Here is a 114,530-nt window from a genome sequence, read left to right on the forward strand (position 1 = left end):
TCAATGGCGCCACCGGCACATACGCCGCCCACGTGGCCTCGGTCCCGGGCGCAGACTGGCAGCAGGTTGCAAAGTCGTTCGTGGAGAAGCTGGGACTGACCTGGAACCCGCTGACCACCCAGATTGAAAGCCACGACTGGCAGGCCGAGCTGTACGCCGACGTCGCCCGCTTCAACCGGATCCTGCACAACGTCTGCACGGACATCTGGAGCTACATCTCGATCGGCTACTTCGCGCAGATCCCCGTGGCAGGTGCCACCGGTTCCTCCACGATGCCGCACAAGGTCAACCCGATCCGCTTCGAGAACGCAGAGGCCAATCTGGAGATCTCCTCCGGCCTCCTGGACGTGCTGGGCTCCACCCTCGTCACCTCCCGCTGGCAGCGCGACCTCACCGACTCCTCCAGCCAGCGCAACATCGGCGTGGCCTTCGGCCACTCCCTGCTGGCCATCTCCAACGTGGCCAAGGGCCTGGAGCGCCTGGACGTGGCCGAGGACGTCCTCGCCGGCGACCTCGACACCAACTGGGAAGTCCTGGGTGAAGCGATCCAGATGGTGATGCGCGCGGAGTCGATTGCCGGCGTCGAAGGCATGGAGAACCCCTATGAGCGGCTCAAGGACCTCACCCGCGGGCAGCGCGTGGACGCCGCCCGGATGCAGGAGTTCGTCCAGGGCCTGGGCCTCTCCGCAGAGGCCGAGGCGCGGCTGCTCGCCCTGACGCCGGGCAAGTACACCGGCATCGCGGACCAGCTGGTGGACCACCTCAAATAAGTACGACGGCGGTGCCGGGCTTTGCTGCCCGGCACCGCTTCCGTTTCCGGCGGCCTCCGCAAAGAAGCGGCCGATCCCGCCCAAGGCGGCTCGTGCCGCCTACTTCCCGACGATGACAAGGAACGCGAAACCATGAGGCTGCTGCTCATCCGCCACGGCGAAACTCCCGGGAACGTGCTGGGGCAGCTGGACACCGCCCACCCGGGTCCCGGCCTCACCGAGCTGGGCGAGCGGCAGGCGGAAGCCCTGCCGCGGGCCCTGGTAAACGAGCCGATCAGCGCCCTGTACGCGTCCACATTGCTCCGCACCCAGATCACGGCCAAACCGCTGAGCCGGGAGCTCGGCCTCGATGTGGAGATCCTGGACGGCATCCACGAGATCGAAGCCGGCGCCCTGGAAAAACTGACGGACCACGAATCCCACCGGCGGTACATGAGCACCGTCTTCGCCTGGAGCGACGGCGATTTCGACCGCCGGATGCCCGCCGGACCGGACGGGCACGAGTTCTTCGAGCGCTATGACGCGGCCATTGCCAAAGTGGCCGCGGAAGCCGCCGACGCCGGCGCAGTCGCGCTGGTGAGCCACGGCGCCGCGATCCGCGTCTGGGCAGGGCACCGCGCGGACAACATCGACATGGAATTCGCCGCCCGGCACGTCCTCGCCAACACCGGCATCGTGGCGCTGGAAGGGAACCCCGAAGCCGGCTGGCAGCTGATCCACTGGGACGCCAGCCCGGTGGGTGGCCTGGCCCTGGCCGACCCCACCGCCGAAGACCCGATGGGAAAGACCACAGGCTAGGACCGCGGCCGCCCTGTGTGCCAGCCGTAACAGCGCAACGCCAAGTGTTCCCACGGCGCTTACCGGCAGGAAACACCGCGGTAACGGCGCGCTTCTAGCCTTAATTCGCACAACCCTTCGGCGAATCGAGGCACAGATGCAGACCAATCCCAGGCTCAACATCCGGAAAGTCACCTGGTCGAACCCTGTGGGCGCCGACCTGCGCGCCGCACAGCAGGCTGAACTGGACGCCCGCTTCGGATGTGCCGACCATGAGCCTGGACCCAAGCCATCCGAAGTGGACACGGCCGTGTTCCTCGTGGCCTACGACAAGGGATCCGGCCAGCCGGTGGGCTGCGGCGGCCTGCGGCTGCTCGACTCCGATACAGCGGAAATCAAGCGCCTCTACGTTCTCCCCTACACCCGGGGGTCAGGTGTGGCCAGCTCCATCCTGGCCGCCCTTGAGGCGGAAGCCTACGCACAGGGGATTACCCGGATCACGGCGGAAGCGGGCTCCGCGCAGACGGATGGCCGCAACTTCTACGCGAACTCCGGCTTCGACCAGGTTCCCAACTTCGGCCCCTACATCGGCGTCGAGCACTCGTACTGCTACGCCAAGAGCATCAATTCCCACAGCGCAGCGCACACCGCCATGGCCTGAGCCAGCTTCGTTCTTACAGCCCGACGGCGGCCGTCACACTCACGTGGGGCGGGCCGCCGTCGGCTAATCTCGCGCTATGGAAACCAAAGACATTACGTTCCGCACCCGCAAGTGGGTACGGCCGGAGGACCTCAACGCCAACGGCACGCTGTTCGGTGGCAGCCTGCTGAAGTGGATCGACGAGGAAGCCGCGATCTACGCCATCCTCCAGCTGGGCAACGGCCGCGCGGTCACGAAGTACATCTCCGAAATCAACTTCGTCAGCTCCGCGGTCCAGGGCGACCTGATCGAGATGGGCCTGACCGCCACGCGCTTCGGCCGCACGTCGCTGACCATGCGCGCCGAGGTGCGCAACATGATCACCCGGCAGAGCATCCTCACCATTGAGGAGATAGTGTTCGTCAACCTCAGCCCCACCGGCAAGCCGGAGCCGCATGGCTACACGGAAATCACCTACGACCGCGACCGCATCCCCACGCACCACCTCACCGAAACGCTGCAGCAGGACTAGCGAGCCGCCGTCGGCCGGGTTTTAACGGGAAGCCAGCCTCAGGAGCCCGTCGCGCAGCGGCTGTGCCCGTTCGGCCAGGGCCACGCCCGCCATGGCGGACGAAGCCAGCCGCAGCAGCTGGGTCTTGAGGGCGCGCTGCCGGTTGTATGCCTTGAGCGCGTCCTCCAGCGGACGGGCGTTGAGGAGTTCAGCCAGCGTGACAGCGTCCACGAGTGCCTCACAGGCGCCGCGGCCAAGGTTGGGCGTCATGCCATGCGCAGCGTCGCCCGCCAGCACGGCGCCCGGCCGCACAAAGCTGCCGAGGTTGGGCGTGGTCCAAATCCGCTGCGCCAGCGTGGCGTCTGGCGTGGCCAGCTCCAGCACTGTCCGGACGTCCGGCGCGCTTCCGGCGAAGCGCTCCCGTGCCTGCTTCAGTGCTTCGGCCGCATCGACGCCCGCCGGTCCCAGGTTTGAGCGGAACGAGGCGTACCAGTAAGTCCTGCCGCCGGACGCAGGCGTGATGCCGAACAGCTGCCCGCGTCCCCAGTATTCCCCGCCGGCGTCGGCCTGGACGGGCTCGGGAAGGACTCCGCGCAAGGCAAGGTACGGCGTCAGCCTTGCCTGCGACCTGGCACCCCAGAAGGAGCGGCGGACTACGCTGTGGACGCCGTCGGCCCCCACCAGCAGGCCTGACGCCAGCGGTCCGGTAGCGGGGACGCCGTCAACCCTGCCCTCGACGCGGCGCACGGATGCGGGCACGGCGGCTTCGAGGATCCGGATAAGGTCCGCCCGGGAGACGCCCAGGACCCCGCGCACCTCGGGTACCACCAGGGCTGTGCCCGTGGCGTCACGCAGGGCCATCCCGCCGAAGGCCGTGCCCGCCTCCCTGATCTGCGGCAGGACTCCCAGGACCGCGAGGGCTGCCTGCGCCTCCGGCCACATGGCCAGCGACGTCTCCACCGCCGGCACACCGGGCCGCTGCTCGTGGATGGTCACGTCGAAGCGCTCCGGGTCCAGGCCGGCCGCGAGCGCGAGGCCGGCGATGCCGCCGCCGATGATGGTTATGGCTTCCATGGACCCGATCTTAAGCCCGACGGCGGGATGCCGGGTGTGCGGGCCGCCCCCCCGCCGTGGGCGGTCCGCCGTGGGCCGGCAGCGGACTTAGGCCGACGGCCAGCCGGTGTAGGCCTCGGCAAGGTACGCCTGGCCGTGCCGCGAGGACACCACGGAGTTCAGCTCGCCCAGCTGACGGGCCCGGGCGAAGTCGCCGGCATCGGCAGGAGTGTGCAGCATGGTGGTCATCCAGTAGGAGAACTGCTGAGCCTTCCACACGCGGTCCAGGGCGCGGTCGCTGTACGAGTCCAGCAGGGCCGTGGAGCCGCTGTTGTAGTAACTGTCCAGCCCCTCGAACAGCACCTTCACGTCGTGGATCGCCAGATTCAGGCCCTTGGCACCCGTCGGCGGCACGGTGTGCGCGGCGTCGCCGGCGAGGAACAGCTTCCCGTGCCGCATGGGTGTGTGCACGAAGCTGCGGAACGGCAGGACCATCTTGTCGATGACCGGGCCTTCCTTCAGCTCGAAGCCGTTGCCGTTGACGCGGCTGCGGAACTCCGCCCAGATCCGCTCATCGTTCCAGTCGGCCACGTTTTCCTTGGGGTCGCACTGGAAGTACATCCGCTGCACGGTCTCGGTGCGCTGGCTGATAAGGGCAAAGCCGTTCTCGGAGTTGGCGTAGATCAGCTCGTCGGAACTGCGCGGCGCCTCGGCAAGGATGCCGAACCACGCGAACGGGTACTCGTGGAAGTACCACTTGCGGTGCGCCTCCGGGATCTGGAAACGGCAGTGGCTGCGCGAGCCGTCGGCACCGGTGATGAAGTCGGCCTGCAGCTCGTACTCAACACCGTCGGCATCCGTGAACCAGACCTTGGGCTTGTCCTCGATGCCGTGGATGGTCGTGTCGGTGACGCTGTAGCGCACGTCGCCGCCGTCGGCTTCCCGGCGCGCGGCGAGGTCCATGAAGACGTCGGTCTGCGGGTAGAGCCAGACGGACTCGCCCACGAGTTCCTTGAAGTCGATGCGGTGGCTTTCGCCGTTGAACCGCAGCTCAATGCCGTCGTGCCGGTCTCCTTCCCGCAGCACGCGGTCGGACACGCCGCCCTCCACGAGCATGTTGACTGTGCCGTGCTCCAGGATGCCCGCGCGGACTGTCTCGGAAATTTCCTGGCGGCTGCGAATTTCGATCACGGTGGATTCAATTCCGGCCTTGGCCAGCAGGTGGGACAGCATGAGTCCCGCAGGACCCGCGCCCAGAATAGCCACCTGGGTGGTGATGATCTGTCGTGCCATGGTGTTCCTCGCTCCGTTGCGTGGCCCGGGAGTCCGGGCGGAAGGTGATTGCTGGCTAACAGTGTGCGCCGGAGAATGTGGTCGGCGTTACCATAATTCCGCTGAATGGAAGCGTAGGCCCTCGGGCAAGAATCAGCCGGCGCCCTCAGCGAGCCGCCGCGCGATGCCGCGCGCCGCCGTTTGGAGCGCCGGTACCAGCGCCTGCATGCGCATCTCCCGCAGCGGAACCACGACGCCGATTGCTGCCACCGCGCGCTTCTGGCCGTCCAAAACGGGGACAGCTATACCCCAGGTGTCGGGATCGATGACGCCCGCCAGTTCCGCGTAGCCCTGGTTCGCGGCCTCGGCCAGCAGGGCGCGCACTTCGTCGCGGCCAACTTTTCCGGCAGGCTCCGCGAACTGGTCCAGGTACTCGGCCTGGACGTGCTTTGGCTGGTGCGACATCAGGGCCAGCCCGGCCGATGAGACGTGGACTGCCATCCGGCCCGCGATCTGGGCCCGATTGGCCACGGACCCTCGGCGGGACAGCCGCTCAACAAAGAGCGCTTCCCATCCGTCGAGCACCGCGAGGTTCACGTTCTGGTTCAGTACATGCTGGATGTCCTCCATGAAGGGCATGGCTGCCTGGCGCAAGGCCAGCGTCGGCGAATTGCGGTTCACCAGCTCCCACAGTCTCAGGCCCAGCCGCACCGAGCCGCCGGGGCTGGTTTCGAGCAGGCCATGCGTGGCCAGCTGCCGCACCAGGCGGTGGGCGGTGGTGAGCGGAAGGTCCGCGCGCTCCGCTAGCTCGGACAGCTGCAGGACCGTAACGCCGGCCGGGAACGCCGCAATAACTCGAACGACGCGGTCCACCACCGAGTCCCCCGAAACTGAATTGGCCACCGCGTTCCACTTCCATTGAATGGTTTGAGTTGTCCCAGATTACACCCGGCGGTGATACAACTCTCATGTCGAATGTGACGCTTCTACCCGGACGATGAGGTTCCCATGTCAACGCTCACTGTTGCCCGCCGCTCCCAGTGGCCCGTCTGGCTTTGCTGGCTGGCCATGGTGCTGGACGGATTCGACCTGGTGGTGCTGGGCACCGTCATACCCACCCTGATCAAGACCCAGGACCTGGGCTTCGACGCTATCGGGGCCACCTACGCGGCCACCATCTCGCTGGTGGGCGTTGGCATCGGGGCGCTCTTCATCGCGCCGCTCTCGGACCGCTTCGGCCGCCGACGGCTCCTTGTTGCCTGCGTAACCTGGTTCTCGCTCTTCACCATAGCCGTCGTCTTTGCCCCCAACGTTGCCATGTTCGGCATCTTCAGGCTCCTCGCGGGCGTGGGACTCGGAGCCTGCCTGCCCGCAGCCCTGGCCTATATGAACGATTACGCCCCCGCCGGCACCGCCGGAAAGTCTACTACCCGGACCATGACCGGTTATCACGTTGGCGCCGTGGCCACAGCGTTCCTGGCCATCCTGGTGGTGCCTGACTGGCGCATCATGTTCGTCGTGGGAGGCCTTGCCGGGTTCGTGCTGGTGCCGTTCCTGTGGTTCCGGCTGCCGGAAACCCTGCCGCCCGTCCAGGCGGAGCCCGCGGTAATTAATGATGCCGAGGCTAACCGCGCCGAAGGCGGGGCCGCAGAAGCCCGCCGCGCCGGGCCCGCCCGGACACACCGGCCCATCGCCGTGCCGGCGGCCGAGCCCGAGGCTGCGCCGGCGTCGTTGCTGGCCGACCAGGCCGGCGAGCGGGCCAGCTTCCGGGACCTCACGCGCAAGCCGTATCCGCTGGTTGCCCTGGGAATTGCGGTCGCGTCATTCATGGGGCTCCTGCTGGTCTACGGCCTGAATACCTGGCTGCCGCAACTCATGTCCTCCGCCGGCTACACAGTCAGCACGGGCCTGGTGCTGCTCCTGGTGCTTAACGTGGGCGCCGTGGTGGGCCTGATCGTGGCCGGCATCCTGGCCGACAAGCACGGCACCAAGAAAATCGTGCTCCTCTGGTTCGGCCTATCCGCCCTCTTCCTGGCCGTCCTCAGCATCAAGGTCCAAAGCGAACTGCTGCTCAACGCTGCCGTGTTCGTGACCGGCGTCTTCGTGTTCAGCTCCCAGGTTCTCGTCTACGCCTGGGTCAGCCAGCTCTTCCCGGCCCGGCTCCGCGGCACGGCCCTGGGCTTTGCCGCGGGCGTCGGGCGGCTCGGCGCCATCATGGGACCGGCCGTCACCGGAACGCTCGTGGCCGCCGGCATCGCCTATCCGTGGGGCTTCTACGTCTTCGCCGGCGCCGCGGTACTGGGTCTGCTGGCCCTGGTGACCGTCCCCCATGCCATCGCGCCGGCACCCGGCCAGCCGTCCGACGTCGGGCGTTCCTAGACGGAAACCGGCCCTCCCCCGCACGAGCGGCCAGCGCCGGGCCGGGCGGGCGGCACCCTGCCGGGAGGCCGCCGTCGGGCGCCCTGGGCCAGCCACTTCCGCTGGCGACGGCGGCGGGTAACCTAAGGACAGTAAGTTCACTTACCATCCCGGGAGGCTGACCCCATGACGGACCGGATCGCAGACATCTGGGGTGAGCGGACACCCCACGGAAGCGGCCAGCCGTGGCCCGAACGCGTGGACCAGGTCCTGGCCGAGGGGCTGGCCGACGCCGACGTCGACCGCTGGGTGCAGTCAGCCTGCGTCCTGTGCAGCAACGGCTGTGGCTGCGACATCGCCGTCAAGGACGGGAAAATGGTGGGCATCCGCGGCCGCAGGGAGGACCGGGTGAACCGCGGCCGGCTGGGGCCCAAGGGCCTCTACGGCAGCTGGCAGGGCGAGGACCACCGGGCCCGCCTGACCCGCCCGCTGGTCAGGGTGGACGGCGAGCTGGTGGAGACGGACTGGGACACGGCCATGGGCCGCATCGTGGAGCGGAGCAAGGAACTTTTGGCCAGTAAGGGCCCGCTCAGCCACGGTTTCTACACCAGCGGGCAGCTGTTCCTGGAGGAGTACTATGCGCTGGGCATCCTCGGCAAGGCCGGAATCGGCACGCCGCACATGGACGGCAACACGCGGCTGTGCACGGCCACGGCCGCGGCGGCACTGAAGGAATCCTTCGGCGCCGACGGCCAGCCCGGCAGCTATGCCGACGTCGATGAGTGCAGCGCCGTGTTCCTGTACGGCCACAACATGGCGGAGACGCAGACGGTGCTGTGGTCGCGCGTGCTGGACCGGCTGGACGGGCCCAACCCGCCGAAGCTCGTGTGCGTCGACCCGCGCGACACCGAGGTGGCCCGCCGTGCCGACGTGCACCTGGCGGTTCATCCGGGCACCAACCTGGCGCTGATGAACGGGCTGGTCCGCGAGCTCTTCGCCAACGGCTGGATCGACGAAGCCTACATCGCGGAGCACACCGCCAACGTGGACCAGTTGCGCAGCGTGGTGGAGCCATGGACCCCGGAGAAAGTGGCCGAAACCTGCGGCGTGGAGGCCGCAGACGTGCGGCGCGCGGCGGAGATCTTCGGCACCGAGGGCAGGGTGCTTTCCACGGTCCTGCAGGGCTTCTACCAGTCGGCCCATGCGACGGCGTCCGCGTGCCAGGTCAACAACCTCCATCTGCTCCGCGGCATGCTGGGCAAGCCAGGCTGCGGTCTGCTGCAGATGAACGGGCAGCCCACCGCCCAGAACAACAGGGAATGCGGGGCCGACGGCGACCTTCCGGGCTTCCGCAACTGGGAGAACCCGCAGCACGTGCAGGACCTGGCCCGGCTGTGGAACGTTGATCCCGCGATCATCCCGGACTGGGCCCCGCCGACGCACGCCCTGCAGATCTTCCGTTACGTCGAACAGGGCTCCATTGGGCTGCTGTGGATTTCCGCCACGAACCCGGCCGTGTCCATGCCCCAGCTGGAACGCATCCGGCACATCCTGGACAAGGACAGCCTGTTCCTGGTGGTGCAGGACATCTACCTCACCGAAACGGCGCAGTATGCGGACGTCGTCCTCCCCTGCGCTGCGTGGGGCGAGAAGACCGGCACCTTCACGAACGCTGACCGGACCGTCCACCTGTCCGAGAAGGCCGTCGATCCGCCGGGCGAGGCACGCAGCGACCTCGACGTTTTCCTCGACTATGCCCGCCGGATGGGGTTCAAGGACAAGGACGGGCAGCCGCTGCTGGACTGGTCCGGCCCGGAGGACGGGTTCGAGGCGTGGAAGGAATGCTCGCGCGGCCGGCCGTGCGACTATACGGGCCTCAGCTACGACATGCTCCGCGGCGGCAGCGGCATCCAGTGGCCCTGCACCGCGGAGCAACCCGCCGGCACCGAGCGGCTTTACACCGACGCCCGGTTCCCCACCGCGCCGGAGTACTGCGAGTCCTTCGGGCACGACCTCCTCACCGGCGCCACCACGGGCGAAACCCAGTACAAGGCAACCGTCGAACCCGGGAAGGCGTGGCTCAAGGCCCTCGAGTACACCCCGCCGCACGAGGAACCCGACGCCGAGTACCCGCTGCGTTACACCACCGGCCGGACGGCGTACCACTTCCACACCCGCACCAAGACCGGCCGCAGCCGCCGCCTTAACGGCGCCGCGCCTGAGCCGTGGATCGAGATGTCCGTGGAGGACGCCGCACGCGCCGGCTGCCAGGAGGGGGACATTGTCCGGGTGACGTCCCGCCGCGGCAGCTTGGAAGTTCCGGTGCGGGTCGGGGACATCCGGCCGGGCACGGTCTTCGCCCCGTTCCACTATGGCTACTGGGACACGCCCGACGGCGACAGGCACAGGGCCGCGAACGAACTCACCGTCACCGAATGGGACCCGGTGTCCAAGCAGCCGCTGTTCAAGAACGCCGCCGTCCGGGTGGAAAAACTGCGCAGCGGCGACGGCCCGTCGAAGGCCCCGGACACCACCGCATCCCGCCGCGCAACAGGAGCCCCGCGATGAAACTCCCTGTCTACATCGGCCTGCTGGACGAGGCGGAAGCCACGCTGGCGTCGTCGTTCCGGGTTGTGGCGGACGGCCACGGCGACGAACCCGACGTGCACTTCATCCTGCAGACGTTCGCCAAGAAGTGCGACACGCACCGGGAAGCACTGAAGCCTGTCATCGGCCGCTACGGCGAAGACGTCGAGGGCGAGGAGGAGCACCGGCTGACGGCCAACGGCGTGAAGGAGGTCCGCTCCGGGCCGCTGGCTTTGATGCTGGACCTGCAGGACCTGTACGTGCTGGTCAACCACATCGACGTCACCTGGATGATGGTGGGGCAGGCCGCCAAGGGTGACCGGGACAAGGAACTCCAAGGCGTCGTGGAGCAGTGTGAGGGCGACTCGGAGCTGCAGATCCGTTGGCTGCAGACCAGGATGAAGCAGGCCGCGCCCCAGGCGCTCCTGGTAGCTGAGTGAGCAGTGGCCGAGTGAGCTGTGGCCGCGCGCTTCAGCGCGGGGCCACTTCCGCCGACGTCCGCTGCGAAAGCCGGGACCACACGGCGGGGGCCAGCACCACGGCGATTCCGACGGCGGCGCCGATCACCGTTTCCACGATCCGGTCCCGGAGCAGGATGCCGGGCGCGGCAGGCGAGACCAGCAGCGTGGACGTGAGCGCCAGCGGCGTGACGAAGACCTGGGCCAGCACGTAGTTCCGGGCAATGAAGAGCTCGGCGCCGAACTGGCAGATGGCGATCACCAGGACCGTCTGCCACGGCACGGGCTGCAGCAGCAGGATGCCCGCCAGGAGAATGAGGCCCAGCACGGTTCCGATAATCCTTTGGATGCCGCGTGCAATGCGGTGTCGCGTGGTGCGTCCCACCAGCGGAACGACTGCCGCGACCATGGCCCAGTAGTTGTGCCCGAAGCCGAGCAGCTGGCCAATGAGGGTGGCGAGGGTGCCTGCGAGCCCCGCGGCCACCAGGTAGCCCACGGCCTCAAGCCCGGCGGCACGCTTCTCCTCGGCGGTGAGCCGGACGGGCGGAGGCATCTCCCACGGCGTCCGGTGGCTCCGCAGCACCCGGGAGGACAGCCCCACGGCCAGGCAGAAGAGCGTGGTTGCGAGGGACACCAGCAGGCACTGCCACAGCGGCGGCTGGTTGGGGATGGACGCGATCGCGGCGAAGGCGAAGATGTGGAACAGCGAGCCGGCCGGCCGGTGCCGCCACCGGGCGATCACCAGCGAGCAGCCGCCGGCCACAAGCGTGGTGGCCAGAACCTGCAGCCAGATGCCCGCCTCCTGGGACAGTCCGCCGGTGTGCACGACGCGGGCGGTCAGCGTGGCCAGGAGGATCACCAGGAGCATGAGCGCACCCGCCCGGACCTGGATGAAGAAGCGCTTGCGGTGCAGCTCGCCGCGGCCATAGATGCCGGTGAACGCACCGAAGGAGGCAAAGATCGCCAGGTCCAGCCGGCCCAGCAGCACCAGGGTGATTAGCGGCACGAACACGCCCACGGCGCACCGCATGGCGACGTGATGGTCCTTGTTTGCCGGGGCAAGGGTGAACAACTCGGCCAGCAGCTTCACGGTGAAATCGCGCCTTTCGTTGCAGTCTGGAACTGACGACGGCGGCGCTGGCGTTCGCTTACCAGTTTAACGGGGGCGGCCTCCGCCTTCCCCGCGGAGGCCGCCTGCTGCCCTGTTGCGTTCGTCTCCTAGTTCGAGTTTGCGGGCCTACTTCGTGGCGTTGGTGCGTGCATCCACCGTGACCACTTCAAAGGTCTTGGCGTTCGGCACCCCGAACTTGGCATTGACCGCGGCGAGGGTGTCATCGAACAGTGCGGCCGTCGTCGGGATATTGAAGTCCGGGCTGGTGATGACCTCGCGCAACCTTGCCGTCGATTCGTGGAAGTTCACCCGCAGCCGGCTGATCTGGTTGGAGAAGTTCTGCACGGCCCAGACGGTATCGCCCTTGACCAGGACGCCGTCGACGTTGGGGACCTTCACCCCGGTGATCGCGGTGCTGGCGCCGGTCCGCGGGCTGACCGTGTACAGCGCCTGGTTGCCCGTGTGGGCCACCACCAGCCGGCGGGCGTCACGTGAATAGGCGATGCCGTTGAGGTTGAACTGCTTGCTGGTGTCCGCCGCCGGGCCCTTCAGGGTCAGCGTGCGGACGCTGCCCAGGTCGCCGTCGTCGTCCACCGGGATGAAGTACAGCTCACCCTGCCGCGAGTTGGTGAACCAGGCGCCATGGTCCGTGAGGGCCACGTCGTTGATGAAGGCTTCCTTCGTGGTCAGCTGGAAGGTCTTGACCGTCTTGCCCGTGTCGGTGTCGTACACGTAGGCCCGGCCCGTGGGGCCGCCTGCGACGAACAGCAGGTCGTTGTGCCGGTCCGCCTTCATGCCCACAGCCATCCTGCCGTCGGGCGCATCGATGAACTTGGTCGCCTTGTCCTTGCGGATGTCGCCGCGGTAGATGTCCCCGGTGACCAGGTCACCCGCGAAGAATTTCGTGCTGCCGGCGGCCGCGATGCCTTCGGCACCCTTGGCCCCGTCCAGCAGGATGACCGGGGCAGCTTCCCCCGAACGGGACTGCACGGACCGGGTCTCTCCGGCCGAGGCTGCGGGTGCGGGGACCAGGAGCGCGGCGAGGGCGAGGAACCCTACCGCGGCACGGCGGCGCGTATGACCTGAACTGGTGCTGATGGGCATGACGGTGCTCTCCACGAGTCGACTCTTCCGTGCGAGCAGGCCGTTGTACGGGAGTCCGCACGCTGGTCCCTTCAGTGTAGGGACCGGGCCGGAGGCTGGCCATAGCCGCGCAGCCACCGCGAGTTTATGTAGAGATATTGGGAGCAAAAGCCCCATCAGACGGCATTATCTGTACAAACCTCCATGCATCCGGGGAATGTTTCGCGGGATCGGAACGCGGGGGCAATCACCCTGTAACAGCGGCCGGGCAGTCTGGCACCATGAAGCCCCACGCGCCGAAGCCCCACACGCCGACCCCGTCCGCGGCCGAACTGAGCTGCGAGGTCTGCGGGCAGATGCCCGAGCCGACCAAGACCCGCCTCACGGTGGCCAATGTCGCCGTCATGCTCCCGATCGAACTGCTGGTGCACGCGCTGGTGGTGCAGACGCATTTGCCCTATCTGGCCAAGGTGCTGGTCCTGACCCTGACGGCCACCGTCCTGGTGATCTGGGTGGCCGAGCCCTCCGCGGCGCGGGTTTTGCGGCGGTGGCTCCACGCACCCGCCCTGCGGCACCGCCGGCGCCTTGGCACGGCACCCGCGCTGTGGCGTGCCCGGACCGTGCTCCGCGACGAGCCCGGCTCCCTTAAGCGGATCACCAGGTCGCTGGCACTGCTGGACACCAACATCCTGGGCATCCACGTCCACCCGGTCCGGGGCGGGGTGATGGATGAATTCGTCCTGTCGGCCCCGGGCGAGGTCAGCGAGCGCCAGCTGCTGGAGGCCTTGGCGGACGGCGGCGGACGCAGCACGCAGGTCTGGCCCACCACCGCCCTGGCCATGGCCGACGGGCAGACCAAGGCCCTGAGCCTGGCCGCCCGGATCGCCGCCACGCCGGGGGAGCTTCCGCTGGCCGTGGCGGAACTGCTGTCCGCCCGGATCCTCGATCCCGCCGGTGAGTCAGCCCGCCACGTTAGTGAAACGAACGACGCCGGGACCGTCCTGAAGATCCCGACCGCCTGGCACGGACCCATCACCTTTTTCCGTCCCGGCGAGCCGTTCACGCCGGCCGAATCGGCCCGTGCCCACCGGCTCGCGGAGCTCGCCGAAATCCTGGCGCACCGGGAGCCCCTTCGGGTCGGTCAGAACCCGGAGGGGTAGCGGGGCGTGTAGCTTTCCTCGAGGCGCCGCACCTCCGATTCGGTCAGGGCAAGCTCGACGGCGGCAGCGGCGTCGTCGATATGGCGTTCCTTCGTCGCCCCGATGATGGGGGCGGTGACGGCGGACTTGCCCGCGCTCCAGGCCAGGGCAATCTGCGCCATCGGCACCCCACGTTCGTCCGCCACGGCGGCAACTGCGTCGACGATGGCCCTGTTCGCGTTCTCGTCCTGTTTGTACAGGCCCTTGCCGAACTCGTCCGTGTCCTGCCGGGTCCCGGATCCGGCAGCGCCCCACGGCCGGGTCAGGTTTCCGCGCGCCAGGGGGCTCCAGGGGATGACACCCACGCCGGTTGCCCGGCAGAACGGGTGCATTTCGCGCTCTTCCTCCCGCTCGAGGAGGTTGTACTGGTCCTGCATGGACACGAACCTGGTCCAGCCGTGCAGCTCCGCCACATGCTGCATCCGGGCGAACTGCCAGGCCCACATGCTCGATGCCCCGATGTAGCGAGCCTTGCCCGCCTTCACGACGTCATGCAGGGCCTCCATCGTCTCCTCGACGGGAGTCACCGGGTCATAGCGGTGGATCTGGTACAGGTCCACGTAGTCGGTGCCAAGCCGGGTGAGGGATGCGTCGATCTCGTGCATGATCGCGGCCCGGCTGAGTCCGGCCCCGTTGCGGGCCTGGCGCATCCGCCCGTGGACCTTAGTGGCGATCTGGACTTCCTCACGCGGGGCCAGTTCCTTGAGCAGCGTGCCGGTAATCTCCTCGCTCGAGCCGGCCGAGTACACATTTGCTGTATCGAACGTGGTGATTCCCGCCTCGTAGGCGCGCCGCACGAACGGCCTGGCCTCATCGAGCCCCACGCTCCACTCGTGCGACCCCTTCCCCGGATCGCCGTAGCTCATCATGCCCAGGACAACGGCGCTGATTTCCAGCCCGGAGTTTCCAAGTCGAACCGTCTTCATTCGGTACTTCCCTTTCGATGCTTGCCCTTCGGCCGCTGTCACAATTCGTTTTTTCGCGGGCCACGGGTTACTTCTCCGAAAACCCTTGACAGTGTCCCACGCCACTCCTTACCTTGAATTTGGGATCCCAAATCGGGATCCCAAATAGCGAGGCTCTTCCGCTGGCCCACACCCAACACCGCCAGCCCGAAAATTCCCGCCAGACCGCGGCCGCACCGCCCCCACTTCGTCCCCCCACCCCCTGTCCGCACCCTTCCCGCAAAGGAGAAGCTGTGTCTCTTCCAGATACTGAAGCAGTGACAACCCCGACCCAATCCACGAAATCCCGCGGCCCTGAGCCCGGCACGGACGGCGTGCAACGGCGCACCAGCGTCCGATGGAAGCTCTTCCTGCTGCTGCTCGTCCTGGTCGCCGTCAACTACATCGACCGCGGCTCCATCTCGGTGGCGCTGCCCATCATCCAAAAGGAATTCAACCTCGCCCCGGAGCTCGTGGGCCTCCTGCTTTCCGCCTTTTTCTGGACCTACGCCCTGATGCAGATCCCGGTGGGCCTGCTGATCGACAAATTCGGGCCGCGCAAGGTCATGACAGCCTCCTGCGTGGGCTGGGGCGCAGCGACCGCCGCCTCCGGCATGGCCGGCGGCTTCCTGAGCATGTTCATCGCCCGCCTGGGCATCGGCGTCACCGAAGCAGGCGTCATGCCGGCCGGCGGCAAGCTGAACGCCATCTGGATGCACAAGTCCGAGCGCGGCCGGGGTGCCACCATCCTGGACGCCGGTGCTCCCCTCGGCGCGGGCCTGGGCGGCATCCTTATCGCCGGCCTCATCGCCGCCACCGGCAGCTGGCGCAGTTCGTTCGTCATCGCCGGTGCCGCCACCGTCCTGATGGGCCTGGCCGTCTGGTGGTACGTCCGCGACAACCCGCGCCAGCACCGCGGCGTCAACGCTGCCGAGGCCGACTACATCGAAGCCTCGCATGCGGCGGAGGATGCCGAAGCCGAGAAGGAAGGCAGCAAGGGCAAGCGGGCACTGCTCCCCTACCTGAAATTCCGCTCCTTCTGGGCCATGTGCTTTGGCTGGCTGGGCTTCAACGGCGTGTTCTACGGCCTGCTCACCTGGGGTCCGCTCTACCTCGCCCAGGCCAAGGGCTTCGACCTGAAAACCATCGGCTGGTCCACCTTCGTGATCTTCGGAGCCGGCTTCGTCGGCGAGATCCTGGGCGGCACCATCGCCGACAAGTGGCGGGCGTCCGGAGCCTCGGCCAACCGCGTCATGCGGACACTGCTGGGCATCTCGAGCGTCGTGGTGGTGGGCGGCCTCATCGGGGTGACCGTCGTCGCTGACCCGACCACCGCCGTCGTCCTTCTCTCCGTGGTGATGTTCTTCCTCCGCTGGGTGGGCCTGTTCTGGAGCATCCCGTCCATCCTGGGCGGCCGCACCAACGCCGGCGTGCTCGGCGGGGCGATGAACTTCAGTGGCAACATCTCCGGTTTCGTCACGCCGATCGCCGTCGGCCTGATCGTGGGCGCCACCGGCTCCTACACCTGGGCGCTGCTCTACTTCGTGGGATCGGCCATCATCATGGGCGTCTCCGTGCTCACCCTGAACTACAACAAGCGCCTTCCCGTCTAAACCTGCCGAGCCACCCCTGCAACACTTATCCCTGATTTGGGATCCCAAAACCATTGACATCAGCCCACGCGCAACCTACCGTCATATTTGGGATCCCAAACCGGCACAACGGGGACAACGTCCTCAAACTCAATCCAACCGGTTCCTGTACCCCCAATCGCATCGCCCAGGAGGGCCACATGTCGATCAACTCCCGAATCCGCAGTTCCGTGTCCGACGCCAAGCCGAAGGGCGGCGGGAACTCAATGAAGAGGGTCGTCGCCGCGAGCTTCGTCGGCACCACGCTTGAGTATTACGACTTCTTTGCCTACAGCACAGCAGCCTCCATCGTCTTCCCCATCCTGTTCTTCCCAGGGTCAGAACCCGCCACGGGCCTCCTGCTGGCCCTGGCCACCTACGCTGTGGGCTACGTGGTGCGTCCCCTGGGCGCCGCCATCTTCGGCCACTTCGGCGACAAGATCGGCCGCAAAAACGTCCTGGTCACCACACTGCTCCTGATGGGCCTGGCCAGTGCCGCCGTCGGGCTTCTGCCCACCTACGAAAACATCGGCGTCTGGGCTCCGGTCCTGCTGGTGTCCCTTCGCTTCCTGCAGGGCATCGGCATCGGCGGCGAATGGGGCGGGGCCGCCCTCATGGTGACCGAGTCCGACAAGAGCGGCCGGCGCGGGCTCTTCGGCAGCCTCGTCCAGACCGCCGCGCCCACGGGCCTGCTCCTGGCCACCGGCATCTTCACGCTCATGACCTCGGCCCTCTCCAAGGAAGCCTTCCTCGCCTGGGGCTGGCGGATCCCGTTCCTGATCAGCTTCGCGCTGGTTGCCATCGGCCTCTACATCCGGCTGAAGCTCGCGGAGTCGCCGATCTTCGAGGAGACGGAACAGAAGGCTGCGGAGAAGAAGCAGGAGGAAGTCAAGGCTCCGCTCCTGTACGTCTTCAAGCACTACAAGAAGCAGCTGGCTCTGGCAGTCGGCGCCCGGATCGGCAGCGACATCGCGTTCTACATCTTCGCGCTGTTCGTCCTCGTCTACGGAACCGAACACCTGGGCCTGCCCAAGAGCCTGGCCCTGGCCGCGTCGACCATTTCGGCCGTTGCCCAGATGATCAGCATCCCGCTGTTCGGCGCACTCTCGGACCGTGTGGGCCGCAGGCCCGTCATGATCGGCGGCGCCGTCGCGGGCATCATCTACAGCTTCGTGTTCATTGCGATGCTCAACTCCAAGGACCCGTTCCTGGTGCTCATCGCCCCCGCTATCGGCCTGGTGATCGTTGCGGCCATGTACGCCCCTGTGGCCTCGTTCATCCCCGAACTGTTCGCAACCAGGGTCCGTTACACCGGATCCGCCGTGGGCTTCCAGCTCGCCGGCGTCTTCGGGGGCGGCTTTGCCCCGCTGATCGCCATCCAGCTGATCGTCCTGACCAGCTCCGGATTCGCGGTGGCCGGTTACCTGTCCGCCGCGCTGCTGCTCATGGTGTTCTGCGTCTACGTCGCCAAGGAAACGTCCAGGATCACCATGAACGAGGCCGGCAAGACGGCCAGCACCACACGATAAGGATCATGGACATGAACAACACCGCCCTGCCTTCAGCGCAGGCCACCGTGGACAGGACCTCCATGGACAGGACATCCACGGACAGGGAGCAGCTGACCCGGCTTTCCATGACCGAATGGGCGAGCGCCATGCGGGAGGGCCGCGTGACGGCGACCGAATGCCTGGAACTGCACCTGGAACGGATCGCCGAGGAAAACCCGCGCCTGAACGCCATCGTCACGCTCAACCCGCTGGCCGCTGAGGAAGCTGCCGCCGCGGACCGGGCTGCCGCCGATGGCAGGCCGCTGGGCCCCTTGCACGGCGTGCCGTTCACGGTGAAGGACACCCTGGCCACGAAGGGTCTGCGCACGACGGCGGGAAGCCCCCTTCTGGGGGATTACGTACCGGAGCAGTCCGCGACGGCGGTCCGCCGCCTGCAGGAGGCAGGTGCGGTGTTGCTGGGCAAGACGAACTGTTCGGAGTTCGCGGTTGAGACACACACCCGCAACCCGCTCTTCGGTGACACCTGGAATCCGTGGGACACGGGCCTGACGTCCGGCGGTTCCACCGGCGGTGACAGCGCCGCCGTGGCCTCCGGCATGAGTGCCTTCGGGCTCGGCACCGACTTTGGCGGGTCCATCCGCTGGCCGGCCCACTGCACTGGCGTGGCGAGCCTGCGGCCCACTGTCGGTCTGGTGCCCGAGACGGGGCTTCTGCCGTATGTGCCGCCGGCGGCCGGAGAAAGCCTCCCCGCCCCCAACTCAATGTCTGCCCTGCACCGGCTTGGCACCGTGGCCTGGCTGGCCCGGAGCGTGGAGGATCTGGGCGTGCTGCTCGGCATCCTCGCCGGGCCGGATGGGGTGGATCCCTCCACCGTGCCGGTTCCGCTGGGCGCTCCGCTCGATTCCCTGGCCGGGATCAGCTGCGCCTGGTTCGAGGACGAGGGCACCCACCCCGTCCGGGACGATCTGGTGGCCGCCGTCCAGAGGGCCGCGGAAGCCCTTGAGGGCCTCGGTGTTCCGACGAAGCAAGGCAGGCCGCCAGGCCTGGAGCGGGCGGCGGCAGCCTTCGTTGCCCTCCGCACGGCCGAGGGAATGCCCGAAGTGGTGGAGCTTGCCACGGGGCGCGAGGACGAACTGGGCGCCAACCTGCGCAACTCCGTGCTGGGCGCAGAACCCGGCACGGTGCTGGACTACCGCAAGGCCGCCGCGGAGCGGGATGCGATCCGGGCACAGGTGCTGGGGTTCATGGCGGAGCACAACATCCTGCTGCTGCCTGTGGCCAGCCTGCCGGCCTCGGATCCCCGGACCGGAACCTTCAGCGTCCGCGGCAGGGAAATTCCGTGGACGGAGCTGGGATCCTGCTGCCGCGCCATCAGCATCCTTGGTTTCCCGGTGGCGGTTGTGCCCTGCGGGCTTTCCAGCGAAGGCCTCCCCGTGGGCGTCCAGGTGGTGGGCAGGCCGTACCGCGACCGCGAAGTACTCGCCGTCGCCGCGGCCCTTGAACGGGAGTTTGGCCGCTTCAGCCCCCCGCCGCCCAGGTCCAGGCCAGCTTCAGCGGACTGACCAGAGATGGAAGCCGCCGAGGACATAGAGTCTCTAAAAACCCACGAATGGAGCACCATGCTTGCCGCAGAAGAAACCCAGAACAAGGAACGTCCCCTCCGCGAGACTGTCCGGGACACGCTGCGCACCAGGATCTTCGAAGGGCATTACGCTCCGGGCACACGGCTCGTGGAACGTGACCTTGCCGCCGAGTTCAATGTCTCCCGGCTGCCGGTCCGCGAGGCGCTGCGGATGCTGCGCCAGGAGGGCCTCCTCAGCGACCGGGGAGCCCGCGGCGCCGAGGTCAGCTCCCTCAGCCCCAAGGACGTGGAGGATCTCTTCGATGTCCGCCAGTCATTGGAGGTGCTGGCCTGTCGCCTCGCCGCAGTCCGGGCAACACCGGAGGACCTTGAGTATCTTGAGGGGCTGCTGGACGAGGCCGAACGCTGCCTCGCCAAGGGCGCCGTCATGGAGGCCCACCGCGCCAACAGCGAATTCCACGACGCCATCACCCGGATCGCGGACAACGGCTTCCTCAAATCCGCCCTCGAACCGCTGCAGGGCCGCATGCACTGGCTGTTCCGCCACGTCAGCGACCTGCCCGAACTGATCCAGGAGCACCGGGAACTTTACGGCGCCATCGCCAGCGGCGATCCCGACCGCGCCGCCGCGCAGTCGGCGTCGCACATCGGCAAATACCGCGAACAGTTCCCCGACGACTTCCAGAAAACAGAACCCGACCTTCACCGGAAGAAAAAATGAAACTCCTTGTCATCAACCCCAACATCAGCGACGACGTCACTGCCCTGATCGAGTCCGAGGCCCGGCGTTCTGCCTCCCCGGGCACCAGCCTGGTTGTCCGCACCGCCGGTCACGGCGTCGAGTACATCGAAACCCGCTTTGAATCGCTCATCGCGGCCGGCGCCGTCGCCGAGATCATTGCCGAACACACCGCCGGAGGCGGCGGGGATGCCGATCCCATCGACGGCGTCGTAGTGGCCGCCTTCGGGGACCCGGGGATGCCGGCGCTGAAGGAACTCGCCGACGTGCCGGTCATCGGCATCACCGAGGCGGCCCTCTGCGCCGCTGCGCTGCAGGGGCACCGTTTCTCCATCATCGCCATCTCCGACCGGATCCGGCCCTGGTACCTGGACTGTGTGGAGCGCTTCGGCCTCGGCGGACGCCTGGCCTCCATCCGCTCCATCAATGAGACCCTGAACGCCATCGGTTCGGTGCAGCAGGACTTCAAGGAAACCCTCCTGGCACTCAGCCGGCGGGCCGTCGCGGAGGACGGGGCCGACGTCGTCATCCTCGCCGGAGCGCCGCTGGCTGGGCTGGCCCGGGAACTCCAGGGGCAGATCCCCGTTCCCGTGGTGGACGGCATCTCCGCCGGCATCCGCATGGCGGAGGCCGTGGTGGGGCTCCAGTCCGGCCCGCACCGCGCAGGTGCGTTCGCTCCCCCGCCGGTCAAGGCCCGCAAGGGCCTGTCCGAAAACCTCGACGCCGCCCTGACCGCCGCCCAGACGGCGTCGAACGCCGCGGCGCCTTCCCCCAGCTAGACCCATCGCCCTCACCCAATTAGCCCCCAGCAACAAATCAGCTTCCCAGTCAGGAGGACAACGATGTCCCGCATTCCCCAACTTGTCATCACCAACGGCACCGTGGTCAACAGTTTTGGCCGCCGGCACGCCCACATCGTGGTGGTGGACGGCAAGATCAGCCAGCTCGTCGACGCCACGGAACCCGCGCCCGACGCCGAACGCACCATCGACGCCACCGGCCAGCTGGTGATCCCCGGCGGCGTGGACGGGCACTGCCACGTGGCCCAGGTAACCGGCCGGTTCCGCACCCTGGACGATTACCGGACCACCTCTACCGCTGCCCTGTGGGGCGGCACCACCACCATCATCGACTTCGGCATCCCGCGCGACGCCCGCGAAACCCCGCTTGAAGCCGTGCTCAACAAGAAGGCACTGGCGCAGGAGTCACGCTGCGATGTGGCACTGCACGGGTCCGTGGTCAGCTGGGATGAGACCGTGCCGTGGCAGCTCGAGCAGCTCGCCGCCGAGGGCGTCCGCTCCGTGAAGATGTACACCACCAACCGCGGCACCACCATGGCGGACGGGGACACCATCCTGAAGGTGATGCGCGAAATGGTCCGGCTGGACGGGCTCACCTACATCCACGCCGAGCACGACCCCATCATCGCGGACTGTACGGCGCAGCACGCCGACGACGGCAGGATCGGCATCGAGCACCTGCACCGCACGCGCCCCGAGCTTGCCGAGGAAACCTCTGTCAAGGAAACCCTGGCCATGGCCCAGTACACGAAGGCACCGGTGTACTTCGTCCACCAGTCCACGCCCGGCGCCGTCGACCTGGTCAGCGAGGCCCGTGCCCACGGTCAGGAGGCCTACTCGGAAACATGCCCGCACTACCTCGCGCTCGACGACACGGTGTACGGCTCGGCGTTCCCGGAGTGGTACGCCTGCTGCCCGCCGATGCGCAGCCCGGAAACGGTCGCGGCGCTGAAGCAGCGGCTGGCCGGCGGCGCCATCCACACCGTCTCCTCGGACCACTCCTGCTACGACCTGACCCAGAAGCGGGAACGCACCGACGACGTCCGCGCCATGCCGCACGGCCTCCCGGGCGTGGAAACCCGCATGCCCGTCGCGTTCACGGTCATGGCCGAATCCGGCAGCAGCGTGGAGGACTTCGTGGAGGTCTTCTCCGCCGGACCGGCCCGCATCAACGCCCTGCCCGGCAAGGGCTCCATCGCCGAGGGCTTCGACGCCGACCTGGTGCTCTTCGATCCTTCAGTTCGGCGGACCGTGGACGGCGGCGCGCTGCACATGGGCACCGACTTCTCGCCTTTTGACGGCCGAACGCTGGCCGGCTGGCCCGCCGTCGTGGTTTCAACCGGCCGCGTAGTACTGGACCAGGAGGGGTTCCACGATCCAGGCGCCGTGGGCCGCTTCGTGTCCCGGAACGGGTTCCGGGAACACCTTGCCGCCGCTGCCGACCTGTCCGCCGCGACCCTCTAGGAGCACTCGTTGAACCGCCACACCCCGCCTGCCCGCCCCACCCGGATCGGCATGATCGTGCCGTCCTCCAACACCTGCCTGGAACCCCAGAGCTACCGCATCCTGGGTGACCGCTCCGACGTCACCATTCACTTCACCCGGATTCCGGTCACCCGGATCGCACTGGACGATTCGTCGGACAGGCAGTTCGACCCCGCCGTCATGCGCGAGGCGGCCAGGCTGCTGGCGACGGCGGACGTGGACGTGATCGCGTGGAACGGCACCTCAGGATCGTGGCTGGGGTCCACGCACGACCGCGACCTCATCCTTGAAATCACGGACGCCACCGGCATCCCCGCCACGACGTCCACGCTCGCATACCTCGAGGCCTTCCAGTCCTTCGGCATCGAGAGGATCGGGCTATTCACGCCATACACGCAGGACGTCAATGAGGCCATCATCAGGTCCTATGAGCGGGACGGCATCAAAACCGTCAGCCACCGCTGCCTGGGCCTGAGCGACAACGAGTCCTTCGGCCGGGTGACCGATGATGAAATGCGTCCCGGCTCCCTGGAACTCGCGGCCGACGCTCCTGATGCGCTGATCTACCTCTGCACCAACCTGTACGGCGCCAACATCGCGGCTGAAATCGAGGCGGGAACGGGCGTACCGGTCCTGGATTCGGCTGCCGTGACGCTGTGGCACTGCCTGAAACTTGCCGGCTCACCCTTGCTCGCACCAAGGTGGGGCCGGCTCCTCGGGAACTGACGCGCCTGTCCATATCGGCCAGGCCCGGGCACTCCCAACCCCGGGGTGCTCTCCCTTCCGGAGCGGATCTACACCCGGATCGGGTCTACATCCGGACTTTGAGCGCCCCGGGCTCCACCCAAATGGACAGCTGCTTGACGGCGCCCACATGGTCGCCGTCGAGCTGGAACTCCTCCTCGTGCTCCAGGGTGACCTCGATCCTCTTGCCCTGGAAGTACTCCGCGGATTCCTTCTCGTTCTTCCTGCGGCCGAAAATGCCTGCCGCGACGCCGAGCCAGCCAAAGCGGCCGCGAGGGGCCAGGATCAGCACGTCCACGATGCCGTCGTCGATCTTCGCCTCGGGGAAAATCTCGATGCCGCCCATGATCCGGCCGCAGTTGCCGGCCATGACACTCCGGATGCGGCGCTTAACCGGATGCTTGTCGTCCACCTTGATGGTGGCCCTGACCGGCTTACCCGGGAGCTTGCGGATCCCGGCCTCGACGTAGGCGAGCCAGCCCATGCGGTCCTTCAGCGCGTCCACAGTGTCCGCCATGATCGCGGCGTCGTAGCCCACGCCGGCCATCACCAGGAAGACTTTCTCGTCGTCGGACCCGTCAAAGGTGGTCCTGGCGACGTCAACCGTGCGGTCGGTGCCGTTCAGGACGTCGTACGCGGCGGAAACGGGATCCGTGATGTCCACGCCCATGTTGCGGGCCAGCAGGTTGCCCGTGCCCAGCGGCACCATTCCCATGGGCGTTCCGGTGCCGGCCAGCGCCTCAGCCACGCACCGCACGGTACCGTCGCCGCCGGCGGCAATAACGACGTCGACCCCCGCCTCCAGCGCCTCGCGGGCTTGGCCTACACCCGGGTCTTCGACCGTGGTTTCCAGCCACATCGGTTCGGCCCAGCCCTGCGTGTCGCACAGCCGGACCAGCGAGGCGCGGAGATCGGCGCCAACAGCCTTGGCGGGGTTGACCACCACGGCTGCCCGTGGCGGCGAGGAAGCATTCTGGGCTGTCATGGTGTCCTTCGGCTGCTGCGGGCGGCGGGCCCGAAAGCCCCGGAACTCAAATCGTAACCGCGTTCGCGAAATATGGGGCACGACCCGATCAATCCGGCTGATACTTGCGAGCGCGATCGGCGCGGCCGGCGACCCTCAGCGCGCCCTCTTCAGCCCGCCGTCTTCAGCCTGCCGACTTCAGCCTGCCGCCTCCGCGGCGGTCCAGGACCGATGCCCCGGCACTGGCCAGGATGAGTGCGGCGGCAAGGAACAGGGGAAGCTGCGGCTCCCCTGTCATGACGACGCCGGCCGCGGCTGTTCCGGCTGACCCGGCGGCGATCTTGAGGGCACCAACCCAAACGAACACCTGCCCCCGGACCTGCGGCGGGGCAAACTCACTGCGGGCGGCTAGGGTCGCCGCGAAGAAGTACGAGTTCATGATGCCCGCAACTGCGTAGGCGGCGACGGCAGGCGCAAAGGACCCGGACAACGCGGCGACGGCCAGCGCCGCGGCGACGAATCCCGCGAGGACGCGTCACCAGTCGGTCCGCGTCGCCCCGCAGCGGGCGGCACATCACTCCGGCCGAACCGGCCAGGCCGCCCAGCCCGTAAGCCGCCGTCAGGACGCCGGCGGCTGCTGGCTGGACCTGGAACATGGCGGTGGAGGCGACGGCCGCGATGGGAAGGGCAGCCACGGAGAACGCCACCGTGATGGTCAGGTACAGCATCCTCCGAAGGCGGCCCGAGACAGCCATGAGCCGCAGGGTCTGGACCGGCCTCGGAACCTCGGCTGCCACTGCTGCGGGAGGAACATGGGGCAGCAGTCGAACGACGCCGGCAGCCACGAAGGTGGCCGCCGCCAGGATCAGCGCGGCTACAGTGGGTCCGGCCCAGGCGGAGACGGCGGCCACGACGCTCGGGCCGATGGTCCCTCCGATTCCGTAGGTGGCCACATCCCAGCCTTGGGCACGGCGCTGGCTGACCTGGTCCGGGCCGGCGATCGCCGGTAGGCGGCTGCTGATGCCGCCGGTCAGCAGCGGCCCGACCAGCCCCGAAACCACCAGCAGAACGCCGGTGACCGCCGGCCAGGTCACCGGGTACAGCAGCACGGCGGCCGCCAGCGTGGCGCCATGGACGACGCACGCCCACGCGATCAGGACGCGCCCGTCACGGCAGGAGTCCAGGCTTCGCGCCACGAGCGGCCCCAGCAGGTGCGGCGCGGTGATGCAGGCGCCGAGCAGGCCGGCAAGCCAGCCCGGCGCCCCGCTTGTTGTGGCCATGAGGACAATTGCCACCACCGCTCCGCCGTCGGCGGTGCGTGCCAGCGTCGCGGCCGCCACGTAGCGGACCAATCCTCCGCGGGCCGATCCTCCGCGGGCCGGGGCCAGGTCCGGGGTCTGTTTCGTCGGCGCGTCTTGCTCTACCCGTGCTTGTTGTCCCACTCGTGCTTGTTGCTCCGCCCGTGCTTGTTGCTCTGCGGTACCGCGGTTCAGGCTGCCCATGCGGTACCTGCTCAGGCACCCAGTCCGCTGAGCCGCAGGGCTTCCTCGACCCGGGTGCGGCCCTCACCATCGAGGCTTTTCAGTGGGCGGGGCAGGCACGGCGCCTCCACGAAGCCCAGCACTTCGGCCATGGTGGCAGCGACGCGCAGGCTTCCGTACGTACGGAAGAGCTCCCACACCGGTCCCAGCGCCGCAGATGCCTCCAGCGCCAAGTCACCCTGGCCGGTCTGGCCAACCTGGCCGGTCTGGTCACCTCGGCCGGTGTGGGCAAGATCAACGATCGCCCTGGCGGTTTTGGGAAACAGGCCGGCGATAACCGAATACCAAACGTCGCACCCGGCCAGAAGTGCCTCCACTGCAGCCCAGTCGCCGCTGACGCCCAGGGATACGCCTCCGGGAACTGCGGCGCGGAGGCTCGCGATGCGTTCGGCGGCCTGACCCGGACCCGGGGGCGGGAACTTGATCGATGCGATGCCGGGAAGTTCGGCGATCCGGCCATGGAGTTCGTCGGAGAAGGTGAACCCTGTGGTGGCCGGGTTGTCATAGACGGCAATCGGCAGATCCGACGCGGACGATACATCGCAGTAGAGCCGGTAGACCTCGTCCTCGCTGAGCCGCTGATACGAGACAGGAGCCAGCAGCAGGCCGGAGGCGCCCGCCGCCTGGGCATCCTCGACGCAGTCCAGCACGTCACGGGTGCGCATGGCGCCGACACCCGCCACCACCGGAGTTCCCTGGGCAGCATCAACGGCAGCCTCCACCACCTTGCGGCGTTCCCCGCGCAGCAGATAGGTGTAGATACCGGTCGAACCCAGCACACTGATGTTGTCCACGCCGGCATCGACGCACCGCGCAACCAGCCGAACCAGTGCGGTTTCGTCGACGTCGTCCCCGGCGAGCGGAGTCAGGGGAAAAGCACAAAGGCCGGTAAACACGAGGCGTGTCCTCTCTTCAGTTCAGCTTAGGTTTCTCCCTTCATGCTCACAGCCGGATTGGTCCTAACATAGATCCAAGAATCCACGATTCAGGAGGACCAAGATCGAAGCCGAACTGCCGCTGGTGCTGGACCACCAGAGCCGCGTTCCGCTTGCCTCCCAGCTGGTTGTCCGGCTGAGGGACGCCATCCTTAACGGAACCCTGAGGCCGGAGCACACCCTGCCGGCTTCGCGGCGACTTGCCGCCGGGCTTGGTGTCTCCCGCGGAGTGGTGGTGCGCGCCTATGAGCAGCTTGCCGGCGAAGGGTTCCTGGAAAGCCGGGGCTCGGGCGGCACCCGCGTGACGGTACGCTCCGACGGCCTGGGCGTGGCGCCGCTAGGCACTCAGGCCGTGTCCGGCATGGAGCCAACCGCAACGATCGACCTCACACCGGGACGGCCGTCCGGCGCGCCGTTCCGTGACCGCGACTGGCGGGCCGCGTGGCGGACGGCCGTTGCCGAGCCGGTGGAAGTGGAGATTCCGGCCATTTTGGGCACTCCGGGCCTTCGCGCTGCCGTGGCCGAGCACCTCGCCGCGTCCCGCGGACTTACGGTGAGTGCTGACGACGTCGTCATCACAGCCGGTACCAGTGACGCCCTGCAGCTGATCGTCACGGCACTCCGCGGCGCGGCGGACCGGCCCCGCGTGCTGATGGAGGACCCCGGCTATCCCACGGCCAGGCGGGTGCTTTCCGCGGCGGGCGCCGCGGTGGAAACCCTTCCGGTTGCCGACGACGGGCTGGAAGCGGCACAGCTTGCGGCCATCGATCCCCGCCCTGACGCCATCCTGGTAACTCCCAGCCACCAGTACCCCCTGGGCGGCCGGATGCCGGTGAAGGAAAGGCTGGCTCTGCTGGCCTGGGCTGAAGCCAACCGGGTGGTCATCCTCGAGGACGACTATGACAGTGAATTCCGGCACCGGCGGATGCCCCTGCCCGCCTTGGCCTCGCTGCCCTCCGCTGCCGAAGTCGTCCTGGTGGGCACCTTCTCAAAGTCGCTGAGCCCGTGGCTGCGGTGCGGCTACCTTGTGGTTCGCGGCACCTCCGGGCAGCGCCTCAAGGATGCACGGCTTGACCTCGGCACACCTGTTTCCGGGGTACTGCAGTCTGCCCTCGCCCATTACATTGCGGGCGGAGGCCTCGCACGGCACATCGCCCGGGCGCGGCGCCAGTACACGCACCGCCGCGAACTGCTGCTCCACCGGCTCGGAGAACGGGCAGACGTCCACTTGGCGGCCTTGGACGGCGGCCTGCACGCCGTCATCCGACTTCAGCCGAACGTTCCTGCCGAGCGTGTGGCCGAGGAAGCGCTGGGGCTGGGGGTGCGGCTTGCGACATTGGCGAGCTATTTTTCAGAACGACCACCGGAAAACGGCCTCGTCATCGGATACGGCGCCCCGACCGATCTGCAGCTTGCCCGTGCACTGGACATCATCGCCGGGATACTCGACCGGATGGCTGGGGACAGCGGATAACGGAGGCGCCGCGGCTGCCGGCAACGCCGCCGTCGGTCTTTCGTTGCGAGCGTCAGTGCCCGGTTGCCAGGACGACGGCCAGGGTAAGCATGAGCAGGGCGACGCCGCCGTCGAGGATGCGCCACGACGCCGGCCGCGCGAAAAAGCCGCTGAGTCCGCGCGCCCCGTAGCCGATCAGGGGAAACCAGAGGGCGCTGCCGACGGCGGCCCCGGCCCCGAAGAGCCACTTCCCGGAACCACCGTGGGCGTTGGCGAGCGAGCCCAGCAGCACCAGCGTGTCAAGGTACACGTGGGGGTTGAGCCAGGTGATGGCAGCGGCGGTGAGTACAGCCGACCAGACAGTTCCCTTGCCGGGAGAATCCGCCGCCTTTAGGGTCCCGGGGCGCAAGGCGCGCCGTGCGGCGAAAACGGCGTAGGCGAGAAGGAACGCGACACCGAACCAGCGCACCACCGCGAGCAGGACCGGTGCGCCCTGGATGAGCGCGCCGATTCCCGCGACGCCGGCGAGAATCAGGAGCGCGTCGCTGAGGAGGCACACCAGGACGACCGGCAGGACACCCTCACGCTTGAGGCCCTGCCGCAAGACGAATGCGTTCTGCGCTCCGATGGCGACAATCAGGCTGAGGCCGGCTCCTAGGCCGGTGAGGAAGGGAAGCATTCTTCGAAGGTACGGTTCGAAAATCTGAAAAGCAATTCACTTTTTCTGCATTTGCATTAGAATTTCTTCATGGAACTCGCCCAGCTCAGAGCCCTTGCCGCCGTCGTCGACCACGAGACCTTCGACGCCGCCGCGGGGGAACTCCGCCTCACTCCCTCGGCCGTTAGCCAGCGCATCAAGGCGCTCGAACGCTCCGTGGGCAGTGTGCTGGTGCGGCGCCTCAAGCCTGTTCGCCCAACGCCTGCGGGCGAACAGCTCCTCCGCTCCGCGCGCCAACTCCTGCTCCTCGCCGACGAGGCGGTCCTCGCCCTCCGCGGGACCGGGCCCGCAGAGGGGGAAGCCGGCGGTGCGCCGCCCAGCGCCGACCGGCTGCGGGTTCCCATTGTGGCCAACGCGGACTCCATCGCGACGTGGCTGCCGGCGGCCTACCGGGAGATCGCACTCGGCGGCCGCGTGGCCCTCGAGCTCTTGCGCGACGACGAACACTCGACAGCCGACCTGCTGCGGTCCGGCGACGCCGTCGGAGCAATCACCGCGGATCCCCGGCCGGTGCAGGGGTGCACCCTCCGGCCGCTCGGCACCATGGTGTACCGGGCCAAGGCGTCACGCGATTTCGCGGCCCGCTGGTTCCCGGACGGCCCCACGCCGGAGGCCCTCGCCGCCGCCCCCGTCATGCAGTACGACCGGAAGGACACGCACCAGCTCGCTGCTCTCGCGCGCGTCGCGCCGGACGCCACGCCCCCGCAGCACTTTATTCCCGATTCAGTTCAGTTCGTCGAGTCGATTCACGCGGGCCTGGGCTGGGGCATGGTGCCTGACCAACAGGACCCCGAGAACACGCTGGTAGAGCTCGACCCGGGGTGGAGCGAGGACCTGAGGCTCTTCTGGCAGGTGTGGACGCTGGACTCGCCGGGCCTCGCGGAGGTGACGAACGCCGTCGTCCGCGCCGCGCAAACCCTGCCGCCGCACCGGAACTAGTTTCGGTGGATCCAGTTTCGGTGCGGCGGGGCCTTTAGGACAGCACGGACTCGAGATCTTTCTTCTCATCAACGATCGGGATGTTCTTCGGGGCCGCTGCCCTGACGAACCTTGGCCCCGCCGGGCCAAATGCGTCCGCGGGTTCCGGGAAGAGCCACAGCACCGCGGGGTAAAGAACTGCAGCCAGGCCAATCGAAACAGGGATGCTCAGGTCCACTCCCGCGGCGAGGTTGCCGAGAGCACCGACGAACTGGTTTGGAACGTTCACGAACATGATTCCCATGACCGCCGAGAAGATCCAGACGCCCATCGCGCGCCAGTTCCACCCGCGGTTGAACCAGTAGCGGCCACCCACCTGGCGGCGGTTGAAAACCTGGAGGGAGTCGGCGTCGTACCAGCCCCGCCGGGTCATGTAGCCGATCATCATCATGATCATCCACGGCGCGGTACAGGTGATGATGAGCACCGCGAACGTGGAGATGCTCTGCACAATGTTAAAAGCGAAGCGGCCCACAAAGATGAAGACGATGGCGATGGACCCGATGAACAACGTGGCCTGGACGCGGGAGAACCTGGGAAAGACGCTGGAGAAGTCGAGGCCTGTTCCGTAAAGCGCGGTGGTGCCGGTGGACATTCCGCCTACCAGGGCAATGAGGCACACCGGCAGAAAATACCAGGCAGGGGAGACGGCCAGGAGCCCGCCGACGTAGTCGGAGTTTTCAAAGAACGCCGGCGCCTCCGTTGCAATGATGGTCGCCGTGACCAGCCCGAAGCCAAAGGGCACGAGGGTAGCCACCTGGGCCAGAAAGGCAGCGGCCATGACCTTTCGCTTGGGCGTCTCAGCCGGGATGTACCGGGACCAGTCGCCCAGGAACGCGCCGAACGAGATCGGGTTGGACATGACGATCAGTGCCGATCCGATGAAGGACGGCCAGAAGAGCGCGTTAGTGGTTGCATCCGCTCCCTGCCCGAAGGTCCCGGCGTACGACGCGTCGAACGTACCCGCGAAAGCAACGATTCCGAGCAGGAAAAGCAGGGACGCAGCGACCACCGCGATCTTGTTGACCCAAAGCATGAAACGGAACCCGTAGATGCACACGGTCAGGATCAGGACAGCAAAGACGCCGTAGGCGAGGCTTAGCGTCACGGCGTTTTGGGGCAGGCCCACCAGGCGGTTCGCGCCCCCTACGAGCGCGTCCCCTGAACTCCACACGGAGATGGAGAAGAAAGCGAAGGCCGTCAGGAGTGACAGGAAGGATCCCACCACACGGCCGTGCACGCCCAGGTGCCCGGACGACGAAACGGCATTGTTCATTCCGTTGGTCGGGCCGAAAACGGCCATTGGGCAAAGTATCAGGCCGCCAACCACCACACCCAGGACCGTGGCCACCAGTGCGTCCTTGAAGGACAGCCCAAAGAGGATGGGAAACGACCCCAGAACTACCGTGGCGAATGTGTTCGCGCCGCCGAACACGAGACGGAACAGATCCAGCGGTTTTGCGGTCCTGTCGGCAGCGGGAATCGGTTCGATGCCATGCTGTTCGACCTCGGTCACGGCGGGGGCTTTGGGTTCGTTTGTCATGAGATTGCCTTCGGGCTAGCAGGCGACGGAGAGAGATGCTCGTGAACGGCGAGCACGCTGCCAGACTCCGTCCTGGTGAAAATGATGGTCTCCCTCTCGTGAAGGGTCTCTTTGGTGCCGGCGGCGTCGATGACTGTCTCGACATCATGGCTGAAAACGGCGCATGGGCCGGCGATCTGGATATGCGGATTAGAGCTGGTGCACGCTGCGACCTGCCAACCATCGTCGAGCCAGTTCTGCCACAGGGCGCGGTATTCCCCGCGCGAGGTGAGGCGGTCCGGTTCGGAATGGAAGACGAAGGTCGCGTCAGGCGCGAAACAGTCGAAGTAGTCGTCTGTGTTGGTGGCCGCGAAGGCGGTCATCAGCCTCTTCGCTGCTGCCTCAACCTCGGCGGTGGTGATTAGGTCCACGGGAACTCACTCTCGGCGTTGCTTGCAAAGTTTCGGCCGTGACGTGTCCCACCTCACATCCGGTCAGGGCATCAGTTAACCGTCCCGGTATCCATAGGTCAACGATTGTTGCGTGGAAGTGACTTTTGTTTCGGTCGCCGACGACCCTTACGGAACCGCGCGGCGGGCGCGGAACAAGCTCAGCGGCATTCCAAACTGCCACCAAACGCAGCAGCGGCGGGTGCCGATGCACCCGCCGCTGCTGTGTAAACCGTTCCGCCTGTTAGGCGTTCACCCGCACGTAAGTCGAGCCGGTGAGCCAGGAGGCCGGGTGCACGATGGTTTCATTGACACCGTTCATGCCGCTGCTGATGGCCTGCCCGCCACCGATGTAGACGCCGACGTGTCCCGCGCTGATAATCAGGTCCCCGGGCTGCGGGGCCGAAACCGGAGTGCCGTACTGGTGGAACTGCGCGGGCGCGAGGTCGCCGACGGACTTGCCGACGGAGCGCAGGGCCTGCTCCACCAGGACGGTGCAGTCCTGGGTGGCACCGAGCTGCGCCCGGGCGGAGGCCACAATGGCTGCGCCGGCGCCGCTGGCTGCCGGAGCGGTTGCTGCCGGCGTTATCGACGCGGAGGCGTTGTAGATCCCCATGCCGGTCGGCTCGGGGACGGCCGGAGCCGCAGGGGCTGCCGGCGCGGCAGGAACCTCGGGTACCGCGGGAGCTGCCGGAGCTGCAGGTACTGCGGGAGCTGCAGCTGCGCCCGGCCCGGGGATGAAGATCTGGTCGCCGGGGTAAATGACCGAGGCCAGCGACAGGCCATTCTCTGCCAGAAGAGCATCGAGGCTGACACCGTGGCGTGCTGCGATGGCACCAAGGGTGTCGCCGGGCTCAACGGTGTGCGACGCACCGGCAACAGCAGATCCGCCGCCTGCCGGGGCCGGGGCTGCCGGTGTGGCCGGGGCGGCCAGCGCCCGGCCAGCGGCGGCGGGGGCAGCGAGCGCCTGGCCAGCCACAGACTGGGCAGCGGCGTCCGGCGTCTCGGGGGCGTAGGCCCCTGCGTGGGCGGGCGCCCCGGCGCCGAAGAGAAGACCGGAAGCGACGGCGGCTGCGGCCGCCGGTTTGGCAACCGAGGCGGCGTTGGACTTGAGGGAATACGACAGGCCCTGCAGGGCGATGGACGTCGTCGGGGTAGCGCGATGGCGCGCGGGCGTGAACTTACGTGACATGGTTGATGTGCCTCTCCCATGCCTGCGGGGTGAGCTGTCGGGTTCGGATGGGAGTCACCCGGTCCTGCCCGCCGCCAGGCGGAGCTTCTGGACTTAACCCCTAGGCCTTGACTCGCAAGACCGGTAAAAAGGTGGTTCCCCCGTCCCTGCCTGTTGGTCGTAGCGAACGGATCCCGGTCAGCGGCAGGGCTCGGCATTCTGCCCGGGAATGCCCTGAGCGGAACCAGGGCACCGGCCGAGGCTATCGCACTCCCGCAGCAAAGTCACATTTCGGTAACGGCCGGGGGCGGAGGCGGAACTGCAGGAACCAGGGTAGACGGTCCCCGAAGGCCCCACTTTACAGGGCCTTCACCGCGCCCAGCACCTTCGTCAGGGACTCCTTCGCGTCGCCGAACAGCAGCGTGGTCTGCGGCTCGAACATGAGGTCGTTCTCAATCCCGGCGAACCCTGGCCGCATCGAGCGCTTGAGGAACACCACCTGCCGCGCGTCGGCCACCTCGAGGATCGGCATCCCGTAGATCGGCGAACCGGCGGTGGTCTTCGCGGCGGGGTTCACGACGTCGTTCGCGCCCACCACCAGCGCCACGTCTGCAGTGCGGAACTCGGAGTTGATCTCGCCCATTTCCTTGAGCGATTCGTAGGGCACATTGGCCTCGGCGAGGAGCACGTTCATGTGCCCGGGCATGCGTCCCGCCACGGGGTGAATGGCGAAGTCCACCCGGATTCCCCGGGATTCCAGGGCCTGAGCCAGCTCTGCCGCGGTGTGCTGTCCCTGCGCCACGGCCAGGCCGTAGCCGGGTACGATGATCACGTGCTGCGCGTAGCCCAGCAGGACGGCCACGTCCTCCGGGCTGGACGAGCGGACCGGACGGTCGCTCATGACGGTGGAGCCCGCCGTCGAACTTCCCCGGAACGCGCCGAACAGGATGCCGGCCACGCTGCGGCCCATGGCCGCGGCCATCGCCCGGGTGAGGATGGTGCCCGATGCCCCCACCAGAGTCCCGGCCACCACCAGGAGCACGTTCCCCAGCACCAGGCCGGACGCGGCAACGGCGAGGCCGGTGAACGCGTTGAGCAGCGAGATGACGATGGGCACATCGGCGCCGCCCACCGGCAGCACCAGCAGCACGCCTGCCACCAGGCCCAGCAGCAGGAGCAGCAGCGCCAGCACGAGCGACCCGCCCATCACGACGGCGGCGGCGGCACCGACAGCGGCGAGCAGCACCGCACCCATGAGCACCGGCAGGCCGGGGAACACCACGGGGCGGGTGGTCATGAGCTCCTGCAGCTTCGCGAACGTCACGGCTGAGCCGGCGAAGGACACCGCCCCCACCAGGAGGGTGAAGACGACGGCGACGCGCACCCAGGCGTCCTCCGCATGCGGCAGTTCCAGCAGCGCCACGAGGGCGGCGGCGCCGCCGCCCACCCCGTTGAAGAGGGCGACGAGCTGGGGCATCTGGGTCATCTTGACACGCCTGGCCACGGGGGCGGCCACACCGGAACCGACGGCAATGGCGCCGAGGATCAGGGGGACGTTGTCCAGCCTGGTCGAGAAAAAGACGGTCACGACGGCGACCAGCGCACCGAAGGCGCCGATGAGATTGCCGCGGCGGGCGGTACGCGGGGAATTCAGGCCCTTCAGCGCCAGGATGAAGAAGACGGCGGCTGCAAGGTAGAGCAGGGCGGTGACGTTGGGGTCGAGAAGGATCACCGCGTGGCCTCCGTGTTCTCCTTGGTTTCACGCTGGGGGACGCCAGGCCCCGGAGCTCCAACCTTGGGGGCCGGCTTGGCCGGTTTTTCCTTACGGCCGCGGAACATCTCGAGCATGCGGTCCGTCACCACAAAGCCGCCCACCAGGTTGGCTGTGGCGAGGACCACCGCCAGCAGCGCCACCGCGAGCACCCAGGGGTGCGTGGCCTGCCCGGCGACGATGATGGCACCCACCAGGATGATCCCGTGAATGGCGTTCGCACCCGACATCAGCGGCGTATGCAGCGTGCTGGACACCTTCGACACCACCTCGAAGCCGACAAACACCGCAAGCACGGTGATGGTCAGCAGGCTGATACCGTCCATCAGACCACCCCTTCGTTTTCCGACGCCTTCACTGGCCCCTTCGCCAGCTCGTCGGCGAGGTCGTTGTCCGTTTCGCCGGCAGTGCCCGTTTCGTCGGCGGTGTCCCCCGGCGTGTCCCCCGGCGCGTCCGCTGATGCGTCCGCCCTTGCGTCACCGGGCGCGTTCTCCCCCGTGAGCGCCGCAAGAGCCTCCGCTGTCGGCGGATGCCGCACCACGCCGTCGTGCGTCAGGCAGGCGCCTGCTATGACGTCGTCGTCGAAATCCGGGACCACTGTCCCGTCGCGGGTCATCAGGGCCAGCAGGTTGGCGACGTTCTTCGCGTAGAGCCTGGAGGCGTCCGTGGGCATGGCGGACGGCGCGTCCTTAAGGCCGACGACGGTGACGGTCCCCTTTCCGTCGGCGGTGGGGACGTGGACGTCCCGGCCGGGAACGGACCCCTCGACGTTGCCGCCGGATTCCGCGGCGAGGTCGACGACGACGGACCCGGGGCGCATGCCCTGCACCATCTCGCGGGTCACCAGGAGTGGGGCATGCCTGCCGGGGACGGCCGCCGTCGTGATCAACACGTCGGAACCGGCGACGTGCGGCGCCAGCAGCTGCCGCTGCAGGGCGCCGCGGTCGGCGCTGAGCTCGCGGGCGTATCCGCCGGCCGCCTCCGCCGTCTCCAGATCCAGTTTGATGAAGGTGCCGCCCATGGACGTGACCTCCTCAGCGGAGGACGGCCGGATGTCGTTCGCGGAGACCCGGGCTCCGAGCCGCTTCGCCGTTCCGATCGCCTGCAGCCCGGCCACACCGACGCCGAGCACCAGCACCCGCGCGGGCGGCACGGTTCCCGCGGCGGTCATGTACAGCGGGAAGAAGCGGGGCAGGCGGATGGCAGCTTCGAGGACACAGCGGTAGCCAGCCACGAGGGCCTGCGAGGAGAGGGCGTCCATGGACTGGGCACGGGAAATGCGCGGCACGAGTTCCAGCGCGAAGGACGTGACCCCACGTTCGGCGAGCACCCTGACGGTGGCGAGTTCGGACGACGGCGAGGCCAATCCCACGGTGACGGCGCCGCGCTTCAGGGCTGTCGCCGTCGGGAGTTCCAGCGGGCGGACATGGGCGAGGATGTCCAGCAGGGCGGGATCGATGTCCGCAACGATCTGGGCGCCTGCCTCGCGGTATTCATCGTCGGCATGCCCGGCGGAGACGCCGGCCCGGGATTCGACCAGCACCTCCAGGCCCAGTCCGGCCAGCTGCTTGACGGTTTCCGGCGTCGCAGCGACCCGCCGCTCGCCTTCCCGGCGCTCCCGCGCTATGCCCAGCTTCACCCGCCACTTCCTTCCAACGGGTGCAGCGGCGCTTCTGCTCCCCTGGAGTTTCCGGACCTTTTCGGCCGAATGACGGAGCGGCGCTGCTACACGTAGTTGGCTAGAGTCTATGGCCCAAGGGCGCGCGGCGGGAGGGTGACCCGTCGGGTTCGCTTTGGACTGCTGCTTCGGGTCGTCCGCGAAAAAACTTTGGGGGCCTCGGCCGGCGGGACTAATAATGTCAGACCCCCTGATCAGACTGGTTCCATGGAAGCCATTGGGGGATTCACCGCAGGCCGGGCCTTAGGGCCCGGTGCCGGTGGGTTCGCTACGGCCGGTGGGTTGGCTGCCGCCGGCGCCAACGCCCTTCAGAGCCTTCCTGCTGCGGCGGACGTGGTGGACCACTGCATTACTGTGCTGTCGTCGAACGCGATCACCGCCGGAGACACGGCGTTGTGGGGTTTCGGGCAGGCCGCGGATTTCGCGGGCCGGGTCGAGCAGCTCTCCCGTCACGTGGAGTTTCTGCAGGTGGTGGCCGCATGCGCGGTGGACCGTGCCCGCACCGAGGCCCTCACCGGCGCGACGTCACCCCTCGACCCGACCGCTGCCGTCTCAGGGGACCCGGGTCCGGGGGATGACGGGTCCCGCAACACTGTCGAGTTCCTGCAGGCCAGGCTGCGGATCCCGGCCACCGAAGCCCGCCGCCGGCTCTCCCTGGCCGGCGCCGTGCTGCCCCGGGCCGGTTTCGGCGGCCAGCAGCTCCCGCCCCGCTACGAAGAACTCGCCGCCGCGGTCAGCACCGCCCAGATCAGCTCCCGCGCCGGGACCACCATCACCCTGGCCCTGGACCGGGCCCGGCATCTCACCACCCCGGCCCTCACCACCGAGATGGAACACGCCCTGACCCAAACCGCCGTCGAAAGCGACGGCGACTTTCTGACCCGGGTCACCAAACACTGGGCCGAGGCGATCGACCAGGACGGGACCGAACCCTCCGAACCGGCCCTCCGCCACATCCAGGGCGCCTTCATCCGCCGCCCCAAACACGGCCTGCAACACCTGGAAATTTTCGCCCCGCCGAACAATTCGAAACCCTCACCACCGTCATGAACACCGCCACCAACCCCCGCACCCCGGCACCCGGCACTGACGCAACCAGCACTGACGCAACCGGGGACGGCACTGCTAGGACCGGCAGTGACGGGGCAGATGCCGCCGGAACCGGTGGCGACCGGACCGGTGGTGACAGGACCGCTGGTGACGGGGCCGGTGAACGGGGTGGCCTGGCCGGCTGGGATACCTCGGGCGTCCCGGAGATCCCTTTGGATCACCGGTCCCAGGGCCAGAAGAGGCTGGACGGGCTCGTCGGCGCCTGCCAAACCGCCCTCACCACCGACACCTTGCCCGCCAACGGCGGCCACCGGCCCCAGATCCTGGTCACCATCAACTACCGCGACCTCCTCGCCGAACTCCAGCACCGACAGGGCGCGCAGTGGGGCGCACCGCCGGCTGACTGGGCCCAAGGCGGCCAGTGGTCCCAGGGCGCGCAGGGTCCCCGGCCGGGCTACACCGGCCGGACCTGCGACGGCACCGCCCTGTTCGCGTACGGCGGCCCGGTGAACCCGGCCACGATCCGCAAAATCGCCTGCGACGCCGACATCATCCCCGTCGTCCTCGGCAGCGAAGGCCGGATCCTGGACATCGGCCGCGCCTCCCGGGTCTTCCCGCCCCACATCCGTAAAGCCATCACGGCCCGGGACCAGGGCTGCGCGTTCCCGGGCTGCACCATCCCCGCCCCCTGGTGCGAAGCCCACCACATCACCTACTGGTCCCGGGGCGGAACCACCAGCACCGGCAACGGCGTCCTGCTCTGCAGCCACCATCACCACCTCATCCACAAAGAACACTGGACCATCGAAGTCACCAACGACGTCCCCTGGTTCAAACCCCCACCAGAACTCGACCCCCACCGAAAACCCCGCCGCAACCACTACTTCCGCTCACGACCCCAACACGAATGAGCTCACGGCTGGTTTCTCTGAGCTCCATTGTGGGAAGGCGCAGATCCTCCGCCGCGCCACCAACCAACCGGGTTAGTACAGCTACCGCCCGCTCGAGAAGTCCGACGAAATCCGTTCTGCCGTGGCCACGATTTCCTTCCGCACGGATTCGAGGTAGGCCTCGGGATCCGGCTTGGCGGCGACAGACTGGGCCTGCAGAGATACGTTGACGGCCGCCACCACCTTCGGGCCGTGGTAAACAGGCGCGGCCACGGACATCAGCCCAAGCTCCAACTCCTGGTCCAGCAGGCACCAGCCTTGGGCCCGGACTTTGTCGAGGACGGCCAAAAGGTCCTTCACCGTGCCGATCGCGCGCGGGGTGAGGGGCTTGATCTCCGCCGCGGACAGGTATTCCTTCAGCTGCTCCGGCGGAAGCCCGGCGAGCAGCACCCTGCCCATCGACGTCGCATACGCGGGGAACCTGGTCCCCACAGTGATGCCGATGGTCATGATCCGGCGGGTGGTGACTCTGGCTATGTAGGCGATGTCGGTCCCGTCCAGCACCGCTGCGGACGTCGATTCCCCCAGCTTCAGGGACAGCTCCTCCAGGTGTGGCTGCGCCAGCTGTGGCAGCGAGAGCCCGGAGAGGTAGGCGTAGCCGAGCTGCAGCACCTGGGCCGTGAGTGCGAAGGTCTTGCCGTCGGTCCGGACGTAACCGAGCTCCACGAGCGTGTGCAGGAAACGCCGCGCTGTGGCGCGTGTGAGATCCGTGCGGGCAGCCACCTCGGTGAGCGTCATGTCGGCATGTTCGGTGTCGAACGCGCGGATCACCGCCAGCCCGCGCGCGAGCGACTGCACGTACTGGTCACTGGCCGCCGGCGACGCCCCGTCCTTTGGCGGGCGGCCCGCCCGAGGCGTGGTCCCTGCTGCTGCGTCGGTCATGGTTACCAATCCTAATCGGCGCGAACGGACACTTCCGGCCCCGCCGCAAAGCGCGAACGGACACTTCCGGCCCTGCGCCTGGGGCCCAAGTGTCCGTTCGCGCTGGGAGGCGGAAGGAAACGCGGGTTACTGCTCGACGGCGGGGGCTGCTGTGAGGGGGACGGGGACCAGGGCCTGGAGTTCCTCGAGGGTGCAGCCGAAGGTTTCGCGGACCTTCACGCCGTCGGGGCCGGTGAGGAATACGGCCTTGTCGGTGTAGACGCGGGTGACGCAGCCGACGCCGGTGAGGGGGTAGGTGCAGGCTTCCACGATCTTGGAGGCGCCTTCGCGGGTGAGGAGTGTCATCATCACGAAGACGTCCTTGGCCCCGGTGGCGAGGTCCATTGCGCCACCCACGGCCGGGATCGCGTCGGGCGCGCCGGTGTGCCAGTTGGCGAGGTCACCGGTCGCGGAAACCTGGAACGCGCCCAGGACGCAGATGTCCAGGTGCCCGCCGCGCATGATCGCGAACGAGTCGGCATGGTGGAAGTACGACGCTCCCGGGAGCTCGGTGACGGGAATCTTGCCGGCGTTGATGAGGTCCTCATCGATCTGGTCCCCGGTCGCGACGGGGCCCATGCCCAGCATGCCGTTCTCGGTGTGGAGCGTGATGTTCTGCTCAGGCACCAGGTAGTTCGACACCAGGGTCGGCTGCCCGATCCCCAGGTTCACGAACGATCCCGGTTTGATGTCGCGGGCCACGAGCCGGGCGAGGTCGTCGCGGCCCAAAGGGGTTTCGGACGTCCGGATGGACGTTTCTACAAGGCTCATCTCAGGCCACCTGTTCTGCGGTGCCGGCGGCGGCAGCACCGCTGGAATCAATACGGACGATGCTGTTGACGTAAATGCCGGGGGTCACGATGTTCTCGGGGTCCAGGGCACCGGTGGGCACGATCTCGGACACCTGGACGATCGTGTGCTTCGCGGCGGCGGCCATGATCGGGCCGAAGTTCCGGGCCGTCTTGCGGTAAATCAGGTTCCCGACGCGGTCGGCCTTCAGCGCTTTGATCAGGGCGACGTCGGCGTGGATCGGGGTTTCGAACACCTGCCCGCGGCCGTCGATGATGCGGGTTTCCTTGCCCTCGGCCAGCATGGTGCCGTACCCGGTGGGGGTGAAGAACCCGCCGATGCCGGCCCCGGCCGCGCGGATGCGTTCGGCCAGGTTGCCCTGCGGCACCAGCTCCAGCTCGATCTGCCCGGCCTTGTACTTCGCGTCGAAGTGCCAGGAGTCGGACTGCCGCGGGAAGGAGCAGATCATCTTGCGGACCCGGCCTTCCTTGATCAGCAAAGCGAGGCCCTGGTCGCCCTGCCCGGCGTTGTTGTTCACCACGGTCAGGTCCGTGGCGCCACTGTCCAGCAGCGCGTCGATCAGTTCGAACGGCTGGCCGGCGTTGCCGAACCCGCCGATCATCACGGTGGAGCCGTCCTTGACGGCCGCGACGGCGTCGCTGACGGTGTCAACGAAATTCAGCATCGCCTATGCCTTTCCAGTAGTAGCAGTCACGTTTTCCAGTACGACGGCCAGGCCCTGGCCGACGCCGATGCAGATCGCGGCGACGCCCCAGCGCTCACCGGAGGCCTGCAGGCTGCGGGCGAGCGTGCCCAGGATCCGGGTGCCGGAAGCCCCCAGCGGGTGGCCCATGGCGATCGCGCCGCCGTGCCGGTTCACGATCGAGGGGTCGATCCCCCAGGCGTTGATGCACGCCAGGGACTGCGCGGCGAACGCCTCGTTAAGTTCGACGGCGCCCACCTGGTCCCAGCCGATGCCCGCCTTCGCGAGGGCCTTGTTCGCCGCTTCCACCGGGGCGAAGCCGAAGAACTGTGGGTCGTTGCCGTGCGCGCCGCGCCCGGCGATCCGCGCCAGCGGCTCCAGGCCCAGGATCGAGGAAGCGTTCTCGGAGCCGATCCAGGCCGCGGAGGCGCCGTCGGACAGGGGCGACGCGTTACCCGCAGTCACCGTGCCACCCTCAACCCCAGCAGCTTCAGGCCGGAACACCGTCTTCAGCCCGGCCAGCTTCTCCGCCGACGAACCCGGGCGGATGCCCTCATCCCGGACCAGGTCCGTGCCCGGAACCGGGGCCACCAGGTTGTCGTAGAACCCCTCGTCCCACGCCGCCGCCGACAGGTTGTGCGAAGCAGCCGCGAACTCATCCTGCTGGGCCCGGGTCACACCGTACTTCTCACGCAAACGCTCGGTGGCCTCACCCAGGGAGATGGTCCACTCCTTGGGCATGGCCTTGTTCACCAGACGCCAGCCCAGCGTCGTGGACGCCAGGGTCATGTCCCCGGCCGGGTACGGCTTCTCCGTTTTGGGCAGCACCCACGGGGCACGCGACATCGATTCCGCCCCGCCCACCAGGACCAGATCGGCGTCGCCAGCGTTGATCTGCCGGGACGCGATGATCGCCGCGTCCAGCGACGAACCGCACAGCCGGTTCACCGTGGTGCCGGGGATCGAGACCGGCAGTCCGGCCAGCAGCGTGCCCATCCGGGCAATGTTGCGGTTCTCCTCGCCGGCGCCGTTGGCGTTGCCGAACACTACCTCATCGATTCGCTCCACATCCAGCCCGGGCGCCCGGCGAACGGACTCGCCGATCACGTGCGCTGCAAGGTCATCCGGACGGACGGCGGCGAGGCCGGAGCCGAACTTGCCGAACGGCGTGCGTACGGCGTCGTAAACAAAAGCCTGGTTCATGAATTCCTCGAATTCTCTGGACCCAACTGGGTAGCACTTCAGGGCGTTATGAGGGTTCAGAACGCCGTCTGCTGCTACCTAGTTGGGTGGGATGGGGGTGTTGTCGAGCCCGGCGCTGTCCATTTCATGGAAGACCTGCTGGGCTGTCTTGAAGGCGGTGTTGGCGGAGGGGACCCCGCAGTAGATGGCGGTCTGCAGCAGGATCTCCTTGATCTCGTCCCTGCTCAGTCCGTTGGTGATGGCCGCGCGGATGTGCATGGCCAGTTCTTCCCAGTGCCCGTGCGCCACCATGGCGGTGATGGTGACCGCGGAGCGCATCTGGCGCGGCAGGCCCGGCCGGGTCCAGATGCCGCCCCATGCGATGCGGGTGATCATGTCCTGGAAGTCCTCGGTGAAGGTATCCTTCTTGGCGTTGGCCCGGTCCACGTGCGCGTCGCCGAGCACTTCGCGCCGGACCACCATGCCGCCGTCGTAAATCTCCTGGCTGGTGGCGCCCGGCTGGACCACGCCGTTCCGCCGGGGGTCGGCAGCCTGGGCGTTTGCAGCCTGGGTGCCCGCTGCCTGGGTACCGGTAGCTTCGGCGCCGCTCATTTCGCTCCTCCGTGGGTTTCGGTCCAGGAAATGAGGCTCCGCATCAGCTCGGCCACGTGGGCGGGTGCCTCGGCGGGCGCCAGGTGCGCCACGCCCTCGAGCGTGGCTGCGGACGCTGTGCCGCCACCGGCGGTGATGCCGGCGGCTACCTCTTCGGCGAACGACGGCGGGGCCACCCCGTCCAGCGCACCCGCCACCGCCTGCGTGGGGACGGTGATGCTGCCGAGCTGGTCGCGCACGTCGAAGCCTGCCAGTGCCTCGCAGCAGAAGGCATAGCTGAAGCGGTCGGCGTCGCGCAGGGAGTGCAGGAGCCGGCTGCTGAACTCCGGTTCGCGGTCCATGAACCCGGGCGCGAACCAGCGTTCGGCCGAGCCCTGGATCATCACCGGGGTGCCCTGGGTGCGGACAGTCTCGGCGCGTTCCAGCCAGCCTTCGGGGGTGCCGAGCTTGGCGCCGGAGCACTGCACGGAGAGGCTCTTGAGCCGGTCGCCGTGCTTGATGCCCAGCTGCAGGCCGGTGGCCCCGCCCAGGGACACTCCGGCGTAGTGGAACTTCTCGCCGGGGGCGATCGAGTCAACAAGTTCGACGACGGCGTCCGCCAGGTCCGCGACGCTGAACGTTTCGGCGGCGGCGGCAGAGACACCGTGTCCGGGCAGGTCCCAGGCGACGACGTCGAAGTCGTTGCCCAGGAGCGTGCCGACCTGGGCCCACAGCACCGAGGAGGTGCCGAGGGACGGCCCGACGATCAGGAGCGGTTTGTCCCCCAGCGCGCGCTGGGGGGAAAGCAGCACTGCCTTCACTGCTGGTTTAGCCACGGGAAGCTCCGTTTCCGTCTGGTTCGGTTGAAGTAAGCGCAAAATCCGGGAAAGCCGCAAGGATCCGCCGCGAGATCTCTGCTGCCTGCCCGAGGTAGCTGGCGGGGTCGAGCAGCTCCTCCAGCCCGGCGTCGGAGAGCCTGTCCGCGGGGACGGCCTCGCGCAACAGCCGGCGGTAGGTGGCGGCCTGTTCGGCCGGCGGTACCTGCAGCGCCTTGTCGACGATGGCCTGCAGCTGCTGCTTCCCGTCCAGGCCGGCTCCGGGGGTGCCAGATCCGCCAGCGGGAAGAAGCGGTGCCATCGCGGCCGAGACGCCTTCGCTGAGCAGCAGCGGGCCGGACAGGTCCAGGTTCCGCCGCATGCCGTCGGGGAAGACCTGCAGCCCCCCCGCGAGTTCCCGCATGTGGCCGGCGGCGCCGAGGGCCAGTGCGAGCAGCTGGCGCAGTGCCGGCCATTCGGTGTGCCACGCACCGTCGGGGCGTTCGTCGTTGAAGGTGGCCGCGGCAAGGTGCAGCTGCGCAGCAAGGCCGGGCGCCTGCAGGGCGGCGCTGCGGACCAGCACAGACAGCACGGGGTTCTGCTTTTGCGGCATCGCCGAGGACACTCCGCGGCCGGGGGCGCGCGGTTCGGCCACTTCGGCCACCTCGGGACGGCTCAGGAACAGGACGTCCGCAGCGATCTTGCCGAGCGCGTCCATCACGGAGGCGACCGCGTCGCCGAGCGACGTCAGGGCCAGCCGGTTGGTGTGCCACGGCGCGGGTGCGGCGGCGAGGCCCAACTGGGTGGCCAGCGCGTCGGAGAGTGCAAACGGGTCCGTGCCAGAACCGGACGTCAGCTTTGCCTTGGAGGTCAGCACAGTGCCGGCGGCGAGCGTACCCGCCGCACCCCCGAACTGCACCGGCAGCTCCAGCGACTCAAGCCGGCGTGCCGCGGCCGCCAGGCCGGAGAACCACTGCGCCGCCCGAAGCCCGAACGTGAACGGCAGCGAGTGCTGGGTCAGGCTCCTGCCGACGCACAGCGTGTCGGCGTGCTGTTCCGCCAGCCGGGCGAGCGCCGCCGTCGTGCCTTTCACGTCGGCGAGCAGCGCCGCGACGGTGTTGCGCGCCACCAGCATCAGGGCCGTGTCCAGCACGTCCTGGCTGGTGAGCGAGGTGTGCACTGCCTTCGCGGCACCCACACCGGCGCCGGCAGTGTCCAGCGCCTTGACCTGGGCCCGGAGATCGGCCAGCAGCGGGATCACCGGGTTTGCGCCGCCCTGGGCGCGCCTGGCGATATCGGCAAGATCGTACCGGGAGGCGTCGGCGGCGTGGGCCACCACGGCAGCGGACCCGGCGGGAGCGAGGTCATGCTGCTCCAGCACCGCGGCCCAGCCGGCCTCGACGGCGAGAATCGCCCCGAGGACGGCCCGGTCACCGGTCAGTGCCGCCACGAGGGGCAACGCCGACACAGGGCTGAGCAGTCCGACGTCGCCGAGCCCGGCGGCACTGTGAAGCCCCTCGACAATGTGAAGCCCGCCGGCGCCCGCTGCCTGGAAGCCGGTCATTTTGCGGCGCCCCCGGTTCCGGTTCCCTCGAAGTCGAGGAAGACGGTTTCGCCCTCGCCCTGCAGGCGGATGTCCCAGGTGAGCCCGCCGTCGGCGTCGCGGCGTGCGATCAGCGTCTTGCGGCGTTCGGGGTCCAGCGAGGAGAGCAGCGGGTCATTCGCCAGCGCCTCCTCGTTCTCCGGCAGGTAAATGCGGGTGAAGAGGCGGTTCATCAGGCCGCGGGCGAAAATCGCGACGGAAATGAAGGCCGCTGCGCCGGGTTCGGTGGGGCCGGGGTTCACCGTGGTGAAGGTGTAGACGCCGGAGTTGCCCACGGCGCTGCGGCCGAAGCCGGTGAAGGTGTAGCCGTCGCGGACCAGCGAACCGGTCCGGTGCACGATGTTGCCCTCGGAGTCCGGCTGCCAGATCTCGAGGATGGCGTCGGGGATGGCGTGCCCGGCGCCGTCGTAGACGGTGCCCTGGAGGCGGATGGATCCCGGCGAGCCGGGGGCCAGCAGCTCGCGGTCCTTGTCGTAGGGCAGGGCGTAGCCGTAGAACGGGCCTACAGTCTGGCCCGGGGTGGGAACAAGCTTGGTGGAGTTACTCATGGTCGTCGCCTTCCGCGCCCAGCGCCTCGTTCTCGGTCCAGGTCCGCTTGGAGCCCGTCAGGATGATGTCCCAGTTGTAGCCCAGCGCCCATTCCGGCTGGGTCAGGTCGTGGTCGTAGGTAGCCACGAGGCGGTCACGGGCATCCTGGTCCAGGATCGACTGGTAGATCGGGTCCAGCGGGAAGAGCTGGTCACCCGGGAAATACATCTGCGTGACGATCCGCTGCGTGAACTCCGTGCCGAACAGGGAGAAGTGGATGTGCGCGGGACGCCAGGCGTTGAGGTGGTTCTTCCACGGGTAGGCGCCCGGCTTGATGGTGGTGAAGCGGTAGGAGCCGTCCGGGCCGGTGATGCAGCGGCCCACGCCCGTGAAGTTGGGGTCCAGCGGCGCCGGGTGCTGGTCGCGCTTGTGGATGTAGCGGCCGGAGGAGTTGGCCTGCCAGATCTCCACCAGCTGGCCGGCAACCGGCCGGCCGTCGCCGTCCAGCACGCGGCCGGCGACGATGATGCGTTCGCCCTGGGGCTCACCGTTGTGCTGGATGGTCAGGTCCGACTCCAGGGCGTGGACGTCCTGGTGGCCGAACGCCGGGGAGTACAGCTCGATGGTTTCCGGGTCCGCGTGGTGCAGGCTCTTGGTGGGGTGGCGCAGGAGGCTGCTGCGGTAGGGCGGGAAGTCCAGGCGCGGCTGGGTTTCCGGCTCCGCACCGTCCTTCAGAGCCCGGGCGTAGGCGTCTCCGAGGGCCTTGATCTCCGCGCTGAGATCCTGCTGGGTTTCCACGCGGGGCTTCTCTGCAGGGACGGCCTGCGGGGCGGCCGGGGTTGCGGGTACTGCGTCCGACAGGTCCTCGGTCAGCGCGTCGGCGTTGTACGTTGCGAGATTCACGTCTTCAGGCACAGCAGCCTCCTTTCAATCTGTGGTTGGAATCAGTGGTTGGTTTTGGTCAGGTTGTGCAGGTGGTCGTACTGGACGGCATGGCGCACCGGCGCGTTGGGCGCCCCGTAGCCGTCGTAGTTGCCGCGGCGTTCCACCATTTCGAAGAACACGCTGCCCACCGTGGCGGTGTAGAAGTGCAGGAACTCACCGTCGGCGTCGCGGTCGTACAGCAGGTTGAGGTCCCGGAGCGTGTCCAGGAAACCGGGGTCGAGGTCGAAGCGGGCGTCCAGGTCCTCGTAGTAGTTTTCCGGGATCTGCAGGAACGCCAGTCCCCGGTCGCGGGCGGCGCGGGCGGTGGCCACCAGGTCATCCACGGCGAACGCGATGTGCTCCTGGTAGGTCTTCCGCGGTGCCGTTCCGAGGTCCGCACCGTCCTGCTGGATGACCGGTGCCAGGTTCAGGACCAGGCGCACGTCCCGGTCCGAGGTCTGCATGACCTGGGACCGGACCAGTCCGCTGGGGCTGGCGACCTCGGCGTACGGCTGCGGCTCCAGCGCCAGGGCGCTCGTATAGAAGAGGACAGCCTCGTCGAAGTGCTGCCACGGCTGGGCCAGGTTCACGTGGTCGATCACCGCGGTCCGGGCGCCGGACGGTACCTCGAGCCCCTCCCCGAACTCCCGCGTCCACGCAGCGGTTCCGTCCGGGTTGCCCTGGCACAGGAAGATCTCGGTGGAGTCCGGGGCGGCGAAGCCCTGGAACACTTCCTCGTTGGCCTGGCTCTTCCGCGGAACCACGGGGGCCTTGAGCTGCTGGGCGCGGGCCGAGGCAATCACCGGGGAATCGACGTCGAACCCCAGGGCGGCGATGGCCGGCTCGGCGGCCTCGGGGGCCTGTTCGTTGACGATCACCCGGGCGTGGCCCATGGTCCAGAGCTGGACGTCCTTGGTGCGGTGGCGGCCGTTGAACTCGAAGCCAAGCTGTCCGAGGACCTTTTCCAGCACCCCGGTGTCCGCGGCCTTGACCTCGGCGAAGTTGAAGCCGGCGGGCTCCGCCACCTGCGGGAGCGTTGCAAGCTCCATGGGATAACGACGGCGGGCAGGGGCCGGAGGACCACCAGCAACAGCACCACCGGCGGCGGCCGGCGCGTTCGCGTCCAGCCACTTGGCGCTCTGTTCCTCCAGCCAGATCAGCGAGCGCATCGCGTCAACGGCGGTGCGTTCGACGTCGGACTGGCGGAAGACGTCGTTGAAAACCTCGAGCGAGACCGGCCCGGTGTAGCCGGCGCGGACCACGTGGCCCATGAACTTGGCGAGCTCGAACTGGCCCTCGCCCGGGAAGACGCGGTAGTGCCGGCTCCAGGAGAGCACGTCCATGGAGAGCTTGGGGGCGTCGGCCACCTGGACGAAGAAGATCTTGTCCGCGTTGATGTCCTCGATGGGCGCGGTGTCCCAGTCTCGGGACAGGATGTGGAAGGAGTCCAGGCAGGTGCCGAGGTTGGGGTGGTCCACCTTCGCCACGAGGCGGTGGGCGTGCTCGTAGTCGTTGACGTACTTGCCCCAGGCGAGGGCCTCGTAGGCAACCTTGACGCCGTGCTCACCCGCGAGGTCCGCCAGGGCGGCGAGCTGCGCGGCGCGGAGGTCGTCGTCGTCGATCGTGGCCGTGGCGACGTTGGTGCAGACCAGGATGGTGTCCATGCCCAGCCGGGACATGAGCCGGAACTTGGCCTCGGCCCGGCGGAGGTTGGCCGCGAGCAGATCCTCGGTCACGCTGTCGAAATCGCGGAACGGCTGGTAGAGGTCCAGCGTGAGGCCAAGGTCCGCGGCCATCCTGCGGACCTCTTCGGGGCTGAGCGACGAGGTGACCAGGTCCTGCTCGAAGATCTCGATGCCGTCGAAGCCCGCGATCGCGCAGGCCTGCATCTTTTCCTTCAGCGTGCCGGAGAGGCATACGGTGGCGATCCCGGTGCGCATCAGACGGCCACCTCTTCCGCGGCGATGAGCTCCAGGAAGTGGGCGCGCATCCGTTCGGCGTCGGGCTCGAGTCCGGTGAAGATCCGGAAAGCGTCGGCGGCCTGCCCCACGGCCATGCGTCCGCCGTCCAGCACCTGGCAGCCCTTGGCCCGCGATTCGCGGACGAGCTCGGTTTCGATGGGGCGGTAGACGATATCCGCCACCCAGTGCCGGGGCTCCACGAGGGCCATGTCCAGCGGTGTGCCGGGGTGGGCGGCCATGCCCACGGGGGTGCAGTGCACCAGCCCGTCGGCGGCGGGCATCAGCTGCGGCAGCTCCGCCGTCGTGCGTGCGGTGACGGTGCGGTCCGGGAAGAAGCCGGCCAGTTCGGCGGCGCGTTCGGCGCAGCGCGCCGGGTCCGTGTCCACGAGTTCCAGCGTCTGTACGCCGGCCGTGAGCAGGGCGTAGGCGACGGCGGATCCGGCGCCGCCCGCTCCCAGCTGCACCACGCGGTCCAGCCCGGCGTCCGGAAGTCCGGAGCCGAGGGCGGCGGCGAAGCCGGAGAAGTCTGTGTTGTGGCCGATGAACCGGCCGTCCTGGATAACCACGGTGTTGACGGCGCCCAGGCGTTCGGCGTCGGGGGCGATCTCATCGAGGTGCTGGAGGACCAGCTGCTTGCACGGGTGCGTGATGTTCAGCCCGTTGAAGCCCATCCGGTAGGCGCTTTGCAGCAGGTCGCCGACGGCGGTGGCCGGCAGGTCGAGCTCGTGCAGGTCGATGGGCCGGTACAGGTAGCGGACGCCCTGGACGTCGCCTTCGCGCTCGTGCATGTGGGGCGAGAGCGACGGCATTACGCCATCCCCGACAAGTCCTATGAGGTAGGACTCGGTTCGATTGCTCATGCGTGCGGCTCCTTTGACAACGGCACTCGACCGGCTTGGGCGCCTGCTGCGCCCCGTGCTGGCCGGGTGATACGGATAACAGTACAGGAAAAGTTCATATGATGCACTCTTGTTCTACATACGAACAAGTGAGTTTCGGGCAGCATGTCCGGTGCGGTTTAGCGCTGTGTGCGGTTTAGCGCTGGGGCAGCCGGGCGGAAAGCTCGACGGCGGCCGCCTGCAGGAGGGGAACCAGCGCCACCAGCGCCTCCATGCTGAGCCGGAACACCGGAACAGCGGTGGCCAGGGAGGCGAAGGCGATGCCTTGGGAGTTGAAGACCGGCACCGCCACGGCGCGCATGCCCAGCTCGTTTTCCTCATCCATGACGGCGTAGCCCTGCCGGCGGACCTTCTCGATTTCTGCGCGGAAGGCGTCCCGGTCGGTGATGGACAGGCCGGTCAGGGGCTCCAGCGGAAGCTCCTCGAGCAGCCGTTCGCGGTCCTCGTCCTCAGCGAATGCGACGAGCGCCTTGCCGACGGACGTGGTGTGGAGCGCACCGAGATGCCCGGGGTCGCTGGTGACGCGGAATGTCTGCGGGCCGTCCACTTTGTTCACAGTGAGGTGGTGGATACCGTCACGGACGGAGAGGATGGTCGCCTCCCCCGTCTGCTCAGTAACGCGGCGCAGGATGGGCAGTGCCGTACCGGCGAACCCGTGGTGGCTGGAGACCGCCTGGCCCAGCTGGAAGATGCGAAGGCCAAGGTGGTAGCGGCGCCCGTCCGGCTCGTAGTCCACGAACCCGTCACGGGTGAGCGAGCCAAGGAGCCGGTAGGTGGTGCTGAAGGGAAGGTCCGCGCGCCGGGAAATCTCCGCCGCACTGGCTCCGCGGGGCTCATCCCCGAGCAGGACCAGCAGGCCCAGGGCTTTGCCCACCATGTCGGTGCGGGATTCCCCCCTGGCGGGTCTTGCCGCTTCAGCGGGGGCATCTGCTTCAACGGGGGCATTCGGGGAGGCGTCTTCGCCTGTGGCTTCCTTCACACTCATAGCTCGATGTTGCCACAATGTGAGAGCTATTTCTAGATCGTGAGCAGTTTTCTTGACAGGTGACTGCCCTCACAGCCATCATTGCTGTATCGCACAAGTAGCTCTCACCATGTGGCTACTTGGTCCGGGTCGGTCTTTCCAAGGACCTCCGCCGCATCTTCCCCCACAAGGACGGCGGCCGCGACCCCTGATCCATCCCGCGACAACGTCGTCCCCCTGAAGGAACACCATGAGCCAGACCATTCCGTCCGCCGCGCCGGGCACTGTTGCCCCGGCCGGGACACCGAAGAAGGCAGCCCTTGCCAGCTTCCTCGGCAGCGCCGTCGAGTACTACGACTTCTTTATCTTCGGCTCGGCAGCCGCCCTGATCTTCCCGCACGTGTTTTTCCCGAACGCTGACGCCAATGCCGCCATCATGTCCTTTGCGACCTTTGGCTTTGCCTACATCGCCAGGCCCGTTGGCGCCGTTGTCCTGGGCCACTTCGGTGACCGGGTGGGCAGGCGCAAGGTCCTCATGTTCACCCTGGTCCTCATGGGTGCCTCCACATTCCTGATCGGCTGCCTGCCGGACTTCAACACGGTGGGCTGGTGGGCTCCGGCCCTTCTGGTTCTGGCGCGCCTTTGCCAGGGCCTCTCCGCGGCCGGTGAACAGGCCGGCGCCTCCTCCATGACCCTGGAGCACGCTCCGGACAACCAGCGTTCCTTCTTCACCTCGTGGACCCTCACCGGCACCCAGGGCGGCCAGATCCTGGCGGCACTCGTCTTCATTCCCGTGCTCGCACTGCCCGACGAAGTCAAGTACGGCATCGGCTGGCGGATCCCCTTCTGGCTCAGCGCCGTGGTTGTCCTGATTGCCTTCTTCATCCGCCGAACCCTGCACGAGCCGCCGGCCTTCGAAGCCGCCCAGAAGTCGGCCCAGATCGCCAAGCTGCCCGTGGCTGACCTGCTCAATGCCCACTGGCGCGACGTCCTGCGCGTCATCTGCTGCGCCTTCATCGCCGCCGTCTCCACGGTGTTCGGCACCCTCGCCATCAGTTACGCCAAGACAGTTGCAGGCGTGGACGGCACCATCACCCTCTGGCTCGTGGTGGGCGCCAACCTCGTGGCCCTGGGCACCCAGCCGCTCTTCGGCAAGCTGGCCGACCGGATCGGCCGGAAGCCGGTCTACATTTACGGCGCCCTGTCCAGCGCGGCCCTGGCCCCGCTGTTCCTGCTGAGCCTCGAGTCCGGCAACGTGCCGCTGATGTTCCTGGCCGCCATCGCCTTCTTCTCCTGCGGCTATGCAGCCTCGAACGCCGTCTGGCCTTCCTTCTACGCCGAGATGTTCAGCACCAAGGTGCGTTTCTCCGGCCTGGCCATCGGCACGCAGCTCGGCTTCCTGATGGCAGGCTTCGCCCCGGCCATCGTTGCGGCCCATGGGCGGAATCAAGCCCGGCGGTTGGGTGCAGATCAGCATCTTCACCGCGGTCATCTGCGTCGTCGCCGCCGTCTCCGCGCTGACGGCCAAGGAAACGTTCAAGGTTCCCACCAAGGAGCTCGGGCTCAAGTAGACCGGAGCCAAAGCAAACTATTACGACGACGGCGGTCCGCCCCTTTTCGGAGGGGGCGGACCGCCGTCGGGGTTTAAGGCGTCGGGGTTGGAGGCGTCGGGGTTTAACCAGCCATCAGGTGGCGAGCACTTCGGCGAGGTCGAACTTCACCGGTTCCTCGAGCTGCTCATAGGTGCAGGACTCGGGGTCCCGGTCCGGGCGCCAGCGAACGAACTGCGCCGTGTGGCGGAACCGCTCGCCTTCCATGTGGTCGTACTTCACTTCCAGCACGCGCTCCGGCCGCAGCGGCGTGAAGGACAGGTCCTTGCCCGCACTCCACCGGCTGCCCTCCGCGTTGCGGGGTGTCCGGGCGCCCTCCTCCTGCTTGGCCCAGGCCCACGGATGCTCGTCGAAGCTGGTGACCAGGGGCTGGAGCTCCTCGAAAAGCTCCTTGCGCCGCTTCATCGGAAAGGCGCCCACCACGCCCACGCTGGCGAGTTCGCCGTCGGGTTTGTACAGGCCCAGCAGCAGCGACCCGATCGCGTCGGGGCCGCTCTTGTGGACGCGGTATCCGGCCAGGACACAGTCGGCGGTCCGTTCGTGCTTGATCTTGAACATCACGCGCTTGTCGGGCTGGTATGGCCCGTCCAGCGGTTTGGCGATGATTCCGTCCAGGCCGGCGCCCTCGAACTGGTGGAACCATTTGCCGGCCAGCTCCGGGTCCTGCGTGGCGGCGGTCAGGTGGACCGGGGCGCTGGCGGCGGTGAAGGCCTGTTCCAGGGCCGCGCGCCGTTCGGCGAAGGGGCGGCCGCTGAAGTCCTCGTCGCCGAGGGCCAGCAGGTCGAAGGCCACAAATTTCGCCGGCGTCTGCTCGGAAAGCATCTTGACCCTGCTGGCGGCGGGATGGATGCGCTGCTGCAGCGCGTCGAAATCCAGCCGGTCACCGGTGGAGCCCACAAGGACAATCTCGCCGTCAATCACGCATTTAGGCGGCAGGTTGGCCTTCAGCGCCTCCACGAGTTCGGGAAAGTAGCGCGTCATCGGCTTCTCGTTGCGGCTGCCGATCTCCACGTCGTCGCCGTCGCGGAAGATGATGGAGCGGAATCCGTCCCACTTCGGCTCATAGCTCAGGCGGCCTTCGGGGATGGCGCCGACCGATTTGGCCAGCATGGGGGCGACAGGGGGCATGACCGGCAGCTGCATAGGCCCCATTCTTGCCCGGGACCTTGCCCGGCGCTACCCCCGGCCCCCACACCCTCGACATGGCCCCCTGCCCGCCGGTAGACATTAACGATGGCAGCTATCGGTTTCCACGCATCGCATGAACAGATCAGCCCCGGCCAGCTCCTCAAGGACGTCCGGCTCGCCGAGGAGGCGGGCTTCGCCGCCGCCATGTGTTCGGACCACATCGAACCGTGGTCGGCGCGGCAGGGGCATTCGGGCTTCGCGTGGTCCTGGCTCGGGGCCGCCCTGGCCACCACCAACCTGCGCTTCGGCGTGGTTACAGCGCCGGGCCAGCGGTACCACCCGGCCATCATCGCCCACGCCTCGGCCACGCTGGCGTCCATGTTTCCGGGCCGGTTCTGGATGGCTCCGGGCAGCGGCGAGAATATGAACGAGCACGTCACGGGTGACCCGTGGCCGCTGAAGGAGACGCGCCAGCAACGGCTGGAAGAATGCGTGGACATCATCCGCCGGCTGCACGCGGGCGAGGAGGTGACCCACCACGGCCTGGTCACCGTGGAACAGGCGCGGATCTGGGATGTGCCCTCGCCACCGCCGCCCTTGATCGCACCAGCCATCAGCGTGGAAACGGCCCGCCGGGCGGCCAGCTGGGCTGACGGCCTGGTGACGGTGAACCAGCCAGCCGAAAAGCTCACGGAAATGCTGGCGGCGTACCGATCCGACGGCGGCAAGGGTAAGGCCGTCCTGCAGATCCACCTGTCCTGGGCTCCCCGGGAGGAGGACGCCGTCGCCATTGCCATGGATCAGTGGCGTTCGAACGTCTTCGCCCCGCCCATCCCCTGGGACCTGCCGACGGCAGCGCACTTCGACGGCGTCAGCGCCGACGTCGGGGAGGCCCAAGTCCGGAAATCGGTGAACGTCTCCGCCAGCCTGGACCGCCACGTGCAGTGGCTCGGCGAGTATCTGGACCTCGGCTTCGACGAGCTGTACCTGCACTTCGTGGGGCAGGAGCAGGCGCCGTTCATCGACGCCTTCGCGCAGAGCGTCCTGCCGCAGCTGCGGAAGGTTCCGGTGGCATGAACATCGCTGAGACATCGGACCTGTGGTGGAAAACCGCCGTCGTCTACTGCCTGGACGTGGAAACCTTCTTTGACTACGACGGCGACGGCACCGGTGATTTCGGCGGCCTGACCCAGCGCGTGGATTACCTGGCGGCGCTGGGCGTGAACTGCATCTGGCTCATGCCCTTCTATCCGTCACCGGACCGCGACGACGGCTACGACGTGACGGACTTCTTCGACGTCGACCGCCGGCTGGGCACGCTGGGCGATTTTGTGGAGTTCATCCGCACCGCAAAGGACCGCGGCATCCGTGTGATCGCGGACTTCGTGGTCAACCACACTTCCAACCAGCACCCCTGGTTCGTCGAGGCCCGCAAATCCCTGGACAACCCGTACCGGGACTACTACGTCTGGCGGACCGATCCGCCGCCGGACACGTCCTCGGAAGTGGTGTTCCCGGGCGAACAGACTTCCCTCTGGACCCAGGACGATGCCACCGGCGAGTGGTACCTGCACATGTTCATGGAGCACCAGCCGGACCTCAACGTCACCAACCCCAAAGTCCGCAACCAGATCGCCAAGGCCATGGGCCTCTGGCTGGAGCTCGGGCTGGACGGATTCCGGCTGGATGCGGTGCCGTTTTTCCTGGAAACCCGGGGCGCGCCCAAGGACGAGGCGGCCAACATCGACCCGCACGACTACCTCAGCGCCCTGCGCAGCTTCGTCAACCGGCGCAACGGCAGCGCGGTGCTGCTGGGCGAAGTGAACCTGCCGTACAAGGACCAGCTGGAGTACTTCGGCGGCGCCGAAGGCAACGAGCTCAACATGCAGTTCGACTTCATGTCCATGCAGCACATCTACCTGTCGCTCGCCAGGCAGGACGCCCGTCCGCTGGCCGAAACGCTGAAAACGCGTCCACGGCTGCATCCCGACAACCACTGGGCGATGTTCGTGCGCAACCATGACGAGCTCACGCTGGACAAGCTCAGCGACGGAGAGCGGGAGGAGGTCTTCGCCGCGTTCGGACCGGACAAGAACATGCAGCTCTACGGGCGGGGACTGCGGCGCCGGCTGCCGCCGATGCTGGACGGCGACGCCGACCGGATCCGGATGGTCTACTCGCTGATGTTCTCCCTGCCCGGCACGCCGGTGCTCTTCTACGGCGAGGAGATCGGCATGGGTGAGGACCTGCGGCAGAAGGGCCGTGCCGCCGTCCGCACGCCCATGCAGTGGAACGACGAAAAGAACGGCGGCTTCTCCAGCGCCAAGGTGTCCGAGCTGGTGGTCCCGCTGCCCCGCGGGGAGTACGGCCCGGAAAAGGTCAACGCGGCCAGTGCCAAACGGGACCCCGGGTCGCTGTGGAACTTCATGGCCACGCTGATCCAGCGGTACCGCGAATCGCCGGAGCTGGGCTGGGGCGAGTTCGCCGTCCTCGAACAGCCCGAGCCGGCTGTGTTTGCACACCGCTGCAGCTCGGCGGAGGCCACCGTGGTGCTGCTTCACAACTTCGGCGACGAGCCGGTCAAGGTCACGGCGAACGTCGGATCCGGGGACAGTCCGCCGCGGGCGTTCAGGGACGCCATGCTGCTGGATTTGTTCGACGGCGGGAACGTTCAGTTGGAGGCCGACGGCGGGTTCACCGTTGAGCTGGGACGCTACGGCTACCGCTGGTTCCGCGTCCACCGGCCCGGCGACCGCCTGGCGCCCTAGACGCCCAAGGCTGCACTACACGTTCCGGCGGAAAACCTTCACCTCCCACGGGCGCAGATCGTAGGATTGCACCTCGTCGGCTTCCGGCGGATAGTTTCCCAGCACTAGCTCAGCGCTCTCGCTGAGCCAGGTGCCGTCGTCGATCCCGGCTGTCCGGTTGGTCCCCGAAAAGTTGCCAAGGACCAGCAGCTCCGCGTCCGGAAGTGAGCGCTTGAACGCGTAGACGTGTTCGTCGTCGGGCAGCAGCATGCTGAAATCCCCGCACGCGACCACGGGATCCGAGTGCCGGAAGGCGATCACCTTGCGGTAGAAGCTGAAGACCGACCCGGGGTCGTCGACCTGGGCCGCGGCGTTGATCGTGTTCGCGTTCGGGTTCACGGCAATCCAGGGCGCGCCGGTGGTGAAGCCGCCGTGCCGGCTGGCGTCCCACTGCACGGGCGTCCGGGCGTTGTCACGGTTCAGCGGCGCCAGGGCCGCGAGGACCTCGGCGTCGGTATGGCCCAGGTGCGTGGTGGCTTCGCGGTGGTGGTTGAGGACTTCGATGTCCCGGTAGTCGCTGATGGCGCCGAACGCCATGTTGGTCATGCCCAGCTCTTCGCCCTGGTACACGTACGGAGTGCCGCGGTGCAGGTGCAGGACGGCGGCCAGCATCTTCGCCGACAGCTCCCGGTACTGGCCGTCGTCGCCGAAGCGGGAAACGGCGCGGGCCTGGTCGTGGTTTCCCCAGTAGAGGCTGTTCCAGCCGCTCTCGGCGAGCCCTTCCTGCCAGCGGCCCAGGGACTTTTTGAGGTCGGTAAGCAGCAGCTTCTTGGGCCGCCACTTGTTGCCGCCTTCCTGGTCGAGGGCCACGTGCTCGAACTGGAAGACCATGTCCACCTCCCGCCGGCCGGGATCCGTGAAGAGGGCGGCGTCCTCGACGGTGACGCCAGGCATCTCGCCCACGGTCAGCAGGTCCTTGTCCCGCCCCGCGAAGACCTCCTGGTGCATCTCCTGCAGGAACTCGTGGATGCGCGGACCGCAGATGAAGTAGGGGCCGCCGTCGCCGTAGAGCATCCCTTCGGCCTGCGGACCGTCGGGCAGCGACTGCTCCTTGGAGATGAAATTGATGACATCCATCCGGAAGCCGTCCACGCCGCGGTCAAGCCACCAGTTCATCATGTCGTATACGGCGGCCCGCACCTCCGGGTTTTCCCAGTTGAGGTCCGGCTGCTTCCTGGAGAACAGGTGCAGGTAGTACTCCCCTGTCTCCGCGTCGTACTCCCAGGCCGGCCCCGAGAAGGCAGAGCCCCAGTTGTTGGGCTCAGCGCCGGGTGTGCCTGGCTCGGCTGTTCCCAGCCCACGGCCTTCGCGCGGCGGCCGCCACCAGTACCAGTCCCGCTTCGGGTTGTCCTTGCTGGAGCGGGACTCCACAAACCATGGGTGCTCATCCGAGGTGTGGTTGACCACGAGGTCCATCACCAGCTTCATGTCCCGCGAGTGCAGGCCGTCCAGCAGTTCGTCGAGGGTCTCCAGGTCGCCGAACACGGGGTCGATGTCGCGGTAGTCGCTGATGTCGTAGCCGTTGTCATCCTGCGGTGACCGGTACACCGGGGACAGCCAGACGACGTCGACCCCCAGCTTTTGCAGGTAGTCCAGCTTGCCGATGATCCCGCGGAGGTCGCCGATGCCGTCGCCGTCCGAATCAGCGAAGCTACGCGGATAGATCTGGTACACCACAGCGCTCTTGAACCATTCCCGGCCGGCCCGGTAGGCCGCCTCTGCCTCGGTTTCCTGCGTGGTCATCGCTGGCTCCTCCTGGTCGACGGTGGCGGGCTGCTGGCCCACTGAAAGTCTTGTTCCAGAAGAATCGGCGGTCAATGGCCTCGGTGGCTTATGCCGGTGGCGCTTGTGCTTGCTCGCCGTCCACGGTCTGGTTGCTGACGGCGAAAAGGCCCTCTTCAAGCTCCTCATCGATGACTGCATAGCCCTGTTCGCGGACCTGTCGGATCTCGTGCAGGATTGCCTTCCGGTTCGAGATGGTGCGGGAGGTGTAGGGCTCCAGCTTCTCAGGCAGCGTCGCGGCAATATCGTCGTCGCTGAGTTCGGAAAGAAGCAGTTTCCCCGTGGCACTGGCATGTGCGGGGCAGTTCCCGCCGACGTACAGGTGGGTGGCGTTCAGGTAGCGGGAGCCGGAGGCTTCGGCAATCACATCGTAGGAAGTTTCACTCCGGACGATCGCAAAGCTCATCGTCTCCTGACCGCCGATGGCACGCGGTAACCGCTTCGGCGCCGGAAACTAACCGGGCGCTAACGGGCAGGAAACGCCTGCGCAACAATGCCGCGCCACACTGGATGTGCCGGCAATTGCAGGCACCAGCTCCAGCTCAGGAGGCCACGCCATGTTGAAGGAAGCCAAACCCCACATCACCCGGGTCCGTGCCCTGGACCAGCTGCATCGCGGCGACGAGATCGAGGCCCGCCTGTCGGTGGGCCCCAGCTATGACGACGTCATCATCCGCCGCGGCAGCGTCCAAGAGACAGCCCCGGGCATCGGCGTCGTGTGGATCATGGATCATCACACGGGCATGCGCAAGGCCATCAATACCGACGAATGCAGCGTTTGGCGCGTCGCCTGAGCCACCTAACCGCCGGCCACCGACTGAATGATCAGCACTTCCTGGCCGGCAGAAACTTCCGTTTCCAGGCCCCGCAGACGCCGGACCTCCTCACCGTTCACGTAAATATTCACGTAGCGGCGGAGTGCACCCGTTTCGTCCCGCAGCCGCCTGGCGAGCACCGGGTAAGTCCCGGTCACGGAATCCAGCAACCACCCCACAGTCACCGCCCCGTCGGCGGGTGTAGTCAGTACGGACTGCCCGCCGGCGAGCGGCTGGAGGACGCTGGGAAGGACCACGCTGATCTCAGCCACCGCACATCCTCATGCAGATGCCGCCGCAGTAACCGGGGCCCCGGCCACAACAGCAGCGCGGACGCACAACACATCCGGCAGGTGGGACGCCACCTCCGCAAAGGTTTCACCTTCGTCGGCGCTGGCAAACACCGCGCCCCCACGCGTTCCGAAGTACACCCCGGCGGGTTCAGCAGAGTCCACGCCGGCCGCGTCACGGAGCACGGCATTGAATTCTGACTGCGGCAGCCCGGAGTCCAGGCGCTTCCACGTGGCACCAGCGTCGTCGGTACGGTGCACGGCGAGCTTTCCGTCCGGCGGGATGCGTTCGCCGTCGGCCTTTAAGGGGACAACCCAGGCCGTGCCTGCACGCCTGGGGTGCGTCAGCATGACGAACCCGAAGTCGGCCGGCAGGCCCTCCGCTATCGATTCCCAGTTCTCGGCGTTGTCATCGGTCCGGTACACGCCGTGGTGGTTCTGCGCGTAAAGCCGGCCCTCGACGGCGGCATCCGCCGCAATCTTGTGCACGCACTGGCCGAATTCCGGGTTGGGATCGGGCATGAAGTAGGCGGAGATGCCTTTGTTCCGCGGCTCCCAGGACGTCCCGCCGTCGAGCGAGCGGTACACGCCTCCGGTACTCATCGCCACGTGCACGTTATCCCCGGCGGGGTTGACCACGATCGAGTGGGCGGCTGCGCCGCCATAACCGGCACCCCACTCGCTGCGGTGCGGGTGGTCCCACAGACCGCGGTTCAGCTCGAAGTGCTCACCGCCGTCGGTCGACTTCCACACCGAAATCGGCTCCGCGCCGGCCCAGACCACCCCCGGGCGGGATTCCGCGTCAGGGTAGATCTGCCAGATCCGTTCCACGGCGGCGTCAGTGCCTTCGGGAAACTTGATGGCGCCCTGCTCGGGCTCGGTCCAGCTGGCGCCGAGGTCATCCGAGTGGGCAACGTAAGGGCCCCAGTGCTCGGACCGCACCCCCACCATGATGCGTGTGCGGCCGTCCCGTGTGTCGATTCCGATGCTCGGTATCTCGCTCATCAGGAAGTGCGGGCCGGAAAAGGACCACTGCTTCCGGTCCTGGCTGGTGGCCAGCCAGAGGCCTTTTTTGGTCCCGATTGCTAAAACGAAACTCTCTGAGGCATTCATGCACCCCATGCAACCACTCGGGCGGAGGGGCTGCAATGGTTTTGGCCCCCGCTGGTTGGCAAGGACAACTCGCTAGGGCCGGCCCTAGGACCCGATCTTCGTGGCTTTTGCGGTGCCGGCTTTCGCGGCACGGCGGTTTCGCCACCACCGGCGGAGCAGATCGGCGGCGGCCAGGATTCCGGCCAGTGGGGTAAGGACGGCGGCGGCGTAAACGAACAGCAGCCAGGTGAGCGTGGCGATCGGGGGCTGGCTGCGGCTCAGCAGGGACAGGCCGCCGAACAGGCCCGCGACCCAGAAGAGCACCACCAGCGCCAGCACGGCTGCTGCCGGAAAGTACTCGTTCCGCACAACCCTTTTCAAGGTTTCCACCACTGATCCTCCTGCGCCTTGCATCCCCATGAGACCAGTATGCGACGGAGACCCGCTACGACGGAGACGGCGCGACGAACGTGTGATGAACACAACCGCTACCTAGCGTGGCTGCATTCTGTCAGTCCGGGGGACTACACTGAACTATCGAACATATATTCGAAAAAAGGTGTGTTGTGGGCGTGATCATTGGTCCTCGCGTGATAGAGGCGGGACTTTCCCTGCGGTTGGTGCTGATCTCTCCCGTGGCCGTCGCGGCAGGCTTCCCATCCCCCGCCCAGGACTACTTTGACGGGCGGATCGACCTGAACGAGCACCTGATCAAGGACATCACCAGCACCTACATCGTGCGGGTGTCCGGCGACTCCATGGAACAGGCCGGCATCAGTGACGGCGACGAACTGATCGTCAACCGTGCATTGGAACCGCGGGACGGATCCGTGGTCGTGGCGGTGCTGGACGGCGAGCTCACCGTCAAGCGCCTGAAGATCACCGCGGCCGGTGTGGTGCTCCAGGCGGCCAACCCGCTGTATCCGAACATCAGCATCCCCGCCCTGGCCGACCTCACCATCTGGGGCGTGGCCACGAGGTGCCTGCACCATGTCTGAGACGCGGCAGCAGATAGCGCTGGTGGACGTGAACTGCTTCTACGCCAGCGCCGAGCGTGTCTTCGACCCCTCCCTCGAAGGCAAACCCCTGGTTGTGCTTTCCAACAACGACGGCTGCGCCGTGACCCGCAGTCCGGAGGCGAAGGCCCTGGGGATCAGCACGGGCGAACCGTGGTTCAAGATCGCTCCTCGGGCCAAGGAGTGGGGCCTCGTTGCCCGGTCCAGCAACTATGAACTGTACGGTGACATCAGTGCCCGCGTCATGGAACTGCTGGGACGCTACTCGGCCTGGCTCGAGGTGTACAGCATCGACGAGGCCTTCCTGGGCATCAAAGGCAGCCCCGACCAGGTGGTGGGTCTCGGCCGGACTATCAAGGCCGCGGTCCAGCGCAACGTCGGGGTGCCGGTGTGCGTCGGCATCGCCGCCACCAAGACGCTGGCCAAACTCGCCAACCGGTGGGCCAAGAACAACCCCGCGCTTGGAGGGGTGTGCGCCTGGGAGTCGATGGATCCGGAGTCGCGTGAACTGCTCATGGCCCGGCTGCCGGTCTCGGAGGTCTGGGGCGTGGCGGGCCGGCTGGAAAAACGGCTGAACGCCATCGGGATCTGCTCCATCCTGGAACTCAGCCGGGCCGATCCTGTGATGGTGCGCGACCGCTTTTCGGTGGTGCTGATGCGCACTGTGCTGGAACTGCGCGGTACACCCTGCCTACCGCTGGAGGAGGAACGCGTTGGGTGGGACCAGCTGATCTTCTCCCGCTCGTTTTCCACTCCCCTGACGTCAGTCCCCGAGTTTCGCCAGGTCCTGAGCGTCTACGCCCAGCAGGCGAGTGCCCGGCTGGCCCGGCACCACCTTCAGGCCAAGGTCCTCACCGCGTTCGCCGGCACGTCCCATTACAACCCGAAGGACAAGTCGTTTCCCTCGGCGTGCGTTCCGTTGCCCATGCCTACCTCAGACCCGGTACTGCTCACCCGAGCGGCCCACGCCCTGCTTCCCGCGATCCAGGACGGCGTCAAGTACGCCCGGGCCGGCATCATGGTCACCGACTTGCGGCCGTCCCGCAATCAGCAGCCCCTGGAGCCTTTCACCAACCCGCACGAGGAACGCGGGATCGGCCCGCTGGTTGAGCAGATCAGCCGGAAGTATGGCAGGGGCACGATCGGGCTCGGGTTCGCGGGCCTGAGGAGCGGTCTGGACTGGAGCATGAAGCGCGGAATGCGTTCGCCGCGCTACACCACGCACTGGGACGAGTTACCGGTGGTGCGCGCGAACTGACCGGCCCGCGCATCCGCGAACCAGTCAGTCTACGAGCCCGTCAGTCCACAAATTCAGACTGTGTCTCGATGAAATCCCACTCGGCTTCGGTGAGGACTGCCTGCGGGGCGTCCGGGTGCGGACCTCCCGCTTCGGCGATCGCCTGCATCACGAACGGCGGAACGTCGTCGGCCCGCAGATTCTCGCGAAGCCACTCCTTGCTTTTCAGGTCCAGATCAAGCCACCACATGAAAATCTGCATGGGATGCCGCCTTTCTACGTCTCCACGCTAGGCTCGCGGCGGCCAGTATTCAAGGGAAAACCGGCACCCGTCCCCACGGGGCAGCAGCCGCACCGCAGGATCGAAAACCGACGCTGAGCTGGGGCGAAGGCCGGACTGGCTCTGGTCTTTCCTGACGCCGCGGGCACACAATTGACTATGGATGCAGAGCACTTCAGCGGGCCGCCTCCCCTCCTCGTGGGCATGGTTCCCGGCCAGCATCCGGAGGTCCTCAAAACCGCCGTCGGCCTGGCCCAAAAACTGTCGGCCCCTTTGCTTTGCGCCTATGTGGATGAGGCAAGCTACCTCGTTGAGTGGGATCCGGCGCGCTCTGCACACCGCCTTTCGCTGCATCCGGACAGGGACGACGACGACATCCGTTCCGTTACCACAGGACTGAAGTCGGTCATCGCGTCGGCCGTCCAGGACGGCGGACCGGCATGGACGTTGCGTACGCTGGCCGGAGACCCCGCCCGTGCCCTCGGCAGGCTGGCGTCGGAAGTCAATGCCCCGATGATCATTGTGGGTACGCCGGAACGCGGCTTCGGGCACCGCGTAACGGAACTCCTGAACGGTTCCGTGGCGGCATGGCTCACCCACCACCAGAGCCGGCCCGTGCTGGTGGTTCCCTTCCGGATGGCAGCGCATCAGGACCGGGCGGAATAGCCGGATGGCGGCTTCGTCGCCGGCTTAATGCGGCTGATGAAAGTAAAGCGAAAGTAGTTATTCGCGCCGGTGGCCAACTTGGCTACCGGCAAGTAAGCTGATCAGGCAGGCCGATCCAAAGCCCGCCCAAAGACTGCTCCGGAGTGCGTATCCCCCAATAACGCGCTCCGGAGCTTTTTGTTGCCCGAAAACTTCCTGGGGCATGCCTCCTGTCGCATCCTCACTTTTCCCACCATCGCTGATTGCCCGCACCGTCCTTGACCAATACCCCCTAGGGGTATAGTTTTGGAGGTATGGAGACTTCCGAAGAACGGACGCCCATGGCGCCCAGTGAAGAAGCTGTTATTCAACCCCCGCAGCACGGCTACACGGCGGACAAGGACGCGTACCTGCGCCGGCTCCGGCGGATCGAGGGACAGGTCCGCGGAATCGCCCGGATGGTCGAGGAAGACAAGTACTGCATCGACATCCTGACGCAGGTCGCGGCCGTGACTAAGGCCCTGCACGCCGTCAGCCTGGGCCTGGTGGAAGAACACATCGGCCACTGCGTTGTCGGGGCGGTCTCTGAACCTGATCCGGATCTGCGGGCTGAAGCGATCGACGTCAAGGTCAAGGAGGCGGCGGGCGCCATCGGGCGCCTGCTGCGCTAGCGGCAAAACCATCAACCACCCAGCTGGCCAACCCAGTCAGCGCACCAGCGAGGAGTCAGCAATGAGCACCATCTCCACAAAAGTCCACGTCTCCGGAATGACCTGCGGGCACTGCGTGTCCGCCGTCAGCGAGGAACTCGAGGCCCTGGCCGGCGTCGAGGAGATCGACATCGACCTCAATGCCGGCGGTGTTTCGACTGTCACCATCACCTCCACGCAGAAGCTCTCCCCCTCGGAAATCGGCGAGGCAGTGGCCGAGGCGGGCTACCTTGTGGTGGCCAACGAGGCCTAACCCCGGCCTCCCATTCGCACCGAGCACCACCAGAGCACCACCACAGAAGGACCAGTCATGCACACCGAACACCTTTCCGCAGGTTCCGCCCGCCGGGTGATCGAACTCGACGTCGAGGGCATGACCTGCGCGTCGTGCGTGAACAGGGTGGAAAAGAAGCTCGCCAAGCTCGACGGCGTCCAGGCCACGGTCAACCTCCCCCTGGAAACGGCCCACGTAACGGTCCCGGCAGGCATCACGGACCAGCAGATCACCGACCAGGTGGCCTCAGCCGGCTACAAGGCAAGGATCCGAAGGCCGCTCCACCAAGGCCCAGCAGAGAGCGCCCGGGGCGACGCCGTAGCGACCCAGCAGGCGGAGCCTGGCCCCGCCCCGGAGCACGGCGGACCGGCAGAGCAAGTCGGTCACGAAGACCACATGAACCACGGCGGCCCGGCATCCGAATTGAAGCCGCGCCTGCTCGTCGCGGCGGTCCTGGCCGTGCCGGTGTTCCTGATCTCGATGGTCCCCGCCTTTCAGTTCGCCAACTGGGGCTGGGTGGTGGGCGCCTTGGCCTTGCCCGTGGTCAGCTGGGCGGCGTGGCCGTTCCACAGGGCCGCCGCCATCAACGCCCGCCACTTCGCCTCCACAATGGATACCCTGGTATCGATCGGTGTCATCGCCGCCTATTTGTTTTCCGCCTGGCAGCTCCTCGCCAACCCTCGCCTGACCGAACATCCAGGCATGGAGCAGATGGGTGCGGGTTCCGGCGGCCTGTACTTCGAGGTGGCCAGCGTGGTCACCACATTCCTCCTGCTGGGCCGGTTCCTGGAGGCGAACGCCAAGTCGAGGGCCGGGGACGCCCTGCGCGCCCTCCTGGACCTGGGCGCCAAGGACGCCACCATCCTGCAAGACGGCACCGAGACAAAGATCCCGGCAAGCCGGCTGGCGGTCGGGGACCTGATCGTGGTCCGCCCGGGTGAGAAGATCGCCACCGACGGCGTGGTGGTGGACGGCGCCTCAGCAGTGGACGCATCCCTGGTCACCGGCGAGTCGGTTCCCGTGGACGTCGGTCCGGGCAGCCTGGTCACCGGTGCCACCATCAATACGTCCGGCCGGGTGCTGGTCCGGGCCACGCGCGTCGGCGCCGAAACCACCCTGGCCCAGATGGGGCGGCTCGTTTCCCAGGCGCAGACCGGAAAGGCGCCGATCGCCCGGCTTGCCGACCGGATCAGCGCGGTATTCGTGCCGGTGGTCCTGGCCATCGCCGTCCTCACGTTCGCCGGCTGGCTGCTCGCCGCCGGGCCAGAACTCACAGGACCGGAGCTTCGTGCGGCCTTCACGGCCGCGGTGGCCGTGCTGGTCATCGCGTGCCCCTGCGCCCTTGGCCTGGCTACCCCCGTGGGCCTCCTGACCGGCACGGGTCGCGGCGCTCAACTGGGGATCCTCATCAAGGGTCCGCAGGTCCTGGAAGACACCCGCACGGTGGACACCATCCTGCTGGACAAGACCGGAACCGTCACCAGCGGCCAGCTATCCGTCCTCGCAACTGAGGCGTTCGCCCCGTTCAGCGAGGTGGAAATCCTGCGGCTGGCCGGTGCGGTCGAGTCGGCGTCGGAGCATCCGATCGCCGCCGCGATCGCTGCGGCCGCACGATCCGCAGTGCCCGCCACGGGCCGCCGGTCGCACACCAGCCATAGCGGCAGTGAAGCGGACGACGCCGCGGGCCTGCCCGCCGTCGTCGGCTTCCATTCCGCGCCGGGCGGCGGAGTGGTGGGAACCGTTGAAGGCCGGCTCGTGGTTGCCGGGCGCAGCGGTTGGCTGCGGGACAACGGCGTTGAGCCCACGCCGGCGCAGGGTCAGGCGCTCCGCGCCGCTGAAGAGTCCGGTGCCACGGCAATCTGGGTCGCCGTGGACGGCGAGGCTGCCGGCATCATCGAGCTGCGGGACACGGTCAAGGCGGGGTCGAAGGCGGCTGTCGCACGTCTCAAGGCCCTGGGCCTGCGGCCCATGCTGCTCACGGGCGACAACGCCGCGGTCGCGGCCCAGGTGGCTGCCGCCGTCGGAATTGACGCGGACGATGTGTTCGCCGGCGTGCTGCCCGAAGGCAAGGTGGAAGCCGTCCGGCGGCTGCAGGCCGGCGGCGCGACGGTGGCCATGGCAGGTGACGGCGTGAACGACGCCGCGGCGCTGGCGCAGGCGGACCTCGGCATCGCCATGGGCTCCGGCACGGACGTGGCCATCGAAGCCGCCGACCTGACCGTGATGGGCAACGACCTCGGGCAGGTGGCCACCGCAATCGAGCTGTCCCGGCGCACGCTGGCCACCATCAAGACCAACCTGTTCTGGGCCTTCTTCTACAACGCGGTGGGCATTCCGGTGGCGGCCCTCGGCCTGCTCAATCCCATGGTGGCCGGTGTGGCCATGGCGGCGAGTTCGGTGCTGGTGGTGGCCAACTCGCTCAGGCTGCGCCGCTTCGGCAGGTAGCACCCAACCAAGTAGCAGCACAGGGCGTTCCCAGCGCTGGGAACGCCCTCAGCTGCTACTCACTTGGGCCGGCGGGCACTTACTTGCGCCGGCGGGCACCAGACCCTAGGCCGTTCCGAAGCGGACGGCCGCCCGTGCCTTCGCCTTGGCCGCTTCCTCGTCGCGGTCCTTGGCGGGAGCGTGCGTCACAAGGGATTCGAGCAGATGCTGGGTCACGTGCGCTATCTCGTGCACGGCACGCTCGAACGCCTCCTCATTGGCCTTGGAGGGCGTGGTGCTGCCGCTGATTTTGCGGACGTACTGCAGCGCCGCGGCGTGTACCTCCTCGGACGTCGCGTGGGGTTCGTAGTTGTGGAGGGTACGGATATTCCGGCACATACCCCCATGCTAGGCTCTGGAACGCCGAGGATCGACCCTTCCGGGCCCGCTTCTGGCGGGGCTTCTGCCTATGGGGAGGACTCCATGGGGAGCGCTGCCCATCGACACACTTTTGGGCCGGAGGATAGTTTTTAGGCAATGGATCTTCCGGACGAGCCGGAGGCCGCTGGGGATGCCGACTGGATCGGGTCCGTTGATTAAAGGAGATATCTAATGGCTATTTGGGGTGCAGACATTGCGCAGCTGAAGAACTTGGGCACCAAGCTTCAGGCTGGTTCAAACGAAATCGAGAAGCAGAAGTCCCTGCTGACCAAGGTGCTCGAGGGCACCGACTGGAAGGGCCCGGACGCTGACAAGTTCCGCAGCGAGTGGCACGGCCAGCACGCAGCAGCCCTTGCCAAGGTGGCGCAGGCACTGGACGAGGCCGGCAAGCAGGCCAGCCGCAACGCTTCCCAGCAGGAGGAAGCCTCCCGCTAAACCGGGAACGCGCCGGAGGGCCGGACGCACCATGCGTCCGGCCCTCCGGCATTTAAGCGGTCCGTCACTGAGGATTGGACATCACTGAAGACTGGTCCCTTACTGAAGAGTTACGGGACGGGTTCGACGTCGTTCGCGTGGTCGAGCGGTCCAGTCACCGCTGCCGGGGCCCCAGGTTTGGCTTTCCGGAGCTCATCCAGCCGGACGCACAGCACGCCGCCCACGATCAGCATTCCGCCCGCGAGCTGGATGGCGCCGGGCAGTTCGCCAAGCAGCAGCCAGGCCCAGATCACGGCAAACAGCACCTCGGTGAGGGAGACGAACGAGGCCACCTTGGTGCCGAGTGCGCGTGCAGCCATGATCCCGGAGACGTAGGCCAGGACGGTTGCAAGAACCACGAGACCGCCCAGCGGAACCCACCACGGCGTGGTCCATGGGCCGAGTTTGGTATCGGCCGTGCTCATGGCCATGGGCAGGAGGCCGGTGGCCGCCGCCAGCCACATGACACCGGCACCCATCAGAAGTCCGCCGGACGCCAGGACGATGGGCGGCAGGGTGTCGTTCTCCTTGGCCGTGAGGAAGAAGTAGATAGCAAGGCAGACAGCCGCGGCAAGGCCCCAAAGCACGCCGACGGCGTCGACCTGCACTGCGCCGGTGAGGTCGAGGACGAGGACCAGCCCGCCCAAGGACAGCAACGTCCCGGCGATGGTGAGGGGGCGCGGCCGCTTCCGGCTTGCCGCCCAGAGCCACAGCACGATCAATACCGGGCCGAGGTATTCGAGCAGCAGTGCCACGCCAACAGACAGCCGGGCCACGGCGTTGAAGTAGAACAGCTGGCAGCCTGCGACGCCGATCAGGCCAAACAGGACGATGGTTAGCCAGTTCGACCGCAGCTGGTGCCACCGGCCCCGGAGCGCCGGAACCGCGGGGATTGCGAGGATAAGCGCGGCCCCGGTCAGCCGGGCAGTCACGGCTGCCCCGGGCGTCCAGCCGGTTTCCAGCAGTGCCTTGGCGAACGAGCCCGAAAGCCCGAAGATCGCAGAGGAAAAGAGGGCGACACCCAGTCCTGACGCCAGGAAGCCGGAGGCTTTGGCCGTGGCCGCCCGGGCGGGGGCGGCGTCCTGAGCGCGGGCGGGAGCCTGGGCCGGCACTGGGGCCGGCGCCACCACCGAAGCGGGAGCCGTTGAAGTTAGCGCCGTTTTGGCGCGGTTGTTCGATGCGGGCACGGATGCCTCCCGTCAGGAGTAAAGTGGGGTATTGGTCCTGACACTATGCCCCGCATTGTAAGGAGTCAAGATGGTCTTTGCCCCTGACACGGAACTCGCGCTGCGCTTCGTGGTGAACCTCATCAACTCGGCCGCCAACGGCGCGGAAAACCTGGCCACGGTGGAAGATCTGGACGAGTTCCTGAGGCAGGAGGGCTTTACCGGTTTCCGCACCCACGACGCCGCCGAGCTGTCCAGCATCCACGCACTGCGGACGGAACTGGCAGCCCTGTGGACAGCGGATGAGGATACGGCCGTTGCTGGCGTGAACAGGCTCCTGCGCGAGGCCCAGGCACTCCCCCAGCTCCTCAAGCACGACCAGTGGGACTGGCACCTGCACGCCACCACGCACGATGCCCCGCTGGCGGACAGGATGGGCACCGAAGCAGCCATGGCGCTGGTGGACGTGATCCGCAGCAAGGAGATGGACCGCATGCTCGTGTGCGCGGCCGATGACTGCGACGCGGCGGTGCTCGACCTCAGCCGGAACCGGTCCAAGCGGTACTGCGACACCGGAAACTGCGCCAACCGCGCGCACGTGGCGGCGTACCGGGCGCGCCGCGCCAGTGGAGAGTAATCAGCGCCGGCGGAGAGTAATCAGGGGCCGGCGAAGACTGGCCGTCGGGCGTTAGGAGGTTCCGGCGTCGGGCCCGGATTCGCCGGTTCCCGCCGAACCCGCAGCACCCGGGGCATCCGGCCGGCGCTGGGTTCCCCCGTTTTGGGTTCCTGAAGTCCCATGGCCGCCGTGTCCCTGCGAGGGCTTCCGGGCCGAGCTCAGGTTCACGCCGGAGCCTTTACCCAGGTGCGCGGCGTTGTCCTTGTAGCTCATGGACAGCATCGCGGCGATGACGAGGGTGACAATGAAGGCGATGCCGGCGGCGGTGAAGGCCAGGTCGAACCGCGGCGACCGGGCGCTGCCGCCGGAAGCAAAAATCAGCACTGCGAAGAATGCCACCACAGCCCAGAAGGCGGAGAACATCAGGGGTCCCTTCACCGAGGTCCGCAGGTTGCGCGGTTCTCCTGGTTTCTGGTGTGCCAAGGTGATTCCTCCCGTGCGGGCGGCGCGATGCGGCCTGCCCGCTGTGATGTGTGCTGGTCCTGAAGGGGTACTGGGTGTCGAAGGCTGTTCTACAACGAGTAGAAGCCTTGGTACTAGTTTACGGCCTTTGACGCGTCCGCCCGCGCATCGTGCCGGAGCGAGAGACCTGCCAGGATCCAGAGCACACCCGAGATTATGGCCCCGCCGCCGGCAACCCCCAGCAGCGCATGGGGACCAAGGCCCGCAAAGAACGGCAGGGTGCCGGCCGTGCCCAGCCCGATGACTCCGGAGGCCAGCCAGTCGCGGGCCAGGACATGCCGTCCGCGCAACTTAATGCCCAGCCACAGCTCGGCCGCCGACGCCACTGCCAGCCCCACGGCGCCAATCACGGCGAAGACCAGGCTGCCCTGCAGGAACAGCAGGGCCACTCCGGCACCGGTCAGGGCCGCGCCCGCAGCAGAGAGCAGGCGTCCGGCAGGCGCTTCCCGCCGGAAGCCGGTCAGCGGAATGCCCCACAGCAGGATCAGGCCGGTGGCCAGCAGATACGCTCCGCCCGTCAGCGACATTCCGGCCACGGAAGGGGCCGCCCAGAACACAGTCACGGCGCCGAACGCCAGCGCGGCGGCAGCCCGCAGCAGGGCGGGTTTCCACAGCTCCGCCGAGGGGGCAGGCACGTCGGATTCAGCAGGGTTAACGGGGGAAGTCACGGTTCCAGTTTAGTGCGCCGGCCTGTGCCCGCGAATCCGGGCCGCAGGCTAGGAGCCGAGCACCATCCAGCGGTCCGTCCTGGCCCGCAGTCCCAGGGTCACGGCCCGGGCGCACATGTAGCCCAGCGAAAAGGCCACCCACACCCAAACCAGGGCCGCCGCGCCGTCGGCCCCGGCCAGCGGCACCGCCAGCAGCAGCGGAAGGTACACCGCGAGATTTACGACGCCGGCAATCGCCAGATACTTCGCGTCGCCGGCCCCGATCAGCACCCCGTCGAGGACGAACACGTATCCGGCGAGCGGCTGGCTCGCGGCCAGAACCCACAAGGCCGCGGTCAGCACCGACTGGACGCCGGTGTCGGGCGTGAAGAGGGCGCCGGTGAACGGGGCTGCCAGAGCGAGCAGCACGCCGGTGGCCACACCGAAGCCGGTGCCCCAGCGGATCATGGTCCGGGTCAGGATCCGGGCTTTGCCGGGGTTGGAGGCGCCCAGCTCCTTGCCGATCAGCGCCTGCGCGGCGATGGCCAGGGCGTCCAGTGCGAAGGCGAGGAACGTGAAGACCGTCATGGCCAGCTGGTGTGCGGCCAGGTTCACGGCTCCCTGGGCCGTCACCACGAGGACGGTGGCGAGGATGGCGGTGCGCAGGCTCAGGGTCCGCAGCATCAGCCACGAGCCCACCTTGGTCATGGCCCGGATCCCATGCCAGTCGGGAAGCAGGCTGACGCCCTGATGACGGGCGTTGCGCTGCACCATCAACAGATACACCGCGGCCATGGCCCACTGCGCGATGCTGGTTCCCATTGCAGATCCAACCACGGACAGCCCGAGTCCGTAAACCAGCACCAGGTTCAGCACGATGTTCAGCGCGAATCCCGCCGTTGCCACTACTAACGGGGTGCGGGTGTCCTGCAGTCCCCTCAGCACGCCCGTGCCGGCGAAGATGAGCAGCATCGCGACCAGCCCGGGCATGGACCAGCGCAGATAGTCCACGGCGAACGTGCGGATCTCCGGGCTCGGCCCCATGAGCCCGATCAGCGGCTCCGCGGCGAGGAACCCTGCCAGCGCCAGCGCGGTCCCGAGCAGCAGGGCGAGCCAGACGCCGTCGCGCCCGGCGGCCAGCGCCCTGCCCAGCTGGCCGTCCCCTACCGCCCGCGCCACGGCAGGAGTGGTGGAGTAGGCCAGGAAAACCATCAGCCCCACCGCGGTGTGCAGCACCGCCGAGGCCAGTCCGACGCCGGCCAGCTGGGCCACGCCAAGGTGCCCCACGATGGCCGAATCGGCAAGCAGAAAGAGCGGTTCGGCGATCAGCGCGCCAAAGGCGGGAACGGCAAGCCGGAGGATTTCACGGCCGTGGCTCTCAGGCATTGGGGTGGAAATAGCGGCGGAGGGCGATTGGGGCACGGGTTCAGCCTAGCTGCCGCAGAAAAGATAACCACGACACATTAGTTGACACTTCAACAAAATTCCGCGAGAGTGGAAGAGAAGCATCACCCGACGCGCTCCGGACCGCATGCGCAAAAGAGACAAATTCCCAATCGATCCGAACGGTGAGAATCTCCATGAACCAGCCCACCCAGACCACCACAGCCCTGACGATCCTGCGAGTGATCGCGGGATTCCTCTTCGCCGCGCACGGCTGGCAGAAGTTCAACGAATTCACCATCGCCGGCACGCAGGCATCCTTCGCCAAGATGGGGGTCCCGGCCGCTGAGGTCGCCGCCCCGATCGTCGCCACGCTGGAACTGGTGGGCGGCATCGCCCTCATCCTCGGCGTGCTGACCCGCGTCTTCGCCGCCCTGCTCGCCCTGGACATGCTTGGCGCCCTCTTCCTGGTTCACGCTTCGGCCGGAGTTTTCGTGGCCAACGGCGGCTACGAGCTGGTTCTCCTGCTTGCAGCCGGGGCAGCGGCCATCGCCCTTGCCGGAGCCGGCCGCATCTCGGCGGACGCAGCCCTGTTCGGCCGCAGCGATTCAAAGCTCAAGGTTCTCGCGTAACAATTCCCGGCTATGCTGCACCGCTCCAGGGCGGTGACTGTCCAGGAAACAACGACGGCGGCCGCCCGCCTGGCACCAAAGCGCCAGGCGGGCGGCCGCGGTCGTTTAATGTCTTTCCGTGGTTTCGGCCGGTTGCTGTCAGCTCAGCCGGTATTGATGTCTGTTGTTCAGCCAGTGACGCCCGTCAGTTCATCCGGCGTGTGGGCCAGCGTTGCTGTGCGGACGATCTTTCCCGCCTTCAGGTCAACGGCGTGCAGTTTCCGCGTGGCCGGTTCGGTTACGTAGGCCATGGAGCCCTGGACGTACAAGGTGGGCCGCGGGTCCTGCCACGCCTCGGGCTCCTGCCAGGCCGGCACGACGGGAATCGTGGACTCGGTGGCGCCGGTCAGCGGGTTGAGAACATGCAGCGCGCCGTCGGTGCCGAGGACCAGCGCCTTCCCGGCCGGCCCGCGTCCCAGCGACCGGAAGGAATAGCTGGTCCCTAGTTCCACCAGCTTCAGAACCTTTGTGTCGGTGTTCACTAGTGAAATCCTGGTGGGCCGCTCCGGTACCGCTTCCTTGTCCACCTTGTAGTCGCCCAGCACCACAGGCGACGCCGGCGAGCCGGCCTGGTTGCCCATCCTGCCATAGGCGTCCGGGCTGGAGACCTTGGCGAACTTGCCGTCCTTGAATATCAGCATCCCGTCCTCGCATCCGAAGATCACGGTACTTTCGCCAGCCACCGCCTCACCGTGGACGCCAGGGCAGTTCGGGCTCCGGAGGATCTCCTTGCGGTCCTGGCCTGCGGCCTGCCCCAGGAGGGCCACGGCGCTGCGGGCATTCTCGTCCCCCACTGTCACCAGCAGCTTGCCGTCATCCAGTTCCACAGCCACGCCGTGGTGGGCTTCGGGCGCGGTGTAGGTCGCCGTCTCCGGAAGCCCGTCATCCGCCAGGGCTCCGAGGGCGGCCGATTCAAAGGACTCCACCTTGCCGGACCCATCACTGAAGAGGACGGTCCTGCCCGCGTGCCGCACCACATGGCCCGGCTTGCTAGCCCCGAACGCGTGATCCGTCAGTGCTGGCTGGGCGGCATAGGAATGGCCATGGTCGCCATGCTGCTCGGTCCAGGTGCCGGCATCGAGAACGCGGAACGAGTCGCCCGCCGCCACCAGGACGTGGCGGCCGTCCCCCGCAGGGCTGATGCGGTTGTAGCCCTCCATTGCAACGTCCCCCGCGGGCTTAAGGGTTGCCGCGTCCAGCACTCCGACACCGCCAGCGTAGGTGAAGACCAGGCGCGGCTCAGGGGCGCGAAGCTCGGTCGGTTCTGCGGTCCCCTCAAGCGGGGAGGGACTGGCAGAGCTTTCGGCGGCACTCTGCGCGGGGCCGGCGGCGCAGCCTGACAGCAGCAGGACAGCTCCGCAGGCGGCGGCCACCGGCGCTGCGAGCGGCCCTTTGAGGGACGCCACGAATGGCTTTTTGGACACCCTTGCGAATGGGCCCTCTGAGCGGCGGCGCATGGTGGTCGCGGCAGGAAAACTGAATCGTCTCGTCAACATGACACTAATGATAATCATTATTATTAACGCTTCGACCATTCCGGTTCTTGCATGACGCAGGATTCAGGGCCTGGGCGCCTCATGGCGTCGATGAGCACGTTTGTGAAGGCCCGGATCAGACTCAAGGACGGCGGTCAGTAAACTGCGACCATGAGCAAGACTGCTGCCAACTCAGTAACCCTTCGCTTCCTTGCCGCCCCCATGGACGTGGGCCACAGCGGATCCGTCGACGCCGGCACGGTGCTCGAGTGGGTGGACAAGGCGGCATATGCGGCCGCCGTCGGCTGGGCCAAGTCCTACTGCGTCACCGCCTACGTGGGGAACATCCACTTTGCCGACCCGGTGAACATTGGCGACATGGTTGAGGTCACGGCCACCATCGTCTACACCGGACGCTCCTCCATGCATATCCGGACGGTGGTTTCTTCCGGGGACCCCAAGGGCGGGCCGGCCACCATGCGCAGCCAGTGCATGGTGATCTTTGTGGCGGTTGGCGAGGACGGAAAACCCGTCCCGGTTAAGCAGTTCGAGCCGGTAACGGCGGAGGAACTGGAACAGCGGGACCACGCCCTGGCACGGATCGAGATCCGCGAGCAGATCGTCGAAGCCATGAGCGCCCAGGAATATACAGATGCCGGCACCGCCGAGCGCGTCGTCCTGCGGTTCATGGCAGCGCCCACCGACGTGAACTGGGGCGGAAAAGTCCATGGCGGCATCGTCATGAAATGGATCGACGAAGCCGCGTATGTTTGCGCCTCACGCTACTGCGGCCGGGACACGGTGGCAGTCTTCTCCGGCGGCGTGCGCTTCTACCGGCCGCTGCTGATTGGCCACGTGGTGGAGGTGGAGGCACGGCTGGTCTACACGGGCACCAAGGGCATGCACGTTGCCGTACATGTCCGGTCCGGGGACCCCAAGGGCCGTGAAATGAACCTGACCACCTACTGCCTCACCGTGATGGTCGCCCGCGACGCCGAGGGCACCTCGGTCCCCATCCCTGCATGGACCCCCGTGTCCGAGGAGGACAAGCGGCTTCATGCCCACGCTCGGGAGCTCCTGGAAATCCGGGCAGCAGCCCCGGGGAACAGGCTGCCCAACCATCTGCTGCAGTCGCAACGGCACTAGCACCGGCAGCCTGCGCTGCCCCCCTCGGACACTGCCCCCGCGGAGGGCAGGCCGGAGCCGCCGCAGCCTAGAAGCCGCCGCCTCCGCCGGCATCCCCAGCCATGTTGGCGAACCGCGAGTAATGGCCCTGGAAGGCGACCACGATGTCCTTGGTGGGGCCGTTACGGTGTTTGGCCACGAGGATGTCTGCCTCGCCGGCCCGCGGGGACTCCTTGTCATAGACGTCCTCGCGGTGCAGCAGAATCACCATGTCGGCGTCCTGCTCGATGGATCCGGATTCACGCAGGTCCGAGACCATGGGGCGCTTGTCCTGGCGCTGTTCAGAACCACGGTTCAGCTGCGACAGCGCGATGACGGGGACCTGGAGTTCCTTCGCGAGCAGCTTCAGCGCACGGGAGAACTCGGAGACTTCCTGCTGGCGGGACTCCACCTTCTTGCCCGAACTCATGAGCTGCAGGTAGTCAAGGATCACGAGTTTGAGGTCGTGCTGCTGCTTGAGGCGGCGGCACTTGGCCCGGATCTCCATGAGGGACATGTTGGGGCTGTCATCAATGAACAGCGGGGCATCATTCATGCGCCCCATGGTGGTGGCAATCTTGGACCACTGCTCATCCTTGATGGTGCCCTTGCGAAGGTCCTGAAGGCCGATGGTGGCCTCGGCCGACAGGAGGCGCATGGCGATCTCGTTGCGCCCCATTTCCAGCGAGAACATCACCGTGCTGAGGTTGTTCTTGATGGCAGCCGAGCGGGCAAAGTCCAGCGCGAAGGTGGACTTACCCACGGCGGGCCGGGCGGCAATGACGATCATCTGGCCCGGATGCAGCCCGTGCGTCAGCTCGTCCAGCTCGTAGAAGCCGGTGGGAACGCCCACCATGCCCTCGCCGCGGTGGCCGGAGGCTTCGATCTCATCCACCGTGGACTCCATGACGTCCTTCAGGACGACGTAGTCTTCCGCCGTGCGGCGCTCGGCGACCGCGTAGACCTCCGCCTGGGCCTGGTTGACCAGGTCTTCGACTTCGCCGTCCTGCCCGTACCCGAGCTGCACGATCTTGGTGCCGGCATTGACCAGCCGCCGGAGCACGGCGCGCTCGGCCACAATCTCGGCGTAGTAGCCTGCGTTCGCGGCCGTGGGTACCGTCTGAATGAGCTCATGGAGGTAGGCCGGTCCGCCGATCCGGTTGATCTCGCCGCGCTTGGTCAGCTCGTCGGACACGGTGACGGCATCCGCGGGTTCTCCGCGGCCATAGAGGTCGATGACGGCCTCATAGATGGTTTCGTGGGCAGGGCGGTAGAAGTCCTGCCCACGTAGGATCTCAACCACGTCCGCAATGGCGTCCTTGGAAAGCATCATGCCGCCCAGGACGGACTGTTCGGCGGGGATATCCTGGGGAGGTTTACGGCTGCCTTCGGATTCGCGGGTACCTTCGATTGAGTCCAGGTGCGTAACTGACAAAGCTGCCGTCCTCCATTGTGTCCACAGTCCGTACAGGAGGACTGCGGCGCGTGTGCCGTGTGCCGTGGGTGGGCCGCGCAGCAAGGATCTGCTGCCCGGGCTAATGCAACTACACCAGCAGGCCCTGACATTTTTCGGTCCAGGCCGTTGAACCCCGGCGACGCCTCATCCACAGGTTTTCCACAGGGCAGCACGAAATCTCCCGAAGCCCGGCTGTTCACCGGCTCCGGTCTTCAGGCCGGCAGGGAAAACTCACCCGAATGGGGTGTCTCCGCTACGTTAGCGCCCGGCTGCCCACTCACAAAGCCGGCCGTTTCGCACCTCTGTGGATAAGGTGTGCACAACAGACTGCTGCTTGTGCACAGCCTGTGGGGGAAGCTGTGGATAGTAATTTTCTTATCGGCATATATGCGGCCTGAGCTGCGGAAACATCCAGATTCTCCTGTGGACAAATTTAAATTTTTCGCCAACCTTCATCCACAGCCTTAACCGCCTGCTGGGGATACCGGCCGGTAAGTTCGCCCCAGGAGGGCGTTTTCGCCACCTGCATTCCCACTTTGTGATGCGGATCACCGGCATATGACGGGGCCGTCCACACATGCATGCCCTCTGGACGAATCTTCCAATCGGGGGCGATCACCGGAGGGCAGCATTATGCGCAGCCGGGCATATGCTGTGGATAACACGGATCTGGCGTTAAGCTCTAGGTATGGGCGACGTTCTGACAGTCTTGGTTCCTGCCCTTGTCCTCGCCGCAGCCCTCTGGGCTCTCGCTACGGCATTGAAGCCGCGGGATGGGGGCATGTCCGACGCGGACCGCTACCAGCTGGATCTGGCCCGGCGTTCCCAGGCCCACTACGCAGCCCAGGTTCAGGCGGCCATGGCGGCCCGGGCACGCATAGAGGCGGCAGCCCTGCCCAGCCAGAACCGGCAGCAGCAGATCCAGCAGCAGAACCAGCACCCTGCGGCACTTGGGCCAGGGACAATGCTGAACCCGCAGCTGGCGCTGGAGCTGCAGACATTGGTGCGCAACGGGCAGAAGCTCCAGGCCATCAGGCTTTTGCGCCAGGCCACCCATTCAAACCTTTTGACCGCCAAGCAATATGTAGATCGGCTGTAACCATGGAATCGCTCCTGATCCCCTTCCTGATCCTCGTGGCCGTGGCTGCCGCCGTGGCCCTCGGGGCACGTGCGTTCAGCCGCCGCCGGCGCACGGTCACGGAGCCGGCCAAACCGCCGGCGGAATCCGCGGAGCTCGCAAGGGAAGCCGCAGCAAAGCTGTCCGAGGACGAACACAGGCGCCTGTATGCGCTCATTGCCCAGGGCCAGGCCATGGCGGCGATCAAGCTGTACTACGAGGTGTCAGGACAGGGCTTGCGCGCATCGCGGGACGCGGTGGCCGCGCTGGCAGCCCATCCGCAGCCTTTCCGCTCACCGGCCCAGGAACCCAGCGAACCCGAAGACGACGACGAGCCACCGCAGCGGTTCCCGTACAGGTACCGGGCCATTGCCAGCAAAGGCGATGTCACCCGGGAAGTCAGCAGCAACATGCTCAATGACGAGATCTACGGCCGCATCCGCACGCTCGCCAAGAGCGGCAACGTCGAAGCAGCCGCCACCGCGCTGACCCGGCACTCGGACATCACCATGAAGCAGGCCCGCGAATTCATCGCCCTGCTGGATGACTAGCTGCTGGATGACTAGCTGAGGCCGGGTGGCCGCAGCCACCTAGAAGTCGAACAGGTCCCCCAGCCAGCCTTCCTTCTTCTTGTGGCGGCGGCGGTCATGGTCGCGGTCGTATCCCTTGCCGTAGCTGCGGTCGTCGTAGCGCGGCTGGTCACGCCGCGGTTCGACGTTGCGGTACAGCGGCGGAGGAACCATGCCGGGCGCGGGTGAGGCCGGAGTAGGGAGAACGGGCGCCGGAGGTGCCGCCGGAGCCCCCGCGTTGACCCGGTCGATGACCTTGTCCAGTTCGCCGCGGTCCAGCCACACACCCCGGCACTGCGGGCAGTAGTCGATTTCCACGCCGCTGCGTTCGCTCATTACCAGGTCTGAAGAATCAATGGGACATTTCATGCCCGGCACAACGAGCGGGTACTGCGATTAGTTCGCGTTACCCCCCGCCGAGATCCCGGCCAGCAGCTGTTCAAAGGGCAGCGACTCCAGCAGGGCCGGCTTGCGGCCCGGTTGGTCCCCTTCCAGGAGGCTGCTGAACTCTGTGGCCGCCCGTTCGATCCGCACCGAAAGGGGGGTTCCGCCGTCGTCCGTGCTTCCCCAGTCCTGGGGGCCGGCGAAGACGGCCGTGGCGGCCGTCCGCGTGCGCAGGTAGCTGAACAGGGGGCGCATGGCGTGGTCGAGCACCATCTGGTGGCGGTCCGTTCCGCCGGTGGCACCCAGGAGGGCAGCCTTGCCGTCCAGGGACTTGGGATCGAGCACGTCAATGAAGGACTTGAACAGCCCGCTGTAGGAGGCACTGAACACCGGTGAGACCGCGATGATGCCGTCGGAGGCCTCCACGGCGGCGATCACCTCTGCCAGCCGGGGCGGGGCAAAGCCCGTGACGAAGTTGTTGGCGATGTCCACGGCCAGTTCACGGAGTTCCACAACGTCCATGGTCACCTCGTAGCCGGCGGCCGTCAGCTCACGCGTGGCGGCGGCGGCCAGCTGGTCGGCAAGCAGGCGGGTCGACGACGGCACTCCCAGGCCGGCGGACAGAACGGTAATGCGGCGGGTCTCCATGGCGGTCTCCTCTGGTTGGCTCTGTACATGCATTTGCATCTACTCGCTCAACCCGGGAGGGCTCGCGTTTATTCCGCTGCCCCGTGGACGAAGGGGACACCGAAGCGGTGGGGTTTTCTCCCCGCAAAGCCAGCCTGTCACTGTATGGGCTAACGAATGCGCCGGAGTCGGCTGCGCTCCTCAAGTGTCTGGGAAAGCACAAGACAGGTGCCGGCTGCCTTTACATCAACAAGCTGGCCGACGTCGACGAAGGCGTTCTGGCCGAGCTGACCAGCATCGGCTACCGCTATGGGACCACAGTACTGCACAGCCAATAGCAGCCGGACGAGAGCCGCAGGAACGACGAAGCCCCCGCCGTCGGCTTTCCCTGGGGAATCCGACGGCGGGGGCCGTCAGCAGTTCAGGACTGCGGAGTAAACCGGCAGATGCCGGATCTACTACTTGCCTGCGACTACGTCGAGTTCGATCACAGCGGCAACGTCGTCGTGCAGACGGACGTTGGCCTGGTAGGAACCAACCGACTTGATGTGTGCCGGCAGTTCAACCTTGCGCTTGTCGATGCGGCCGAGGCCAGCGGCCTCAACAGCGTCGGCCACGTCGCCCTGCTTGACGGTGCCGAACAGGCGTCCGGTCTCGCCAGCCTTGACAACGAGCTTGACCGGCTTGGCGGAGAGTGCAGCGGCCTGCTTCTGAGCGTCTTCCAGGGAAGCGTGCTCGCGGGCAACGCGGGCAGCCTTGATGGACTCAACCTGCTTCTCGCCACCCTTGGACCAGGTCAGAGCGAAACCGCGGGGCAGCAGGAAGTTACGTGCGTAACCGTCCTTGACCTCGACAACGTCGCCAGCAGCACCGAGACCGGTTACTTCGTGGGTCAGAATGAGCTTTGCCATGTTAGTTAATCCCTTTCCTTAGCCCCGGCCAGCGCCGGAGTAGGGCAGCAGAGCAACTTCGCGGGCGTTCTTGATTGCCTGGGCGATCTTGCGCTGCTCCTGCACCGTGACGCCAGTGACGCGACGGGCGCGGATCTTTCCGCGGTCGGAGATGAACTTGCGCAGCAATGCTACGTCCTTGTAGTCGATGACAGTGATGTCAGCGGCCTTCAAGGGGTTGGACTTTGGTTTGGGCTTACGGAGTTCAGCCTTAGCCATCGTGGAGCTCCTATTCTAGGGAGCCCGTGAATCGTGATCCACGGGATGGTGGTGGTCCGATCGCGGCATGCACAAAACGCTCCGCATGGAACGCCATGGCAGATGCCGCGCCGGGCCTTTGTTTTGTTGTTTAGAAGGGAGGTTCGGAATCCGGGCCGTTGCCCCAGCCGCCGCCCGCATTGCTGACTCCGGGCGTGGCCCATGGGTCATCCTGCGCTGCTGCGGGCTGGTTGCCGCCCCAGTTTCCTCCGGTGTTGCCGCCCTGGTTTCCACCCTGGCCGCCACCGAATCCACCGCCACCGAAACCGCCGCTGTTGCCGCCGCCGAAACCGCCCTGCCCGCCGGAGCGCTGGGTGCGGTTGACTTTGGCATTGGCGTAACGCAGGCTCGGGCCGATTTCATCGACTTCGAGCTCGATAACGGTGCGCTTCTCGCCTTCTTTTGTTTCGTAGGAACGGCTCTTCAGGCGGCCGGAAACAATCACGCGGGTGCCCTTGGTGAGGGACTCGGCAACGTTCTCTGCTGCCTCGCGCCAGACTGAAGCGCGGAGGAACAGGGTCTCCCCGTCCTTCCACTCATTGGACTGGCGGTCGAAGGTGCGAGGCGTGGACGCGATGGTGAAGTTCGCTACTGCCGAACCTGACGGTGTGAACCTCAGTTCGGGGTCATTGGTGAGATTACCGATGACCGTAATAGTGGTTTCGCCTGCCATCTACTGCCTCCTTGTTCGTTCCTGCGGTGTAAAGAATGAAAATTGTGAGCTGAAATTACTCAGCAACAACCTTCTGCTCTTCGGGGCGGATGATCTTGGTGCGCATGATGGTCTCGTTGAGACCCAGCTGGCGGTCAAGTTCCTTGGCGGTAGCCGGCGTCGCGGTGAAGTTCACCACGGCGTAGATACCTTCGGACTTCTTCTTGATGTCGTAAGCCAGACGGCGACGGCCCCAGATGTCAACCTTTTCGATGGTTCCACCATCGTTGGTGATGACGTTCAGGAACTTCTGAAGCGACGGCTCTACGGTACGCTCTTCGACCTCGGGGTCGATGATTACCATCAATTCGTAAGGACGCATATGTGAACCCACCTCCTTTGGGCTAAGCGGTTACGGTATTTCCGTAACAGGAGGTTCATTTGCGATGCCGTGCAGGCCCGCGTCCAAAAATGGACCAGGGCGCAGCACAGACTTCACTATCTTAGTGCATCGCGGCGGAATTCCGCGATTCGGACAGCTCCAAGGCTACTGGCCCCGATGGAGGGCCGGAAGCGGCGGGCCGCCTATGTGGAAAACCGCGCAGAAAGCCGCGGCATCAGAACCTGGACAGGGTCACCAGCACCTTGCCCGACTCGACCGACACGTTGCCCCTGACATAGAACTGGACCTTGTCCGTCTCCTTCTCCCACTCGGGATTCGCCTTGCTGAAGGAGGCATTCCGCTCGTAGCTCACCGTGGCCCCGCCGGCCTTGCCTCCGCTGAGCCGCCAAGTGCCATCAAACGACCGGGTAAGCCCGTAGTCGGCGTCGGCGGTGACCGACCACTTCACGTTCCGGACATCGTCGAAGGCAAACCCTGAGAACGGGCAACCCTCCGGTTCGATGTCGGTGGATTTCTCGCACGCGTCCAGCGCGGCGGCTACCTGCCGGGACGTTTCCGCCACCAGCGCATCCGACGCCTTGACGGTAAGCCTGGCCATTTCGGGCGCCTGCAGGAGCGCCCCGGCCGAGACCATCACCTGCTGGTCCTCGACCGAGAGGTACTTCTCGCTGTCGGGAAGTCCTACCGAGTAGGATCCGGGAAACGCCGGGAGACTGATGTTTGTGCCAAAAGCAGTGGCCTCATTTTGACCCGCGGTGACAGTTATTCCGTTGACCGAGACGGCAGCCAGGGGAGCATCGGCGGAGATGATGACATGCTGAAGAGGGAACGCCTCAAGTTTCCAGTGGTCGTCCAAAAGCTCGGGCCGGTTCTTGACGAGGGCGAACGTCTGCTCGTACTTGCGCCCGCCCTGCCTCAGTTCAGCACGGACCTGCGCAGACTCACCGGAAACCTTGGTGGAAATAATCGAGAAGCCGTCGATGCGGTTGGCTGCGGCGCCGAGAACCTCATTCGTCAGGAGGGACCGCTCCTCGTTGGGCACGTCGGGATCCAGTATTTCCAGGGCCTTGCGCGCATCGCCGTCCACGAGTGCCTGGGCGTAGTCCTTCACAGGCTGGTCCGGGCCGGGTTTGACCGCATTGACCGTCACCACCGACCCGACGGCCAGCACCATGACCACACCGACGACGACGGCCGTCACCAGCAGGCGCTTCCTGCCCTTAGCCGTAAGCTGCCGTCCAGCGGGTGCGGTTGCGGGACCGGCTACACCCGGTTGGCTTTCCCCAGTCGGCTGATTCGCAACCCCGCCGCCTGCTGCCGGGCCGGGATAGACGGTGCCCGGATAGCCCTGAGGCCTTGCAGGGAGGACACGGACCAGCCGCTGCAGCCGGGCCGGCACCACCGGCACCACGTAGGGCGCCAGGAAGCGTGCCGAAACTTCGACCAGCAGCCCCCAGCCGAGGAAGACGGCCGGCGACCACCACGCCGGTGCCAGGACATATTGCCCGGCAGCGAGTCCCGGCGCGTCAAAGTCGGCGCGGACGGTCAGGAGAGGCAGCAGCAGCAGTCCCAGAAAGAAGAATCCGGCGGGAACGGGCACCCATGACCGGAAGTCACCGTTTGGGACCTGTCCCCTGCGCAGCAGAACGCAAAGGCCGGAAATAACCGTGCACACCAAGGCCAGTGCCAGCGCCGCCCACGCAGCGCCAGCGAGGTCCGTGCCGGCTGCGTCAGCACCGAAGCCGTAAATGGTCTGGTCCTCGTTCGGGTTCTGCTGCGCCGCGAAAATCTGCGTCGTCTCTGACAGCACGTGGAGGCCTCCGAGATGGCCGGCCACAAGGCCATAACCCGCCGCGTTGCCCATCAGCAGCGGACCGGATAACAGGGCCGCCCAGCCGCCGGAGACGGCGGCAGTGATCCACGCCGCCGGGACGGCGATGACCGAAAACACTGCCGCGTGTACAGCGATGACGGCCAGCGGCAGGTTCAGTCTGCCGCGCAGCAGTGATGCACCACCGTACGCCGCGCGCCGCGAATATGTAGCGTTCCGGGACAGCGCAGACAGCCCGGCAGCAAGAAGGAAGGCCACAACGACTGACCATCCGCCGGCTGCTGAAATGGGATCGACGCTGAATCCGCCTCCGCCGGGAAACCGGACGGCAGCGGCTGCGGCCACACCGTTGACCAGCAGCGCGAAAACCGCGCCGCTGACTGCGGACTGAAGCAGGAGCTGCGGACGGCCGGCGGAAGGAAACCGCAGTTCTGCCAAGCGGCTGGCCAGACAGATGCCCACAGCGCTGACCAGCAGCACCGACAACGGGACCGCATAAATGTGGCCCTCACCCCGGACAGACCCAAGAAAGGGCACCACACCTGACACGGCGGTACCCGCGCTGCCCAAATGCGCCATGGCCACCAGTTGGGCGGCCAATTGGCCCAGCTGGGACCAGCCGTCCGGTGCCTGCTCCGCGGCAATTGCTCCGCCCAGTGCGGGTATCTGGTTGCCCTGGCTGGCGGCAATGCCGGCGAGTGACAGGACCACGGTTGCGAGGCTGAACGTGTACACCGCGACGTAGGAGGCAACCGCAGCGGCAGCGCCGGTCCAAAGCAGGCGGAAATCGAAGAATGAATTGCCCGTTTGCGGGCCGGGAGGTGTTCCAGGTTGATGCGCCGGAAGATCGGGCACGGCAGGCGTGGAAACAGGTGGTTGTTGCGACATTTTCCCCAGATTTCTGTCGGACTCTCACTGATGCTGTGAATCTAGGGGGAATCCGGCGCCGGCGCCAGTCATATGGCCCGGCTGTGGACAACTCCGGCCGGGAATACTGGAGCCATGACGATTCTGAAATCCGTGTTCCTCTTCACCCTGGCTGCCGTGGCGGAGATCGGCGGAGCCTGGCTGATCTGGCAGGCCGTGCGGGAGGACAAGGCGTGGTGGTGGGCCGGACTCGGCATTGTGGCGCTGGGGCTTTACGGCTTCGTGGCCGCTTTCCAGCCGGACGCGCACTTTGGCCGTGTCCTGGCGGCGTATGGCGGGGTGTTCATTGTCGGTTCCCTGGCCTGGGGCATGCTTCTTGACGGGTTCCGGCCCGACCGCTGGGACCTCATCGGGGCCACAGTCTGCCTCGTTGGCGTCGCCGTCATCATGTTCGCCCCAAGGCAGGGCTGACCGCCCAATGGAAAACCATCTGCCCGGTCAGGCCGTAACGGCCAACCGGGCAGATGGTTCAGAAAAGGTGGTTCCAAGAGATGCGGAGCCGGACTACGACGCCGGGCCGGACCCCACGCGTGCCTCCGCGGTTTCGGGGGACGTTTCGGAGGTGGCCTGCACCTCAGCCCGGCCCGGGCCGCCCTTGCGGTAGCGCCACACACCGATGCCGACCACCACGACGGCCAGAGCAACGGAGAGCAGGAGCGACTCGCGGGTGGTATCCAGGATGACCATGCCGATGATGAGCGCCACGATGCTGCCGATGGCCAGCCAGGTGAGGTAGGGGAAGAACCACATCTTCAGCGTCAGGTCCTTGGCCGCCGCCCCCATCCGGCGGCGCAGCACCAGCTGCGACGCTGCAATGACCAGCCAGACAAAGAGCGCGATGGCCCCGGAGGTGTTCACCAGGAACAGGAAAACCGTGTCCGGGGCGATGTAGTTCAGTCCCACGGTGATGAAGCCGACCACGGTGGATGCAAGCACTGCTGCGGCGGGCACCCCGCGCTTGGAGATGCGGGTCCAGGACTTCGGGGCATCCCCGCGCTGCGAGAGCGAGAACAGCATGCGGCTGGCCGTGTAGAGGCCCGAGTTCAGGCAGGAGAGCACCGAGGTCAGCACCACGACGTCCATGATGGTGCCCGCGCCGGGGATACCAAAGAGTTCAATGACCGCGACGTAGGGGCTCTTGGCAACGTTGGCGGAGTTCCAGGGCAGCAGCGTGACAACAATCGCGATGGAGCCGATGTAGAAGACGAGGATGCGCCAGACGGTGGACTTCACGGCCTTCTTGACCGCTTCAACAGGGTTTTCGGATTCACCGGCTGCGATGGTGGCGATCTCGGCCCCGAAGAACGCGAAGACCACCACGAGGATTCCGGCCAGGACGGCTCCCGGGCCGTTGGGGAGAAAGCCGCCGTTGCCCGTCAGGTTGCTCAGGCCAGGCGCCGGGACGCCCGGAACCAGGCCGAGGATCGCCGCCACACCGAAGAGGAGGAACAGGATGATGGCCGTGACCTTGATGGAGGCGAACCAGAACTCGAACTCCCCGTAGGACTTCACCGAGCCGAGGTTGGTCAGCGTGAGCAGGACCATGAGCACCAGCGCCCAGACCCACTGGTCGATGCCGGGCACCCAGCGGTGCATGATGGCCGCGCCGGCGGTCGCCTCGATGCCCAGGACGATGATCCAGAACCACGCATAGAGCCAGCCGATACTGAAGCCCGCCCAGCGGCCCAGCGCCTTGTCCGCGTAGGTGGAGAAGGAACCCGTTTCGGGGTTCGCGGCCGCCATCTCGCCAAGCATCCGCATGACCAAAATGACCACGATGCCTGCGGCCATGTAGGCCAGCAGGATGCCGGGACCGGCCTGCTGGATGGCCGCGCCGGAGCCGACGAACAGGCCGGCGCCGATGACGCCCGCAATGGCGATCATCGACAGGTGCCGGGGTTTTAGGGATTTCGACAGTTGTTGGTCAGCGTGCATGGCTGCGCCATCCTCGTTTTGATTGCAGGTTTTGGGGCGGTGGCCGGGCGGCAGAGTCTGTGCCGGGGACCACACTGTGCGTTTCACACTAAGGGAGCCCGGGGCAGGTCCGGGCTGTGCAAAGACACAGTTTAGGGCACTCGAAAACAGGCGTATTTCCAACCGGACACCCAAGAGAGCAACAAAGGTTTCCTCCAGGGCACTTTTGTAACAGGGTGGAAATCTGTCATCTACGCCCTAGGCGTGCGCTGCGGCTCCAAAGAACAGCTCCGTCACACGGGCAAGGCGGTGCGGATCCTCCACGCCGCAGAGCTCCCTTGCCGAGTGCATCGACAGGAGCGGGACACCCACGTCCACGGTCCTGATGCCCAGCCGGGTGGCCGTCAGCGGGCCGATCGTGGAACCGCACGGCATCACGTTGTTGGAGACAAACTCCTGGAAGGGAACCCCGGCCTCGCCGCACAGCCGCGCCCAGAGTGCAGCCCCGGCGGCGTCGGTGGCGTACCGCTGGTTGGCGTTAATCTTGAGCAGCGGTCCGCCGTTGAGGACGGGACGGTTGACGGGGTCGTGCCGTTCGGCATAGTTGGGGTGGACGGCGTGGCCGGCGTCGGCAGAAACACAGAACGACGCCGCGAACGCCTGCCGCCGCTGGCTCGCCGAGGCGCCCAGCCCGTCCGAGATCCGGACCAGAATGTCTTCCAGGACCGGTCCGGACGCCCCGGACCGGGACGCCGAACCGATTTCTTCGTGATCGAAGGCGGCGAGCACCGCAATCGGTGCGGTTCCCCCGGAAGCCTCCGGGCCGCCGTCGGAAGCGTCAGCGTGCGCGATCAGCGCCGTGATCCCGGCGTGCGTGGCGGACAGGTTGTCCAGCCGCCCGGAGGCGAAGAACTCACTCCTGACCCCGAAAACCGCAGGCGGCTGCGTGTCCGCGATGACGACGTCGTACCCGCCGATCCGGGCCGGATCAAGAGGCGTGCCGTCAGCAGGCGTGCCCTCGCCGGACACCCGTTCGGCCAGCACCGCCAGCAGGTCCTCCCCGCCAGGATCGCCAAGCCCGAACACCGGGTTCATGTGCTGCTGTTTGTCGAGGGTGAGGCCATCATTCACGGCCCGGTCAAGGTGGATGGCCAGCTGCGGAAAGCGCAGCAGCGGACCGGTGGCGGTCAGGTGCTGCGTGCCGTCGAGCATCACGAGGCGCCCGGCCAGCTGCAGTTCCCGGTCCAGCCACGAGTTCAGCAGCGGACCGCCGTAGACCTCCACGCCCGCCTGTAGCCATCCGAAACGGCCCGTGGTCGGCTTGGGCTTGAGCTTAAACGACGGCGAGTCCGTGTGGGCGCCCAGGATGTTGAAGCCGGTGGTGGGTCCGGCACCTTTGGGCGTGACCCATCCGATGAGCGCACCGTCCCGGACGACGTAGAACTTGCCTGCCGTGGCCTCCCAGGGTTGCAGCTCGTCCAGGCCGGTGAAGCCGGCGTCCGCCAGACGCCGCGCGCCCTCGTGGGCGGCGTGAAAGCTCGACGGCGAAGCGCTGACGTAGTCGCCCAGGTCCCGGATGTGCTCTGCTGCGGAGGAATGGAGAGGCATGGCTCCGAGTCTAGCGTTGCCCTAGATAGTGACGTTGAGCCCTGCCGTGTAGCCGCCGGAGACGGATCCCGACATGGTGGCCAGCTGGTAGATGCCGCCGTCCTCGCCGAACACGTTGTCCGACCGCAGCGTGGTGTTGGGGAAATTCCGGGCGCTGGTTTCGTAGCCCGTGGAGGCGTAGACCTCGCGGCACGCGGCGTCGGTCATGGCTATCTGCGAGACAGCAAGGACCTGCCCAGCCGCCGTGGCGTTGTTCATGGACTCGAACACCTCAAAGTGGATGTGCGGCCAGCGGCCGTTGTAGGCGCCCGGGTAGATGGTCTTGAAGGTGACCTGGCCGTTGGCGTCCGCCTCCTGCACGCCGCGCAGGAAGTTCTCGTTCTCCAGCCCCGAATCGTAGAGCGAGTACCGTCCCTCCTTGTCGCAGTGCCAGGCGTAGACGGCCGCGCCGGTCAGCGGGACGCAGCCATTGGCGTTGTCGAGCAGGGTAAGCGTGACGGTCAGAGGTACGCCGTCCGCCGTCGTGGTCGACGTGCCGAAGCTTGAGGTGATGTCCTGCCGGACCACACCGGAGGCTTCCAGGACGTTCGGTCCGTTGGAGCCGTCGCCAGGGTACGGCCCGGCCGTCTCCTGCGGGATCTCGACGCCGCATTCGGCGATCGCCCGGGTGACGGTGGGAGTCGAGGTAGCCGAGGCGGACGGCGCCGTCGTCGTTGCGGTGGCGGAAGCAGTGGCGGTTGCGGCAGCGGAAGCCGACGACGGCGACGGCGATCCTGATGGTGCCGATGATGACCCGCCGGGCGTGCACGCCGCCAGCGCGGCCGCCGTGCCGGCGCCGAGGAACATTCCCAGCGAACGTCGGGACACCAGCGTGGACAGATCGAACTCGAGCCCGCGGTCATGGTTGGGATGCGGCTCGTGCCGGGGCTGGTGTCCGTCGGGTGTGCGTGGCGCAGTCGTCATGGCACCATCCAACTCCAGCCTGCTATGGCCTGCATAGGGCCCGGCTGTGTGGAAGCTGTGGAGCCTGTTTCAGCAATTGCCCGTTCAGTAGTCCGGGTTGCTCGGGGTCACCAGCCCGGTTTCGTAGGCGTACACCACGGCCTGGACGCGGTCACGGAGGTGCAGCTTGGTCAGGATCCGCCGCACATGTGTCTTCACGGTGGCCTCCGACAGGAAATAGCGGTGCGCGATCTCCGCATTGGAAAGCCCCTCGGACATCGCTTCCAGCATCTCGGTTTCGCGGGGAGTGAGGTCCTCCAGCAGCGGGTCGCGGGGAACAGGTGCCGCGGCCGGCGGGGACGCCGCGCCCGGACCGTCCAACGCGGAAACGGGTCCGGCACCGCGGACGTACGTCTCAAGAAGCCGCTGGGTCACCCGGGGCGCCACCACGGCGTCCCCGCTCGCCACCACCCGCACGGCCTGGACCAGTTCGGCGGGTGCCACATCCTTCAGCAGGAAGGCCGAGGCCCCGGCCTGAAGCCCGGCGAAGGCGTACTCGTCCAGGTCGAAAGTGGTCAGGATGATGATCCTGGCACGCGAACCTGAACTGGTGATGGCCCGGGTGGCCTCGATCCCGTCGAGCGTAGGCATCCGGACGTCCATGAGCACGACGTCGGGATCGAGGTGGCCCACCTGGCGGACGGCGTCGGCCCCATCGGAGGCCTCGCCCACCACCTCAAGTCCGTCCTCACCCTCCAGAATGAGCCGGAAACCCATCCGCAGCAGCGGCTGGTCATCCGCCAGCAGGACCCGGAGGCGTCCGGATTCGTTCATTTGTTCCCCCATTTGCCGTTCTCCGAGTTGCCGTCCCGCATCCTGCCGGTCAGCGTCCGCCATCCTGCATCCTGCCGTTCAATGCCAGGACCGCCCGCACACGCCAGCCGCCGCCGGCGGCCGGGCCTGCCTCCACCGTACCGCCGTAGATCCGGGCCCGTTCCTTCATCCCGGCCAGGCCCTGTCCTGTCCCGCCGGAACTGATGGCATCAACGGTGCCCCGGCCGTCGTCGAGCACTTCAATGGTGACGGTGGAATCGTCGCGCACCACCACCACGTCCACCCGGCTCAGCGCGCGGCCGTAGCGCAGCACGTTGGTCAGTGATTCCTGCACGATCCGGTACACGGTCAGCTGGAGAGCCACGTCCTCCGGCAGCGCCGGACCCGTGTGCGAGTAGTGGACGGGAAGGCCTGCGGTCCGGAAGCCGTCCAGCAGCTTCCCGAGGCTGGCGCCGTCCGCGAGCGGCTCACGGGGCGCCTGGCCGGCTGGGGCGTCATCCCGCAGGACCCCGAGGACCCGGCGCATGTCCGCCAGGGCGGCGCGGCCGGTTCTGGACAGTTCCGCAAGGACCTCCGCGGCGCGTTCCGGATCCCTGCGGACCACGACGGCGGCCCCGTCGGACAGGGCGACCATCACGGTCAGCGAGTGGGCAACGACGTCGTGCATCTCGCGGGCGATCCTGTTGCGTTCGTTGACTGAGCCCAGGCGGGCGGCCTGCGCGGCCCATGCCGCGATTTCCTGCTCGTGCTCCCGCCGCTGCCGGACGGATATGCCGATTCCGGTGGCGATGATGTTGGAGAACGCGATGCTGGTGCCGGCCGCGATGGTGGTCACCAGCTGGAACTCCTCCGGCGAGGCGGCGTGCCTGGGCAGTTCCCGCTCCAGCGGTCCCACTGCGGCCAGGAAGTACAGCAGCGCCAGTGGTGCCGTGGCCACGGCCATCGTGACCAGGGCAAAGCGGCGCGTGTGGACCACAGCCACCGCGTACAGCGAGAACCACAGCCCTGCTGACACGTTGGATCCCCACGGATGAAGCAGGCTGACGCCAACCTCGGCCGCCGCGACGAATACCACCACGGCCACCGGGTGCCGGCACCGCAGGAACAGGGACAGCGCGACGGCCGCGAGCAGCGCGACCGCGGCCCACCTGCCCGCATTAATGGCGTCGATCACGGTGGGCGCCACCAGCACCGCATAGCAGGCGACGACCACGGCATCCATGGCCCGCGGACGCCGGTGCAGGTAGCGCCGGAGCAGGCCCCGCCGTCGGGCAGCAAGCTCGGCGAAGGACGCGTCAGCCGGCGTAGCTGGCGCGTCCTTCACGGAAACAGCATCAATCATGGGCAGGACCTGCGCGGCTAGACGTCCCGTTTCTTCAGCAGGACCATGGCCAGGACCACCGGCACCACCACCCAGGCGCCCAGCACCAGGGCCGCCTGCCAGACCTCCAGCGTGTCCGGGACGTGCTCCACGGCGGTCAGCGGGTTGATCGTGTTTCCGGGGAGGTACTTGCGCGCCTCCTCGAAGAAGTCGCCGGGGATGAGCTGGAACGCGATCGGAGCCACAAAAAACAGGCCAACGAGGGCCATGATGCCGCCGGCTGAATTCCGCAGCATCGTGCCGAGTGCCATGCCGATTGCGGCCACCGCTGCCACGTACACACTGGTGACGACGAGCAGCTTGACCGACTGCGAGCTGGCGAGGTCGAGCTTGAGATCGAAGTTGCCCAGGATCGGCACCGCCACCAGGCCGGCGATGTAGGTGGATACGGCCGTCACGACGAAGGCGCTGAGGATGACCACCACGAGCTTGGCAATGAACGCGGGGAGCCGCTTGGGCACCGCCGCGAACGTCGAGCGGGCCATGCCGGTGGTGAACTCCGAACTCATGAGGAGGACGCCCAGTGAGCCCAGAATCAGCTGTGCAAAGGCGACGCCCGAGGTGGGGACGGTGACGGCGAGGTCGCCGCCCTGTGCCGCGATGGCCGCAGCCGCCTCGGGATCGGAGCTGGCCTGGTCTGCGAACTGGCCTGTTCCCCAGGCGGACAGGGCGCCGAAGCCAACCATGACGACGGCCGTCGAAACAAGCAGGATCAGTGTGGACAGGAGCGTGCGGAACTTGATGAATTCCGAGTTCAGGACCCGGAAGAAGCTTGGACCCGGTCCCGGGTTTGCAGCGTTGCGGGTGGCCGCGCGGCCGGGACCGGCGGCAGGCTGGGTGGAAGTCGATGTGCTCATGGCGTCAGTTGCCTCCGGACTGGGCGGGAACCGGGGCTCCCGTGGTGATCAGCGAGTGGTATTCGACCTCGTCCTTGGTCAGCTCCATGTAGGCCTCTTCGAGGCTGGCCTGGAGCGGGGTGAGTTCGTAGATCAGAACGTGGTTGTCCAGGGCGCTGCGGGCGATCTGCCGGGGGTCCAGGCCCGTGACCTCGAGGAGTTCATGGTCCTGCAGCTCCACCGAGACACCTGTTCCGGCGAGAACGTGCATGAGCCGGTCGGGCTGGTCGGAGCGGACCCGGGTCCGGCTCTGGCCCTTGCCCGTGATGATGTCCTTGATGGGTGCGTCGGCAATGATCTTTCCGCGGCCGATCACAATCAGATGGTCGGCGGTCAGGGCCATCTCACTCATGAGGTGGCTGGAGAGGAACACCGTGCGCCCCTCGGAAGCCAGGTACTTCACGAGGTTCCGCACCCAGACCACGCCTTCCGGATCGAGCCCGTTGACGGGTTCGTCCAGGATGATGGTCTGCGGATCGCCCAGGAGCGCGGCCGCGATGCCCAGCCGCTGACCCATGCCAAGGGAGAACCCCTTGACCTTTTTCCGGGCCACGTCCGCCAGACCGGTCATGTCGATGACCTCGTGCACCCGCTTCCGCGGGATGCTGTGCGTGGCGGCCATGGCCAGCAGATGGTTGTACGCGGAGCGGCTCGTGTGGACGGCCTTGGCGTCCAGCAGTGCCCCGATTTCGCGCAACGGTGCGGTGTGCCGGGCGAACGGGACACCGTTGACGGTGACCGTTCCCGCCGTCGGGGTGTCCAGGCCCATGATCATGCGCATGGTGGTCGACTTGCCGGCGCCGTTGGGTCCCAGAAAGCCGGTGACCTGGCCGTCTTGGACGGTGAAACTGACGCCGCCGACGGCGGTTTTGTCGCCGTAGACTTTTGTCAGGCCTTCTGCCTCAATCATGGAAGCTTTCCTTTGCGTAGCTACGGGCGTGCTGTCTGGTGTGCACGTTCCACGCTACCGACGCCGGCTGCCGAATTCGCCGGTCTCAGGGATGATTCAGGGGCGAATCAGGGTCTCGGGTGTCATCCGGTGGGATGAGCGACGGGTCAGCTGCCGTCCGCCGGTGAGTAGTAGCGCAGGGCGGCACGTTTCAGGGTGAATTCGACGGCCCGGACGCCGGGCATGGCTTCGCCGTCCACCGCCAGCACCATGGGGGCGGTGCCGCACTCCACGCGGACACGGGTGGCTTCGGTGAGGTGGGTGATCCTGGACGTCGCCACCGTGCCGGTCAGCACGGACCAAAGCATGCGGAGGCGGGCGAACGACTCGTCGGCGGTCATCATCCTGACGTCCAGCACACCGTCGTCCAGTACCGGCCGGAAGAGCGGGGCGTGGTCCCGAGGGTAGTAGCGGCCGCGGCCCAGATACATGATCCACAGCCTGTGCCGGACGCCATTGACGATCAGCGTAATCGGCTTCTCCATGGCGAAGGTCCGGAACATCGCCACAACCCCGGCGAGAGGCTTCCCGAGGGCGGGCTGCAACTGTTCGCGACGCCGCACCAGGTTCGGGTACAGCCCGATGCTTGCGGTGTTAAGCATGATCAGCTCCACCCGTTCGGGATCGTCCGCGAGACCGCGTTCAACAGCCACGGCCCCGACGTCTGCCAGCGCCGCTTCACCGCGTTCCGCTGCGGCCACCGCCTCCACCAGGGAGGGCGTTCCGGCGTCCCGGGCGAAGTGGTTGAGGGTTCCGCCGGCCAGCACCAGCAAGGGAAGATCATGCTCGACGGCGGCCGCCGCCGCAGTGCCCACCGTTCCGTCCCCGCCCCACACCCCGAGTGCGCGAATGCCCGGCACGGCGGCTGCCTCCTCCATCCGCTGGGCAATGTCGTCGTCCGGTGCGACGAGCGTTATATGAGCGAGCGGGAAGACTTCCCTCAGGGCGGCAGCCGTTTCCTCAGTAAAGGAGCCACCCAGTGTGTTCACGGCGATGCTCAGGCCCTCGCCCTGCGGGAGTGGGGCCGCCTGTACCCGTTGCTTGGACGTGGCGGGCATGGGCGGGCGAACAGGCCACCACCTTCTCGTCACGAGGGCTGCGCCCGCACCGATCGCCGAACCGAAGAGCACATCCGAGGGCCAGTGGGCGCCTGTATGCACTCTGGAGTATGCAACGCCGGCGGCAACAGGAGCGACGACTGCTCCGAGCACCGGCTGTACCATTCCACTGCCCAAGGCGAATGCGACCGCTGAGGCCGAGTGGCCGGACGGCATGGATGAACTGGTGGGTTGCGGATGGACGAAGCGGAACACCGGCAAATGCTCAGGGAGCGGCCGCGCGCGGGGCAGCAGGGTCTTGAAAACGAGGTTCGTCACAGCTGAGGCGACGCCCTGGGCCAGCAGGCCGTGGAGTGCTGCGCGCCTGGTTCGCCCCGGGATGGCGGCAGCCACGGCAGCCACGCCAAACCACAGCTTGCCCTTGTTGGCCGAGGCCGAGAGCCGGCGGAAAAACGTGTCATGGTGCCCGCCCGGGAAGCCGGAGACGGTCCGCATCAGCGTGCGGTCGAGGGCGGCAATCCAGCCTGGCCCCCGGTGCAGCATTCGTCGCATTTCCCCACCCTACCGCCCGGTACCGCGGTGTGCTCCCGGCATCTGTCCCGCTAAGGTCATTCCCTGGCGGGAAGCGGCTTGGCGGCGCCGGCGAGCATCAGGGCAACCAGGATGGGCACACCGATGGCCAGCAGTGCCATGTGAATTCCGGTCAGGTCCCCCAGGTAGCCGAGCAGCGGCGGACCGGCCAGGAAGGCGACATAGCCGATGGTGGAAACCACCGACACCCTTGCCGCTGCGTGCCGGGGATCGTCTGCAGCTGCCGACATCCCCATGGGAAAGGCCAGGGCCGCCCCCACTCCCCACAGCGCTGCTCCAACGGCAGCAAGCCCCAGGTTTCCGGCAAACACGAACAGTGCCAGGCCTGCGGCGGCGGCTGCCATGCTGCCCCGGAGCACTGCCACCCGGCCGTACCTGTCAATGACGGTGCCGCCGAAGAAGCGCATCGTGGTCATAGGCCAGGACGAAGAGCGCGAAGAGCAGTGCGCCGGTCGATTCGGAGGTTCCCAACCCGTCCACGGATGCCTTGGCGATCCAGTCGTTGCCTGCGCCCTCGGTCAGCGTGGCGCCGAGAACCACGACGCCGATCAGCAGGGTGCGCCCGTCCCGCCATGCCGAAGGTCCGCGTGCCGTCTTGGCTTCACCGTCGGCGGGCCGCTCCGGTGCCGTGTGGGGGAGGAAGTACCGGGGGACCACTATTGTCAGCACCGCCACTGAGGCGGCGATGACCAGCAGGTGCTGCGGCAAACCCACGCCCATTCCCGACAGACCAGCCCCGATCAGGGCGCCTACGAAGGCACCGCCACTGAAGGCAGCGTGGAACTTGGGCATCACCGTCTTGCGGAGCCGGTGCTCGACGTCTGCGCCCTCAACGTTCTGGGACACGTCCCACAGCCCGATGCCGATGCCGAAAAAGAAGAGGGATGCAGCGGTGCCGGGAACAGACTCAGCGAGCAGCGACACTGCGATGCCTACACCCGCCAGCGCGGCCAGCAGGCCGCTGGCCCGGACGGTGTTGGCGGTGCCGATCCGGCTGATGACGTGCCCGGCGGTGGGAAGCGCGATCAGCGACCCGACGGCGGTGCACAGCAGCAGGGTTCCCATCTGCCCGGACGAGATCCCCAGGATCTCCGTCACAGCCGGAATGCGGGCCGCCCAGCTCGCAAAGACCAGGCCGTTGGCGCCGAAAATGATGAACGTGGCCAAGGCGGCGGCGGAAACCTGCCGGCCGGCAAGCTGCTGGGTTGAGGTCATCCGACAACTCTAGTGCCGCACTGGTCGAGCCTGTCGGAACCCTCAGCGGGCGCGTTCCACCCGCTTCTCATCCCAAACCGGCTCGGCCGACTCGTACACCTTGCCATCGGAGCCGAAGACCAGGAAGCGGTCGAAGGTCCGGGCGAACCAGCGGTCGTGCGTGACGGCGAGGACCGTGCCCTCGAAGTGGTCGATGGCCCGCTCCAGGGCCTCGGCCGAGTGCAGGTCGAGGTTGTCGGTGGGCTCGTCCAGCAGTAGCAGCGTGGCGCCGGACAGCTGCAGCAGCAGGATCTGGAACCGTGCCTGCTGTCCGCCGGACAGCGACTCGTACTTCTGTTCCGACTGCCCCGCCAGCCCATAGCCGTCGAGTGCTCCGGCAGCGGCCTCCCGGCCCAAACCGGAACGGTGTTCGTCGCCGCGGTGCAGGATGTCCAGCAGCGTGCGGTTCATGAGGTCGGGCCGGACGTGGGTCTGCGCAAAGAACCCCGGCCGGATACGGGCGCCAAGTTTCACGGTGCCCTCGTGGGGCACTTCGGCGATTTCGACGTCGGACACCGGCAGGTGTTCCCGCTCCGGGTCGGTGCCCCCGGTGGCCAGCAGCCGCAGGAAGTGCGACTTGCCGGACCCGTTGGAGCCCAGCACGCCCACCCGGTCCCCGAACCAGATCTCGGTGGAGAAGGGCTTCATCAGGCCGGTCAGTTCCAGCTTTTCGGCCACAACGGCCCTCTTGGCGGTGCGGCCGCCCTTGAGCCGCATCTGCACGTTCTGCTCAATCGGCAGGGCTTCCGGCGGGCCGGCCTCGAGGAATTTGGCCAGCCGGGTCTGGGCTGCGTGGTAGCGGTTGGCCATGTCGGAGCGGAAGGCGGCCTTGTTCTTGTACATGTTGACGAGTTCCTTGAGCTTCGCATGCTCCTCGTCCCAGCGCTTGCGAAGCTCCTCGAAGCGGGCGTTCCGGTCCGCCCGCGCCTCTACATACGACCCGAAGCCGCCGCCGTGGATCCAGGCGCCGGCCCCGTTGATGCCCGGCTCGAGCGTGACGATGCGGCCGGCGGCGTTGTTCAGCAGCTCCCGGTCGTGGCTGATGAAGAAGACCGTCTTCTTCGATTCGTTGAGCTTGTCCTCGAGCCAGCGCTTGCCCGGGACGTCGAGGTAGTTGTCCGGTTCGTCGAGGAGCAGCAGCTCGTCGGGACCGGCAAAGAGCGCCTCCAGCACCAGCCGCTTCTGCTCGCCGCCGGACAGCGTGGACGCGCGGCGGTGCTGGGCGCGGTCAAAGGGCAGTCCCAGCGCGGCCATGCAGACCTCGTCCCAGACGGTCTCGACGTCGTACCCGCCGGCATCTCCCCAGTCGACGATTGCCTGGGCGTACCGCATCTGGGTGGGCTCGTCGTCGTGCTCCATCATGGCAAGCTCAGCCTCATCCACGGCGCGGGCGGCATCCGCCAGCGCCGGAGGGGCGGCCGACAATAAAAGGTCGCGGACCGTGGAGTCGTCACGGACCTGCCCCACGAACTGCCGCATGATTCCCATGTTTCCGGAGCGGCCGATCACGCCTTCGTCCGGAGTGAGGTCGCCGGCGATGATTCGGAAGAGGGTGGTTTTGCCCGTTCCGTTGGGTCCGATGAGCGCCGTTTTGGTGCCGTCGGGGACCTTGAAGGTCACCCCGTTGAGCAGCTGGCTGCCGTCGGAGAGGAAGTAGTCGATGCCGGAAACGTCAATATGGGCCACCGGGCAATTCTCCCACGCCCCGCCCGCCGGAGTTTTTGTACAGACATCGTGCTCAAATGGGCCCTAAAGTCGCGACAAGTGGACAAAAACTCCGGGCGGGGGGAGTGTGCGGGAGTTGTCAGCCGGCGGCAGTCAGGAATTTCTTCAGGAGCGGGCCGGAAGTCGTGGCGCCGAGCCCGCCGTCCTCGACGAACACGGCCACGGCCAGGTCCCCGTGCACGGCGATGATCCATGCGTGGGTCTTGGGCGGGTTGGCGTTGCCGAACTCGGCGGTTCCCGTCTTGGCGCCCACGGGTTCGCCGGGGACTTCGGCCAGGAATCCGGCGTGGCCCGAGGTCACCACCGCACGCATCATGTCCGCGAGGGCGGCTGCTTCCGCCTTGGTGACAGGTGTCTGGGCGGTCTTCGCAGGGGCTTCCGCTGTGACGGTCGACGACGGGGCGGAACCTTCCGGGGTCGGCGTGGGACTGGCCGACGTCGATGCGGACGGAGCGCTTTCCTCCACCAGGACCGGGGACACGGGGGCGCCCTTCGCCACCGAGCCTGCCATCACGGCGGCGGACAGCGGGGACATCAGCACCCTGCCCTGGCCGATCATGGCTGCCGCGTGCTCGGTGCCCTCGGCCTCACCGGGAACGGAGCCAAGGAACGCCTCGGCGCCAAGCTTCGGGGCCTCCACGGCCACCCCCAGGGAGGTGGCGGCCGACTCCAGCTGGGCCTGGGTGACCTTGTCCCGGGCGGCAATGAAGGCGGTGTTGCAGGAGTGGGCGAAGGCGTCACGCAGTGTCACGGATCCGAGGGAGTCCTTGGGGTAGCCCTCGGCGTTCTTGAACTTCCTGCCGTCGACGGTGAGCGTGGGCGTGCATTCGACGGTGGAATCGGGGGTGAATCCGTTGCGGAGCATGGCGAGGGAGTCCACCACCTTGAAAGTGGATCCCGGCGCGTACTGGCCGAGCATCGCCGTGTTGTAGCCGTTGCTTCCGGGACCCGACGCGGCGGCGAGGACCGCACCCGTGGACGGCCGGAGCGCCACGATGGCTGACGCCGGCTTGATGTCGGCAAGAGTGTCCTCGGCAAGCTGCTGCAGCTTCATATCGAGGGTGGTCTGCAACGGCGTGCCGGGAACAGCCTGCACCTCAAAGACGGTGCGCCGCGGGTCAGTGGGTGCCGCCTGTATCTCTTCCCGGGTCAGATCGGCGCGCTGCACGCGGACCACGGTGCCGTCTGTTCCGCGGAGCTGTGCATCGTACTGCTGCTGGAGTCCGCCCGTGCCGATGACGTCGCCGGCGGTCAGGGTGCCGTTCGACTTTTCAATCTGCTCTGCGCTGGCTTCGCCAACGGTGCCCAGGACAGCCCGGGCGAAGTTCCGCGTCGGTGCCAGCGGCAGTTGGCCCGGGATGGCCCGGCCACCCGGGATGGCCTCGATCTCGGCGTCGGTCACGGCACGGTCGCTGGTGTTACGCAGGGTGATGGCGGGAACGAAGGCCTCGGCCCCGGATGCCTCCACCTGCTGGACGTAGGCCGCGGGATCCACGCCCACGAGCTTGGCGAGCCTGGTGGCGGCATCTGCGGCATCAGCGCCGCCCAGCTGCGGCTTGTCAATGCCCACGTTGACCACCGGCCGCAACGTCACGAGCTTCTGATTGCCGGCACCGAGGATGTCGGCCCGCGGGGATGACTGCGTGGCCTTGCTGAGGATCTCCCCTTCGGCCAGGTTGGGGACCAGCAGCCCGGGCGACCAGACGGTAAGCCATTTGTCGCCGGATTTCCGCAAGTCGGCCTCGACGGTGTACTTCCACTCCCCGGTGGAAATCTTCCAGCTGTAGTTCAGCGGGATCCGGGCAGTGTCGCCGTCGAGCGTCAGCTCGCCCGCTTCGACAGAGGGCTTGGCCGGCGCCAGCGCTTTGAAGACCTGGTTGAGCTGGTCGTTGGCCACCGTCGAATCGCGCCCGTCGAAGGCCACCGGGCGGAGGTCCAGGCCGGCGACGGCGGAGGCCAGCTGCTTCGCCGCGGCTTCCGCACCGCCGCGGCCGTCGTCGCAGGCCACCAGTGAGCCGCTGAGTATGAGACCAGCAAGGACAAGTGAAAGTTTTTTAGTGTTCCCCACGGCGTTATTATCCCCCAGCGGATGCGGGGCGCGAGCCACAACACAGCCACGCCGCAACCCGGCTCCGCTCGGCTAGAGGCCGAGTGCCGGGACGTCCAACCCAAACATGTCTTTGAGGGCATATTTGGCCGCGCGGAACCCGGGCATGCCGGTGACGCCGGGTCCTGGTGGCGTCGAGGAGGAGCACAGGTAGACCCCGCGCGCGGGGGTGCGCCAAGGCACGGGTGAGACGACCGGCCGCTGCACCAGTCCCCGGGGATCCAGAAGTCCGGCGCTAAAGTCGCCGCCGATGTAATTTTCGTTGTAGGCGGCAAGTTCGGCCGCGGTCGTGACCTTGTGCCGCAGTACGAGGTCACGGAACCCTGGCGCGAAGCGCTCCAGCTGGTCCATGACGGCCTCGCCCATGTCCACCGTGGACCCGGACGGCACATGGCAGTAGGTCCAGAGGATGTGCCTGCCCTCCGGCGCCCGGCCGGGATCAACCACCGACGGCTGCGAAACCAGCACGTAGGGCCGCTCCGGGTGCCGGCCGCGGGACACGGCGCCCTCCGCCTCCGCCATTTCCTCGCGCGTGCCGCCAATATGTACTGTTCCGGCCCCTGCCAGTCCTGCAGCGGTCCACGGCACGGGTCCTGACAGGATGAAATCCACCTTGCAGGCGCCGTTGCCGAACCGGAAGGACTCCAGCGCGCGGCGGTAGGACGCGGGCAGGCGGCTGCCGGCGATGCGTGCAAGGGCAGGAGGCGCAACGTCCAGCAGCACTGCCTTCGCCGGTTCCAGCTCCGCCAGCGACGTGACGCGGAACCCTGTCTGCAGTACGCCGCCGTGGGCTTCGACGTCCTTCGCCATCGCATCGGCGATCGCGGACGATCCTCCCACTGGAATCGGCCATCCCCCGCTGTGCGCCAAGGCGTTGAGCAACAGGCCGGCTCCCGCCCCGGACAGTGAGGGCAGGCGCCCCACGACGTGGGCTGCCACGCCGCTGAGCAGGGCGGGCGCCCTGTCCTGCCGGAAGCGCAGGTTCCACATCGGCGAGCCCTGTTCAACGGTCCGCAGTCCCAGAATGGCTGCGGCCAGCGGATCGCCGGGAACGCGCAGCAGCTGGTCGGACGTGGTTTGCACGACGCCGTCGATGTGCCGCACCAGCGGAGCGAGGAGCCGGCGGTACGCGCGGCCGTCCCGGCCCAGCTCGTCGGCGGTCCGGTCGAGCGACCGGTACGCCAGGGCCGACCGGCCACCATCCAACGGGGAGCCGAACTGTACCGGCGGAAGCTGCAGGTCCACCCGCCGCGCTAGCTCGAACGCCCGGAAAAAGGGCGAGGCCAGCGCCATGGGGTGCACGGCCGAGCAGATGTCGTGCCAATGCCCTTCCTCGATGACCTGGGACGTCCGGGATCCGCCGCCGACCTGGTCCGCGGCCTCGTACACGTGCACCTTGAGCCCCGCCCGCGCCATGACGACGGCGGCGGCGAGTCCGTTAGGTCCGGAACCAACGACGGCGACGTCAGGCATCGCGGGCGACCGTTCGCCACGGGACCAGGGAAGCAGAGGGACGGAGCAGGTCGATCCGCAGCCTGTCCGGGACGTTGTTGAAGGGGCCGCCATGTGGGTCGTCCATGGCATGCCGCCGGATGGGATCGTATCGGGGATCCCAGATGTCCCACGCAACCCGCAGCATAAGATATGCAGTCGCAAGCATATGGGCGGCGACGGCCAGGACGTAGTACGGCATGTCGATGTTGTGCTGTGAGACGCCGCCGCTGGTCACTTGGCCAAGATACATCCAGATGGCCGCCCAGTGCAGCCCCTCGATGCCCTGCCAGATCAGGAAATCGCGCCACTTGGGCCGGGCGAGTGCCAGCAGCGGCACGAGCCACAGGACAAACTGGGGTGAGAAGACCTTGTTGGTGAGGATGAAGGCCGCCACGATCAGGAAGGTCAGCTGCGCGATCCGCGGCCGCTGCGGAGCGGTCAGGGCCAACACCGCAATGAGGACACACGCTAGCAGGAACACGTTCAGGGCGAGCGTGTTGATGGCCTCCGGGGTGAGAAGCGTCCAGCGCACCCGCCCGGCCACCAGGTTGTAGGCGAACCAGGGAGAGCTGTAGCCGGCGGGGCGGTCCTGCGTGAACTCGAAAAAGTACTTCCAGCCGGCCGGGTCCCGCGCGGCAATGGGCAGGTTGACGGCGAGCCAGGCTGCGGCGGCGGACGCCGCCAGGACCAGGAAGGCACGGATCTTGCCGGTACGCAGGGCCAGCAGGAAGATGGCTCCGAAGACCAGGAGGGGGTAGAGCTTGGTGGCAGTCCCCAGCCCGATCAGGACGCCTGCCAGGACCAGCCGCTTCCGGGACAGGAAGTACATGCCGAGGGCCAGCATGGCAACGGCCCACATGTCCCAGTTGATCACTCCGGCCAGGACGATGCCGGGCGCCAGGGCCACCATGGCTGCATCCCAGGGCCGGCGCCGGGTCATACGTGCCGTGGCCAGCACGGTGACGATCCAGACGGCTGCGATCAGGGTCGCGTTGACGTCGAAGTAGCCGAGGATCCGGGCGTCCGTGACTCCTTCGCCGGGCACCAGGCGGGCCGTGATGCCGGCAATCAGGCCCATCAGGACCGGATACTCGAAGAGGGCACCCGGCGTGAAGAACGGAAAGGCCCCGTCACCCAGTCCCCGGTTGCGGAACAGCTCAGGGAAATCCGAGTAGCAGGTCGCATAGAACTGCGACGGCGTCTCCCAGCCGTTCACCCGGCAGTAGTCCTTGATGGCGATGGCAGCAAGGGCGGCGAGCACGGTCAGGATGATCAGCACGCGTTCCACTGTGAAGAAGCCGGGCGCGACTACCCCCGGCGCAGACCGTTGGCCCAGGGGCCCGCCGATGAGCTCGGTGAAATTCCGCAGGAGCCGGTCGCTGCGGCTCGGCACCACCAGGCGCGCGAGCTTTCGATCGGGCGGCGGCTGTGTCTCCTGCATGGTTTCGAGCTTACCGGTGGGTCCCTGCTTAAAAGGCTCAGCGCAGGCTGCTCATCTGCTGATGCATGAGCGTGTAGACGTCCTCCCGTTTCCGGTCCAGCAGCCGGCCATCGAACTGTGGCTGCTGGGCCGGTGCGGAATCGCGGCCGGAAAGGCTGGCCTCACCGCTGGAATCGCGGCCGGAAAGTATCTCTTGGAGTTTGCGGAGCATGGTTTTTCACCTCCTTTTCAGGAAACAACGAAAAAAATCCGGGCAGGGCAATTAGAGCCATTCGAGTACGCAAAGAAATGGCCGTAAAAAGGCAAAGAAATGCCCAGGAAGGAAATGGAATCCGCAAAAAGCGGCAATTGGCCCCAGCAACGGCAGCGCGGCAACCCCAACAGGAAGCAGGGTTCCGAATTATGGGGGAGCTGCGCAACCGCGTGGTTCCGCTACATCAGGCCGCCGGGGTCAGGGCTTCTGAGAAAGTGCAGCATCATCTGCACATGTCCCGCCTGCTCTCCCGTTTTATGCGCGGGAGAACGGCAGGGGAGTCAGAATTAGGCTCGGGCGAGTCCGTGAAGAGGGCGCCGGTCAGCAGTGAAGGCCGGAAACGCGGTGATGGTCATCTTCCATCCGCTAGTCAAAGTAATCATTTTCCCAACCTCCTTTTCTGCTCTGCCGCTGCACGGGATAACGGGCCGGTACAACACGCGCCATGACCCTGGCAGATCGCTCTGGGGTCAGGAATAAAAGTACACCAGGAATGGCACAGCTGACTACTCAATTCCAGAGCTTTTGGAAAATAAATCCGAAAAGGTGCTTTTACAGACCCCAACGGACAATGGCAGGCGTCCTTTTGTCCCAGCCCAGGGTGCAGACTTTGGCTGTTCCCAGGATGAAGTGCCGGCCCTCTTCAGGTTCGAGCTCGAGCCAGCGGGCGGTAAGGATGCGGGAAAAGTGGCCATGGGCCACGATCAGGACGTTGTCCAGCCCGGACTCCAGGACCCGGGCCACGATCTTGTCTGCCCGGGCGGCGACATCATGGAGCTTCTCGCCATTGGGAACGCCGTGCGTCCAGATGAGGTAGTCAGGGTTGTCCTTGCGGATCAGGTCGGAGCTGATGCCCTCGTAGTCGCCGTAGTCCCATTCCACGGCCAGCGGTTCGTGGACGGCATCGGGGAAACCGGCGAGTTCCGCGGTCCGCCGGGCACGGCGCAGCGGAGACGTCAGGACCAGGTCGAAATCAACGGTGTCCAGGATCCTGCGCGCCTCGACTGCCTGCTGCTCGCCCTCCACCGTCAGGGGAAGGTCCGTCAGCCCGGTGTACTGGCCGCTCTTGGACCATTCGGTTTCGCCGTGCCGCAGGATCCAGAGCTGGGGGCGGGCGATGTTGGCGGCGTTCACTTGGACTCCTCGGTTGGGGAAGATTCGACGTCGGCGGGAGAAGCAGGAGACTCGGGAGAAGCGGAAGCATCGGCTGGAACGGCTTCAGGCTGCTCAGCCCACCAGGCCCGCAGCCGGGACTCGGCGTCGGCAGGATCGAGCGGCCCGTTTTCCATCCGTTCCTCCAGCAGGAACTTGTAGGCCCTGCCCACGACGGGTCCGGGTTTGAGGTCCAGCAGGGCCATGATCTCGGCACCGTTGAGGTCCGGGCGGACCGCGTCCAGGGATTCCTGTTCGCGGAGGGCCGCAATCCGAGATTCGAGGTCGTCGTAGGCGAAGGACAGCCGGTCGGCCTTGCGCTGGTTGCGTGTGGTGACGTCGGAGCGGGTCAGGCGGTGCAGGCGTTCAAGCAGGGGACCGGCGTCGGTGATGTAACGGCGCACAGCGGAATCGGTCCAGCCGGCGTCTCCGTAGCCATAGAAGCGCATGTGCAGTTCCACGAGGCGGGCCACGGCCTTGATGGTGTCGTTGTCGAAGCGCAGGTTCTTCATCCGCTTCGTCGTCAGTTTGGCCCCCACCAGGTCGTGGTGACGGAAGCTGACCGCACCGCCCGGTTCGAACCGGCGCGTAGCCGGCTTCCCGACGTCGTGCATCAGCGCCGCAAACCGCAGGACAAAGTCCGGGCCGGGGACGGCGCCGTCGGAATCTGTCTCCAGGGCGGCCGCCTGCTCGAGGACCTGGAGGGAGTGCTGGTAGACGTCCTTGTGGCGGTGGTGCTCGTCAGATTCCAGCCTGAGCGCGGACACCTCGGGCAGCACGAACTCGGCGAGGCCGGTGTCCACCAGCAGGTCGATGCCCACGCGGGGGTGCCGACCGCAGACGAGTTTGACCAGCTCATCACGGACGCGTTCAGCCGAAATGATGCTGATGCGCTCGGCCATCCGGGTCATGGCAACCCGGACGTCGTCCCGCACAGCCACCCCCAGCTGGGAGGCAAACCGCGCTGCCCGCATCATCCGCAGGGGATCGTCGGAAAAAGATGCCTCGGGAGCGCCCGGCGTGGCCAGCACGGAGGCGTACAGGTCGCGGACTCCGCCGAAGGGATCCACCAGTTCCATCGCGGGCAGCCGCAGGGCCATGGCGTTAATGGTGAAGTCGCGGCGCAGCAGGTCGTCCGTGAGGGAGGAACCAAAGGCCACTACGGGCTTCCGGGACTCGGGGTCGTACGCTTCGGCACGGTAGGTGGTGATTTCAATCTGGAAACCGGCCTTGCGCATGCCGATCGTTCCGAAGGCGCGGCCGATCTCCCAGAAGTTGTCTGCCCACTTCTTGATCAGCGCCACGGTCTGGTCCGGCGTCGCGTCCGTCGTGAAATCGAGGTCGGGGGAGGTGCGGCCCAGGAAGAGGTCCCGGACCGGGCCGCCGACGAGCGACAGCTCATGACCGGCATCCACGAACCGCTGACCGAGCTCCAGGACCACCGGGTCCACCTGGAAGTCAACGGTGTGAAGATCAGTCTTTTGATGTGCGTGCGCCATAGTTACTTAAGCTTGTCAGAAAACCAAGCCCCACCGCACCAAATCACGTCATTGTGCGACGGCGCCGGCGAAGCCCGCTACATGGAGTCCACCTGCAAGCCATGTCCCGGTCATCACGGCGGGGCAAGAGTCGTTAGAGTGGACTGCATGGCCCATCCAGTACCGAGCGCTCCCGGCAGGAGGACGAACCCACCGTTGCCGTCGGCAATCGGTGCCCATGTCGCGCCTGCACCGCACTCGGCCCCGGCCTCGCTCCCCACCGTTGAGGAGATCTCCGCCGGGGGCGTCGTGGTGGACACGTCCGACGACGAACTGAGGGTTGCGATTATTGCCCGCCTTAACAGGGGCGGACGGCTGGAGTGGTGCCTGCCCAAGGGGCATCCTGAGGGCCGGGAGAACAACGAGGAAGCCGCGGTCCGTGAGATTGCCGAGGAAACCGGTATCGACGGTGACATCCTGGCCCCGCTGGGCAGCATCGATTACTGGTTTACCGTCAGCGGGCACCGCGTCCACAAGACAGTGCACCACTACCTGCTGCGCGCCACTGGCGGTGAACTCACCATCGAAAACGATCCTGACAAGGAAGCGGTTGATGTTGCCTGGGTTCCCATCCACGAGCTTGCCCGGAAGCTTTCGTTCCCCAATGAACGCCGCATCGCCGACCTGGCACGCGAAGTCCTTCCCGAGCACCTCTGACCGTCCGGCAATGCCTGCCGGATACCCCGTTGCGTGCCGCAATATCAGCACCCGGGTGAGACGATGAAGACGATGTCAGCAGCCAGTCCGTCCTCCGACCAGCCCGCGCAGCCGGACGAAACACCGCCAGGTGTGACGCCCGCCAGCGAGGCAGCCTCCAGTGCCGCGCAGCCCGGCGAGGCCCGTTCCAGCGCCATCATGGCCGCTGGAACCCTCGTGTCGCGTTTTCTGGGCTTCGGCAAGACGTGGATGCTGGGCGCCGCCCTCGGCCTGGGCTCCACGGTCACTGACACCTTCATCAACGCCAACAACCTGCCCAACCTGATCTTCCTGCTAGTGGCCGGCGGCGTCTTCAATGCCGTGCTGGTGCCGCAGATCATCAAAGCGAGCAAGGCCCCGGACAGGGGAGCGGACTACATCAGCAGGCTGCTCACCTTGGCCGTCCTGGTGCTGATGTCCCTGACCCTGTTGGTCACGCTGTTTGCACCGGCCGTCATTGAACTCACCACGCAGGGCTACTCGCCGCAGCAAAAGTCGCTGGCCGTTGCCTTCGCCTTCTGGTGCCTGCCGCAGATTTTCTTCTACGGCCTGTATGCCCTGCTCACCCAGGTCCTCAATGCCAACGGCGCGTTCGGACCTGCCATGTGGGCGCCCATTTTTAACAACATCGTGGCCATCGCGGGCCTCGGCATGTTCATCTGGATCTTCGGCGCCAACGCCGCCAATCCGCATTCGCTGGACAACTGGGGTGGTTCCCAGACGTTTTTTGTCGCCGGTTTCTCAACGATCGGCGTGGTTGCCCAGACCGCCATTCTGCTGATTCCCGTGTTCCGGCTGAAACTGGGACTGCGTCCGCGGTTCGGCTGGCGCGGTGTGGGGCTCGGCCACGCCGCAAGACTGAGTGTGTGGACGCTCCTGACGGCCGCCGTCGGGCAGCTGGCGTTCCTTTATGTCATGCGCATCGCCACCATCCCCGGTACCGAGCGGCTTCGCCTGGAGAAGGCGGGCGACCACGGCGCCGCCGCCATGCTGCCCGGCAACGCCGTGCTCGAGGTGGCCAGCCAGCTGTACCTGCTGCCGCACTCGATCATCGCGCTGTCCCTGGCCACTGTGCTGTTCAACCGGATGACACGGGCCTCCCAGGATGGGAACCGCGCAGAACTCCGCGAAGCACTGTCCCACGGCCTGCGCACCATGGCCGTGGCCACCGTTTTCGGAGCCCTGGCGCTTTTCGCCCTGGCGGGTCCGCTGGGCATGTTTTTCTCCGGCGGGCGCCCCACGGACGGTGTCCTGCTGGCGCAGACCCTCACCATCCTGGCCCTCAGCACCCCGTTCATGAGCGCCAACTTCATGATGTCCCGGGTCTTTTACGCCAACGAGGATGCGCGGACGCCGTTCTACATTCAGCTGGTTCTGGCCGTGGTTAATGTCGTGGCCGCGTTCTTCATCCAGTTCCTGCCGTTCGACCAGATCATTTTCGCCATCGCCGTCCTTTACACCGGAGGGAACATCCTCTCGGTGGTCGTCTCCGCCATCTTCCTCCGGCGGCTGTTGGGACACCTGGACGGTCCGCGGATCATCAACTCGTATATCCGCATGGGCTATGCGGCCCTCGGCTCGGCCATTGCCGGCGCGGGGGCACTGTGGCTCATGGGCAGCTACAGTCCGGTCGGATTCGCCTGGAGCAGCCGGCCCGCCGCCTTGGTGACCATCGTCGTCGTCGGCCCCGTCATGCTCGCCGCGTACCTGGTTCTGCTGAAGCTGTTCCGGGTCACGGAGCTGCGCGACCTGCTGCGGCCGCTGCTGGGGCGGCTGGGCCGCGGTTCCGGCGCGCCGGCGGCTGCTCCGTCTGCCCCTGCAACCGCCGGGGCTTCGGCTCCCGGAGCATCCGCCGGCACTGCGTCGCGGCGACGTCCGACGCCGGAACGCGCCACGGTCTCGTCGGACACCGGCTTGATTCCCCGGATTTCCGGCGAGTTCGATTCTGCCTCCTTCCGTGCCGGGCCTGCGCCCCAGCCGGAACCGGAAGACCACGACGGCGCCACCTACCTTCCTGAGGAGGATGTCCCCGGGACAGCCCGAGGGAATGCCCTGCGCGGGGAGATACCGCTTCCTGGCCGTCGGACCTACCAGGGCACCCCCGGCCAGAACCCGCATTTCCCGTCGCGGCGGCGGAGGAAAAAGTAGCCCGGACGGGGGCCGGCCAGCCCCGTCTTCCGCGGCCGTTGCACAGCATCGGCTAGGATCGAGGGGAACAAGGGTAGTTGCAGACCAAGGGGTCCGCCGGCGCGCCGGAGGCCTTCCGTGGCGATGCATCGCCAGGGCCAGAAGCAATTCCCGGACAGGCTAGGAGGAACACGTGTCCCACCCGATCGATGTCGGATCAGTACTTGGCGGCCGCTACAAGGTCACGGCCACAGTGCTGAGTTCGCATGACCAGGATCTGGTGCTGGACGGTGTGGACCAGGTGCTTAACCGCCCGGTCAGCATCCTGGTGGCCGGCCCGTACAACGCCGACCAGGTAGCCCAGAGCGCCCGCGAGGTGGCCACGGGGGAGCGCCCCGGGAACGTGCAGATCCTGGACCTTGGAGTCAGCGACGCCACGACGTATCTGATCACCAACCACACCTCGGCCGCTGACCTGCTGGACCTTGTGGTTGCCTCCAACCCGCCCTACGTGGAACCGTTCTTCACGGACACCCTGGGCAGCGAGATCTTCGGTCAGGCCCGCTCCCACGAACCCGAAGCCTACGACGAAGACGACGAGGTCGAAGCCGGGTACATCAACTACAACGAAAGCCAGCCGGGCGGGCAGTACCCTGCCACCGCGCCTGCGCCCGCCGCGAGCCGGTCCAGCCACGGGGCAGCGTCTCTGCAGGGGCACGGACAGCAGGCCCCTGCCCAGGCACCCACAGCGCCGGTGCGGAAGGCACCTGTCGTGCCGCCGCTTCCAGCAGCCCGTCCCGCCACAGGTGCCGGTGCCGCAGGTGCCGCCGCTGCGGGTGCCGGTGCCGCTGGTGCCGCCGCGGCCGGTTCGCGGGGCGACCGGCAGGGCATCCCGCAGACTACTGCGCCGCAGCCGATTCAGCCGGACAAGGGCTATGAGCAGGACGCCGCGCAGCACGACAACGTTGAGCAGGCACTTCTGCAGCGCGACAACAACCACAACCGCTCCGGAAACGCTGCACGAGGTGTCGCCGGCGCAGGTGCAGCGGCCGCCGGTGCTGCCGCCGCTTCCGGTGACGGCCACAACTCATCCAAGGTGTCGCTGTGGTCCGAAAACGACTATGACTACGTCCCCGAAGACGAGTACGACGACGAGGGCAGCAACGCGCACGAACAGGACCGCCGTGCAGGCAATTTCCCTGCCGTCGCCGGGACCGGTGCCGCTCCCGCTGCCGATTATTACGACGATGAGGACGACGAGCCACAGAAGGAACCGCGTTCCATGCGGTGGCTTGTCGGTGGCCTTCTCGCGGCCGTCCTGATCGTCGGACTCATCTTCGCCGTGACCAACCTCGGCAGCCTCTTCAAGAGCGCACCGCAAACCGAAGCTACCGCCGGAGCCACCGCACCGCCGTCGGCTGCCACCCAGCCGAGTACCGGAACGCCGACCAAGAGCACCGCTCCGGCGGCAGGGCCGCCGGCCATCGAGGGGATCACCCGCCAGGGCAACTTTGATTTCGCAGCGACGTACGACGACGACCTCGGCAAGGCCTTCGACGGAAACGCGGCCAGCTACTGGTCAGACATGGAGTTTGCCACCGAGGACTGGGGCGGCCTTGCTCCCGAGGGTGTCCCGCTGGTGGTCAAGCTCAAGAGCTCTTCCCGGGTCTCCTCGATCACCCTGAACCAGTTGGGTGCCTCGGGCGGGAGCATCACGGTCTACACCAACGACCGCCCGGCGCTGGACGGTGCAAAGCAGGTGGGAACCAACAGCTTCACCTCGCCTGACCTCACCATGCCGCTTGCCGAACCGGTGACCGCTCAGTACGTCATCATCTCGATCAAGAACCTGCCCAAGCTCGCAGCTCCAAAGACCCGCTTTGGCTACGGCCTGCGGTTGGCGGAGATCAAGGTCCAGTAGGGGACCCCGCCGCTCGGCAGTCACCTTCCTCCCGGGCGTAACCGGCATGCCCTCAGGTTGCCGGAGGCGGTACCCTTGTGGAAAGTCCCGTGGCGGTGTTCCCGTGCAGGCACGGGTGTTTTCGCCTGCCTCCAAACACGTTTGGAATATTCCACACTGCCAATCAGTTGTGCCATGTGGCCGGCCGGAAGGCTGGCGCATCGACAAAGGAAGAGGTTCACCGTTCAGTGAGCACCGCAGAAAACAGCGCGTCAGAAGTACGTGATGTCATCATCGTCGGCTCCGGCCCCGCAGGCTACACCGCCGCCGTGTACACGGCCCGCGCCAACCTGAAGCCGCTGCTGCTGGCTGGCTCCGTTACTGCGGGCGGTGAGCTCATGAACACCACGGATGTCGAGAACTACCCGGGCTTCCCCGAAGGCATCATGGGTCCGGACCTGATGGAGAACTTCGAAAAGCAGGCTGCCCGCTTCGGCACCGAGATCCAGTTCGAGGACGTCACCGCCCTGGATCTCGACGGCGACATCAAGACTGTCACCATCGCAACGGGGGAGACCTTCCGCGCCCGCGCCATCATTCTTTCCACCGGCTCGGCGTACCGCGAGCTCGGCTTGGCCAACGAAAAGCGGCTCTCCGGCCACGGTGTCAGCTGGTGTGCAACCTGCGACGGTTTCTTCTTCAAGGACCAGGACATCGCAGTGATCGGCGGCGGCGACTCTGCCATGGAGGAAGCACTCTTCCTCACCAAGTTCGCCAAGTCCGTCACTGTGGTGCACCGCCGTGACACGCTGAAGGCGTCCAAGATCATGGGTGACCGCGCGCAGGCCCACGAGAAGATCAACTTCGTGTGGAACACCGCTGTCGAGGACGTCCTCGGTGCAGACAAAGTCACCGGCCTGAAGCTGAAGAACCTGGTCGACGGCACCGAGTCCGAACTGGCCGTGACCGGCGTCTTCGTGGCTATCGGCAACGATCCGCGCACCGAGCTCATCAAGGACAGCCTGGAGATCACGGACGCCGGGACCATCGCCGTCGAAGGCCGCAGCTCCCGTACGAGCATCAAGGGCGTCTTCGCCGCCGGCGACGTCGTGGACCCGACATACCGCCAGGCGATCACTGCTTCCGGCTCCGGCTGTGTCGCAGCGATCGACGTCGAGCACTACCTCGCAGACCTTCACGCCTGACCGGCGCTGAAATCATTCGAAGAGAGAGACAAGGGTTATGAGCAACGCAAAAGATGTAACTGACGCAAGCTTCAGCACTGACGTACTCGCCGCTGACAAGCCGGTAATCGTTGACTTCTGGGCTGAATGGTGCGGTCCGTGCCGGAAGCTGGGTCCCATCCTGGATGAGATCTCAGTGGAGTACGGCGAGAAGGTCAACGTCGTCAAGGTAAATGTCGATGACAACCCGGCGATCGCCGCGGAGTACGGCATCACCTCCATTCCCGCCGTCTACCTGTTCCAGGGCGGCGAAGTGAAGAGCACGGTCATCGGTGCAAAGCCGAAGCAGTTCTTCGAGAAGGAATTCGCGGACGTTCTGTCCTAGCCGCAACAGGGCTGGACGGGAATCCTGACAGGCTACGCCGGCGATAGGTGTGCAAAGGTGGCCACCACTCTCAGGGGAGTGGTGGCCACCTTCTTTGTTCCCCGACTCGTTGTTCCTCAACTGGATCTCGTCCAATTTGGGACACCTGCAGCTGAGTAGCGACGTCACCACCAGCCTCGCTAGCTGAACAGCGGCTTGATCCAGTCGTAAAGTAACCCTGTCCAATTTCTTTCTGTGGTTCTATTCGCTCAGAATCATTTTGAGGGCAACAGGTCGTGGTGCAGGGGACCTTTGACCCGTACACCCGGCTTGAACCGGTTCATCTTCCGTCCTGACCTCTCTGGATCGGGTGTGCTTGACGCCGTGCGGCGCTAGCCGAACCAGATGCGCGTATAGCGCGCCCATGGCAATGTTTCACGTGAAACCGGCGGCACTACGCGTGGGGGACCTATCAAACTGCTAGGGCATGTTTGACCGGTTGGGCAAATCAACGGGTCGAAGCTTGGCCACCCTAATCGGTTGACTCTGCGATGCAGAGCGCTTTCTCCTACGCTTGACCGTGGTTCTGCGTGCATCACCCTTCCTGGGTTTTCCTCGGCCTCTGAAGCAGACGGCCTCTGACCCTCCTTGCCTTTACCGCGAAGTGAGAATTCTCCGTCCATGGGCTCGAAATAGCGAAAACCAATACTTCTTCGTCAACAGCCGCGCGGTACCGGCATTAGGCGCAAGCCCGTGTTCCCATGTGTGCATTCGCAAGGCATTGGGGGCGATGGTCGCCGTAGCAGCGCTTCCGCATGGGATTCTTACCAATCCCACCTCCACGCGGGTGAAAGACCACTCTGATAAGACCAGTCACCCGAAGCCGTGTGCGGACATACTGCTGCATCCAAGCCACGCCTTCCCTTGACCCGTGGCCCGTGGCCCGCCTGCTGGCGCAGGATCTCGGACTACGGGGAATACGGACAATTGCGGCACATACCGGTGACTGCAGCCTGGTCGGCTCAAAATGTAGCCTCCCCCCTGACACCACAAATTCCGGGGCCAGCCCGACAATGCCTTCCCACAAGCGTGTTTCACGTGAAACGTGATCCCCGTAGCGCAATAGTCCATCCGCCCGCAGCCGGCTACTCCTCCATCCCGAGAAGTGGCAATGGCGAACTCGCGATCCACCACTCCCAATTGAGCAGCCCCTACCGTCGATCTACGAACTACCAGGCCGTGCACAGAAGGCGTTTGCACCCTCCTGCTCGCATCGATTCGAAAACAGCCCTAGGGCTCTCAGCGCATGCGCTTTTCCGCAGCGCTGCGGGGCCAACACACTGACCTGAACCCGTCTTACCCGCGGGCTATCAGGGCATTCCCTCTCCGCGCGGACACGCGCAATAGATTTCGCATGTCGCAGACCAACAAAAGGCGCGACGATCCTACATCGATCTCGAGACGTTTCGGACTCCGCCATATGGAACGGCATACGGAGAATACGAACGAATCAATACGTTGATGGAAATACAACCTGCATCAGCAGCTGGCGCGTCGCTGACCGAGCACACCTACCTCTGGAAAAACATGCGAATCCTCTGCCCGATCTACTTTCGATGCAACCTAGGGGCGGGCCGATCTGCACGTCGGCCGCGCTGAGTCGATTCAGCTGCGCTCACACCAAACTCACACGAACCAGGGGCACAAAGCGCGGAATATGCCCCGACGCCAGAGCGCCCTCGAGGCACGAAAAGCACAGGGCAACATCGAATTCAGTCGCCGGCCGAAAGGTAGGCATCCGCATTGCACGCGTGGACCGACGAATGCACCGCCCCTAGGAGTCCGGCTTTTGCTGGAACCAGTCCAAGTGCTTCGAGCCGCTTTCGGCCGTCATTGGAACCTGGTAGGCACGCCGCACCCCAGGACCGCACGACGATGAAGGAATCGTGTTCTGTGAAACGCTGTCCACTGCTGCAATCGTCCTGCTTCGCTAGTGGTCTGGCCGGCCACCAGCGCCGTTCTGCAGGACCATCTATGTGAAGCGCCGGTTCTGCCACGCCAAGAACCACGCCGTCATTTCGCGGACAAGTACAGTCCGGGACCGCTCGCAGGTGATCGATCTGGCGCACGTGTTTCACGTGAAACAGTGCAGCGGCCGGGCGAATGCCGGTCTAACTTGGGCAGGCGCGCAGTCAGGTAGCGGTACCCGCGAAACCATCAAAAGAGCGGTGCTGATCAGTTCCTCTAGGCCCCCACTCAAAGACCTCGGTGCCAGGCGTCGTCCGCTTCGGACAAGGGTGCGTTCGAGCCGTCACACACCACCACACTCCAGCCAGCCAGCTACTACATACGGCATTCAGCCAAAAGACCTCGCCTAGGACAGAGACCAACGCGGACAGCGCAGCTAAATTCAGCGCAGCAGCCGGTGACATCCAAGAACTTGCCGAGTGCGGGACGAAGAGGCGCAGGACCAGGCTCGGGCACCACGTTTCACGTGAAACATGAGGACCGGAAAGAGACGCCCCCGACCTGACCGTCCAGGGGAAAAGACCCAGATGCCTCAAGGCGCCCAGTACTCAGATGAGCTCACCCCGTGGCAGGACGTATACCGCAGGGCTCTAGACGCGACGCACCAGGAATGCTGACGCCGGGCGGTCCCAAGCATTGTGGCCCAGTGGATCGCGCATAGAGCTGCTGGTACCCACAAACCCGTCGGCTTCGGGTCGATCTCAGCATGTCCATTCAACGAGGTCCTCCACCATATCCTGCCGAGACCGCTTTGGCTTCCACGTCACCCCATGCCAACACTGCGAACGGACGGCCGACTTCATGGTGACCATTCCAGACCCTTGCTGAACGGCACTTGAAACCCACAGGTCCCTTACCGGCCCGCACGACACAATGTGAAGCAAGCTGTTCATCTGACGCTGGCTCCGTACGCAGCCCCGAACGCGGATCGCGATGC

The 114,530-nt window shown here is 66.8% G+C and carries 106 protein-coding genes, 2 pseudogenes and 1 riboswitch (1 of these 109 only partly in view); of the genes and pseudogenes, 42 read left to right on the plus strand and 66 right to left on the minus strand.

Annotation, left to right across the window (positions count from 1 at the left end):
- The 4 genes from purB to QF036_RS00560 all read left to right on the plus strand — a co-directional run.
- Positions 1-770 carry the 3' portion of an adenylosuccinate lyase gene (gene purB, locus QF036_RS00545; protein ID WP_307098250.1) on the plus strand. Its footprint begins 673 nt before the window's first position, so the window shows 770 of its 1,443 coding nt (coding positions 674-1,443); its start codon lies beyond the left edge, outside the window; it ends in the stop codon at positions 768-770.
- A gap of 132 nt (positions 771-902) precedes the next feature.
- Positions 903-1,568 (plus strand): histidine phosphatase family protein, encoded by a 666-nt coding sequence (locus QF036_RS00550; RefSeq protein WP_307098252.1) that lies wholly within the window; start codon positions 903-905, stop codon positions 1,566-1,568.
- Between the two features lie 136 nt (positions 1,569-1,704).
- Positions 1,705-2,208, plus strand: coding sequence for a GNAT family N-acetyltransferase (locus tag QF036_RS00555; protein ID WP_307098254.1), 504 nt, complete (start codon positions 1,705-1,707; stop codon positions 2,206-2,208).
- A 76-nt stretch (positions 2,209-2,284) separates the two neighbouring features.
- The gene (locus tag QF036_RS00560; protein ID WP_076799544.1) at positions 2,285-2,719 is read left to right on the plus strand and encodes an acyl-CoA thioesterase; all 435 of its coding nucleotides are present in this window, start codon (positions 2,285-2,287) and stop codon (positions 2,717-2,719) included.
- A gap of 21 nt (positions 2,720-2,740) precedes the next feature.
- On the opposite strand, the gene QF036_RS00565 is transcribed toward QF036_RS00560, so the two are convergent.
- The 3 genes from QF036_RS00565 to QF036_RS00575 all read right to left on the minus strand — a co-directional run bounded on the left by QF036_RS00565 (position 2,741) and on the right by QF036_RS00575 (position 5,926).
- Positions 2,741-3,772 carry an FAD-dependent monooxygenase gene (locus QF036_RS00565; protein ID WP_307098257.1) on the minus strand — a complete coding sequence of 344 codons (1,032 nt, stop codon included), beginning with the start codon at positions 3,770-3,772 and terminating at the stop codon, positions 2,741-2,743.
- Positions 3,773-3,859: 87 nt separating this feature from the next.
- Positions 3,860-5,044, minus strand: a complete 1,185-nt coding sequence (locus QF036_RS00570; RefSeq protein WP_307098260.1) for a 4-hydroxybenzoate 3-monooxygenase — start codon at positions 5,042-5,044, stop codon at positions 3,860-3,862.
- A gap of 132 nt (positions 5,045-5,176) precedes the next feature.
- Positions 5,177-5,926 (minus strand): IclR family transcriptional regulator, encoded by a 750-nt coding sequence (locus QF036_RS00575; protein ID WP_307098262.1) that lies wholly within the window; start codon positions 5,924-5,926, stop codon positions 5,177-5,179.
- A gap of 105 nt (positions 5,927-6,031) precedes the next feature.
- On the opposite strand from QF036_RS00575, the gene QF036_RS00580 reads away from it, so the two are divergent.
- From QF036_RS00580 to QF036_RS00590, 3 genes are all read left to right on the plus strand, one after another.
- Positions 6,032-7,402 carry an MFS transporter gene (locus QF036_RS00580; RefSeq protein WP_307098264.1) on the plus strand — a complete coding sequence of 457 codons (1,371 nt, stop codon included), beginning with the start codon at positions 6,032-6,034 and terminating at the stop codon, positions 7,400-7,402.
- 165 nt (positions 7,403-7,567) lie between these two features.
- Positions 7,568-9,949 (plus strand): molybdopterin oxidoreductase family protein, encoded by a 2,382-nt coding sequence (locus QF036_RS00585; protein ID WP_307098265.1) that lies wholly within the window; start codon positions 7,568-7,570, stop codon positions 9,947-9,949.
- Entirely contained in the window at positions 9,946-10,407 is a 462-nt protein-coding gene (locus QF036_RS00590; RefSeq protein WP_307098267.1) for a hypothetical protein, read from the plus strand. The genes QF036_RS00585 and QF036_RS00590 overlap by 4 nt, the downstream gene beginning before the upstream one ends.
- Positions 10,408-10,438: 31 nt before the next feature.
- Here QF036_RS00590 and QF036_RS00595 read toward each other — a convergent pair whose 3' ends face one another.
- The gene (locus tag QF036_RS00595; RefSeq protein ID WP_307098268.1) at positions 10,439-11,515 is read right to left on the minus strand and encodes an FUSC family protein; all 1,077 of its coding nucleotides are present in this window, start codon (positions 11,513-11,515) and stop codon (positions 10,439-10,441) included.
- Positions 11,516-11,662: 147 nt separating this feature from the next.
- Positions 11,663-12,655, minus strand: a complete 993-nt coding sequence (locus QF036_RS00600; protein WP_307098270.1) for a hypothetical protein — start codon at positions 12,653-12,655, stop codon at positions 11,663-11,665.
- A gap of 245 nt (positions 12,656-12,900) precedes the next feature.
- Here QF036_RS00600 and QF036_RS00605 point away from each other — a divergent pair, with 245 nt between their 5' ends.
- Complete coding sequence (locus QF036_RS00605; RefSeq protein ID WP_307098272.1) at positions 12,901-13,779, plus strand: amino acid-binding protein; 879 nt, start codon at positions 12,901-12,903, stop codon at positions 13,777-13,779.
- Here the strand turns inward: QF036_RS00605 and QF036_RS00610 are convergent.
- A complete protein-coding gene (locus tag QF036_RS00610) occupies positions 13,761-14,744 on the minus strand; it encodes an aldo/keto reductase (protein WP_307098274.1) in 984 nt (327 codons plus the stop codon). The genes QF036_RS00605 and QF036_RS00610 overlap by 19 nt on opposite strands.
- A gap of 296 nt (positions 14,745-15,040) precedes the next feature.
- Between QF036_RS00610 and QF036_RS00615 the strand changes: the two genes are divergently transcribed.
- From QF036_RS00615 to QF036_RS00645, 7 genes are all read left to right on the plus strand, one after another.
- Positions 15,041-16,375, plus strand: coding sequence for an MFS transporter (locus QF036_RS00615; protein WP_307098275.1), 1,335 nt, complete (start codon positions 15,041-15,043; stop codon positions 16,373-16,375).
- Between the two features lie 179 nt (positions 16,376-16,554).
- Entirely contained in the window at positions 16,555-17,922 is a 1,368-nt protein-coding gene (locus QF036_RS00620; RefSeq protein WP_307098277.1) for an MFS transporter, read from the plus strand.
- A gap of 11 nt (positions 17,923-17,933) precedes the next feature.
- Positions 17,934-19,466 (plus strand): amidase, encoded by a 1,533-nt coding sequence (locus QF036_RS00625; RefSeq protein ID WP_307098278.1) that lies wholly within the window; start codon positions 17,934-17,936, stop codon positions 19,464-19,466.
- A 57-nt stretch (positions 19,467-19,523) separates the two neighbouring features.
- On the plus strand, positions 19,524-20,207 hold the full coding sequence (locus QF036_RS00630; protein WP_307098280.1) for a GntR family transcriptional regulator: 684 nt from the start codon (positions 19,524-19,526) through the stop codon (positions 20,205-20,207).
- Positions 20,204-21,004 (plus strand): aspartate/glutamate racemase family protein, encoded by an 801-nt coding sequence (locus QF036_RS00635; RefSeq protein ID WP_307098282.1) that lies wholly within the window; start codon positions 20,204-20,206, stop codon positions 21,002-21,004. The genes QF036_RS00630 and QF036_RS00635 overlap by 4 nt, the downstream gene beginning before the upstream one ends.
- 63 nt (positions 21,005-21,067) lie before the next feature.
- Positions 21,068-22,489, plus strand: coding sequence for an amidohydrolase family protein (locus QF036_RS00640; protein ID WP_307098285.1), 1,422 nt, complete (start codon positions 21,068-21,070; stop codon positions 22,487-22,489).
- 51 nt (positions 22,490-22,540) lie between these two features.
- The gene (locus QF036_RS00645) at positions 22,541-23,236 is read left to right on the plus strand and encodes a maleate cis-trans isomerase family protein (RefSeq protein ID WP_444875985.1); all 696 of its coding nucleotides are present in this window, start codon (positions 22,541-22,543) and stop codon (positions 23,234-23,236) included.
- 85 nt (positions 23,237-23,321) lie between these two features.
- Here QF036_RS00645 and QF036_RS00650 read toward each other — a convergent pair whose 3' ends face one another.
- From QF036_RS00650 to QF036_RS00665, 4 genes are all read right to left on the minus strand, one after another.
- The gene (locus tag QF036_RS00650) at positions 23,322-24,239 is read right to left on the minus strand and encodes a diacylglycerol/lipid kinase family protein (RefSeq protein WP_307098289.1); all 918 of its coding nucleotides are present in this window, start codon (positions 24,237-24,239) and stop codon (positions 23,322-23,324) included.
- Positions 24,240-24,402: 163 nt separating this feature from the next.
- A complete protein-coding gene (locus QF036_RS00655) occupies positions 24,403-24,657 on the minus strand; it encodes a hypothetical protein (RefSeq protein WP_307098292.1) in 255 nt (84 codons plus the stop codon).
- Positions 24,614-25,660, minus strand: a complete 1,047-nt coding sequence (locus tag QF036_RS00660; protein ID WP_307098294.1) for an MFS transporter — start codon at positions 25,658-25,660, stop codon at positions 24,614-24,616. Before QF036_RS00660 ends, QF036_RS00655 begins: the two co-directional genes overlap by 44 nt.
- A gap of 71 nt (positions 25,661-25,731) precedes the next feature.
- The gene (locus QF036_RS00665; protein WP_307098296.1) at positions 25,732-26,655 is read right to left on the minus strand and encodes a dihydrodipicolinate synthase family protein; all 924 of its coding nucleotides are present in this window, start codon (positions 26,653-26,655) and stop codon (positions 25,732-25,734) included.
- Between the two features lie 124 nt (positions 26,656-26,779).
- Here QF036_RS00665 and pdxR point away from each other — a divergent pair, with 124 nt between their 5' ends.
- Complete coding sequence (gene pdxR / locus QF036_RS00670) at positions 26,780-28,168, plus strand: MocR-like pyridoxine biosynthesis transcription factor PdxR (protein WP_307098298.1); 1,389 nt, start codon at positions 26,780-26,782, stop codon at positions 28,166-28,168.
- A 52-nt stretch (positions 28,169-28,220) separates the two neighbouring features.
- Here pdxR and QF036_RS00675 read toward each other — a convergent pair whose 3' ends face one another.
- Entirely contained in the window at positions 28,221-28,826 is a 606-nt protein-coding gene (locus QF036_RS00675; protein ID WP_307098299.1) for a LysE/ArgO family amino acid transporter, read from the minus strand.
- Positions 28,827-28,895: 69 nt separating this feature from the next.
- Between QF036_RS00675 and QF036_RS00680 the strand changes: the two genes are divergently transcribed.
- Positions 28,896-29,804 (plus strand): ArgP/LysG family DNA-binding transcriptional regulator, encoded by a 909-nt coding sequence (locus tag QF036_RS00680; RefSeq protein ID WP_307098301.1) that lies wholly within the window; start codon positions 28,896-28,898, stop codon positions 29,802-29,804.
- Positions 29,805-29,838: 34 nt separating this feature from the next.
- On the opposite strand, the gene QF036_RS00685 is transcribed toward QF036_RS00680, so the two are convergent.
- From QF036_RS00685 to QF036_RS00710, 6 genes are all read right to left on the minus strand, one after another.
- Positions 29,839-31,386, minus strand: coding sequence for a purine-cytosine permease family protein (locus QF036_RS00685; protein ID WP_307098303.1), 1,548 nt, complete (start codon positions 31,384-31,386; stop codon positions 29,839-29,841).
- Positions 31,383-31,796: a YybH family protein gene (locus tag QF036_RS00690; RefSeq protein ID WP_307098305.1), complete on the minus strand. Its 414-nt coding sequence runs from the start codon at positions 31,794-31,796 to the stop codon at positions 31,383-31,385. Before QF036_RS00690 ends, QF036_RS00685 begins: the two co-directional genes overlap by 4 nt.
- A 262-nt stretch (positions 31,797-32,058) precedes the next feature.
- Positions 32,059-33,006: a C40 family peptidase gene (locus QF036_RS00695; protein ID WP_307098307.1), complete on the minus strand. Its 948-nt coding sequence runs from the start codon at positions 33,004-33,006 to the stop codon at positions 32,059-32,061.
- Between the two features lie 6 nt (positions 33,007-33,012).
- A riboswitch (cyclic di-AMP (ydaO/yuaA leader) is annotated at positions 33,013-33,181 on the minus strand.
- A gap of 162 nt (positions 33,182-33,343) precedes the next feature.
- Positions 33,344-34,717 carry an NAD(P)(+) transhydrogenase (Re/Si-specific) subunit beta gene (locus QF036_RS00700; RefSeq protein WP_307098309.1) on the minus strand — a complete coding sequence of 458 codons (1,374 nt, stop codon included), beginning with the start codon at positions 34,715-34,717 and terminating at the stop codon, positions 33,344-33,346.
- A complete protein-coding gene (locus tag QF036_RS00705) occupies positions 34,714-35,082 on the minus strand; it encodes an NAD(P) transhydrogenase subunit alpha (protein WP_307098311.1) in 369 nt (122 codons plus the stop codon). The genes QF036_RS00700 and QF036_RS00705 overlap by 4 nt, the downstream gene beginning before the upstream one ends.
- Positions 35,082-36,395, minus strand: coding sequence for a Re/Si-specific NAD(P)(+) transhydrogenase subunit alpha (locus tag QF036_RS00710; RefSeq protein WP_307098313.1), 1,314 nt, complete (start codon positions 36,393-36,395; stop codon positions 35,082-35,084). Before QF036_RS00710 ends, QF036_RS00705 begins: the two co-directional genes overlap by 1 nt.
- Before the next feature lie 246 nt (positions 36,396-36,641).
- Here QF036_RS00710 and QF036_RS00715 point away from each other — a divergent pair, with 246 nt between their 5' ends.
- Together QF036_RS00715 and QF036_RS00720 are read left to right on the plus strand one after the other, a co-directional pair.
- Entirely contained in the window at positions 36,642-37,484 is an 843-nt protein-coding gene (locus QF036_RS00715) for a DUF222 domain-containing protein (RefSeq protein ID WP_307098315.1), read from the plus strand.
- Complete coding sequence (locus tag QF036_RS00720; protein ID WP_307098317.1) at positions 37,481-38,395, plus strand: HNH endonuclease; 915 nt, start codon at positions 37,481-37,483, stop codon at positions 38,393-38,395. The genes QF036_RS00715 and QF036_RS00720 overlap by 4 nt, the downstream gene beginning before the upstream one ends.
- A gap of 81 nt (positions 38,396-38,476) precedes the next feature.
- On the opposite strand, the gene QF036_RS00725 is transcribed toward QF036_RS00720, so the two are convergent.
- From QF036_RS00725 to QF036_RS00780, 12 genes are all read right to left on the minus strand, one after another.
- Entirely contained in the window at positions 38,477-39,316 is an 840-nt protein-coding gene (locus QF036_RS00725; protein WP_307098320.1) for an IclR family transcriptional regulator domain-containing protein, read from the minus strand.
- 126 nt (positions 39,317-39,442) lie between these two features.
- Positions 39,443-40,126: a 3-oxoacid CoA-transferase subunit B gene (locus QF036_RS00730; protein ID WP_307098322.1), complete on the minus strand. Its 684-nt coding sequence runs from the start codon at positions 40,124-40,126 to the stop codon at positions 39,443-39,445.
- Between the two features lies 1 nt (position 40,127).
- Entirely contained in the window at positions 40,128-40,829 is a 702-nt protein-coding gene (locus tag QF036_RS00735) for a 3-oxoacid CoA-transferase subunit A (RefSeq protein WP_307098324.1), read from the minus strand.
- Positions 40,830-40,832: 3 nt separating this feature from the next.
- Entirely contained in the window at positions 40,833-42,050 is a 1,218-nt protein-coding gene (locus QF036_RS00740) for a thiolase family protein (protein ID WP_307098326.1), read from the minus strand.
- Positions 42,051-42,128: 78 nt separating this feature from the next.
- The gene (gene pcaC / locus QF036_RS00745; protein WP_307098328.1) at positions 42,129-42,641 is read right to left on the minus strand and encodes a 4-carboxymuconolactone decarboxylase; all 513 of its coding nucleotides are present in this window, start codon (positions 42,639-42,641) and stop codon (positions 42,129-42,131) included.
- Positions 42,638-43,456 (minus strand): alpha/beta fold hydrolase, encoded by an 819-nt coding sequence (locus QF036_RS00750; protein WP_307098330.1) that lies wholly within the window; start codon positions 43,454-43,456, stop codon positions 42,638-42,640. Before QF036_RS00750 ends, pcaC begins: the two co-directional genes overlap by 4 nt.
- Entirely contained in the window at positions 43,449-44,999 is a 1,551-nt protein-coding gene (locus QF036_RS00755; protein ID WP_307098332.1) for a lyase family protein, read from the minus strand. The genes QF036_RS00750 and QF036_RS00755 overlap by 8 nt, the downstream gene beginning before the upstream one ends.
- Positions 44,996-45,586, minus strand: coding sequence for a protocatechuate 3,4-dioxygenase subunit alpha (gene pcaG / locus QF036_RS00760; RefSeq protein WP_307098334.1), 591 nt, complete (start codon positions 45,584-45,586; stop codon positions 44,996-44,998). Before pcaG ends, QF036_RS00755 begins: the two co-directional genes overlap by 4 nt.
- Positions 45,579-46,427, minus strand: coding sequence for a protocatechuate 3,4-dioxygenase subunit beta (pcaH, locus tag QF036_RS00765; RefSeq protein WP_373460239.1), 849 nt, complete (start codon positions 46,425-46,427; stop codon positions 45,579-45,581). The genes pcaG and pcaH overlap by 8 nt, the downstream gene beginning before the upstream one ends.
- An 83-nt stretch (positions 46,428-46,510) precedes the next feature.
- Positions 46,511-48,430: a bifunctional sugar phosphate isomerase/epimerase/4-hydroxyphenylpyruvate dioxygenase family protein gene (locus QF036_RS00770; protein ID WP_307098339.1), complete on the minus strand. Its 1,920-nt coding sequence runs from the start codon at positions 48,428-48,430 to the stop codon at positions 46,511-46,513.
- Positions 48,430-49,311: a shikimate dehydrogenase gene (locus QF036_RS00775; protein WP_307098340.1), complete on the minus strand. Its 882-nt coding sequence runs from the start codon at positions 49,309-49,311 to the stop codon at positions 48,430-48,432. The genes QF036_RS00770 and QF036_RS00775 overlap by 1 nt, the downstream gene beginning before the upstream one ends.
- A gap of 175 nt (positions 49,312-49,486) precedes the next feature.
- Positions 49,487-50,335, minus strand: a complete 849-nt coding sequence (locus QF036_RS00780) for an IclR family transcriptional regulator (protein ID WP_307098342.1) — start codon at positions 50,333-50,335, stop codon at positions 49,487-49,489.
- A 229-nt stretch (positions 50,336-50,564) separates the two neighbouring features.
- Between QF036_RS00780 and QF036_RS00785 the strand changes: the two are divergent.
- A pseudogene (locus QF036_RS00785) lies at positions 50,565-51,885 on the plus strand (MFS transporter).
- 114 nt (positions 51,886-51,999) lie between these two features.
- On the opposite strand, the gene QF036_RS00790 reads toward QF036_RS00785, so the two are convergent.
- Positions 52,000-53,067 (minus strand): ATP-dependent DNA ligase, encoded by a 1,068-nt coding sequence (locus tag QF036_RS00790; protein WP_307098344.1) that lies wholly within the window; start codon positions 53,065-53,067, stop codon positions 52,000-52,002.
- Positions 53,068-53,157: 90 nt separating this feature from the next.
- On the opposite strand from QF036_RS00790, the gene QF036_RS00795 reads away from it, so the two are divergent.
- Both QF036_RS00795 and QF036_RS00800 read left to right on the plus strand, forming a co-directional pair.
- Complete coding sequence (locus QF036_RS00795) at positions 53,158-54,129, plus strand: TIGR03885 family FMN-dependent LLM class oxidoreductase (protein ID WP_307098346.1); 972 nt, start codon at positions 53,158-53,160, stop codon at positions 54,127-54,129.
- Positions 54,126-55,820: an alpha-amylase family protein gene (locus QF036_RS00800; RefSeq protein WP_307098348.1), complete on the plus strand. Its 1,695-nt coding sequence runs from the start codon at positions 54,126-54,128 to the stop codon at positions 55,818-55,820. The genes QF036_RS00795 and QF036_RS00800 overlap by 4 nt, the downstream gene beginning before the upstream one ends.
- A gap of 15 nt (positions 55,821-55,835) precedes the next feature.
- Here QF036_RS00800 and QF036_RS00805 read toward each other — a convergent pair whose 3' ends face one another.
- Both QF036_RS00805 and QF036_RS00810 read right to left on the minus strand, forming a co-directional pair.
- The gene (locus QF036_RS00805) at positions 55,836-57,602 is read right to left on the minus strand and encodes a glycoside hydrolase family 13 protein (RefSeq protein WP_307098351.1); all 1,767 of its coding nucleotides are present in this window, start codon (positions 57,600-57,602) and stop codon (positions 55,836-55,838) included.
- Between the two features lie 88 nt (positions 57,603-57,690).
- A complete protein-coding gene (locus tag QF036_RS00810) occupies positions 57,691-58,047 on the minus strand; it encodes an IclR family transcriptional regulator domain-containing protein (RefSeq protein WP_307098352.1) in 357 nt (118 codons plus the stop codon).
- A gap of 151 nt (positions 58,048-58,198) precedes the next feature.
- On the opposite strand from QF036_RS00810, the gene QF036_RS00815 reads away from it, so the two are divergent.
- Positions 58,199-58,435, plus strand: a complete 237-nt coding sequence (locus tag QF036_RS00815) for a hypothetical protein (protein WP_306920070.1) — start codon at positions 58,199-58,201, stop codon at positions 58,433-58,435.
- Positions 58,436-58,440: 5 nt separating this feature from the next.
- Here the strand turns inward: QF036_RS00815 and QF036_RS00820 are convergent, their stop codons facing one another.
- From QF036_RS00820 to QF036_RS00830, 3 genes are all read right to left on the minus strand, one after another.
- Positions 58,441-58,728 carry a MoaD/ThiS family protein gene (locus QF036_RS00820; protein WP_307098354.1) on the minus strand — a complete coding sequence of 96 codons (288 nt, stop codon included), beginning with the start codon at positions 58,726-58,728 and terminating at the stop codon, positions 58,441-58,443.
- 9 nt (positions 58,729-58,737) lie between these two features.
- A complete protein-coding gene (locus QF036_RS00825; protein WP_307098356.1) occupies positions 58,738-59,868 on the minus strand; it encodes a WD40/YVTN/BNR-like repeat-containing protein in 1,131 nt (376 codons plus the stop codon).
- 75 nt (positions 59,869-59,943) lie between these two features.
- On the minus strand, positions 59,944-60,228 hold the full coding sequence (locus QF036_RS00830) for a hypothetical protein (RefSeq protein ID WP_307098360.1): 285 nt from the start codon (positions 60,226-60,228) through the stop codon (positions 59,944-59,946).
- A gap of 176 nt (positions 60,229-60,404) precedes the next feature.
- Here QF036_RS00830 and QF036_RS00835 point away from each other — a divergent pair, with 176 nt between their 5' ends.
- Both QF036_RS00835 and QF036_RS00840 read left to right on the plus strand, forming a co-directional pair.
- Positions 60,405-60,836, plus strand: coding sequence for a LexA family protein (locus tag QF036_RS00835; protein WP_307098362.1), 432 nt, complete (start codon positions 60,405-60,407; stop codon positions 60,834-60,836).
- A complete protein-coding gene (locus tag QF036_RS00840) occupies positions 60,829-62,112 on the plus strand; it encodes a Y-family DNA polymerase (protein ID WP_307098363.1) in 1,284 nt (427 codons plus the stop codon). The genes QF036_RS00835 and QF036_RS00840 overlap by 8 nt, the downstream gene beginning before the upstream one ends.
- Before the next feature lie 40 nt (positions 62,113-62,152).
- Here QF036_RS00840 and QF036_RS00845 read toward each other — a convergent pair whose 3' ends face one another.
- Positions 62,153-62,353, minus strand: coding sequence for a hypothetical protein (locus tag QF036_RS00845; RefSeq protein ID WP_307098365.1), 201 nt, complete (start codon positions 62,351-62,353; stop codon positions 62,153-62,155).
- A 177-nt stretch (positions 62,354-62,530) separates the two neighbouring features.
- Here QF036_RS00845 and QF036_RS00850 point away from each other — a divergent pair, with 177 nt between their 5' ends.
- The 4 genes from QF036_RS00850 (at position 62,531) to QF036_RS00865 (ending at position 66,445) form a co-directional block, all read left to right on the plus strand.
- Positions 62,531-63,037 (plus strand): universal stress protein, encoded by a 507-nt coding sequence (locus QF036_RS00850; RefSeq protein WP_307098367.1) that lies wholly within the window; start codon positions 62,531-62,533, stop codon positions 63,035-63,037.
- A 293-nt stretch (positions 63,038-63,330) separates the two neighbouring features.
- Positions 63,331-63,687: a metal-sensitive transcriptional regulator gene (locus tag QF036_RS00855; RefSeq protein ID WP_373460044.1), complete on the plus strand. Its 357-nt coding sequence runs from the start codon at positions 63,331-63,333 to the stop codon at positions 63,685-63,687.
- Positions 63,688-63,748: 61 nt separating this feature from the next.
- Positions 63,749-63,979, plus strand: coding sequence for a heavy-metal-associated domain-containing protein (locus tag QF036_RS00860; protein ID WP_003799993.1), 231 nt, complete (start codon positions 63,749-63,751; stop codon positions 63,977-63,979).
- Between the two features lie 57 nt (positions 63,980-64,036).
- Positions 64,037-66,445, plus strand: coding sequence for a heavy metal translocating P-type ATPase (locus QF036_RS00865; RefSeq protein ID WP_307098369.1), 2,409 nt, complete (start codon positions 64,037-64,039; stop codon positions 66,443-66,445).
- A gap of 105 nt (positions 66,446-66,550) precedes the next feature.
- On the opposite strand, the gene QF036_RS00870 is transcribed toward QF036_RS00865, so the two are convergent.
- Positions 66,551-66,823 (minus strand): DUF2277 domain-containing protein, encoded by a 273-nt coding sequence (locus tag QF036_RS00870; RefSeq protein ID WP_307098372.1) that lies wholly within the window; start codon positions 66,821-66,823, stop codon positions 66,551-66,553.
- Positions 66,824-67,036: 213 nt separating this feature from the next.
- Between QF036_RS00870 and QF036_RS00875 the strand changes: the two genes are divergently transcribed.
- On the plus strand, positions 67,037-67,300 hold the full coding sequence (locus tag QF036_RS00875) for a hypothetical protein (RefSeq protein WP_307098374.1): 264 nt from the start codon (positions 67,037-67,039) through the stop codon (positions 67,298-67,300).
- 110 nt (positions 67,301-67,410) lie between these two features.
- Here QF036_RS00875 and QF036_RS00880 read toward each other — a convergent pair whose 3' ends face one another.
- A complete protein-coding gene (locus QF036_RS00880; RefSeq protein ID WP_373460241.1) occupies positions 67,411-68,466 on the minus strand; it encodes an EamA family transporter in 1,056 nt (351 codons plus the stop codon).
- A gap of 130 nt (positions 68,467-68,596) precedes the next feature.
- Between QF036_RS00880 and QF036_RS00885 the strand changes: the two genes are divergently transcribed.
- Entirely contained in the window at positions 68,597-69,142 is a 546-nt protein-coding gene (locus tag QF036_RS00885) for a CGNR zinc finger domain-containing protein (protein WP_307098376.1), read from the plus strand.
- Between the two features lie 51 nt (positions 69,143-69,193).
- Here the strand turns inward: QF036_RS00885 and QF036_RS00890 are convergent, their stop codons facing one another.
- The 3 genes from QF036_RS00890 to QF036_RS00900 all read right to left on the minus strand — a co-directional run bounded on the left by QF036_RS00890 (position 69,194) and on the right by QF036_RS00900 (position 71,676).
- A complete protein-coding gene (locus QF036_RS00890; protein ID WP_307098378.1) occupies positions 69,194-69,604 on the minus strand; it encodes a hypothetical protein in 411 nt (136 codons plus the stop codon).
- A gap of 113 nt (positions 69,605-69,717) precedes the next feature.
- On the minus strand, positions 69,718-70,311 hold the full coding sequence (locus tag QF036_RS00895; RefSeq protein WP_307098380.1) for a hypothetical protein: 594 nt from the start codon (positions 70,309-70,311) through the stop codon (positions 69,718-69,720).
- 48 nt (positions 70,312-70,359) lie between these two features.
- Positions 70,360-71,676: an MATE family efflux transporter gene (locus tag QF036_RS00900; RefSeq protein WP_307105716.1), complete on the minus strand. Its 1,317-nt coding sequence runs from the start codon at positions 71,674-71,676 to the stop codon at positions 70,360-70,362.
- 194 nt (positions 71,677-71,870) lie between these two features.
- On the opposite strand from QF036_RS00900, the gene QF036_RS00905 reads away from it, so the two are divergent.
- The gene (locus tag QF036_RS00905) at positions 71,871-72,305 is read left to right on the plus strand and encodes a DoxX family protein (RefSeq protein WP_307098382.1); all 435 of its coding nucleotides are present in this window, start codon (positions 71,871-71,873) and stop codon (positions 72,303-72,305) included.
- 167 nt (positions 72,306-72,472) lie between these two features.
- On the opposite strand, the gene aztD is transcribed toward QF036_RS00905, so the two are convergent.
- The gene (gene aztD / locus QF036_RS00910) at positions 72,473-73,750 is read right to left on the minus strand and encodes a zinc metallochaperone AztD (protein ID WP_307098384.1); all 1,278 of its coding nucleotides are present in this window, start codon (positions 73,748-73,750) and stop codon (positions 72,473-72,475) included.
- Positions 73,751-73,990: 240 nt separating this feature from the next.
- Here aztD and QF036_RS00915 point away from each other — a divergent pair, with 240 nt between their 5' ends.
- Positions 73,991-74,965, plus strand: a complete 975-nt coding sequence (locus QF036_RS00915) for an acyl-CoA thioesterase (protein WP_307098386.1) — start codon at positions 73,991-73,993, stop codon at positions 74,963-74,965.
- A 67-nt stretch (positions 74,966-75,032) separates the two neighbouring features.
- On the opposite strand, the gene dnaB is transcribed toward QF036_RS00915, so the two are convergent.
- Entirely contained in the window at positions 75,033-76,418 is a 1,386-nt protein-coding gene (gene dnaB, locus QF036_RS00920; RefSeq protein ID WP_003800110.1) for a replicative DNA helicase, read from the minus strand.
- 709 nt (positions 76,419-77,127) lie between these two features.
- On the opposite strand from dnaB, the gene QF036_RS00925 reads away from it, so the two are divergent.
- Positions 77,128-77,538 (plus strand): hypothetical protein, encoded by a 411-nt coding sequence (locus QF036_RS00925; RefSeq protein ID WP_307098388.1) that lies wholly within the window; start codon positions 77,128-77,130, stop codon positions 77,536-77,538.
- Positions 77,539-77,540: 2 nt separating this feature from the next.
- The gene (locus QF036_RS00930; RefSeq protein ID WP_307098389.1) at positions 77,541-78,107 is read left to right on the plus strand and encodes a hypothetical protein; all 567 of its coding nucleotides are present in this window, start codon (positions 77,541-77,543) and stop codon (positions 78,105-78,107) included.
- Positions 78,108-78,146: 39 nt separating this feature from the next.
- Here QF036_RS00930 and QF036_RS00935 read toward each other — a convergent pair whose 3' ends face one another.
- Both QF036_RS00935 and QF036_RS00940 read right to left on the minus strand, forming a co-directional pair.
- Positions 78,147-78,494 (minus strand): TFIIB-type zinc ribbon-containing protein, encoded by a 348-nt coding sequence (locus QF036_RS00935; RefSeq protein ID WP_307098391.1) that lies wholly within the window; start codon positions 78,492-78,494, stop codon positions 78,147-78,149.
- A 27-nt stretch (positions 78,495-78,521) separates the two neighbouring features.
- Positions 78,522-79,157, minus strand: coding sequence for an FMN reductase (locus QF036_RS00940; RefSeq protein ID WP_307098392.1), 636 nt, complete (start codon positions 79,155-79,157; stop codon positions 78,522-78,524).
- A gap of 83 nt (positions 79,158-79,240) precedes the next feature.
- On the opposite strand from QF036_RS00940, the gene QF036_RS00945 reads away from it, so the two are divergent.
- A complete protein-coding gene (locus QF036_RS00945) occupies positions 79,241-79,474 on the plus strand; it encodes a DUF1801 domain-containing protein (protein WP_307098394.1) in 234 nt (77 codons plus the stop codon).
- Positions 79,475-79,594: 120 nt separating this feature from the next.
- Here the strand turns inward: QF036_RS00945 and rplI are convergent, their stop codons facing one another.
- From rplI to QF036_RS00970, 5 genes are all read right to left on the minus strand, one after another.
- Positions 79,595-80,047, minus strand: coding sequence for a 50S ribosomal protein L9 (rplI, locus tag QF036_RS00950; RefSeq protein WP_011693939.1), 453 nt, complete (start codon positions 80,045-80,047; stop codon positions 79,595-79,597).
- Positions 80,048-80,065: 18 nt separating this feature from the next.
- The gene (gene rpsR / locus QF036_RS00955; protein WP_003800144.1) at positions 80,066-80,305 is read right to left on the minus strand and encodes a 30S ribosomal protein S18; all 240 of its coding nucleotides are present in this window, start codon (positions 80,303-80,305) and stop codon (positions 80,066-80,068) included.
- Between the two features lie 130 nt (positions 80,306-80,435).
- Positions 80,436-81,017, minus strand: a complete 582-nt coding sequence (locus tag QF036_RS00960; protein ID WP_003800146.1) for a single-stranded DNA-binding protein — start codon at positions 81,015-81,017, stop codon at positions 80,436-80,438.
- Positions 81,018-81,072: 55 nt separating this feature from the next.
- Positions 81,073-81,378 (minus strand): 30S ribosomal protein S6, encoded by a 306-nt coding sequence (gene rpsF / locus QF036_RS00965; protein WP_003800148.1) that lies wholly within the window; start codon positions 81,376-81,378, stop codon positions 81,073-81,075.
- A gap of 235 nt (positions 81,379-81,613) precedes the next feature.
- Complete coding sequence (locus tag QF036_RS00970) at positions 81,614-84,118, minus strand: hypothetical protein (protein WP_307098396.1); 2,505 nt, start codon at positions 84,116-84,118, stop codon at positions 81,614-81,616.
- 114 nt (positions 84,119-84,232) lie between these two features.
- On the opposite strand from QF036_RS00970, the gene QF036_RS00975 reads away from it, so the two are divergent.
- Positions 84,233-84,568 (plus strand): YnfA family protein, encoded by a 336-nt coding sequence (locus QF036_RS00975; protein ID WP_307098398.1) that lies wholly within the window; start codon positions 84,233-84,235, stop codon positions 84,566-84,568.
- 93 nt (positions 84,569-84,661) lie between these two features.
- Here QF036_RS00975 and QF036_RS00980 read toward each other — a convergent pair whose 3' ends face one another.
- From QF036_RS00980 to QF036_RS01055, 16 genes and pseudogenes are all read right to left on the minus strand, one after another.
- Complete coding sequence (locus QF036_RS00980; RefSeq protein WP_307098400.1) at positions 84,662-86,092, minus strand: amino acid permease; 1,431 nt, start codon at positions 86,090-86,092, stop codon at positions 84,662-84,664.
- A 237-nt stretch (positions 86,093-86,329) separates the two neighbouring features.
- A complete protein-coding gene (locus QF036_RS00985) occupies positions 86,330-87,679 on the minus strand; it encodes a M18 family aminopeptidase (protein WP_307098402.1) in 1,350 nt (449 codons plus the stop codon).
- Positions 87,680-87,700: 21 nt separating this feature from the next.
- Positions 87,701-88,642, minus strand: coding sequence for an intradiol ring-cleavage dioxygenase (locus QF036_RS00990; protein ID WP_307098404.1), 942 nt, complete (start codon positions 88,640-88,642; stop codon positions 87,701-87,703).
- An 84-nt stretch (positions 88,643-88,726) separates the two neighbouring features.
- Positions 88,727-89,455: a response regulator gene (locus tag QF036_RS00995; RefSeq protein ID WP_307098406.1), complete on the minus strand. Its 729-nt coding sequence runs from the start codon at positions 89,453-89,455 to the stop codon at positions 88,727-88,729.
- 49 nt (positions 89,456-89,504) lie between these two features.
- The gene (locus tag QF036_RS01000) at positions 89,505-90,797 is read right to left on the minus strand and encodes a sensor histidine kinase (protein ID WP_307098408.1); all 1,293 of its coding nucleotides are present in this window, start codon (positions 90,795-90,797) and stop codon (positions 89,505-89,507) included.
- Positions 90,798-90,814: 17 nt separating this feature from the next.
- Positions 90,815-91,693: an ABC transporter permease subunit gene (locus QF036_RS01005; protein ID WP_307098409.1), complete on the minus strand. Its 879-nt coding sequence runs from the start codon at positions 91,691-91,693 to the stop codon at positions 90,815-90,817.
- 4 nt (positions 91,694-91,697) lie between these two features.
- Positions 91,698-92,642, minus strand: coding sequence for an ABC transporter ATP-binding protein (locus tag QF036_RS01010; protein ID WP_307098411.1), 945 nt, complete (start codon positions 92,640-92,642; stop codon positions 91,698-91,700).
- 146 nt (positions 92,643-92,788) lie between these two features.
- Entirely contained in the window at positions 92,789-94,291 is a 1,503-nt protein-coding gene (locus QF036_RS01015) for a bifunctional phosphatase PAP2/diacylglycerol kinase family protein (RefSeq protein WP_307098414.1), read from the minus strand.
- 56 nt (positions 94,292-94,347) lie between these two features.
- Positions 94,348-95,545: pseudogene (locus tag QF036_RS01020) on the minus strand (MFS transporter).
- A 42-nt stretch (positions 95,546-95,587) separates the two neighbouring features.
- Entirely contained in the window at positions 95,588-97,270 is a 1,683-nt protein-coding gene (locus QF036_RS01025) for an ABC-F family ATP-binding cassette domain-containing protein (RefSeq protein WP_307098416.1), read from the minus strand.
- A 118-nt stretch (positions 97,271-97,388) separates the two neighbouring features.
- Positions 97,389-99,377, minus strand: coding sequence for a penicillin-binding transpeptidase domain-containing protein (locus QF036_RS01030; protein ID WP_307098418.1), 1,989 nt, complete (start codon positions 99,375-99,377; stop codon positions 97,389-97,391).
- Positions 99,378-99,449: 72 nt separating this feature from the next.
- Positions 99,450-100,889: a phytoene desaturase family protein gene (locus tag QF036_RS01035; protein WP_307098419.1), complete on the minus strand. Its 1,440-nt coding sequence runs from the start codon at positions 100,887-100,889 to the stop codon at positions 99,450-99,452.
- The gene (locus tag QF036_RS01040; RefSeq protein WP_307098421.1) at positions 100,882-102,351 is read right to left on the minus strand and encodes a glycosyltransferase family 87 protein; all 1,470 of its coding nucleotides are present in this window, start codon (positions 102,349-102,351) and stop codon (positions 100,882-100,884) included. The genes QF036_RS01035 and QF036_RS01040 overlap by 8 nt, the downstream gene beginning before the upstream one ends.
- A gap of 37 nt (positions 102,352-102,388) precedes the next feature.
- Positions 102,389-102,562 (minus strand): hypothetical protein, encoded by a 174-nt coding sequence (locus tag QF036_RS01045; RefSeq protein WP_307098422.1) that lies wholly within the window; start codon positions 102,560-102,562, stop codon positions 102,389-102,391.
- Between the two features lie 594 nt (positions 102,563-103,156).
- Entirely contained in the window at positions 103,157-103,738 is a 582-nt protein-coding gene (locus QF036_RS01050; protein WP_306920110.1) for a histidine phosphatase family protein, read from the minus strand.
- Entirely contained in the window at positions 103,735-105,255 is a 1,521-nt protein-coding gene (locus QF036_RS01055) for a CCA tRNA nucleotidyltransferase (protein WP_307098425.1), read from the minus strand. The genes QF036_RS01050 and QF036_RS01055 overlap by 4 nt, the downstream gene beginning before the upstream one ends.
- Before the next feature lie 195 nt (positions 105,256-105,450).
- Here QF036_RS01055 and QF036_RS01060 point away from each other — a divergent pair, with 195 nt between their 5' ends.
- The 5 genes from QF036_RS01060 to trxA all read left to right on the plus strand — a co-directional run bounded on the left by QF036_RS01060 (position 105,451) and on the right by trxA (position 111,586).
- Positions 105,451-105,951: an NUDIX hydrolase gene (locus tag QF036_RS01060; RefSeq protein WP_076799448.1), complete on the plus strand. Its 501-nt coding sequence runs from the start codon at positions 105,451-105,453 to the stop codon at positions 105,949-105,951.
- Between the two features lie 72 nt (positions 105,952-106,023).
- Complete coding sequence (gene murJ, locus QF036_RS01065) at positions 106,024-108,138, plus strand: murein biosynthesis integral membrane protein MurJ (protein ID WP_307098427.1); 2,115 nt, start codon at positions 106,024-106,026, stop codon at positions 108,136-108,138.
- Positions 108,139-108,310: 172 nt separating this feature from the next.
- A complete protein-coding gene (locus QF036_RS01070; RefSeq protein WP_307098429.1) occupies positions 108,311-110,038 on the plus strand; it encodes an ABC transporter substrate-binding protein in 1,728 nt (575 codons plus the stop codon).
- Positions 110,039-110,265: 227 nt separating this feature from the next.
- Entirely contained in the window at positions 110,266-111,222 is a 957-nt protein-coding gene (trxB, locus tag QF036_RS01075; protein ID WP_307098431.1) for a thioredoxin-disulfide reductase, read from the plus strand.
- 37 nt (positions 111,223-111,259) lie between these two features.
- Positions 111,260-111,586, plus strand: coding sequence for a thioredoxin (gene trxA, locus QF036_RS01080; protein ID WP_003800194.1), 327 nt, complete (start codon positions 111,260-111,262; stop codon positions 111,584-111,586).
- Positions 111,587-114,530 lie beyond the last annotated feature (2,944 nt).

Source organism: Arthrobacter globiformis (assembly GCF_030817195.1).
In the GTDB taxonomy this organism is placed as follows: Bacteria; Actinomycetota; Actinomycetes; order Actinomycetales; family Micrococcaceae; genus Arthrobacter; species Arthrobacter globiformis_D.

Coding starts and splice junctions, on each gene's coding strand:
- QF036_RS00550 (WP_307098252.1), top strand. CDS start 903: ATGAGGCTGCTGCTCATCCGCCACGGCGAAACTCCCGGGAACGTGCTG.
- QF036_RS00555 (WP_307098254.1), top strand. CDS start 1,705: ATGCAGACCAATCCCAGGCTCAACATCCGGAAAGTCACCTGGTCGAAC.
- QF036_RS00560 (WP_076799544.1), top strand. CDS start 2,285: ATGGAAACCAAAGACATTACGTTCCGCACCCGCAAGTGGGTACGGCCG.
- QF036_RS00565 (WP_307098257.1), bottom strand. CDS start 3,772: ATGGAAGCCATAACCATCATCGGCGGCGGCATCGCCGGCCTCGCGCTC.
- QF036_RS00570 (WP_307098260.1), bottom strand. CDS start 5,044: ATGGCACGACAGATCATCACCACCCAGGTGGCTATTCTGGGCGCGGGT.
- QF036_RS00580 (WP_307098264.1), top strand. CDS start 6,032: ATGTCAACGCTCACTGTTGCCCGCCGCTCCCAGTGGCCCGTCTGGCTT.
- QF036_RS00585 (WP_307098265.1), top strand. CDS start 7,568: ATGACGGACCGGATCGCAGACATCTGGGGTGAGCGGACACCCCACGGA.
- QF036_RS00590 (WP_307098267.1), top strand. CDS start 9,946: ATGAAACTCCCTGTCTACATCGGCCTGCTGGACGAGGCGGAAGCCACG.
- QF036_RS00605 (WP_307098272.1), top strand. CDS start 12,901: ATGAAGCCCCACGCGCCGAAGCCCCACACGCCGACCCCGTCCGCGGCC.
- QF036_RS00610 (WP_307098274.1), bottom strand. CDS start 14,744: ATGAAGACGGTTCGACTTGGAAACTCCGGGCTGGAAATCAGCGCCGTT.
- QF036_RS00620 (WP_307098277.1), top strand. CDS start 16,555: ATGTCGATCAACTCCCGAATCCGCAGTTCCGTGTCCGACGCCAAGCCG.
- QF036_RS00625 (WP_307098278.1), top strand. CDS start 17,934: ATGAACAACACCGCCCTGCCTTCAGCGCAGGCCACCGTGGACAGGACC.
- QF036_RS00630 (WP_307098280.1), top strand. CDS start 19,524: ATGCTTGCCGCAGAAGAAACCCAGAACAAGGAACGTCCCCTCCGCGAG.
- QF036_RS00635 (WP_307098282.1), top strand. CDS start 20,204: ATGAAACTCCTTGTCATCAACCCCAACATCAGCGACGACGTCACTGCC.
- QF036_RS00640 (WP_307098285.1), top strand. CDS start 21,068: ATGTCCCGCATTCCCCAACTTGTCATCACCAACGGCACCGTGGTCAAC.
- QF036_RS00645 (WP_444875985.1), top strand. CDS start 22,541: ATGATCGTGCCGTCCTCCAACACCTGCCTGGAACCCCAGAGCTACCGC.
- QF036_RS00650 (WP_307098289.1), bottom strand. CDS start 24,239: ATGACAGCCCAGAATGCTTCCTCGCCGCCACGGGCAGCCGTGGTGGTC.
- QF036_RS00655 (WP_307098292.1), bottom strand. CDS start 24,657: ATGAACTCGTACTTCTTCGCGGCGACCCTAGCCGCCCGCAGTGAGTTT.
- QF036_RS00675 (WP_307098299.1), bottom strand. CDS start 28,826: ATGCTTCCCTTCCTCACCGGCCTAGGAGCCGGCCTCAGCCTGATTGTC.
- QF036_RS00680 (WP_307098301.1), top strand. CDS start 28,896: ATGGAACTCGCCCAGCTCAGAGCCCTTGCCGCCGTCGTCGACCACGAG.
- QF036_RS00685 (WP_307098303.1), bottom strand. CDS start 31,386: ATGACAAACGAACCCAAAGCCCCCGCCGTGACCGAGGTCGAACAGCAT.
- QF036_RS00695 (WP_307098307.1), bottom strand. CDS start 33,006: ATGTCACGTAAGTTCACGCCCGCGCGCCATCGCGCTACCCCGACGACG.
- QF036_RS00705 (WP_307098311.1), bottom strand. CDS start 35,082: ATGGACGGTATCAGCCTGCTGACCATCACCGTGCTTGCGGTGTTTGTC.
- QF036_RS00715 (WP_307098315.1), top strand. CDS start 36,642: ATGGAAGCCATTGGGGGATTCACCGCAGGCCGGGCCTTAGGGCCCGGT.
- QF036_RS00720 (WP_307098317.1), top strand. CDS start 37,481: ATGAACACCGCCACCAACCCCCGCACCCCGGCACCCGGCACTGACGCA.
- QF036_RS00725 (WP_307098320.1), bottom strand. CDS start 39,316: ATGACCGACGCAGCAGCAGGGACCACGCCTCGGGCGGGCCGCCCGCCA.
- QF036_RS00730 (WP_307098322.1), bottom strand. CDS start 40,126: ATGAGCCTTGTAGAAACGTCCATCCGGACGTCCGAAACCCCTTTGGGC.
- QF036_RS00735 (WP_307098324.1), bottom strand. CDS start 40,829: ATGCTGAATTTCGTTGACACCGTCAGCGACGCCGTCGCGGCCGTCAAG.
- QF036_RS00740 (WP_307098326.1), bottom strand. CDS start 42,050: ATGAACCAGGCTTTTGTTTACGACGCCGTACGCACGCCGTTCGGCAAG.
- pcaC (WP_307098328.1), bottom strand. CDS start 42,641: ATGAGCGGCGCCGAAGCTACCGGTACCCAGGCAGCGGGCACCCAGGCT.
- QF036_RS00755 (WP_307098332.1), bottom strand. CDS start 44,999: ATGACCGGCTTCCAGGCAGCGGGCGCCGGCGGGCTTCACATTGTCGAG.
- pcaG (WP_307098334.1), bottom strand. CDS start 45,586: ATGAGTAACTCCACCAAGCTTGTTCCCACCCCGGGCCAGACTGTAGGC.
- QF036_RS00770 (WP_307098339.1), bottom strand. CDS start 48,430: ATGCGCACCGGGATCGCCACCGTATGCCTCTCCGGCACGCTGAAGGAA.
- QF036_RS00775 (WP_307098340.1), bottom strand. CDS start 49,311: ATGAGCAATCGAACCGAGTCCTACCTCATAGGACTTGTCGGGGATGGC.
- QF036_RS00780 (WP_307098342.1), bottom strand. CDS start 50,335: ATGAGTGTGAAGGAAGCCACAGGCGAAGACGCCTCCCCGAATGCCCCC.
- QF036_RS00790 (WP_307098344.1), bottom strand. CDS start 53,067: ATGCAGCTGCCGGTCATGCCCCCTGTCGCCCCCATGCTGGCCAAATCG.
- QF036_RS00795 (WP_307098346.1), top strand. CDS start 53,158: ATGGCAGCTATCGGTTTCCACGCATCGCATGAACAGATCAGCCCCGGC.
- QF036_RS00800 (WP_307098348.1), top strand. CDS start 54,126: ATGAACATCGCTGAGACATCGGACCTGTGGTGGAAAACCGCCGTCGTC.
- QF036_RS00805 (WP_307098351.1), bottom strand. CDS start 57,602: ATGACCACGCAGGAAACCGAGGCAGAGGCGGCCTACCGGGCCGGCCGG.
- QF036_RS00810 (WP_307098352.1), bottom strand. CDS start 58,047: ATGAGCTTTGCGATCGTCCGGAGTGAAACTTCCTACGATGTGATTGCC.
- QF036_RS00815 (WP_306920070.1), top strand. CDS start 58,199: ATGTTGAAGGAAGCCAAACCCCACATCACCCGGGTCCGTGCCCTGGAC.
- QF036_RS00825 (WP_307098356.1), bottom strand. CDS start 59,868: ATGGGGTGCATGAATGCCTCAGAGAGTTTCGTTTTAGCAATCGGGACC.
- QF036_RS00840 (WP_307098363.1), top strand. CDS start 60,829: ATGTCTGAGACGCGGCAGCAGATAGCGCTGGTGGACGTGAACTGCTTC.
- QF036_RS00845 (WP_307098365.1), bottom strand. CDS start 62,353: ATGCAGATTTTCATGTGGTGGCTTGATCTGGACCTGAAAAGCAAGGAG.
- QF036_RS00850 (WP_307098367.1), top strand. CDS start 62,531: ATGGATGCAGAGCACTTCAGCGGGCCGCCTCCCCTCCTCGTGGGCATG.
- QF036_RS00855 (WP_373460044.1), top strand. CDS start 63,331: ATGGAGACTTCCGAAGAACGGACGCCCATGGCGCCCAGTGAAGAAGCT.
- QF036_RS00860 (WP_003799993.1), top strand. CDS start 63,749: ATGAGCACCATCTCCACAAAAGTCCACGTCTCCGGAATGACCTGCGGG.
- QF036_RS00865 (WP_307098369.1), top strand. CDS start 64,037: ATGCACACCGAACACCTTTCCGCAGGTTCCGCCCGCCGGGTGATCGAA.
- QF036_RS00870 (WP_307098372.1), bottom strand. CDS start 66,823: ATGTGCCGGAATATCCGTACCCTCCACAACTACGAACCCCACGCGACG.
- QF036_RS00875 (WP_307098374.1), top strand. CDS start 67,037: ATGGCTATTTGGGGTGCAGACATTGCGCAGCTGAAGAACTTGGGCACC.
- QF036_RS00885 (WP_307098376.1), top strand. CDS start 68,597: ATGGTCTTTGCCCCTGACACGGAACTCGCGCTGCGCTTCGTGGTGAAC.
- QF036_RS00900 (WP_307105716.1), bottom strand. CDS start 71,676: ATGCCTGAGAGCCACGGCCGTGAAATCCTCCGGCTTGCCGTTCCCGCC.
- QF036_RS00905 (WP_307098382.1), top strand. CDS start 71,871: ATGAACCAGCCCACCCAGACCACCACAGCCCTGACGATCCTGCGAGTG.
- QF036_RS00915 (WP_307098386.1), top strand. CDS start 73,991: ATGAGCAAGACTGCTGCCAACTCAGTAACCCTTCGCTTCCTTGCCGCC.
- QF036_RS00925 (WP_307098388.1), top strand. CDS start 77,128: ATGGGCGACGTTCTGACAGTCTTGGTTCCTGCCCTTGTCCTCGCCGCA.
- QF036_RS00930 (WP_307098389.1), top strand. CDS start 77,541: ATGGAATCGCTCCTGATCCCCTTCCTGATCCTCGTGGCCGTGGCTGCC.
- QF036_RS00935 (WP_307098391.1), bottom strand. CDS start 78,494: ATGAAATGTCCCATTGATTCTTCAGACCTGGTAATGAGCGAACGCAGC.
- QF036_RS00940 (WP_307098392.1), bottom strand. CDS start 79,157: ATGGAGACCCGCCGCATTACCGTTCTGTCCGCCGGCCTGGGAGTGCCG.
- rplI (WP_011693939.1), bottom strand. CDS start 80,047: ATGGCAAAGCTCATTCTGACCCACGAAGTAACCGGTCTCGGTGCTGCT.
- rpsR (WP_003800144.1), bottom strand. CDS start 80,305: ATGGCTAAGGCTGAACTCCGTAAGCCCAAACCAAAGTCCAACCCCTTG.
- QF036_RS00960 (WP_003800146.1), bottom strand. CDS start 81,017: ATGGCAGGCGAAACCACTATTACGGTCATCGGTAATCTCACCAATGAC.
- rpsF (WP_003800148.1), bottom strand. CDS start 81,378: ATGCGTCCTTACGAATTGATGGTAATCATCGACCCCGAGGTCGAAGAG.
- QF036_RS00970 (WP_307098396.1), bottom strand. CDS start 84,118: ATGTCGCAACAACCACCTGTTTCCACGCCTGCCGTGCCCGATCTTCCG.
- QF036_RS00975 (WP_307098398.1), top strand. CDS start 84,233: ATGACGATTCTGAAATCCGTGTTCCTCTTCACCCTGGCTGCCGTGGCG.
- QF036_RS00980 (WP_307098400.1), bottom strand. CDS start 86,092: ATGCACGCTGACCAACAACTGTCGAAATCCCTAAAACCCCGGCACCTG.
- QF036_RS00985 (WP_307098402.1), bottom strand. CDS start 87,679: ATGCCTCTCCATTCCTCCGCAGCAGAGCACATCCGGGACCTGGGCGAC.
- QF036_RS00990 (WP_307098404.1), bottom strand. CDS start 88,642: ATGACGACTGCGCCACGCACACCCGACGGACACCAGCCCCGGCACGAG.
- QF036_RS00995 (WP_307098406.1), bottom strand. CDS start 89,455: ATGAACGAATCCGGACGCCTCCGGGTCCTGCTGGCGGATGACCAGCCG.
- QF036_RS01000 (WP_307098408.1), bottom strand. CDS start 90,797: ATGATTGATGCTGTTTCCGTGAAGGACGCGCCAGCTACGCCGGCTGAC.
- QF036_RS01005 (WP_307098409.1), bottom strand. CDS start 91,693: ATGAGCACATCGACTTCCACCCAGCCTGCCGCCGGTCCCGGCCGCGCG.
- QF036_RS01010 (WP_307098411.1), bottom strand. CDS start 92,642: ATGATTGAGGCAGAAGGCCTGACAAAAGTCTACGGCGACAAAACCGCC.
- QF036_RS01015 (WP_307098414.1), bottom strand. CDS start 94,291: ATGCGACGAATGCTGCACCGGGGGCCAGGCTGGATTGCCGCCCTCGAC.
- QF036_RS01035 (WP_307098419.1), bottom strand. CDS start 100,889: ATGCCTGACGTCGCCGTCGTTGGTTCCGGACCTAACGGACTCGCCGCC.
- QF036_RS01040 (WP_307098421.1), bottom strand. CDS start 102,351: ATGCAGGAGACACAGCCGCCGCCCGATCGAAAGCTCGCGCGCCTGGTG.
- QF036_RS01045 (WP_307098422.1), bottom strand. CDS start 102,562: ATGCTCCGCAAACTCCAAGAGATACTTTCCGGCCGCGATTCCAGCGGT.
- QF036_RS01055 (WP_307098425.1), bottom strand. CDS start 105,255: ATGGCGCACGCACATCAAAAGACTGATCTTCACACCGTTGACTTCCAG.
- murJ (WP_307098427.1), top strand. CDS start 106,024: ATGTCAGCAGCCAGTCCGTCCTCCGACCAGCCCGCGCAGCCGGACGAA.
- trxA (WP_003800194.1), top strand. CDS start 111,260: ATGAGCAACGCAAAAGATGTAACTGACGCAAGCTTCAGCACTGACGTA.